This is a genomic window from Halopseudomonas bauzanensis, from assembly GCF_900114735.1.
GTDB lineage: Bacteria > Pseudomonadota > Gammaproteobacteria > Pseudomonadales > Pseudomonadaceae > Halopseudomonas > Halopseudomonas bauzanensis.
Genome location: NZ_FOUA01000004.1, coordinates 57,672 through 173,014 on the forward strand (window position 1 = coordinate 57,672; position 115,343 = coordinate 173,014).

Sequence of the window (115,343 nt, forward strand, 5' to 3'; positions counted from 1 at the left end):
TTCATCGGTATAAGGTCGACAGGCTACACTGTATACATTCTGGTACCACTGCGCGCGACGGTGAATAAACTTCAGCCTACGAAAATACAGGCCATAGCCTTTTACGAAGCAGGCAGCATCTTGCTGAGGAATGTTAGCAAAGACATTTTCTTCCGGATACACCAGGTACGGGAAGTACCAGCTTTCTGCGATTTGATAAAACTTACCATTGTTCAATACGGTACTGCAGGGTAGAGAGGTGCAACCAGTAAATTGGTATAGCTCGCCGGCTTCAATTTCTTGTTTGCCGGTTGTATAGACCAACTCTTCAAAATTGGTTGAGTAAAAATAAACCGCCGACAATGCAATATGCAGTAGCCAAGCCGACGTCCCCATACCCATAGAGCAAATGATAAATCGCTTGCCAGAAAAAATCGGCTTGCCGTTATCTTGTAATGTTACTTTTCCATCTTCGCGCTCATAGGCCGCCCAATGAAATGCTTTGGCGATAAGACTGAATAGCGTGCGGGCCAGCCCCCAGACCGCCAGCATCACGGCTGCCAGCTTGCCCAAGATAAAAACAGACATATCATAGATTTTGAGCAAGCCACCTTTAAGCTTGAGTGAGCGGTCCATCCCGCTCACCCATGCCGGCCGCGTATCTATCTCGCTTGCTCTTACACTGGTCGACGCTTCCAGTTTACGAGCTCGCTCCACCAACGGATCCCGTTCCGGCATAGTCACCCTCTGTTAGCCTGTTGCTTGTTCAACACCTTGACCATCGGGCAAACTCATGACCGGGCAGCGTTCGACCTCATCGTAACCGATGGTGATAATGCCGCTACTTTGGTCTGCAAATAGTACGGTATTGGCAATTTCAGGCTTAATAACGCCCTCAATATAACCGGTAATACCACGGGCACCGTTTACGGGCTTGTAATGATCGCGGCACATGGCAGACAGTGCCGTAGAGTCCATCGCAACGGTCAGGTTAGGCATGGTCGTTCGTACCATTTCATTGAGCTTGTTGATTTCACGAATAGCGATCATTTCAATAATCGACAGGCTCAACGTATTGAAGCAAACAATATTTTGTCGACCACTGAAGCGGTTCAGAAACTCGGGACGATATTCCTTTTCCAGGTCTTCCATCGCCAGTTCTTCAGCGATGGAAAAATTGCTTTGGCCCAGGAAGTGCCGGGTGCCAATGTTAGTGGTCATTAAAATGATGGAGTCTCTAAACGAGACCGTCAAACCTCGGTTGTCCGTCAGACGTGCATCATCGAGAATCTGTAAAAACACGTTGAAGATGTCAGGATGCGCTTTTTCGATTTCATCGAAAAGAATGATTCGGCGCGGATTCTTACGCATTTCATTGGTTAAAATACCGCCTGCTTCATAGCCTTCATAACCCGGAGGCGCTCCAATGAGCTTCGCAACGGCGTGCTTCTCCATATACTCCGACATATCGAAGCGCAACAGCGCGCTTTCGTCATCGAATAGCTCCGCCGTCAAGGCTTTCGCAATTTCGGTTTTACCGACACCAGACGGCCCTAAAAACAGGAACGACGCCTGAGGCTTATTGGGTGCCTGTAACCCAGCTTTGGCCACCCGCACCTGATTGGCGAGTTTTGTTATAGCGACATCTTGGCCATAAACACGCTTTGCTAATTGGGCATCCAGGTGCAGCAGCTTTTTACGCTCATCTTGAGTAAGCTTGGTCACAGGAATGCCAGAGATGGAACTGAACTCGATGAGTACCTGCTCTCGTTCCAGCTCCAACTGATCGTTGATTTCCTTGGTCTGCGCTTCAAAGTCGCTTTTCTTTTCTTTAACCAAGGCCTCGTATTGACTGATTTTTTGTTTAATATGGGTGACCACCTCGGAATCGAGGCTGACTGTGTCCAGCATGAAGCGATTTAACGCAGACGTGCTTCCTTTTATTCCCTCTTTATCGGCTGCGTTTTCCCGAGCTTCAGCTTCTTTTAAAAGCTGCGTTTCCAGCTCATCTTCTAAACGACGAATGCCCTCTTCGCCATTGCGTAATTCCTGGAACAGTTTTTTTATAGTCTGTTGCCGTGTTTGCCATTGTTGCGAGATGGTCTGGATATTCGCTTTCAGTTCGTTTATACGAGGGGAATTTGGTTCCTCTTGCGCCAGTGCTTCCAGCTCGGCTTCCCAAACCACTATTCTCGGGTCTTTAGAATGGGCTCGCAACCGATAACTGGTTAACGCGCGATCCAGCAACGTAAATGAGCGCTCCGGTTGCGCTCGGCTTAACCCCATATCCCGCACACGGTACTTTTCGGTTAACTCCACCGCGGCGGCTATCGCCGAATCGGCTATGCGAATTTTGTGAAACGGCTCCAGCCTGCGGCGTGCGGTCTGATCAACAATGTCGATTAGCTCATCCGCAGCCGGCTCACTCAAGTCCAGCACGGTATAGTATTCGCGCATGTCAGAGTGGGCGCTCAATACCACATTCAAATCTGCATCGCGGCTTTCCAAAATAACCTGAGTATCTTTTTTTCGCACGGCGCGCATTAGCGCGTTGATCAGGTGGGAAGCACCATTATTCCGTGATGCTTCGATAAAATCGCGCATGTCATCAATGATCAATACGCTGTCGGGTGTGCGGGCGAGTATTTTCAGAGCTTTCTGGAAGCTATCATTAATCGTGTTCGGGTTACCTGACGCAAACAGACCATCACTATCTAACCAGAAAAAACGCTTGCTGATCAGGTCGTAGGGAGCTCCGTCGTCTAATTTGCGCTCTTCCAAACCAAGGCACAACGCCGAGCAGCCTTCACCACCAGAGCCAACCAGCAGAATGTTATTTGCGTTCCGTCGCGTTAAAATAGCGGTCAGCTGCTGTACTGGCTCTGTGCGCCCAATTAACGAAAACTCAGGGCGTTGTGCGAGGTAATCATGACCACGTATTAGATGGTCGTGTATCGGGGTGTTTGCTTGTCCTGACATTGAATATCTCGTTTCCATTTGAGACTCGCTGGCGTATGAGCCAGCCCCTTTTTCTTCTAAAAAGCTCAATAACCTAGCGCGTTTATGCTGGTTAGGTTACTTACCCTTGGTTAGATGGAAATGGTTGAAGATGAACAAGACCTATAGTTTAAGGTCGGAAAAAGATATCTCAGCTTCTCGAACTGAGGTTTCAGCGTCTTGTTCAGGTATAGATGTGCCCGCCGCATTCATTACCTCAGCGGTAACACCTTTGGCCTTTTTAATAGAGCTGGCCAAGTCCGCAGCCGTTGACTCAATTTCACGCTGCAGGACCTTTTGCTCCTCCAAGGCTGAGCGTGTAATTTCGGTTGCCTTGTCGCTAATGTCTTTATAAGTTGCCAGCTGTTCAATTGCCTTTGATAACTCATCATTTTGCAAGTGCATATGCGTCGCATTTTTAATTGCTTCGTTCTGCGCGATATCATGAGTAATTGTATTCATTTTGTTCAGTGTGTTTTGCGTTGTTGTGCGCGCCTCATTCAAGGCGGCGGACGATACGGCAGTTAACACTGTACTTAAGCGGCTTGCGATACCCGCGGTGCCGCTGGTGTGCATTTTGCGAGTGTGACTTATTTGCTGATTATTGGTATCACGCATGGACTTGATGTTCATACTCTCTTCCTGCAGCTCTCCCAATGTGCTTAATGTATCCACTTTGGACGCCGTTAATGCTTCAATGTGCTCATTAACTGCTTCGAGCTTATCTTCACGCTCATATTGCGCTAACGTGGTTTCTTCCTCAGCGGTAATATTAAATCGATTAGACAAGTCGGCATTGCTGACTTCAGCATCTTTTATACCGTCACTGACGACAGCAAAAATGCGCTTCATATTGCCGTTTACGGTGTCGACATTTTTAATCTGCGATCTTATTTTGCCCATCCGGTCCAGAACAGAGCCGGTACGCTCATCCGTTGTGTTTACAAAATCCAACGCGGCTTTCACCAGGCTTTCTTGACGGTCTTTATGCTCCTCAGACGTGATGTCCAGCAATTCACGTAGCTGCTCTTTTTCCGCTGAAAACTCAGCAAACCTGGTCTCACGATTAAATGTGGTGCTTTCAATTTTTTCACGCAATGCTGCAGCAGTATTTTTGTGATTTTCAATGAGCACTTCGTTGCGAGCAATGTTTTGCAAAGCATCTTTCTTTACGCCGCCCATACCAAACCAAGAGCGATCTTCACGCAAAGCAGCGATATCTTGATTCAGTTTCAGAATGTTAGCCTCAAGCGTATTCAACTCAGCTTCTTGCTCGGCACGTAGCTGTTTAATGCGCTCTTCTTCTTCCTTATCCTCTTGGATTTCTTTGAATACATCGTACATGGCGCCATCGCTTGCCATATTGAGGCGATGTACGGCATCAATGATTTCAATAAGCGGTGTTATTTTCTGCTCGAAGCTAAGCAGGGAGGAATTCATGTCTTCAAAAACTGCCTGCAGCTCAGAGAAGGCTTCAGTATCAGCAAGCCGAATAATCTCTTTCGACATTTCCTTACGGTAGGCCATCAAGTATTCTTTGAACTGTTCAAAGGAGGCGAGTCTCGCTTCATTTTCTTCTTTTGACTCTGTCTCGTTATAGGCTAATGCTCTAGCGACAGCGTCTTTCTTTTCGGAGGGCGAGGCGTCTGACTGGACGACAATTTGATGGAATGGGTTGCTTTCGATTTGAGCAAACTGCTTGGAAATTGTGCTTTCTTCCGATTTTTCAGTAGTATCGACCGCCCGCTTCTTGGTATATTTTTCGACAGCTGCATCCGCGAGCGATTTCGAAATTTTGCCTTTGGCAGCACCTTTTGCCATTGTTCACTTCCTTGAATTATCAATTGCTTAATAAGAATAGCTCGTTAGAGCCTTAGCCCAATGCAGCGCATATTATAAAATAAATCTGGGTTTCAGTGACGCGAAAGTGTGACCCAATAGACATTTAGAGGAAATAAAGTTAGGCGCTTGTGTTAATGGCTGTCACGTCGCTACTTTAAGACAACACGCACCTCTTATTGCTTCCTGAGATGTGGCTCTAGGCAAGACGGCCAAAGGGGCAACCAGGCTGACACGAGGGAGCCCGTTGCTTAGCGCGGTATCGGCATTACCTGCGGCTCAAGACTCAACACCACCTGACCTTCATTCTCCTCGGCCCTCAGCGGCAAACTATAGTTTGGAAAATGTAAAGCAAATACCGCCCCATCCGCCAACAACGCCTGCGCCATCGGCGCAAGCGCCTCAGCGGAACTTGCACAGCCATCCTTACCCACCCGTCCTTCCAATAGCCGCTGCTCGGTGCCCGACATCTGGTGAGCCACAAGCCGCCATGAAGTGTTTATGCCGAGATTGAAGGTGTCGCCGTATACCTCCCCCCAGCCCAGCCCACAAGCTTGCAAGACCATTGGCAACCCCACCTGTGGTTTGGCTTTATTTTCCTTGGCATGAAGCTTGCGAACCCACTCCAACCGGGATATGGCATCCTTAAGGGCATATGTTGCAGGGAAGTCCGACACCTCATACAGCCGCTCCAACCGGCGCACACCGCTCTCAAGCGTCGCCAGATCGTTCTCGCGACGCAGTGAATGTCCCAGTCGATCGATAGCCAGCTGTGCAGCCTCCTTCAGTCCGAGTAACGCAGCCTGCTCATAATGGTAGATCTCTCGGCGGGCATGCTCGTCATGGCTTTCGTCCTCCGACGGCATGCGAGCGAGATAGTAATGCGCTACCGACTCATTATTCTCAGCCCCGACCAGCAAAGCGGCCCGTGCCTCCGCATAGTTCTCCTCCTCCATCAACAGCACACCGTAATTGGTCCATGCGGCATTGTCTCCGCGACTCATGCTCCGCTTCAGCCACTCAACGGCACGCGCGCTGAGTGCATCAGCATCAAAGTGACTGGAAGGATACTTCCGCGCCTCCACAGCAGCTCGCACGTACGCCTTCGCTGCGAATGCCAGTGTTTCGTCGTCATTATTTTCGGCATATGCTTGAGCATAGTAATCACCAGACCGCCCGACCTTCTCCACAAAATATGGAATAGAAGTGATCTTCCCACCCTCATCCGGGTAAGTCATATGGGCAAGATTGAGCAAAGTCGGCATCTTCAGCCCGCGCTCCAGCGCCTCCTCATACAACCTCTCGGCCTGGGGAATATCCCGCTGCGCCTCAGCAATAGTGGCGAGATTGTGGCTGGCCCTGGCAGAGCCAAGATCTCGTGCCCGCTGATAATATGCACTGGCCTTCCTTGCATCTTCGGGAACTCCTTTCCCAAGATGATAAGCCTTGCCCAGCAAGAACAGCCCGTCTATATCATCGGCCGCAGCCGCCACCTCCGCATTCGGCAGAAAAGCCTCGTAATCACCGCTCTCGAAAAGCAGCTCCAGCGTAGAGGCATAAGATGCCGCATGAACGCACATAGTCAGTAGCAGCACATAATTGAGAAATCTCATACATCGTCCTTGATGGTTCGGCAAACAGCTGAGGAAGTCTAGTCTTGCCAGACAACTCTACGCTGCATCAAGGAGTTGTTGAACCGCTCCGGTCGCATAAGCTCGACCGCTTCACGTTTGCACCCAAAGCCAGAGCGTGATCAGAAACAGGTCGATATGTATCTGGTACGTATCTGGTACATTTATTTCGTGCTGTACTGGCCAGCCTGAACGACTTCTCCGAGGTTTATCAGGCAGCTACTGACCAACCGCTGCCATTGTTTCGGCGACGTTGATCAGAAAAACCGGACGCATCAGCGTCCGGTTTTTGTTTGCCTGTGCGCTACAACTACCTCACACCCCGCCCAGAGCCATAAACGCTAGAAACGATACCAACCTGCTGACGATTACCATCAAAATGAGGTCTGGCCAGATATTGGCTCGGCTGAATTTCTTGAGCAGCACGAAAAGCACTACGATGGACAGCGCCCAGCCCACGGTTGGGACCAGCGCAACAATGGCAGCCCCACCCGCAGCAATCACCGCCTCCCTTAGAACCAGATCCACCGAGGTGATTTTTGCAGCAAGCCACAAAACCACACCGCCAATCAAAGCATCCAGAACGACCAAAACCAACTCATCCATTTAAAGTTATCCCTACTTTATTGTCAGGCGGCATTGCCCGGAGCACGCTTTGACAGCCACGCATGAATCAGTCCGGCCTGGAAAAACTGCACAGGAGGCTCAAAACCGCTTGCCTCAATAATTGACGCAACCCTACCGGGCGGAAGAACGCCAACGTCATTGGAATACGCCTTACGCATGCGATCTATCGCCTCTGGCGAAATATCTGACGCCGCCATCATATTTACCCAAGCGCGAAGCAACACTTCATATTCGGCTGACTCTACATCCGAAGCCAGATCAGAACTCGCAAGGATCCCTCCCGGCTTGAGCCTGCGTGATATTTCTCGGAAGAAATCCGACCGCCGTTGTTGATCGAGAATAAATTGCGATACCAAAAAACAAGTGGCGGCGTCGTGGGACCCGCTGGCTGAGAGTGAGTCGAGATAACCTTCATGAAAGTGGCAACGAGACGCAACCCCTTCCTTTTCAGCCCGCTGCCGACAAACATCAAGCATAGGGCCGGAAGGCTCCACCGCAGTAAATTCCCACGTCGGATTTTTAGCAAGGTAGGCTAGCTCCACTCCTGTGCCCACCCCAACACAGAGGATTCGTGCGTCAGCAGGCAGTTCTGCAAACAATGACCCCAAAAGGAAATACAAGCAGTCTTTGATCGGTGCCGTTTTAGCCCACTGCGCGTCGTAGCTGGCAGCCTGCTGATCGAATATCGCCTTAATTTCGTCTTGATGCATACAGTGCTCCAGGTTCTTGGAGGTCTAACGCAGAGCACAGCGGCGGTCCGAGGGAGGTCTCACGATGGTAGGCCGCTGGTGCGAATGATTAGTTGCCAATGGCCACCCCCGACTCCAGAACCCAACAACGGCCCGGCTTTGGAGAAGACAATAGCCGGTTGTTACGTTTTCAGCACCAGACCAGTCCTTTATAAGGTAACTTCTCCAATTCGGCCAACCGGGTTACCAACGTACCACAATGAAGCTCAAGGCGATGTCCGTTCGGATCAAGAAAGTATATGGAATCGCCCTCACTGCTATTCTGCTTCCACTCTGTGATTCCTGCATTTCGCAGCTTGGTGCGGAGTTCATAAAGCTCTTCTTCGCCGATACTGAAAGCAACATGCGAGTAGTCATTGGCAGGCTGGGGCACTCCAACGCTCAGGCATATCCAGGTTTCTCCTGCGGTGAGATAAGCACCGGTATCCCAGAAAACATGCAGCCTCATTCCGAGCAGATCACGGTAGAACGCAATTGATGCGCTCAGATCGGCGACCGAGAAGGTAATGTGATTGATGTCCATGATCGCGCTTTGCCCGAGTAAACGTAATGTTCAGGTTAAGGAGCGAGCGTCCCAGCGAGCGCCGGGGGTGGATCCTTCGCCTTCGCGAAGGATGACGAGGTGATGGGACGGATGACACGTGGGTGCTGATGTAATGTGAGCACCACGCTCATCCCGCCTTACGCAGCGTCAGATTAATCCGCTGACTCCCCAGCTGTGGATGGGGTATATCCCCCAGCGGCATCACCCCATGAAACCGCATTCTATCCACCCCACCCCATACGGCTACGTCACCATGATTCAAGATCGTCCTTGCAGGTCGATCCGAGCGTTTGAACCCGCCGAACAGGAAGGTGGCGGGCATGCCCAGGGAGATCGAGACGATGGGGGCGTTGAAGTCGCATTCGTCCTTGTCCTGGTGCAGGCCCATACGGGCGCCGGGGAGGTAGCGGTTGATCAGGCAGGTATCGGGATGGAAGTCGTTGAAGCCGGCTTCTCTGGCGGCGTGTTGGGCCAGTTCCAGCAGGCAGTCTGGCATGGTCGGCCAGGGTTGGCCGCTATCCGGGTCAATGGGGCTGTAGCGGTAGCCGTATTCGTTGGATACCCAGCCGAGCTTGCCGCAGGCGGTGGTTTGCACTGACATACGTCGCCCGCCTTTGGTCATCATCTGCCGGAAGGGAGCCTCGCGCTGGATAGCTTCCAGCGCGGGCAGCAACCGGTCGAGCCATGGCTCGGCAAAGCCGGGCAGGATAAAGGCTTGCGCGCCCATCGCTATGCGCTGCCCCGGCTGCGCCTGGTGAAACAGATCCAGCGTGCTCATTGATCCTCAGCCGAGATTGACCACGGCGCGGCCGACCATACCTCCGGCCAGGATGGTTTTGATGAATTCCGGTAGCTGATCCAGGGTGACTTCCTGTTCCAGTTGCGTGAGATCGGTCTTCCATTGCAGTGACAGGCGGTCCCACATGGAGGCCTTGACCACCAAGGGCTGCTCCACCGAGTCGACACCCAGCAGGTTGACGTTGCGCAGGATAAAGGGGAACACGCTGGCCTGGAACTGGCCGCCGGCGGTGAGACCGCAGCAGGCGACACTGGCGTCGTAGCGCAGCGATTTGACCACGTTGAACAGGATATCGCCGCCCACGGTATCTACCGCACCGGCCCATTGCTCGGGCAACATGACTTTGGCTGTGCCGACCTGCAGCTCGGCGCGATCAAGCACCCGAGCGGCGCCCAGACGCTGCAGGAATTCGGTCTGATCGGCCTTACCGGTGACTGCCACCACTTCATGCCCCAGTTGGGCCAGCATGGCGACGGCGATACTGCCGACGCCACCGGTCGCGCCGGTTACCAGTACCGGGCCGGAACCTGGCGTCAGACCGGCGCGTTCCAACTTGTCGATACAGAGCGCTGCGGTGAGGCCAGCAGTGCCCAGCACCATGCTGTCGCGCAAGGTCAGGCCCGCCGGGCGCTTCAGCACCCAGGCGGCTGGCACGCGAATATATTGGCCAAAGCCGCCCGGGGTGTTCATGCCCAAGTCGTAGCCGGTCACGATCACTTCGTCGCCGACAGCCAATTCCGCTACCGAGCTGGCTTCGACCACCCCCGCCGCGTCGATTCCCGGCGTATGGGGAAAGTTGCGGGTGATGCCCTTGTTACCGCTGGCGGACATGGCGTCCTTGTAATTGAGTGACGACCAGCGCACGCGGATCAACACCTCACCCGCCGGCAGCTCGTCCACCTGCCGTGTGACCACTCGGGGCACGAACTGCCCCTGCTCTTCACTTACCAGCAATGCCTTGAATTCGGACATGACGGACTCCTACCAGAAACGCTGATTGTGGAAACGTGAAACCCAGGTCAGCACCAGCCGATCCAGCGCAGCGGACATGCTGGAGCTGAGGCGGTCCTGCAGCCGCTTGGGCCGGGCAAAGTGCACCTCGAATACATCGGCCTGGCGGATGCGCCGATTGATGTAGTCATCGCTGGTGTTGACCTCGTCAGCCAGGCCGCGTTCCAACGCCTCGGTGCCGAACCAGACTTCGCCGGTGGCCACGGCATCGACATCCAGCACCGATCGATAACGGCTGACGAAGCGCTTGAACAGGTAGTGGATGTTTTCCAGATCTTCCTGAAATTTCTCCCGCCCCTTCTCGGTGTTTTCACCAAACACCGTCAGGGTGCGCTTGTATTCGCCTGCGGTGAGCATTTCATAATCCACGTCGTGCTTCTTCAACACCCGATGGAAGTTGGGCAATTGCGCAACCACGCCGATGGAACCGAGCATGGCGAAAGGCGCCACCAGAATGCGGTCGGCGATGCAGGCCATCATGTAGCCGCCGCTGGCGGCGACCTTGTCGACGCAGACGGTCAGCGGCACACCGGCTTCCCGCACTCGGGTCAATTGCGCCGCGGCCAGGCCGTAGGCGTGGACCATGCCGCCACCGCTTTCCAGCTTGACGACTACCTCGTCCTGGGGGGTGGCCAACTCCAATACCGCAGTCACCTCATGACGGAGGTTCTCCAGCGCGCTGGCCTTGATATCACCATGGAAGTTCAACACGAAGACCTTGTCGCGTTCGGCGCTGTGCTTGGCGCGCGCTTTCTGTTCCTGCTTGCGGGTTTTCTGCAGCGCTTTGAATGCCGGCTTGTCCAGTACGGCCTGGCCCAGTCGTTCAGTCATGCGGGCCAGTTGATCATTCAAGCGGGTGACGGTCAGGGCACCCTCGCCCTTACGCTGCCGCCCTTTTTGCGAGGCGATCAGCAACAGCACGAACACGACCGCCAGCAATACCGTCAGCGCCTTGGCGGCAAACATTCCAAACTCGGCAATCCACTCCACAGGTGTCTCCAGTCGATTCGGTTTCAGGACTACCTCAAGCATACAGGATCAGCCGATGCGGTAGACAGACCGTCCCCGGCAGGATTCAAACGATCGTATGATTCTTGTTGACAGCTTCCCTGAGCCACCCTACCCTCTGACGAGTTGCACAACCCTGCGTTGCAACGATTGCCGTTGCCCCTATGAAACATCCGATAAAGGAAGAATCCATGACTACCGTTGCTGACATCATCAATAACATGGAAGGCAAGTTCAATCCGGCTGCCGCTGCTGGCCTGGATCTCGTTTTCCAATTCAACATCGAGGATGATTCCAATTTCTACGCCGTGATCAAGGACGGCACCTGTGATGTCCAGCAGGGCGATGCGGAAGACCCGAACGTCACCCTGATCATGGACTCCGAAACGCTGAACGGCGTTATCACCGGCGAGACCGACGGCATGCAGGCCTTCATGGGCGGCAAGCTGCGCGCCGAAGGCGACATGATGCTGGCGCTGAAGCTGGGCGAGCTGTTCCCGGTCTGATCGAGCAGCAAGACAAAAAACCGGAGCCAGGCTCCGGTTTTTTATTGCCCGGCATCGCTGGTCGGGCGCTGCGCGTCAGTCGCCCGAAAGGGTCGTGCCAATCGCAATTTGCCGCCATAGACACAACCGATCCCCTGCCAACACGGTTTCTGATAAGTAACACTGCGTCTTGGCAGCCTCTTGCCCCTGCAGTAGATTGACCAACGATCATGCCTATCTCAACAAGGACAAGACAGATGCAGAAAACCCAACTGTTCGACCTGGACGGAAAAATTGCCCTGGTAACCGGCGCCAGCCGCGGCATCGGCGAAGCCATTGCCAAACTGCTGGCCCAGCAAGGTGCCCATGTCATCGTCTCCAGCCGCAAGATCGATGGCTGCCAGGAAGTGGCCGACGCCATCGTTGCCGCGGGTGGCAAAGCCACCGCCATGGCCTGTCATATCGGTGAGATGGAGCAGATCAAGGCGACCGTCGAGGCCATTCGCAGCCAGTTCGGCAAGCTGGATATCCTGGTCAACAATGCTGCCACCAACCCCTTCTTCGGCAATGTGCTGGATACCGATCTGGACGTCTTCCAGAAAACCGTGGACGTGAACATCCGCGGCTACTTCTTCATGTCGGTTGAAGCTGGCAAGCTGATGCGCGAAAACGGCGGCGGCGCCATTCTTAACGTCGCCTCGGTCAACGGCCTGGTACCGGGCATGATGCAGGGCATCTACTCGATCACCAAGGCGGCGGTCATCAACATGACCAAGGTGTTCGCCAAGGAATGTGCGCAGTTCGGCATCCGTTGCAACGCCCTGCTGCCGGGCCTGACCGATACCAAGTTCGCGTCGGCGCTGGTGAAGAATGACAGCATTTTGAAGCCCGCCCTGCAGCGCATTCCCCTGGCGCGCCCGGCGGACCCGAGCGAGATGGCCGGCACCGTGCTCTACCTGGTGAGCGATGCGTCCAGCTACACTACTGGCACGGCGATCAACGTCGACGGTGGCATGCTCTCCTGAAGCCTGGCCGGCCCTCGCGGGCCGGCTTCTTCAATCGAAGCCCTTCAGCGCCGTCAAGGCCTGAGGGTTCATCGCCACCGGCGACAGACCGGTGGTGCCGATTTCAATGGCATAACGAGCACCATCGGCCGCCGGCATGAAGCGAATGGCAAAGGCATCGGCATACAGCCAGCCCAGGTCGACGCCATCCAGCCAGGACCAGGCGTCGCGCCAGCGCGGCGTATCATGCAATGGCCGAGTCGGAGTGACTTCTGTTTGCTGCTCCAGCGCCAGATAGCGCCCGCTCAGGCGATCGAGGCGGTAGCCATCTTCCAGCCCCAGCGCGTGCAGCAGTCCCTGCCAGCGCAACACCTGAACCTCCAGCTCCCATAGGTCACCCTGCAATTGCAGTTGCTGAACGCCGTCTGCCGTTCGCAGGGTTGCATCAAACCGCTGGGGCGCACTTTCATTCAGCTCCAGTGTGGCAATCTGGGCACCGTCGGTAATCGGGCGAAACTGATACAGTTCCCAAGCGATAACCGCGACCGCCGCGCAGCAGCCCAGCAATGCCAACAGCAGCATGCCTTTGAGCCAGCCGAGCAGCCAATCCAGGCGCCAACCAAAACGTAGTATCAGCGATAACAGCAGCAGCGCGAGGCATCCCACCAGCACTGCCAGACCAGCGTATTGCATGCGAACTCCTTGTCACATTCAGGCCGGAACGGGGGGTTGTGGCTGGCCGGCCAGCCGTGCCAGATAACAATCGATCAACCAACGGGAAATGGTGCCCTGGGGCGGTATGGCGGGCAGTTGATGGATATTCCACCAATGGGCCTCTTCGATCTCGCCGGGCTGCGGAACGATCTCACCATCGACATAGGAAGCATGGAAACCCAACATCAGCGAGTTGGGAAAGGGCCAGTTCTGGCTGCCGAGATATTCGATATGATCGACGGTAACACCGACCTCCTCCATCACCTCGCGGCGCAGCGCTTCCTCCGCCGACTCGCCAGGCTCGATGAATCCGGCCAGGGTGCTGAAGAACCCGGCGCGGAAATTGGCCGAGCGCGCCAGCAGTACTTCCTCGCCGCGGGTGATCAGCACGATGATACAGGGCGCGAGCTTGGGGTACTGGCGATTGCCACAACCGCTGCATTCCATCGCCCGTTCGTCCGGGCGCACCTGGGTTGGCTGACCGCAGCGGCCACAAAAACGGTGGGTGTCGTGCCAGATATCCAATTGCTGAGCTACGCCGAGCAGGCGGAACGTCGAGTCATCGACTTGCCCCAGCAGACTGCGCAAACCGTGCCATGACAGCCCAGGCAGATCGATCTGCTCCTTGACGCGCACCAACTGGCATGGCCGGTCATCCACCAGCCCCAGGGTCATCTGGTATTCGGCATCGCCCAGGTAACGCGCCATATCCGGATCATGCAACAGGTTGCCCTGGTACATGGCAAAGGATTGTTCATGACGGATCAGCACCCAGCCGTCGGCATGCGTTTCAGTGGTCAGGGAGGCAGTAAACCGGGTGAATCTCTGCACGGGAATCAGGCTCCGACGCCGTAGCCGAGTTCGGCAAGGCTGTCTTCGGCGACGGCCAGGACATCGCCTGTACCGACCGATGAGCGCTCCGCCGACTCAAGATAGAATTCGATGCTGGTCAGGGCATCGGCCAGCACCTCCAACTGCTGCGGGTCCGGTGTAGCCTGCTGCTCCAGCATGGACTTGCGAATGAAGCGTGAGGCATTGCCAATGATATCCGACGCTCGGGTCATACCCAGGAAGATCAACCCGCCCCGCACGGTTTCCAGTGTCGCCGGTACGTTCAGCAAGTGCATGCGGTCGTTGCCCGACTCGATGTAGGCCGTGATGGCCCGTCTGGCCAGGGCCAGTCCCGCCTGGGATTCCTCAACTAGCACGATATGCGCTTCCTTGAGTTCGACCGGGCCGGGATTGCGGCTTTCGTCGAATCCGCCCAGAGCTTCTCCCTCGTTTTCCAGGCGGTTCACCGTCAACTCGGCATGTAGTACCGCGTCGGCAACCTGCTCCAGCACCCCGCTGTTGCCGGACTGCCAGCCGCTCAACTGCTGCGCCGCGTGCCGGATCTTGCCGGCAATCTCCGCCAGGTCCAGCATATCCAGCGTCTTCCACAACCGCTGCAGGGCAGTATCCAGGGTCTCGAGGGATTGCTCGGCATCGCCGGCGTTGCGTGCCAACAGGTCCAGTAGATCCTTGACCGCGGCAATTTCCTCATGCAACGCCTCGGCAACCGAGCGCATCACATCGGCACCAGGGCCCTGCAGACGATCGAAGGCACGCTGCAGAGCCGCTTCGCTGTAACCGGGGTCCGGCAGATTGACGGCGCGGCGGACTTCCTCGCACAACACGCAGCCGGCATCGCCCAGGGCGACCAGATACAGCATCGCCCTCAGCAGCGATGCACTGTCCGAAGCGGAATGACCAGAAGCCAGGCGTTTGAGTTCGCGATCCAGCCGCGAGTACAGACGTTTGCGCTCCGCGGTCATTTGCAGGGGCACGGCATCCATCGCCTCAAGCGAGGCGGATGCAACCCAGCACAGGGTCGCTGTACGATCATCCAGGCGGGTTTCCATACGTTGCAGGGCGCGCTGCATCAACGAGATGCCCGCCGCCGGCCGCTCATCCCGGAGCATACCCAGCAGCCCCAATTGGTACATCTGCCGCAACCGTGCAAAGGTGCGGGTATCCAGCGGCTCCTTCGATCCATCACGCAGGGCCACGGGCAACCGTTGTACATCCAAGGGATAGAAATGACTTTCCGCCAGGGGCGGCGCATCCGCCCGGTGGGCGCGCAGGTCGTTGATGGTCGGCAGCAGCAGTTCGGGCTGCTCGACACCCTGTTGGCGGCACAGATGCAAATAGCGCTGGAGCAGGAACAGGCCATTGCACAAGGCGGATAGCGGGGCGTTTCTGCCCTCGCCCTCATGCTCCGGAATATCCGTCGCCAGGGCGATCATTTCTTCCGCCAGCAATGCTGCGCCATCCAGCTCAATCAGGTTCAGCGTACCGCGCAGCTGCTGCAGCCCCTCAATGGCCTTTTGCAGCAGGCTGCCGTTTTGTCTTTCCTCAAGGAACTGCTGCAGCAGATCCTCGACGCCAGCCATGCTGGCGAACAGCTCATCCTTGACAAGATCGAGTGATGTGGCACCGGTTAACATCGCTTCAGTCTCCTTCGTCCCTGCAGTCAGACTGGCACGCTCAATCGGCGAACTCGGCTGGTTTTCTGCTCATATGTGCCGTCATGGCCAGCTTGAGATCTTCCGATTGCAGCATGGCCGCGTTCCAGGTGGCGATATAGTTCAACCCGTCTGCAACGCTGTGATCACGGCTGTAGCGAATCATTTCCTTGGTCCCGCGAATGGCCAGCGGAGACTTGGCGGCAATCTGGCCGGCAATACCCATCACGCCTTCGATCAGCGTGGCATGGTCAGCATAGACGCGGTTTACCAGCCCCATCTCCCGGGCCTCGTCTCCGAAGACCGCGCGACCGGTGTAGGCCAGTTCGCGCATCATGCCATCACCAATAATATGGGGCAATCGCTGCAACGTACCGACATCCGCCGCCATGCCCATGTCGATTTCCTTGATCGAGAAATGCGCGCTCGCAGTAGCATAACGCATGTCGCAGGCGCTGATCAGATCTATCGCACCACCGATACAATAGCCATGTACAGCGGCGATGACCGGCTTGCGGCATTCTTCAACGGCATTGAAAGCAGCTTGCAGGCGCAGCACATTGCGGCGGATACGCTCGGCGTTGCGGCCAATATCCTGGGTCATTTCGCCGGCCGCCTGGGCCAGCATGGCCAGATCGATTCCGGCGGAAAAATGGTCACCGGCGCCGGAGATAACCGCGACACGGACGCTGTCGGTGCGGTCGACCCAATCGAATATGTCGACCATCTCGGTCCAGAATGCTTCATCCATGGCATTGGCCTTGGCCGGACGGTTGATCAACACATGGGCGATGGCCCCGTGTTGCTCGACTTTCAGCGATTGGTATTCGTGCATCTCTACAGCTCCCTGATATTGTTCTGATAACCGGCAAACTATACCAAGCCCGCCCCCAGCGGTATAACCATTCCTGTTACTGATGCGTGGGCGGCGGCGCCGTCTATTCGGTGACCAGTTCGGCTGTTTGCGGCCAGGCGACAAAGCCGGCCGCCTTTTCAATGGCCGCCAGTCGTTCCTCATGGGCCACCAGTTCCGCCTCGCTGGCCCGGATGACCGGTAGCGCTGGACGCGCTGGGTCCAACCGGCGAATCGTACCGACCTCCCCGCCACCATTTTCCCCGGCGGCATGGCTGGCCAGCGACAAAGCCGTCTGGCCGCCGGTCATGATCAGGTAGACATCAGCCAGAATCTCGGCGTCCAGCAGCGCGCCGTGCAGGTCACGCTGAGAGTTGTCGACACCATAGCGCTTGCACAGGGCGTCCAGGCTATTACGCTGGCCTGGGTGCTTGTCCCGGGCAATACGCAGGGTATCAACCACTGAACAATGATCCGCTACCTGACCATGGCCCCCTCTAAGCAGCTGTAGCTCGGCATCGATGAAGCCGACGTCGAACGCCGCGTTGTGGATAACCAGACGTGCGCCCTTGATGAAGGCCATGAAGTCATCGACGACATCAGCGAACAGCGGCTTGTCTGCCAAAAACGCATCACTGATGCCGTGGACCGCGAACGCGCCCTCTTCCACTTCCCGCTGGGGGTTGATGTAGACGTGGAAGTGGCGGCCGGTCAGGCGGCGGTCGAGCAGCTCGACACAACCGATCTCGATGATCCGGTGCCCTTCACGGACTTCAATACCTGTGGTTTCGGTATCCAGAACGATTTCACGCATCCTGCACCGCCCCTCTGCCCAAGACCTGATCCACACCGCGATTGGCCAGTGCATCGGCCAGATCATTTTCCGGATGTCCGCTATGCCCCTTGACCCAGCGCCATTCAACCTGGTGCTGATTGACCAGTGCGTCCAGTTCCTGCCAGAGATCGGCGTTCTTTACCGGTTGGCGGCTGGCTGTCTTCCAGCCGCGCTTCTTCCAGTTGGGCATCCATTCGCGGATGCCTTTCATGACGTATTCCGAATCGGTGGTAAGCAACACGCTGGCTGGCTTCTTCAGCGCCTCCAGTCCACGAATGGCAGCAGTCAGCTCCATCCGATTGTTGGTGGTATTGAGTTCACCGCCGAACAGGGTTTTCTGGTGTTCGCCCAGACGCAGAAGTACGCCCCAGCCCCCCGGCCCCGGATTTCCCTTGCAGGCGCCGTCGGTAAAAATCTCGATTGTGTGGCTCATTACTCGTTCCGTTTATGTGTCCGCCGGTTGCCCGCAACCAGCGGCGGGAGATGCAGTGTGGGGAAGACAATTCCCCGTTGCCGGCGCGGCGTGAGGCCCAGCGCCTGGCGTCGTGCCAGCAGAAAGTAGAAGCCGCCGCCGGGTAACTGGTGCCGTTGGCCCAGGGCATCGATGCGCCGGAGCCGCTCCAGCCAGGCTTGCGATTTGAGGGGCGGAAGATAACACCCATCAACGCGTTTCTCCACTGCAAAACCCAGCAACTCCAGCCAGTCGGTCAGGCGCGCAGGACTGATGAATCCTGCTTCGCTGAACCAGTCGCGCCCGGCAAAATGATTGAAGCCCCAGCTGCTCCAGGGATTGAAGCCGAATACCAGCAGATGGCCGCCCGCCCTCACCGCCTGGCCGGCTTCGCGCAGCAAGCTGCGCGGTGACAGGCAGAAATCCAGCCCGTGATGCAGTACCACGGCGTCCAGCGAGTGCGGAGCAAAGGGCCACTGAGTCTCTTCCACCGGCAACGCCGACGGCCCGCCCAGCAGGTCCAGCTGCCAGTGATTGCGCAGCACAGTGCGCTCATCATCCAGCAGTTCGGCAGCCAGCCCGTACTGCACCAGATGATGACCGAAGCAGGCCGGCAACGCCTTGCGCATCACTGCCCGCTCGGATTCCAGCAACCAGCACCCGGGTGGGCTGTTCAGCCAATTCCGGGCCACGCCGAGCAGGCGGAGCAGGTCTTCCTGGCTGATGGAGCGTGACGACTCTGGTATCACCATGGGATCTCCGGGTTGGCCTGGGTCATATTACCTCCTATAAGATACAGATCACCATTCAAGGAAGGTACGAAGCCCATGCCACAGTTCATTGCCTTGCCAGCATTCCAGGACAACTACATCTGGTTGTTGCTGGACGAAACCACACTGCAGGTTGCGGCGGTCGATCCGGGCGACGCCCAGCCGGTCATCACCTGGCTGAGCCGCCATCCGGAATATCAGTTGTGCACCATACTGCTCACCCACCACCACCCTGACCATACCGGCGGGGTACTGACCCTCAAGGCCGCGACCGGCTGCAAGGTCTGGGGGCCGACCAACGACACCATCAAGGGTATCGACCGGCCGCTCGAAGATGGCTTCCAGATATGCCTGTTCGAACAGGAGATCCAGGTGCTGGCGGTGCCCGGCCATACCCTGGACCATATTGCCTACTTCTGCGATCACCCAAGTGACCCCTGGCTGCTCAGCGGCGACACCCTGTTCGCTGGCGGCTGCGGCAGACTGTTCGAGGGGTCTGCCGAGCAGATGTATGCCTCGCTGCAGAAGCTGGCCGCGCTGCCGGATAACACCACCATATATTGCACCCATGAATATACCCAGTCCAACCTGCAATTCGCCCGTGCGGTCGAGCCGGACAATCTGGATATAAAGGTGCGCCTCGAAGTGGTCGAGGACCTGCGCCGGGACGGTCGCATTACCCTGCCCACTACCCTGGCCCTGGAAAAGCGTACCAATCCCTTTCTGCGCTGCGAAGATTCCCATGTGCGCGGCGCAGCGGCCAGTCACAGCGGCAGCATGCCGGCCAGTGCAGTGCAAACCTTTGCTGCCATTCGCGCCTGGAAAGACACATTCTGAAACAGTATCATCCGGCGTAGCCGCACGTGGTGTCATGGGCATCCGTGCGGCAATTTTCGCCGGTGCGACATATGGTCCGGATCTGCTTCCTTGACCCCTCGGGGGTGGCTCCCTAGAATCGGGCAAATTTTAACGGACCAGCTCATGTTATTTTCGCCCAACGCTCTCAGAAATGGATTCCTGACGCTGTGGCTAGTCGTACTTGTCGGCTGTCAGACCACCACCGGCCCAACGGGCCAGTCCACCGCTATCAAAACCTTGCCCGCGCCCTCTGCGGCAGGCTCTGCAGACAGCGCCCAAACCACCAAGCCGCGCTGGCGGGTACCGCAACAGGTCGATGAACCACGCACCCTGTGGACACGCATCCGCGATGGCTTCCTGCTCGACCCCACGGTAGAGGACAATCCCCGCGTCGATCAGCAGCGTCTGTTTTTCGCCTCCCAGCCGCGCTATTTCGAAATCACTTCCAAGCGCGCCCAGCGTTACCTGCACTATGTAGTAGAAGAGCTGGACAAGCGCGACATGCCTCTGGAGCTGGCGCTGCTGCCCTTCGTGGAAAGCGGCTACAACCCCATGGCCTACTCCACGTCCCATGCCGCTGGCATCTGGCAGTTCATTCCATCCACCGGCCGGGTGTTCGCCCTGCGCCAAGATGACTGGTATGACGGTCGGCGTGACATCACCGCCTCCACCACCGCAGCACTGGACTACCTGAGCAAACTCAGTGATATGTTCGAAGGTGACTGGCTGCTCGCCGTGGCGGCCTACAACTGTGGTGAAGGCTGTGTCGGTCGTGCGGTCAAGCGCAACCAGGCGCTGGGACTGCCGGCGGACTACTGGAACCTGCAGCTGCCCCGCGAAACCATGAACTATGTACCCAAGCTGCTGGCTCTGGCGCAGATCATCAACAGCCCTGAAGAATACGGCACCGTCCTGCCCTCGCTGGATGACACGCCCTATTTTGCCCAGATCACCATCAAGCGGCCGTTGGATCTGGTCAAGGCCGCCGAGCTGGCGAGCATTTCCACCGACGAGATGAAGTATCTCAATCCAGCATTCAAACATCGGGTGGCAACGCCCAACGGCCCCTACCAATTGTTGATTCCGGTGAATCAGGCCGAACAGTTCAGCTCGGCGCTGGCCCAGTTGCCGGAGAGCGAACGGGTATCCTTCACCCGTTATACCGTACGCCGCGGCGATACCCTGTCGCAGATTGCCCGCCGGCACAACCTGAGCGTAGGCATGCTGCGCCAGGCCAATGAGATGCAGGGCAGCCTGATCAATATCGGTCAGACCCTGATCGTGCCTCACGGCCCGTCGACCCAGGTGGCCAGTGCTAATGTGCCGGAAAAACGTACCTATACCGTCAAGTCCGGCGATTCCCTGTACAGCATCGCCCGCCGCTTCAACGTGGAAATCAAGCAGTTGCGCGCCTGGAACGGTGTCGACACGCATCTGCGGCCGGGCCAGCAACTGACCCTGCGTATGCCCTAGGGCCAGCGCTTTCGCTTATAGCCGGGGGATGTTAGCTTTACAGCTTCCCCGGTTACGCGAATGCCATGATCTTGCCGCTGAAACTGCTTTATGCCCTGCTACTGATTATCCTGCTCTGCCCTGCGGCAAGCGCGGCCGTCTATAAACAGCATGGTTATGCAGTCTTCGGTCAGCCCAAGTACACCAAGGACTTCACCCACCTCGACTACGTCAACCCCGACGCGCCCAAGGGTGGCACGCTGCGGGTAATGGGCAGCGGCACTTTCGACACCCTCAACCCCTACACCCTCAAGGGCACCAGCCCGATCAGTACCGGCAATTTCTATCAATACGGCATCAGCGAGCTGAACGAGCCGCTGATGGTTGGCAATGGCATTTATGACCCGTCGGGCGACGAACCCTATTCCGCCTATGGCCTGATCGCTGAAACCCTGGAGTTCTCCGACGACCGCAGCTGGGTGGTATTCAATCTGCGGCCCCAGGCGCGCTTCCATGACGGCCGGCCGATCACCGCCCACGATGTCGCCTTCAGCTACCGGCTGCTGAGCGAACAGGGGCACCCCAACTATCGGGCCATGCTGCAGGAAATCGAGCGCATCGACCTGCTCGGCACCCACCGTATTCGCTTCATCTTCAAGAGCAGCAACAACCCACTGCTGATCCTGCGCCTGGGAGAGCTGCCGGTGCTACCCGAACACTATTGGCGTGACCGCGACTTTACCGCGACCACCTTCGAACCGGCGCTGAACAGCGGCCCCTACCGCATCACGCAGGTCATGCCAGGACGTCGAGTGGTATTCCAGCGGGTGAAGGATTATTGGGGCAAGGACCTTCCGATCAACCGCGGCAAGTACAATGTCGACCGCCTGGAAGTGGAGTTCTATCGCGACAACAACGTTGCCTTCGAAGCCTTCAAGGCCGGAGAGTTCGACATTTATCTTGATCACAAGGCCAGCAACTGGGCCAACGCCTACGACTTTCCAGCGGTGACCTCCGGTGCGGTAGTCAAGCGGGCCATCAAACATGAGATTCCGGCTTCGACCCAGGCGTTGTTCTTCAATACCCGGCGCAGCCCCTTCGACCAGCGCCTGGTGCGCCAGGCGCTCGGCATGCTGTTCGACTTCGAATGGTCCAACCGGGTGCTGTTCTACGATGCCTACCAGCGATCACTGAGCTACTACCCCAACAGCCCTTTCAGCGCCACTGATTTGCCGGCCGGCCAGGAATTTCTCTATCTGTCCGAATATCGTGACCAGCTACCCAGCGAGCTGTTTCTGCAGCCCTACAGCCTGCCAACCACCGATGGCCGGGGTATTCCGCGTGACACGCTGCGCCAGGCGGTGGAACTGTTCGCCGAAGCCGGTTGGACCCTGCGTAATGGACGACTGCAGAACGCCGCAGGCCGGCCACTGACCTTCGAGGTATTGCTGGTCAACCCGAGCCTGGAGCGCATCCTGCTACCTTGGAGCACCAACCTGGCCCGGCTAGGTATCGACTTGCGCATCCGCACGGTTGACCGAGCCCAGTACAAGGCCCGGCTGGATCAGTTCGACTTCGACATGATCCTCACCACGCTGCCGCAGACGCTGTCTCCAGGATATGAGCAGCATGTCTATTTCCACTCCTCCCAGCGCGACGTCAAGGGCAGCCGCAACTATGCCGGTATCGCCAACCCGATCATCGACGAGCTACTGGGCACACTTCTGGCCGCCAATACCCGCACCAAGCAGATCGCCGCCGCCAAGGCCATCGACCGGGTGTTGCTATGGGAGCACTATACAATTCCAAACTGGTATATAAACTACCACCGCATTGCCCATCGAAGTACGCTGCGGTCATTGACGACTCCACCCTATTCATTGTCCATCCGCAGTTGGTGGATAGATAACAAGACCGACTGAACAGGAAGGCCATCTCGATGTTCGACACCTTGAAGACCTGTCTGGGATGCCTGCTGCTGGCAGCATCGACCGTTGCCATCGCCGCGCCCGGCGGCCATGCATTGACCCTGTACGGCGAGCCGCCGAAGTACCCGGAAGACTTTTCCCACTTCGACTACGTCAATCCCCAGGCCCCCAAAGGCGGCACCTTGCGATTGTCCGGGTTCGGCAGTTTCGATTCCTTCAACGGTTTCATCAGCCGCGGCACGGCTGCCAGTGAACTCGGCCTGATCTATGACACCCTTATGGTACAGTCGCTGGACGAACCCTTCTCCGAATACGGCCTGCTGGCCGAGCGCATCGAGCGGCCAGCCGACAATACCTGGGTACGTTTCCACCTGCGCCCCGAAGCCCGCTTTCATGATGGCGAGCCGGTCACTGCGGCCGATGTGGTATTCACCTTCAACACCCTGATAGAACAGGGTGCACCCTTCTACCAGGCCTATTACGCCGACGTAAAGGAAGTGGTGGCCGACACCGAGCGCAGCGTGACCTTCCAGTTCCACCATGGTAATAACCGTGAGTTGCCGATGGTGCTGGGTCAATTGCCAGTGCTACCAGCACATTATTGGGCCGACCGGGACTTCACCCGTAACGGTCTGGAGCGGCCGCTGGGCAGCGGCCCCTACCGCATCGGGCAGGTACGTCCCGGCCGCTCGGTGACCTTCGAGCGGGTCGCCGATTATTGGGCGGCCGAGTTGCCGGTGCGCAAGGGCTTCTACAACTTCGATCGCGTGGTGGTGGACTACTATCGCGATACCGGCGTCGCCCTGGAGGCGTTCAAGGCTGGTCAACTGGATTTCAACCTGGAGTTCAGCGCCAAGAACTGGGCCACTGGCTACGACAGCCCGGCGCTGAGCCAAGGTCGCATCATCAAGGAAGAGATCGCCAACCAGAACACCCAAGGCATGCAGGGCTTCATCTTTAATCTGCGCAAGCCCTACTTCCAGGATGTCCGCGTACGCCAGGCAATCGCCCTGCTATTCGACTTCGAATGGGCCAATGAGCGCCTGTTCCATGGGGCCTACACGCGCAGTGCCAGCTACTTCGGCAACTCCGAACTGGCGGCCGATGGCTTGCCTGGAGAAGATGAACTGGCGCTGCTGGAACCATTGCGCGAACAGCTGTCCAAGACCGTGTTCGATAGCGCCTATCTACCTCCGCAGACCGATGGCAGCGGCAGTATCCGCGATCAGCGCCGCCAGGCCTACGACCTGCTGCAGGAGGCCGGCTGGCGAATCGAGAACGATCAGTTGATCAATGCCGATGGCGTCCCGCTGAGCTTCGAGTTCCTGCTGATCCAGGCCGATTTCGAGCGGGTGTTGCTGCCCTTCAAACGCAACCTGGCCTCCCTGGGGATCGATATGCAGCTGCGCCGCATCGATGTTTCGCAGTATGTAAATCGGCTGCGTTCAAGGGATTTCGACATGGTAGTCACCAGCTTTCCACAATCCAATTCACCGGGTAACGAGCAGCGTGAATACTGGCACTCCTCCAGCGCCGACAACCCCGGTAGCCGCAATCTCATCGGCCTGCGCGACCCGGCTATCGACCAGTTGGTGGATGGCTTGATCATCGCGGATTCGCGAGCCGAGCTGATCACCCACACCCGCGCCCTGGATCGGGTGCTGCGCGCCGGCCATTACCTGGTGCCCAATTACCACACGCCGGTCTACCGCGTGGCCTACTGGGACAAGTTCGCCCATCCCAGCCAGCCGCCCAAATACGATGTAGGCATGTACACCTGGTGGGTCAAGCCCGGCGCGCCGGACCCGGTATCGGTGCTGCCGACCGCAGAGCAGGAGCCCTGAGCATGCTCGCCTACATCATTCGGCGTCTGTTGCTGATCATCCCGACCCTGTTCGGCATTCTGCTGATCAACTTTCTCATCATCCAGGCCGCCCCCGGCGGCCCGGTGGAGCAGATGATCGCCAATCTGGAGGGCTTCGAAGGCGCTACCAGCCGGATTGGCGGCAGCGCCCAGGGTGAGGTGTCCAGCGGCGGCAATTATCGCGGCGCCCAAGGCCTGGACCCGGAGATCATCGCCGAGATCGAGCGCATGTACGGCTTCGACAAGCCGGCCCATGAACGCTTCTGGCTGATGATCAAGGGCTATCTGACCTTCGATTTCGGCGACAGCTTCTTTCGCGATGCCAGCGTCATCGACCTGATCATCGAGAAGATGCCGGTATCCATTTCCCTCGGGCTATGGACTACCCTGCTCACCTATCTGATATCCATCCCCCTGGGCATCCGCAAGGCCATCCGCCACGGCTCGGCCTTCGATGTCTGGACCAGCTCGCTGATCATCGTTGGCTACGCCATCCCCGGTTTCCTGCTGGCGATCCTGCTGATTGTGGTATTTGCCGGCGGCAGCTATTTCGACTGGTTTCCACTGCGCGGGCTGACCTCCAACAATTGGGAGGAGCTGGATACCTGGGGCAAGATCACCGACTACCTGTGGCACCTGGTTCTGCCGATCACCGCCATGGTCATCGGCAGCTTCGCCACCCTGACCATGCTGACCAAGAACTGCTTTCTGGATGAAATCGGCAAGCAGTACGTGACTACCGCCCGGGCCAAGGGGTTATCGGAAAATCGTGTGCTCTATGGCCATGTGTTTCGCAACGCCATGTTGCTGATCATCGCCGGCTTTCCCTCGGCATTGATCAGTGTGTTCTTCACCGGCGCCCTGCTGATCGAGGTGATCTTCTCCCTGGACGGCCTGGGACTGCTCGGCTTCGAGGCAGCAATCAACCGCGATTACCCCTTGATGTTCGGCACTCTGTACATCTTTACCCTGCTGGGGCTGGTGGTAAAGCTGATCGGCGACATCGCCTATACCCTGGTCGATCCGCGGATCGACTTCGAAAGCCGGGAGGGTTGAGTCGATGCCGCGTTTTCAGTTATCACCACTCAACCGTCGCCGCTTCGCCCGCTTCCGCGCCAACCGCCGGGGCTGGTGGTCATTGCATGTGTTCATGGTGCTGTTCGTACTCAGCCTGGGCGCCGAGTTCATCGCCAACGACAAACCGCTGCTGCTGAGCCATCAGGATGAACTCTACTTCCCGGTCTTCAAGCGCTACGCGGAAACCGAGTTCGGTGGCGAGTTTCCCATCGAGGCCGACTACCGCAGCCCCTATGTACGGGAACTGATCGAGGACGCCGGCGGCTGGATGCTATGGCCACCGATCCCCTATCACTACGACACCATCAACTATGACCTGCAGGTGCCCGCCCCCGCACCGCCCTCGGCGGACAACTGGCTGGGCACCGACGATCAGGCGCGGGATGTGATGTCGCGGGTCATCTACGGCTTTCGCATCTCGGTGCTGTTCGCCCTCACCCTGACCATTCTCAGCTCGATCATCGGCGTCATCGCCGGTGCGGTGCAGGGCTTCTACGGGGGGCGCATCGACCTGTTCGGCCAGCGCTTCATCGAAGTCTGGTCGGGTCTGCCGGTGCTCTATCTGCTGATCATCCTGGCCAGCTTCGTGCAGCCGAACTTCTGGTGGCTGCTGGGCATCATGCTGCTGTTCTCCTGGATGGCGCTGGTCGACGTGGTGCGCGCCGAGTTCCTGCGCGGGCGCAACCTGGAATACGTGCGCGCCGCCCGCGCCCTGGGCGCCGGTAACGGCACCATCATGTTCCGGCATATCCTGCCCAACGCCATGGTCGCCACCCTGACCTTCTTCCCGTTCATTCTTACCGGCGGGGTGATTACCCTGACGTCGCTGGACTTTCTCGGCTTCGGCCTGCCGCCCGGTTCGCCGTCGCTGGGCGAGCTGATTGCCCAGGGCAAGGCCAACCTGCAGGCGCCCTGGCTGGGCCTGACCGCCTTCGTGGTGTTGTCAGTGATGCTGTCGCTGCTGGTGTTCATCGGCGAAGCCCTGCGCGATGCCTTCGACCCGAGGAAATGACATGACCGAACAGCCATTGATACGGATCGACAATCTCAGCGTGGCCTTTGCCAGCGAGAAGCAGGAAATCCAGGCCGTGCGCGGCGTCAGTTTCGATATCCGCCCGGGTGAAACCCTGGCTCTGGTAGGCGAGAGTGGCTCGGGCAAGTCGGTGACTGCCCATTCCATCCTGCGCTTGCTGCCCTACCCCCAGGCACGGCATCCGAGCGGCCGCGTCCTGTACCAGGACGAAGACCTGCTCAGCGCGCCGGAAAAGCAACTGCGCAAGGTGCGCGGCAACCGCATCTCGATGATCTTCCAGGAGCCGATGAGCTCACTGAACCCGTTGCACACGGTGGAGCGGCAGATCAACGAGGTATTGTTCCTGCACAAGGGGCTGGACAAGCAGGCTGCCCGCGCGCGCACCCTCGAACTGCTTGACCTCGTGGGCATTCCCGATCCGGCCCAACGCCTGAAGAGTTATCCCCACGAGCTCTCCGGCGGCCAGCGCCAGCGGGTAATGATCGCCATGGCGCTGGCCAACGAGCCGGAACTGCTGATCGCCGACGAGCCGACCACCGCACTTGATGTCACGGTGCAGCTGAAGATTCTCGAGTTACTCCAGTCCCTGCAGCAGAAATTGGGCATGGCCCTGCTGCTGATCAGTCACGACCTGAACCTGGTGCGTAAAATAGCCCACCGGGTATGTGTCATGTATCAGGGTCAGGTCGTCGAAGAGAATGATTGTGCGGAACTCTTCACCCGGCCGCAGCATGAATATACCCGGCAGTTGCTGGCTGCAGACCCGTCGGGCGAGCCGGTACCGGCCGATCCGGCGGCGCCGTTGGTGATGCGGGCCGAGCAGCTGCGGGTGTGGTTTCCGATCCGCCAGGGCGTGTTCAAGCGCACCGTGGATCATGTGAAGGCAGTGACCGATGCCAGTTTCAGCCTGCAGCGCGGACAGACCCTGGGTATCGTCGGTGAAAGCGGCTCGGGCAAGACCACGCTGGGCATGGCATTGTTGCGGCTCACTGAAAGCCAAGGGCTGATAGAATGCAACGGCCAGCGGCTGGATGGGCTCGATCAGCGGGCAGTGCGACCGGTACGGCGGCAGTTCCAGGTGGTGTTTCAGGACCCCTTCGGCAGTCTGAGTCCGCGCATGTCGATCGCGCAGATCATCAGTGAGGGGTTGGAGATCCACCGTATCGGCACGCCGCAGGAGCGCGAGCAGATGGTGATCCAGGCCATGCAGGAAGTCGGTCTGGACCCGGACGCCCGGCACCGCTATCCCCATGAGTTCTCGGGGGGGCAGCGCCAGCGCATCGCCATCGCTAGGGCGCTGGTGTTGAAGCCGTCGCTGATATTGCTGGATGAACCGACCTCGGCACTGGACCGCACGGTGCAGAGCCAGGTGGTCGAGCTGCTGCGTGAACTGCAGCGCAAGCACAATCTGAGTTATCTGTTCATAAGCCACGACCTGGCGGTGGTCAGGGCCCTCAGTCATCAGCTGATGGTCATACGCCAGGGTGAGATCGTAGAACAGGGACCGGCCGAGCGAATCTTCGCCTCGCCGCAGCATGACTATACCCGTCAGCTGTTGGAGGCGGCCTTCGCCCACCCGGTATCCGATAAGTCGGCCTCGGTTTGAGGCCCTTTGCAAAACAGGAAAAGAACATGGGATTTCTAAGCGGAAAACGCGTACTCATCGTTGGTGTTGCCAGCAAACTGTCCATCGCGTCGGGTATTGCCGCGGCCATGCACCGCGAAGGTGCTGAGCTGGCCTTCACCTACCAGAACGACAAGCTCAAGGGCCGCGTCGAAGGTTTCGCCAGCGACTGGGGTTCCAGTGCGGACATGTGCTTCCCCTGTGACGTGGCCGATGATGCCCAGATCGAGCAGGTGTTCGCTGAGCTGAGCAAGAAATGGCCCGATGGTATCGACTGTATAGTGCACTCGGTGGGCTTTGCCCCTGGCGACCAGCTGGATGGCGACTTCACCGAAGCAACCACCCGCGATGGCTACAAGATTGCCCACGACATCAGCGCCTACAGCTTCATCGCGCTGGCCAAGGGCGGCCGTGAGCTGCTGAAAAAGCGCAACGGCAACCTGCTGACCCTGACCTACCTGGGCGCCGTACGCACCATGCCCAACTACAACGTCATGGGCATGGCCAAAGCCAGCCTGGAAGCCGGCGTGCGCTACCTGGCCAACAGCCTGGGCGAGGACGGCATCCGCGTCAACGCCATCTCCGCTGGCCCGATCCGTACCCTGGCTGCCTCGGGCATCAAGAGCTTCCGCAAGATGCTGGCGTACAACGAAGCCCGCACCCCGCTGCGTCGCAACGTGACCATCGAAGAAGTCGGCAATGCCGGTGCCTTCCTGTGCTCGGACCTGGCCTCCGGCATCTCTGGTGAGATCCTGTACGTGGACGGTGGTTTCAACATCACTGCCATGGGCAGCGTCGACCAGGAATAAGCGGTACTTGCAGCCGCCAGACGGCGGCTGCAAGCGTCTGTAGCGCTCACCCTAGCCCAGGGTGGCGTTATCCCTCACAAAGCGGTACTTCACATCCCCCCGGATCATGCGCTCGTAGGCTTCATTGACCCCATCGGCGCGTACCATCTCGATATCCGACACGATGCCGTACTTCGTCGTCTGAATGGCAGCCTTACAGAAACAAGCGGATTTGATTAGCCGGTGTGGTCTTCATGAATCCTTGAAGTTTTTCATCAATGATTCGGGCCGCTCACCGATTGGATCACCGGATCGTCCAGATCCCAGCCACCGCCGATGATTGCCGCCAGTTGCAGCGTAGCCGCCAATCTCTCCGCATGAATGTCCACCGCCACTCGACGGGTACTCAGGGTAATGTTCTGCGCCGTGGCCACTTCGAGGAAGGAGACCTGCCCCGCACGATAGCGGTTGGTGATCACCCGTTCGTTTTCCAGGGCCAGTTGCAGCAGTGCATCCTGCTGCTCGGTCTTCTCCGCAAGGATCTGCAGCGTGGCCAGCGCATCTTCCAGTTCCTGCAGACTGTCGAGAACGGTCTGACGGTAGAAAGCCGCCTGTTCATCATAGCGTGCGATAGCGATGTCCCGGGTTGCCGCACGCTGCCCACCATCGAACAGCGTCTGGGCCAGGCTCGGCCCCAATGACCAGACCCTGGCCGGAGCGTCGAACAATCCGCTGAAACTGCCACTCTGCACGCCGCCCCACACATCCAGGGTCAGGTCCGGCAGCCAGGCGGTCTGGGCTACGCCGATCTGCGCGTTGGCTGCGGTGACCAAGCGCTCGGCGGCGATCACATCCGGACGCCGGGCAATCAATACGGCAGGCAGGCTTTGCGGCAAGGCGGGGATGGCCGGCAGGCCTTCACCCTCCTCTTGCAGATCCAGCTCAGCCGGTGCGATGCCCAGCAGGGCGGCCAGGGCATTCTGTTCCCGGGCACGAGCGGCCTGCAGATCATACATCTCGGTACGCAGCGACTGGCGTTGGGTCTCGGCCTGGATCACATCGGCCCGGGAGACGATGCCGGCGTCATACTGGTTGCGCGTCAGGGTCGCGGAGCGGTCATAGGCCACCATGGTCTCGTTGAGAATACCCTGCTGACGATCCAGCGCACGCAAATTGACGTAAGCGCCGGCCGCGGCCATCTGGATGGCAAGCCGGGCCGCGGCCAGGTCGGCGGCGCTGGCCTGCAGGCTGGCCTGATCCGCCTCGATCCCCCGCCGCACCCGCCCCCAGAGGTCCGGGGCCCAGCCGATCTGCAGGCGGGCATCGTATTGCTCGGTAGCGGATCGCCCGGTGTCCCCACTACCGCCGCTACGGCTGCCGCCTACCGTGGCGCCTACCTCGGGGCTCAGACCGCCGCGGGCCAGCCGCCATTGGGCCTCGGCGGCGCGGAAGCGGGCCTCGGCCTGGGCCAGGGTCTGGTTCGCCTGGGTGCTGCGCTCAACCAGCGCCGTCAGGGTGTCATCCTCGAAAGCCAGCCACCAGTTGCCACTGGCCGCCCAGCTTTGCGCCGGCATCGGCTGCCAGCCCTCCTGGTGCCGAATGGTGGCGGTGTCCACGGTCTCGGGCTGAATGTAGTCCGGCCCCACAGTACAGGCAGACAACAGAACGGCAAGCAGGGTTATGGACAGCGGCAGTATTTTCATGGCGATGGATTCATTGAGTCGGCCGGTTGCTCCCGGTGCCGCAGCACGCGCTGGCGCAAGCGCTCCAGGTATAGATAGATGACGGGTGTGGTGTACAGGGTCAGCAATTGGCTGACCGCCAGACCGCCGATAATGGTGATGCCCAGCGGCCGACGCATCTCGGCCCCCTCGCCAAAGCCCAGCACCAGTGGCACAGCGCCGAGCAGGCCGGCGAGGTTGGTCATCAGGATCGGGCGCAGCCGCAGGACGGCAGCACGGCGGATCGCCGCCTGGGGTGGCAGACCGTCACGGCGCTGGGCGTCCAGGGCGAAGTCGATCATCATGATGGCATTCTTCATCACCACGCCGATGAGCAGGAACAGCCCCAGCAGCGCGATCAGGCTGAAATTCGTGCCGCTCAGATTCAGTGCCAGCAGCGCACCGACTCCGGCTGAGGGCAGGGTCGAGAGGATCGTCAGCGGATGCAGGGTGCTTTCGTACAACACCCCCAGCACCAGATAGACCGCCAGCACTACCCACAGCAACAGCCAGGGCTGGTTCAGATTGACGCTGAAATCCGGCCGCCCGGACGAGGCCGGCACCGTATGCACACTGGTCGGCAGCATGATCTCACCGAGCAATCGGTCAATGGCCTGCTCCGCCTCATAGGCCGTTACGCCCGGGGCCAAAGCATAACCGACACCCACCGAGGCAAACTGCCCATCATGCCGTACCCGGTCGCTGGCCATGCCGTAATCCCAGCTGGCGAAAGCGGACAGCGGAACTCGGGTGCCAGCATTGGTGATCACTTCGATCTGAGCCAATACCGCCGGGTCTTCGGTATAGCGCGGGTCGAGTTCCATCACCACCCGATACTGGTTCAGTTCATCGTACAGCGTCGCTACCTGGCGTTGGGAGAAGGAGTTATTGAGAACCGAGGCAATGGTCGCCATGTCAACGCCAAGGCGGCGAGCGGCCTCGCGATCAATATCGAGCATTACCTGGCGAGTCTCTTCACCGCCCGCGGCGTCAACATCCACCAGTTCAGGCAACTCCTGCATGCCTTCGGACACCCGTTGCGACCATATTTTCAGGTCCTCCAGGGAATCGGAGCGCAATACCACTTCGTGTTCGCTGCGGCGAAACGGTGAGCCGAGATAGATATCCTGGTCCACCATAAGGAACATAATGGCACCGGGAATCTGCGGCGGGTTCTGCCGCAGCCGCTCGATCACCTGTTGGGCAGACACGCCCCGCTCTTCCAGGGGTTTGAGATTGATCGACAGTTGGGCATTGGTGGTGCCACTGGCGCCGCCGCTGGTCCCAGTAAGATCCTGCACCGCCGGATCAGCCAAGATGAACTGCCGGTAGGCCTCGATCTTCGGCTGCATGACGCGGAACGAGAAACCGTCATCGCCCCGCACGAAGCCGCGGATCTGGCCGGTATCCTGCTGCGGCAGGGTTTCCTTGGTAATGTTCACATACAGCCAGGCATTGCTGGCGATCACCGCCGCCAGGGCCAACAGGATCAGTACGCCGTGGCGCAACGCCCAATCGAGGGTGTTCTGGTAACCCTCACGCAAATCGCTGAACAGGCTTTCGCTGTACCGCGCCACCACCCCGGGGGTCTGCTCGGCCCGGCTTTTCAACCACAGCGCGCACAGGCTCGGGGTCAGGGTCAGGGACACCAAGAGTGAAATGAGCATGGCCGCGGCCAGGGTAATGGAGAATTCGCGGAACAACCGCTCAACTATTCCACCCATGAACAGAATGGAGACGAATACCACCACCAGCGCCACGTTCATCGCCAACAGGGTAAAGCCCACTTCGCCGGTGCCCTTCAACGCGGCCTGGAACGGCGTCAGGCCATTCTCGATATGCCGCTCGACGTTCTCCAGCACCACGATGGCATCGTCCACCACCAATCCCGCAGCGACGATCAGCGCCATCAATGACAGGTTGTTGAGGGAAAAACCGTAGAAATACATCACCACGAAACTACCGACCAGCGATACCGGCAGCGCCACCGAGGGGATCAGCGCGGTGCGCGCGCTGCCGAGAAACAGCCAGACCACCAGCACCACCAGCAGCGAGGCCAGCACCAGGGTGAACTGGGCCTCGTTGAGCGTGGAGCGGATGACCGGTGAGCGGTCCATCACCACCGCCAATTCACTGTCGGTGGGCATCAGCGCCTGGAGTTGCGGCAATTGCTCATGGATGGCATCAATGGTGCGCACGATGTTGGCACCGCTCTGGCGGCTGACCATCAGGATCACCGCCGGCCGGTGATTGTGAAAACCGCTGGTGTAGCGGTTTTCCACCGAGTCGGTGACCGTGGCCAGATCGCCCAGCCGCACCACGGCACCGTCCTGATGGCGGATTACCAGCTCCCGATACTGCTCGGCGGTGCGCAGCGAATCGCTGATGCCCACCCGCCAGCGATGCACGTCATCCTCAACGAAACCCAGCGGATACAAGGCTGTGCTCTGGGTGATGGCGCTACGCACCTCGTCCAGGGCGATGCCGTTGTGCAGCAGGGCACCCGGGTCCAGCTGCACCCGCACCGCTGGCAGCGAGGCACCGGTAACATTCACCTCCCCCACCCCGCTGATCTGCGCCAACTTCTGCGCGAGGATGGTGGAGGCCGCATCATATAGATCGCTGGAGTCCAGATTGGCCGAACTGAGCGCCAACGCCATGATTGGCGCCTGGGATGGGTTGATCTTGCGGTACTCGGGGTTGCCAGGCATACCAGCGGGCAGCTCGCCGCGGACGGTGTTGATGGCGGCCTGCACCTCCCGCGCCGCCTCATCGATATTCCGGTCCAGCTCGAACTGCAACATGATCTGGGTGGAACCCTGGTTGCTGCTGGAGGTAATGGCAACCACTCCGGAAATACTGCCCAGCGCGCGTTCCAGCGGCGTAGCGACGGTGGTAGCCATGCTTTCCGGGCTGGCGCCCGGCAGACTGGCACTGACCGTGATCACCGGGAAGTCCACCTCCGGCAGCGGTGCCACCGGCAGCAATCGCCAGGTCAGCAGACCACAGGCCAGCAAGGCCAGAGCCAGCAGACAGCTGGCGATGGGGCGGCTAATGAACAGACGTGCGGGATTCATCAGCCCTGACTCGCCACGTCCGCACCCGCCGGTTTGCGGCGACGGCTCAGCCGGTCAAAGAACAGATAGACCACCGGCGTGGTGAACAGGGTCAGCACCTGGCTGACCAGCAAACCTCCGACCATTACCAGCCCCAGCGGCTGGCGCAGCTCGGCACCCGAGCCGCTGGCCAACATCAATGGCACCGCACCGAACAGCGCCGCCAGGGTAGTCATCAGAATCGGCCGGAAACGCAGCATCGCTGCACGGTGAATCGCCTGCCGTGGCGTCATGCCCTGGTTGCGCTGGGCCTCGAGAGCGAAGTCCACCATCATGATGCCGTTCTTCTTCACCAGGCCGATCAACAACACCACCCCGACTACCGCGATCATATCCAGCGCCCGGCCACTGACCAGCAGCGCCAACAACGCACCGACGGTTGCCGATGGCAGCGTGGACAGAATGGTGATCGGGTGGATGGTGCTCTCATAGAGCACGCCCAGCACGATGTACATGGTCAGCACCGCCGCCAGGATCAACCACAGGGTGTTGGCCAGCGAGGCCTGGAACGCTTCGGCGGCACCCTGGAAGCGGGTTTCGATCTCCGCCGGCAGGCCCAGTTCCTGCTCCACCTGCTGGATCGCCGCTACCGCCTGGCCAAGCGATGAACCCGCGCCCAGATTGAACGACACCGTAGCCACCGGGAACTGTCCCTGATGGTTGACCATCAGCGGCGTGGCCCGCTGGTGCAGCCGCGCCACTGTAGCCAGGGGAGCCTGACCGCCCGAGGCGGTAGGCACGTAGATGCTGCGCAGCGCCTCCGGCCCCTGAGCTAGCGCCGGGTCCATCTCCAGCACCACCCGATACTGGTTGGCCTGGGTGAACAGCGTGGAGATCTGCCGCTGGCCGAAGGCGTTCTGCAGTACCTCGGCGATAGTCGATACACTCACGCCGAGGCGTGCCGCCGCGTCGCGGTCAATTTCCAGGTAGAGTTCCTGGCCGCGCTGCTGCAGGTCGGACGCCACGTCGGCCAGTTCCGGCCGCTGCCCCAAGGCATCCACCATGCGTGGCACCCATTCACCGAGCGTCTCGCTGTCGAGGCTGGTGAGGGTGAACTGGTACTGGGTGCGGGCCACCCGGTCCTCAATGCTCAGTTCCTGCACCGGCTGGAACCACGCCTGGATACCTTCCACCTCAGCCGCCCGCTGGCGCAGCCGCTCGATGACGGTAAACACCGTTTCGCTGCGTTCACTGTGCGGCGGCAGATTGATGAACATGCGCCCGCTGTTGAGGCTGGTGTTGGTACCATCCACGCCGATGAAGGATGACAGGCTGACCACGCCGGTGCCGTCCAGCAGGGCTGCGGCCAGGGCCTGCTGCCGCTCGCCCATGGCGCCGAAGGAGATATCCTGTGGCGCTTCGGTCACCACCTGGATCACGCCGCTGTCCTGCACCGGAAAGAAATCCTTGGGCACCGCAAGATACAGCAGCGCCGTCAGCGCGACCGTCGCCACCATCACCAACAGCATCAGCGGCTGACGGTTCAGTGCCCAGTCCAGCCACTCGCCATAGCGGCGGATAGTCCGGCTCATCAGCCCCGCCCCCTCAGCTGGCTCATCATGGGTCAGCGGCTCGCGCAGCATGCGCGCACACATCATCGGCGTCAGAGTCAGGGATACCACCAGCGAGATGGCAATGGCCACCGCCAGGGTCACCGCAAACTCATGGAACAACCGGCCCACCAGATCGCCCATGAACAACAACGGAATCAAGACCGCGATCAGCGACAGGGTCAACGAGACCAGGGTGAAGCCAATCTCCGCTGCCCCCTTGAGCGCCGCCTCCATTGGCGAAGCGCCCTTCTCCCGGTGCCGCGCAACGTTCTCCAGCATGACGATGGCATCGTCCACCACGAAGCCGGTGGCGATGGTCAGCGCCATCAGCGTCAGGTTGTTGATGGAAAAGTCCATCAGGTACATGAAACCGAAGGTGCCGATCAGGGACAACGGCACGGCAATGCTGGGAATGATGGTGGCGGGGATACTGCGCAAGAAGGCGAAGGTCACCAGCACCACCAGGAATATCGCGAACAGCAATTCATGCTGCACATCGCGTATCGACGCGCGGATGCTCTGAGTGCGGTCGGTGAGCATGGTCACATCCACCGCTGCGGGCAGGGTTGCCGTCAACTGCGGCAATAGCGCCTGCACCCGATCCGCTACCTCGATGACGTTGGCGCCGGGCTGGCGCTGCACGTTGAGCAGCACCGCCGGCTGGGTATCGGCCCAGGCCGCAAGAAAGCGATCCTCGGCTCCATCGATGATCGTGGCCACGTCACCCAGGCGCAGCGCGGCGCCATCCTGCCAGGCCAGAATCAGCTCGCGGTAGTCCTCAACCGAACGGATCTGGTCGTTGGCATCCAGCATTGTGGTGCGGTGGGGGCCGTCAAAGCTGCCCTTGGGCTGGTTGACGTTGGTGGCGTCGATAGCGACGCGCACATCGTCCAGACTGAGACCGCGGGCGGCCAGCGCCCCGGGATTGGCTTGCACCCGCAGAGCCGGTCGCTGGCCGCCAGCCAGGCTGACCATACCTACCCCTGATAGCTGGGCGAGTTTCTGGGCCATGCGGGTATCGACCAGATCATGAATCTGCGGCAACGGCATCGCATCGGAAGTGATGGCCAGGGTAAGAATGGGCGCGTCGGCCGGGTTGACCTTGCGGTAGATCGGCGGCGCCGGCAGATCATTGGGCAGCAGGCTGTCAGCGGTATTGATCGCCGCCTGCACCTCCTGCTCCGCCACTCCGAGATCCACTGCCAGACCGAACTGCAGAGTAATCACCGAGGCACCAGCGGAACTGGTAGAAGACATCTGCTCGAGCCCGGGGATCTGTCCCAGATGCCGCTCCAGCGGCGCGGTAATGGTCCGTGCGGTAACCTTGGGCCCCGCACCGGGCTGGAAGGTGAATACCTGAATGATCGGGTAGTCCACCTGGGGCAGCGCCGCGACCGGCAACATCCGCCAGGCGATGATGCCGCTAATCAGAAAGGCCAGCATCAGTAATGAAGTGGCAACCGGGCGCAGGATGAAGGGGCGCGACAGGTTGTTCATCTATCGCTGCCCCCGACCTGTGGCAGAGGCTTCAGGGCGATCAGACACCTCATCAGCCAGCGGCCCCGTCGGTAATCACCACTTCGCGGCCATCGCGCAGCCGGTCGAGCCCTTCCAGCACCACCAACTCCTGTTCCTCCAGCCCCTCGGTTACCGCCACCCGACCGTCAGCAGTGGCGCCCAGCTTGACCAGCCGGGTATAGGCCTTGCTTTCTTCTGCATTGATCACGTAGACATAGGTTCCTCTGGAACCGAACTGCACGGCATCCGAGGGGATGGTGATTACCGAAGGCAATGTCTGCAACCGCAGGCGGACATTGACGAACTGGTTGGGGAACAGCTCGTCATCGCCATTCTCGAACAGTGCCTTGACCCGCAACGTGCCGGTGGCGATATCGATCTGGTTATCCATGGTATGCAGTTGGCCACGGGCCAGCACCTGCTGTTCATTGCGGTCCAGCGCCTGCACGGCCAGCGCTTCGCCGCTGCTGACGGCCCGACGCAGCGCCGGCACATCCGGTTCCGGCACGGTGAACTCCACAGCTATCGGGCGCATCTGGGTGATACTGACCAGCCCCTCGGTGTCGCTGCTGCTCACCAGGTTGCCAGCATCTACGCGGCGCAGGCCCAGCTTGCCGGCGATGGGTGCCTCGATCCGGGTCCAGGACAACTGCAGCCGGGCATCCTCGACCTGAGCCGCATTGGCCTTGAGCGTGCCACGAAGCTCCTCTACCAATGCCCGCTGGCTGGTCAGTTGCTGGCGAGCAATGGAATCCTGTTCGTACAGCCCTTCATACAACTCCAGATCCGCCTGGGCGTTGGCCAGTTGCGCCTGATTCTGCTGAGCCAGACCTTCGGCCTGGGCCAACTGGGCCCGATAAGGCGCCGGATCGATCTCGGCCAGCAAGGTGCCCTGCTCCACCTCGGCACCTTCAGTAAACAGCACCCGGGTAAGCTCCCCGTCAACCCGACTGCGCACCGTGACCGCATTGAGCGGGGTAACGGTGCCGATAGATCTGATCTGCACATCGAGGCTGCCGCGCTGCACAGGGACAACCCGCACCGGGGTCGGCTGGCTCCACGCGCTGCGCTGGGGTAAGGGTGCCGAGGGTGGATTCCTGGCCAGCAGGTAGCCAATTCCGATCAGTATCAACAGCAATATCAGGATGCCGATCAGGCGCTTGTGACGAACGGACAATGACGGAGAATCGGTCATGGAAAAGCACAAACCCAGGATGAGAGGAAACGGAGGCCCAGCGCCGCAATAGCGACAAGCCAATAATGGCGGGCAAGCGGAGCAGCGGCAACAGTAAATGATCGATATGCCACCTGCAAACGATTCTATTTATCAAAATAAGACCAACAATCATGCCCACGGCCATAAAAAAACCGCATGCCCAGGGACATGCGGTTTCTTATCGAGCAGCATCACTGTGGATCAGAAACGCTCGATATCAGCCTGTTCCTGCAGCTGTTGCTGGACGCCAGCGAAGTCCTGCTCACCGGTCTGGCCAGCGATGTAGTCGCCATACATGGGCGAATCGGCTTCAGCCAGCGCTTCCTCGGGGATCGAGACACCACGCAGTTCGACGATCCACTGGCTGCCGTCAGGCTGACGGAAGTGCGCATACTCCGGTGTAGAGCCGGGTTTCGACATAGTGAAGACGTTACGCAGCAGCGCCTGAGTAACATCCCGATCGGAACGGCTTATGGCTTCATGCACCTGCCACTCATTACCCAGCTCAGCGGCCAGTGCCTGGGTGTCCAGCTCGCCCTGCTCCAGTTGCGTCACCCATTGCTCTGCTCGTTCAGCCGCCAGCTCGCTGGCTTTGCGGAACTGCAGCAGGTCAGCGATCTCGGCACGCACCTCGTCCAGCGGCCGCTGCTCCGGCTTCAGGTGTTCCTTGACCCGTACTACCGCCACAGTATCAGCATCCAGCTCGATCAATTGGCTATTACGCCGATCAACCAGCACGTCTTCGGCAAAGGCCGCAGCCATGATCCTGGGATTAGCGGTCAGGCCTTCCCCACCGGAGCGCTCCAGCGGGCCGTGGGTTTCGACTTCCACGTTCAGTATCCGCGCCGGCTCGGCCAGGTCTTCGGATTCATAGGCCAGATTCGCCAGCTCCCGCGAAGCCTCGACAAAGCGCCGCTCTACCTGCTCGGCCTTGAGCTCCTGCTCCAGCGTCGGACGCATGGACTCCAGCGAAGGTACTTCCGGCGATTGCAGGTCGGTCAGCTTGACCAGATGCACACCGAAACGGCTGCGCACCGGCTCGGATACCTGGTTTTCCTCCAGGGCGAACAGCGCATCGTCGAAGGCTGGATCGAAACTGCCATGTTCGACATAGCCCATATCGCCGCCATTGTTCGACGTACCGGGATCGTCCGATACTTCCTTGGCCAGCGCCGCAAAGTCTTCACCCGCATCGAGCCGCGCCTTGACCGCCGCAGCCTCTTCCAGAACAGCCGCCTCATCGTCGCTTACTTCGAAGAGGATATGCGAAGCGCGACGCTGCTCGGTCAGGTTGCCAACCTCGCGCTGGTACAGGGATTCCAGGGCAGCTTCATCCACCTCGGCGCCCTCGAAGAAGTCGCTGCGCGAGAGTGTCAGGGTTTCCAACACCACTTGTTCCTCAGTGAGGAAATCAGCCTGATTGTCGTTGTAGTACTGCTCCACCTCCGCATCGCTCACCTCGACGCTGGCAGCGTCGGTGTCCAGTTCGATCACCGCAAAGTCACGGCTCTGGTTTTCCAGCCGGGCAAGCATCTGCCGCTCAGCTGGTGTGGCGAAGGATGTGGCCTGATAGGCATTACGCAGCTGCGCGAGCATCAGCTCCTGGCGTACCAGATCGCGGAACGCCATGCGCGAGCTCATACCCATGTTGCGGATCACCACATCGAACCGGTTGGCATCGAATTGGCCATTGGTTTGAAAATCCGGCGTGTTCAACAACATGTGGTCAACCATCTGCTCGGAGATGCGCAGATTCGCATCCTGGGCGCCCTCCAGCAGAACGGCACGCTGGATCAGCCCTTCCAGCACCGATTCACGCAACAGGCGCTCGTCAATCATGTCCGGATCGAACTGTTCGCCCAGTTGCTGCAATTGCTGGGTCAGTTGGCGACGCTGCAGAGAAACAGCCTGTTCGAACTCTGCCGTGCTGATGACGGTGCCGTTGACCTCGGCTGCCTTCTGGTCGTTGCTGGTGAAACGGCTGATGGATTCCCAGCCGGTCATCGCGAAAACCAAAACAATGACGCCTACGATCACTTTCGCGACCCAGCTCTGCGCCTTGTCCCTCATGTTTTGCAGCATCATGCCCCCAAATCTGCTTGTCGGTCGTCTGTGGTATCAGACGACAGAACTGGCGGCCCCACGGAGCTGCCAGCTCGTCCATATTCTGTACAACAAAAAAAGGCGCACCGGATTGATGCGCCTTTTCGGGAACTGACTGAACCTCTTTGTCTTTCCTGCTGACCAGGAGTCCAAAGCATGCCGCAACAGGTGTTATGGCGGCATGTCCTGTCAGTTGCGGGACGCTATCAGTTGACGGCGTCCTTGAGTGCTTTACCAGCCTTGAAGCCGGGAATCTTGGCAGCGCTGATTTCAATCGGCTCGCCAGTTTGCGGGTTGCGACCAGTACGGGCAGCGCGCTCTTTGACGGCAAAGGTACCAAAGCCTACCAGAACAACCGAATCACCTTCCTTCAGAGCACCAGTAACGGACTCGATGACGGCGTCCAGAGCACGACCGGCGGCAGCTTTCGGAATATCGGCAGATGCAGCAATGGCATCGATCAATTCAGACTTGTTCACTCTAAGTCCCCTTATACATTTCAGTGAGTTGTTTAGTCGTTATGTAAGCTTGTGGTTCTAGCAACGCTGTAGCCAGTCAGCATACCTGCTTGGGTCGAAGCACGCTTTATATCAAGCGCTCAAAAACCGTGTCAAGGAATGCTTGCCGTTTCGCCAGCATGGCTGATGGGCCAAGCTTCATCGCCTGGACCCAATGCCGGCTAGCTTAACATCAATGAGTGCTGATGCGCCCTTTCGCGTCAGCATTATGAGGCTCTTCCTTGGCGACGATTCCATCCCCTTCTTCCTTCAAGGGCTCCGGCATGTATTGCAGCGCAATCTGCAGCACCTCGTCAATCCATTTTACCGGGATAACCTCAATATCCTCCTTGATATTGTCGGGAATCTCCCTCAGGTCCTTGATATTGTCATGGGGAATCACCACCGTACGAATGCCGCCACGGTGCGCCGCCAGTAATTTTTCCTTCAGGCCACCGATCGGCAGAACCTGCCCGCGCAGGGTAATCTCACCGGTCATGGCGACATCGGCACGCACCGGAATTCTGCTCAGCGCTGAAACCAGTGCGGTACACATACCGATACCGGCACTGGGGCCATCCTTTGGTGTAGCACCCTCGGGAACGTGGATATGCACGTCGTGCTTCTCGTGGAAGTCCGCACCGATGCCCAGGCTCGCGGCACGGCTGCGTACGACCGTCATCGCCGCGCTGATGGACTCCTGCATCACATCACCCAGCGAACCGGTCTTGATCTGGCGCCCCTTGCCCGGCATGACCGCCGCTTCGATGCTCAGCAGCTCGCCGCCGACCTGGGTCCAGGCCAGCCCGGTCACCTGGCCGATCTGATCCGCCTCCTCGGCCAGGCCGTACTTGAACTTGTGCACGCCCAGGTGCTGCTCCAGCAGCGCGCCATCGACAGTGACGGCCGCCTGGGTGCCCTTCTCCGTCTGCTCACGCACCACCTTGCGGCAGACTTTGGCAATCTGGCGCTCCAGGCCACGCACACCGGCTTCGCGAGTGTAATAGCGGATCAGATCCCGTAGCGATTCGGTGGTGAAGGTCAGTTCGTCTTTCTTCAGACCATTGTTCTTGATCTGCTTGGACACCAGATAGCGCTGGGCGATATTGATCTTCTCGTCCTCGGTATAACCCGGGATGCGGATCACTTCCATGCGGTCGAGCAGCGGCGCCGGGATATTCATCGAGTTGGAGGTACAGATGAACATGACGTCGGACAGGTCGTAGTCCACTTCCAGATAGTGATCACTGAAGGCGTGATTCTGTTCCGGGTCCAGCACTTCAAGCAGCGCCGACGAAGGATCGCCGCGCATGTCCTGCCCCATCTTGTCGATTTCATCGAGCAGGAACAGCGGGTTCTTCACTCCCGCCTTGCTCATCTTCTGGATCAGCTTGCCCGGCATCGAGCCAATGTAGGTGCGGCGATGGCCACGGATCTCCGCCTCATCACGCACGCCGCCCAGGGCCATACGTACGAACTTGCGGTTGGTCGCCCGCGCCAGTGATTCACCCAGGGAGGTCTTGCCCACGCCGGGCGGCCCTACCAGGCAGAGCACCGGCCCTTTAAGCTTGCGCACGCGCTTCTGCACGGCCAGATACTCAAGAATCCGTTCCTTGACCTCTTCCAGGCCGTAATGATCGCTTTCCAGGACCTTCTCAGCGTGCTGGAGATCGTGGCGCACGCGGCTGGACTTGGTCCACGGCACGTTACTCAGCCATTCGATATAGGAGCGCACCACAGTGGCCTCGGCGGACATTGGCGACATCATCTTCAGCTTGCCCAGCTCGGCGTTGGCCTTGTCCAGCGCTTCCTTGCTCATGCCTGAGGCGTCGATCTTGCGCTGCAACTCATCCAGCTCGCTGCTGCCCTCGTCGAGACCGCCCATTTCCTTCTGGATGGCCTTCATCTGCTCGTTCAGGTAGTACTCGCGCTGGCTGCGCTCCATCTGCTTCTTGACCCGCCCACGGATACGCTTCTCGACCTGTAGCAGATCGATCTCGGTATCCAGTACGCCCAGCACGTGCTCCACGCGCTGGCGCACCGCGAGAATTTCCAGAATCGCCTGCTTCTGCTCGACCTTGAGGTTGAGCTGCGCTGCCATGGTGTCGACCAGCCGCCGCGGGTCGTCAATGCCGGCCAGCGAGCTGACCGCTTCGGCGGGAATCTTCTTGCCGAGATTGACGAACTGCTCGAACTGGCTCATCAGACTGCGGACCAGTACCTGCGCCTCACGCTCGTCGAGCACATCCTCTTCGAGCAGCGTCACACTGGCCAGTTGGTAGCCTTCCAGGTCCTCGACATGCTCAACCCGGGCGCGCTGTTCACCTTCCACCAGCACCTTGACGGTGCCGTCGGGCAGTTTCAGCAGCTGCAGTATGGTGGCGACAGTGCCGAGCTCATACAGAGCGTCGCGGGTCGGATCGTCATCGGCCGGGTTGCGCTGAGCCAACAGCAGAACCTGCTTGTCGGCGACCATGGCCGCTTCCAGGGCCTCGATGGATTTATCGCGGCCCACGAACAGCGGAATGACCATGTTGGGGTACACCACCACGTCACGCAGTGGCAATAACGGAAAATCGCTGAGAGTCGTCATGACTTAGGCTCGCTCGCAGTGGGGTGAAGCCACAGGCCTGCACCCGGATTTGAAAATGTCCATGGGTTCAAGATGAGGGCGCATGGAGCAGATTACAAGATGCAATCACGCCCAAAATCGGGTGGATGCGTATCAATGGACTACGGAAGGGAGCCGCGCCGCCAGAACGGCGGCGCGGGAATCACTCAGTCTTCGGGCATGGCCTTGGGCGGCTGCTCAGCAGACTCGTACATCAACAGCGGTTTGGCATTGCCGTTGATGACATTTTCGTCGATGACCACCTTGCTCACGTGCTCGGCCGACGGGATCTCGTACATGGTATCCAGCAGCACGCTTTCCAGGATCGAGCGCAGGCCACGGGCGCCGGTCTTGCGCGTCAAGGCCCGTTGCGCGATCGCCTTGAGCGCGTCGGTACGGAACTCGAGCTCCACGTCTTCCATTTCGAACAGCCGACCGTACTGCTTGGTCAGCGAGTTCTTCGGTTCCGTGAGAATCTGGATCAGCGCGTCTTCGTCCAGCTCAGTCAGGGTTGCGATCACCGGCAGACGGCCGACAAACTCGGGAATCAGGCCGAAACGCACCAGATCCTCCGGCTCGACTTCCAAGAGGGTGTCACCCACCTTCTTGCCGCCATCCTTGCTGCGCACGCTGGCATTGAAGCCGATGCCGCTCTTCTCCGAGCGGTCCCGGATAACCTTCTCCAGACCGGCAAAGGCACCGCCGCAGATGAACAGGATATTGCGCGTATCCACCTGCAGGAATTCCTGCTGCGGATGCTTGCGGCCACCCTGCGGCGGCACCGACGCGACGGTGCCCTCGATCAGCTTGAGCAATGCCTGCTGCACACCCTCACCCGATACATCCCGAGTGATCGACGGGTTGTCCGATTTGCGGGAGATCTTGTCGATCTCGTCGATGTAGACGATACCCATCTGGGCTTTTTCCACATCGTAATCGCACTTCTGCAACAGCTTCTGAATGATGTTCTCGACATCCTCACCAACATAACCGGCTTCGGTCAGCGTCGTTGCGTCGGCAATGGTGAAGGGCACATTCAGCAGGCGCGCCAGGGTTTCAGCCAGCAGGGTCTTGCCGGAACCGGTGGGGCCGATGACCAGGATGTTGCTCTTGCCCAGTTCGACTTCATCCTTGCCGTCACGCTGATGCAGTCGCTTGTAATGGTTGTATACCGCAACCGACAGTACTTTCTTGGCCTGTTGCTGGCCGATCACGTACTGATCGAGGATGCCGCAGATTTCCATGGGCGATGGCAGCTTCTGTTCGCCGCTGTCGCTCTGGCTTTCCTGCACTTCTTCCCGAATGATGTCGTTACACAGATCGACACACTCGTCACAAATAAATACGGAGGGGCCGGCAATCAGCTTGCGCACTTCATGCTGGCTTTTGCCACAGAAGGAGCAATACAGCAGCTTGCCGTTGTCATCACCCTTCCCAGTCATATCTGTCATCTAAAACCCCTGCTTGCAGATCACTCTTGTAACAAAGATGGGGGCTGCCACGCCTCTTTGCAAGTGCAATCCGATCACCCGCACCGGCACGCCGGTCAGGCAGGCTGAACATGGAAAGGCCCGGACGTACTGCCCGGGCCGTTAAACGGTGCGTCAGCCGTTACTCGGCAACGGGACGGCTTTCCAGCATCTGGTCGATCAGACCATATTCCACCGCCTCGGCGGCGCTCATGAAGCGGTCACGATCGGTGTCGCGGGCAATCACATCCAGCGGCTGGCCGGTATGATGGGCCAGCACCTTGTTCAGGCGTTCGCGGATATAGAGGATCTCACGGGCATGGATTTCGATATCCGATGCCTGCCCCTGGAAGCCACCGAGCGGCTGGTGGATCATTACCCGCGAATGGGGCAGCGCAAACCGCTTGCCTTCGGCACCGCCGGCCAGCAGGAAGGCACCCATGCTGCAGGCCTGACCGATGCACAGCGTGCTGACGTTCGGCTTGATGAACTGCATGGTGTCATAGATCGCCATGCCCGCCGTCACCGATCCGCCCGGCGAGTTGATGTACAGGTGAATGTCCTTGTCGGGGTTTTCCGACTCGAGAAACAGCAGCTGAGCCACCACCAGGTTGGCCATGTAGTCTTCGACCTGACCGACCAGGAAGATCACCCGCTCCTTGAGCAGACGCGAATAGATGTCGTAGGAACGTTCACCCCGTGCCGACTGCTCGACAACCATGGGCACCAGACCGCCAGCGGCCTGAATTTCCGGCGGTAAACCGGTATAGCTGTTATGAATCATGCTCTGGTGTCACTCCGATTTAGCCTGTCGCGTAAAACCCCGAGCCCATGCCGCAGCCGTTTTCGGGGTTTCCATAAGCATTGAGCCAGCCCGAAGGCTGGCTCAGTGTGCTGCGCAAGATCAATGACGAAAATTATTCGTCAGAGCTGCTTTCCGCTTCGTCGTCTTCAACCTGATCAGGCTGAGCCGGCTTGACGGCATCTTCGTAGGCAACCTGCTTGTCGGTCACCTTGGCCTTCTGCAACACAGTATCCACGACTTGCTCTTCCAGCACAACAGACTGGATTTCGGCAAGCTGCTGCTCGTTCTGCATGTACCAGTTCACCACCTGCTCCGGCTCCTGATAGGCGGAGGCCAGGTCTTCAACCATGGCACGCACGCGATCGCTGTCCGGCTTGATGTCGTTCTGCTTGACGATTTCAGCAACGATCAGACCGAGGGATACACGGCGCTTGGCCTGTTCTTCGAACAGTTCTGCCGGCAGCTGGCTCGGGTCGATATTGGCACCACCGAACTGCTGAACAGCCTGCTCGCGCAGACGATCGATCTCGCTGCTGATCAGCGCCTTGGGCACGTCGATTTCGTTGGTCTTCAGCAGACCGTCCATGACCTGATTCTTGGTCTTGGTCTTGATCGCCTGGCGCAGCTCGCGCTCCATGTTCTTGCGCACTTCGGTGCGGAAGCCTTCGATACCGCCTTCTTCAACGCCGAAACGGGCGAAGAACTCGTCATTCAGCTCGGGCAGCTCGGCAGCAGCCACTTCGTGGACGACGATTTCGAACTCGGCAGCCTTGTTGGCCAGATCCAGGTTCTGGTAGTCCTCAGGGAAGGTGACGCTGATAGTGCGAGTCTCGCCAGCCTTGGCGCCGACTAGGCCGTCTTCGAAGCCCGGGATCATGCGGCCGGAGCCCAGTACCAGCTTGGTGTTGCTGGCGGTACCGCCCTGGAAGGCTTCGCCATCGATGCGACCAGTGAAATCGATGGTCAGTTGGTCGCCGTCTTCGGCAGCGCGTTCCACAGCGGCGTAGCCGGTGTGCTGCTTGCGCAGGATTTCCAGCATGTTTTCCAGATCGGCGTCGGTCACTTCGGAATCGATGCGCTCGACTTCGATGTCGGCGAAATCGCCCAGAGTCACTTCGGGGTATACCTCGAAGGTGGCGATGTATTCGAAGTCCTTGCCTTCGTCCAGCGACTTGGGCTCAACGCTCGGCGCGCCGGCGGGGTTCAGTTTTTCCTGAACGATGGCTTCATAAAAGGAAGACTGAATCACTTCACCGATGACTTCCTGACGTGCAGATGCACCAAAGCGCTTGCGAATCACGCTCATCGGCACCTTGCCCGGACGGAAACCATCAACACGTGCACGGCCAGCGGTCTGCTGCAGGCGCTTGTTGACTTCGTTTTCGATGCGCTCGGCAGGGATGCCAACAGTCATGCGGCGCTCAAGGCCGGAGATGGTTTCAACCGAAACTTGCATGTAGAGTCCTCGTTGAACAGACAATGATGAATGAATAAAAGGCGGACATTCTAGTCGCTTGTGCAACAGAAGTCATCCTTGCCGGCGCGCTCTTCTTTCCCTTCCTCCGCAAACGGCTGGGTGGCGCGCGGCCTGACCGGGCAGCATACGCCGCCACCGGGCAATCGACCACCTGTCGGGTCACAAAATTATCATCTGGTTCCCGGTTTCGTTACCACTCACCCGAAACCTCAGCCTTTCATTGAATTTTTTCAGCCGCAACCGCTCGATATCTATAACTATTCGACGCAGCCGCAGGCGGAGATATATGCCGGCTCGATTCACGGCATGTCATCTCGCCCGTCTGGCCCTGAACAGGATAAAGGCATGCCAACGTTGAGCTCCCCCACCCCATCACAAGCAGTCGCAACGCATTTATCCCTATCGAGCCCCATCGAACTCTATCGGGGACTGCAGCAGACCCCGGAGCAGTATCTGGCTGTCGCACGCAACTTTCTGCAGGAACAATTGAAAAAGGCAGCGAAACTGAAATGCGACCTGCCCGATTCGCCCGAGGATCTCCATCAATGGGTCATTGATGGCAATGCCCGGACCACCCAGGCCTACAAGCAGTATCTGGACACCCGTAAACAGGGCCAACCCCGGCGCTATTTTGCCAACCGCTCCCAGGCACTGTTCTTCCTTCGTGGGGTCGCACCAACCAAACTGGTGGACGGTTCCTGGCTGTACGGTGTTCTGCCCCAATGGCAGGACCTGCGCCTGCACACCCTGGTACGCACTTACCTGGAGGAACTCGGCGAAGGCGAGCCCGAACAGAACCATGTTGTGCTGTACAAGCAACTGCTGGCACAGCATGAGCTGGAAGATATTGAATCGCTGCCAGCCAGCCATTTCGTCCAGGGCGCCCAACAACTCGCATTGGGTCATCTGGCGCAGGACTTCTTGCCGGAACTGATTGGCTATAACCTGGGATACGAGCAACTGCCGCTGCACCTGCTGATTACCACCTATGAGCTCAACGAGCTGGGAATCGACCCCTATTACTTCCAGCTGCACGTCACCATCGACAACGCCGACACCGGCCATGCACACAAGGCGGCGAGCGCCGTTTTGGACAACCTGCCGGTAACTGGCAATGCGCAGATGTTTTACCGACGGGTTCGGCTCGGCTACCTGTTGAATGATCTGGCCCTGTCGTCGACCGACGTCATCAACAGCTTCTGCCTGGAACAGGAGCTATACCGAGTGCTTGAACAGAAGGCCCTGGTCGCGCGCAACATGCACTCGGACTTCTGTCGAATAGAGGGGCGCACCATCAATGAATGGCTGAGTCAGCAAGGACAGATCGGAGATTTCCTCGCGGCCCTGGAAAAGCGGGGCTGGATTCACCGTGACGAAGACCCGGCGCAGAGCCGTTTCTGGCAACTGGTGCAAGGCAATCGCGCACCCATGTTCGGCGTATTCAGCCACTACGAACTGCAGCTGCTGCATGATTGGATTGCTGGGGAATGGCTGATCAATGATCAGCCCAATCGGCCGAAAAAGTTTGTCCAGCCCGGCCGCAATCAGAGCCAGGACAACAGCGCGAGGGCCGGCGATTTCAGTGCCGAGCAACAAATACTGGAAAAGGAATTGCGCACACTGGATGGTGCGTCGAGAACCCGTCGCCTGATTCAGTTGATGTCGCCGGCCCATCACTACAAGCCAGCCGGATTGCTCGCAACCCGGCTATTTAACCAACTTCAGGCCTAACTCCATTGCTCGCTGGCCGAGTGGTCAGCGAGCATCAGGATCAGTCAGCCCCCTGCCCCAGCACCACGCCGTTGACCTCGACGCCATAGAGGTTGACGCCGTCATTTGCGTGGTATTTCTTGCGGGTTTCCTCAACCGAACCATCAATCAAGCGCGGATCTTGCGGCCGCTCATGGCTGTTCATGAACGCGGCGACATTCCATGCCTGTTCGTCGGTGAGCGATCCACCCTTGCCCAGCGGCATGCTTTCCTTGATGAAGTCAGCTGCGGTATTGATTCGATGCATGCCGGCGCCCCAGTTGAAGGACTCCTTCCCCCACAGGGGCGGTAAGACAAAATCCTCTCCCGACTTCTGCCCCTGGCCTTGATCACCGTGACAGATGGCACACTGCTCCTCATATACCTGCCGCCCCTGCGCGAGATCGTACCCACCCTCAGGCTCCTGCACCTTGGGGTAAGCACGCCCCGGTTGCACTTCACCGGTAGGCGCACCGGTAGACAGCCAGTAGGAATAGGCTGACAGGGCATTCATGATATGACTGTCAGCGGCCGGAGCCGTACCGTCCATGCTGAACTGGAAGCAACCCTGCATGCGCTCCACATAGGTATTGACCTTGTCGTTCTTCGAACGGTAGGCCGGGTACATGGGATAAGCGCCCCACAACGGAGCTGAATTGGCCTTGCGCCCCTGGTCGAGATGGCAGTTGGTGCAGTTCATACCGTTGCCAACATGCTCCGGTGCGCGATTGCGGGTGTCCACAAAGATCGCCCGCCCTTCGCGCACCAGCGCCCCAAACGCATTATCCGGCAGCTCGCTTTCGAGCGGCGGCTGAAAATAATCCGCGCCGGCGGGCGGCTGGACTGATGGCGCCAGTTGCGACTGATCATCCATGGCAACGGGAGCTTGAGCGGCAACAGGCAGTGCAATCAGGGTCGCGGCAATGGCCAGATAGATTTTCATATTCGCTTCCTCACTGACCCAGGCCGGAAAAATAATCGGATACCGCCTTGACCTCATCATCGGTCAGGCTTTTGGCTATATGGCCCATCAGGTCATTGGGATCATTCGTCCGGGTGCCCCTTTTCCAGGCTATCAGTTGGGAGCTTAAATAGGCCGAAGACTGTCCAGCCAAGGGCGGGAATGCCGCACCTACACCCACCCCGCCCGGACCATGACAGGCCACACATTCCGGAATGTTGCGCTCCCAGGCCCCTCGCAGCGCCAACCGCTCGCCCACCGAAGTGGCCTCCGCACTGCGATTGATCCGCGGGTAGACGGGGGTCGTCATCTGTTCTATATAGAGGGAAACGCTCTGCATTTCTCCCTCCGTCAGTGCACTGGCTATTGGCAACATGACCGGGTGGGCCCGCGAGCCAGACTGAAAGTCCAGCAACTGCTTCTTCATGTACTCGGCCGACAGGCCCGCCAGCCGCGGAAAACCCGCCGCCGCCATTCCCATCCCATCAGCCCCATGACAAGTGAGACAGGCAAGCGCAGCCGGATTCGCGCCGCCCTTGGTGTATACATCCGCACCGGGGTCCGCCTGCACTGATGCCACCCATATACAAGCCAACAGGCCGGCCGCGAGATTACGCTTTTTCATGCTCCCTACTCCCAAGAAAACCAAACGGTACCGCACCCATCAGGTTCGAACCGTTAATAACATTAGGAAAGACAAGGATATTACGCCGGCCGCGGCAGATTGTCACGGAAAGGAATATGCTTATTCCGGCAAGGAATAAGGCTTATCCGAACCAGGCAGTACCTGCGACCAGTATAAGATAACGCCCGCCCTTGGCCAGGGTGACCAACAGCAGGAAACGCCAGAACGGCTCACGCATGACACCGGCAGCCAACGTAAGAGGGTCGCCGATCAATGGCGCCCAACTGAGAAGCAGCGACCAGTATCCGTAGCGCTGATAGGCGGATTGCGCCTTGTGCAGCTTGTCGGCCGACACCGGAAACCAGCGCCTGTCTTGCCAGCGCTCGATATAGCGCCCAAGCAGCCAATTCACCACCGAACCCAATACATTGCCAACGGTGGCGACCAGCAATAGCAATCCCAGCGAATGATTACCCGCCAACTGCAATGCAACGAGCACCACTTCCGACTGCATCGGTAAAAAGGTCGCCGCGACGAAGGCAGCAAAGAATAGGCCCAGATAGCCCGACATCTCCCACATATCACTCTCTTCACAGGGCATAGCTGGCGCAGCTTCGCAACGCTACCGGCAACGCATGATTATTTGGTTACGCCGACAGTATAGGTGCAACCACTACTCAGCCGCGCGCCATACTTGCCCGATCGGCTGCTGGCGGAAGCGAGCAAGATACCCGGATAAATATGACGGAGCAGTGGTCAATAAATTATCGTCATAACACTCATGGTGCACAGATGACCAAGAAAGGAATATTTGAATGCGCATCCCAATGGCTTGCCGACAAAGCCGGCAGCGCCCCGGCCTTTACGCTCGCCATTGCCGGCATAGCCGTATGGGCGGCCAGCGGTCCCCTGTGGGGCTTTAACGACACCTGGCAACTGATCATCAATACCAGCACGACAATTGTTACCTTCCTGATGGTCTTTCTGATCCAGAACACTCAGAACCGAGACACGGACGAGATCCATATCAAGCTGGATGAATTGCTGCATGCCACCCGCGGCGCGCACGATCATTTGTTGTCGCTGGAAGATCGAAACGCAAAGGAGCTTAAAGCACTACGCGAGGAATACGTCGAGCTGGGCCGCAAGAATGGCGACCAGCAATGAGGAAAAACTGAAATGGTGCGGATGGGGAGACTCGAACTCCCACACCTTGCGGCGCCAGAACCTAAATCTGGTGTGTCTACCAATTCCACCACATCCGCAAAACAGGCTACAGATACAAAAACGCCAGGCTGATTGCCTGGCGTTTTTGCTGAAATGGGGTGGACGATGGGGATCGAACCCACGACACCAGGAGCCACAATCCTGTGCTCTACCGACTGAGCTACGCCCACCATTACAGCAGCAACACTAACACGACTTCGCAGAACCATACCATATGCGCTTGGCGCGCCCGGCAGGATTCGAACCTGCGACCACCCGCTTAGAAGGCGGGTGCTCTATCCAACTGAGCTACGGGCGCCGTATACACATTGTCAATCCCGAAGGCTTGAAATGCTGGAGCCTGAATCGCCTTCCAAACCGACTTCGTTGTGTTTGTGAAGCGGGGCGAATAATACTCAGCCCCTATCTCCCCGTCAACGATGAATTCACATTTTTTTCAAATATTTGAGTAAGTTAAGAATCCACACCCTACCGCTCTTTTGCCAACGCCCCGCCGCATGCGACAATTGCCGCATTCTATGCACTTCCCAGGAACATCATGAAAGCCCAACTGATCGATGGCAAACAGATTGCCGCCAATCTCCGGCGCGAAATCGCCGATAAGGTCAACCAGCGCCGCGAACAAGGTCTGCGTATCCCCGGCCTCGCGGTCATTCTGGTCGGCAGCGATCCCGCCTCCCAGGTTTATGTGGCACACAAGCGCAAAGACTGCGAAGAAGTCGGCTTTATCTCCCAATCCCATGATCTGCCGGCCGATACTGCTCAGGAAGACCTGTTGCAGTTGATCGATACCCTTAATGAGGATTCGGACATCGACGGCATTCTGGTTCAGCTGCCGTTGCCGGCGCACCTCGACTCATCACTGCTGCTCGAACGTATTCGCCCGGACAAGGACGTGGACGGTTTCCACCCCTACAACATCGGCCGCCTGGCCCAGCGCATGCCGCTGCTGCGTCCCTGCACCCCGCTCGGCATTATCCGTCTGCTGAAAAGCACCGGTGTCAGCCCCTACGGTCTGAACGCCACCGTGGTGGGTGCTTCCAATATCGTTGGTCGCCCGATGGCTCTGGAGCTGCTGCTGGCTGGTTGCACCACCACGGTGGCCCACCGCTTCACCAGCGATCTGGAGGAGCATGTACGCCGCTCCGATCTGGTGGTCGTGGCGGTCGGCAAGCCCGGCCTGGTCAAGGGCGAATGGATCAAGCCCGGCGCAATCGTCATCGACGTGGGTATCAACCGCATGGAAGATGGCCGGCTACGCGGCGATGTGGACTTCGAAGCGGCTGCCGAACGCGCCGCCTGGATCACTCCCGTACCCGGCGGCGTTGGCCCCATGACCCGCGCCTGCCTGCTGGAAAACACCCTCATCGCCTGCGAGAAGCTGCACAGCTGAGCAGGGCCTTGCCCTGCTTGCCTTGCTACAGGCTGGCGGTCGCGCCACCGTCTACCGGCAGGTTGATGCCGTTGATGAAGGCCGCCGCCGGTGATGCGAGAAAACCCACCGCATTGGCGAACTCCTCCGGCTCGGCAAAACGCCGGGCCGGAATGGTCTGCAGCAACGCCTGCTCCACTTCCTGCTCGGTTTTGCCGGCCGCTTCAGCGCGAAAGGTCAGCAAGCCCTCAAGACGCGCGGTACGCGTCAGCCCCGGCAATACGTTGTTGACTGTCACTCCCTCCCCCGCCAGCTCCGTAGCAAGGGTCTTCGCCCAGTTGGCCATGGCCGCGCGTATGCTGTTGGATACTCCCAGATTAGGGAGCGGGGTCTTTACTGAGGTCGAAAGCACATTGATGATGCGGCCGTAATTAAGCTCGCGCATGCCTGGCAACAGCAAATGCAGTAAGGTCTGGCTGCTCAGCAGGTGTTGATTGAATGCCGCTGCGTAGCTTTCTGTTGCCGCCAGATGCGCCGGCCCCGGCGCCGGACCACCGGTGTTATTGACCCAGATACAGATAGGCCCACCCCGGTCGACCTCCGCTTGCACCGCTACCGCCAGCGCTGGCAAATCACCCGAGTCAACACAGATGTAGCCATGCTTTTGTCCTTCGGCGGTCGGCAGTTGCTCGATCACCTCGGACAGTTTTTCTTCACTGCGGGCCAGAACGATAACCTCCGCTCCCTGCAACGCCAGTTGTCGCGCGCAAGCGGCGCCCAATCCCTGGCTGGCCCCGCCGACCAGGGCTCGTTTTCCAGCTAAATTCAGATCCATCGTTGACTCCCATGATAGTGACACCCGGTTCAAGGGTTCGATGCATCTCAGCTTAACGTATCCGGCCCGCCTTGCACGGCTTTCAACAGGTGCCGTCGGGCACCCGCACCCAACCTTCCATGAGAATCCGTGCACTGCGGCTCATGATGGCCTTGTTCACCGTCCAACTGCCATTCACCTGACTGGCCTGCGCGCCCACCCGCAGCGTGCCTGACGGATGCCCGAAGCGTACCGATTCACGCTCGCCACCGCCGGCCGCCAGATTGACCAGCGTGCCCGGAATAGCCGCAGCGGTACCGATCGCCACCGCGCAGGTGCCCATCATGGCGTGGTGCAGCTTACCCATGGACAACGCCCGCACCAGCAGATCGATTTCACTGGCCTGGATCTGCTTGCCACTGGAGGCCGGATAGTCCTTCGGTTTGGAGACGAAGGCGATCTTTGGCGTATGTTGACGCTTGGCCGCTTCCTCTGGATTGTTGATCAGCCCCATGCGCAGAGCGCCGGCCACCCGAATCGCCTCGAAACGCGCCAGCGCCTCGGGATTGCCATTGATATCTTCGCGCAGCTCAGTGCCCTGATAGCCAATATCCTCGGCGTTGACGAATACCGTTGGAATGCCCGCAGTGATCATGGTCGCCTGCAGCGTGCCGATACCCGGCACCTCAAGCTCGTCCACAAGATTACCGGTGGGGAACATGGAGCCGCCCTCGCCGTCATCTTCCGACGGGTCGATGAATTCCAGCACGATTTCCGCTGCGGGAAAGGTCACTCCATCCAACTCGAAATCACCCAACTCCTGGACCTGGCCATTGGTGACCGGCACGTGGGCGATGATGGTCTTGCCAATGTTGGCTTGCCAGACCCGTACCGTGCAGGTGCCGTTATCCGGAATACGCACCGGATCGACCAGCCCGGCATGGATGGCAAAGGCACCCGCCGCCGTAGACAGATTGCCACAGTTACCGCTCCAGTCGACGAAGGGGCTGTCGATGGAGACCTGGCCGTAGAGGTAGTCGACATCGTGATCCGGCTGGCTGCTTTTTGACAGGATCACGCATTTGCTGGTGCTGGATGTCGCACCGCCCATGCCATCAATGTGGGCAGCATAGGGATCAGGGCTGCCGATCACCCGCATGAACAACTGATTACGCGCTTCGCCGGGCACCTGACAGGAGGCCGGCAAGTCTTGCAGGCGGAAAAACACGCCCTTGCTGGTACCGCCACGCATATAGGTGGCGGGGATCTTGATCTGTGTTGCCTGGGTCATTGCTTGCTCCTGTTGGAATCCCCCTCTCCCGGAAGAGAGAGAGACTCTCCTGGCCGTTACACCTTTCCTTCCAGAAAGTCCTGAGCAAACCGCTGCAGTACCCCACCCGCTTCGTACACAGTGACTTCCTCATCGCTGTCCAGTCGGCACGTCATGGGTACTTCAACCCGCTCGCCGTTCTGGCGGTTGATCACCAGCGTCAGCTCGGCACGCGGCGCCGGCGTGCCCACCACGTCGTAGGTCTCGGTGCCGTCCAGCTCCAGCGTTTTGCGCGTGGTGCCCGGTTTGAACTCCAGCGGCAGTACGCCCATGCCGATCAGGTTAGTACGGTGAATGCGCTCGAAGCCTTCAGCGGCAATCGCCTCAACGCCCGCCAGACGCACACCCTTGGCTGCCCAGTCGCGACTGGAGCCCTGGCCGTAGTCGGCGCCGGCGATGATGATCAGCGGCTGCTTGCGGTTCATGTAGGTTTCGATGGCTTCCCACATGCGCATCACCTGACCTTCCGGCTCGACCCGTGCCAACGAGCCCTGCTTCACGCTGCCGTCGTCGTTCAACACCATCTCATTGAACAGCTTCGGGTTGGCAAAGGTCGCGCGCTGGGCAGTCAGGTGGTCACCGCGGTGGGTAGCGTAGGAGTTGAAGTCTTCCTCCGGCAGGCCCATCTTGTGCAGGTACTCACCCGCGGCGCTGTCCATCATGATGGCGTTGGACGGCGACAGGTGATCGGTAGTGATGTTGTCCGGCAGGATCGCCAGCGGGCGCATACCGGTCATTGTCCGCTCACCGGCCAGCGCGCCTTCCCAGTATGGCGGACGGCGGATGTAGGTGGACATCGACCGCCAGTCATACAGCGGGCTTTCCGCTTCCTCGATAGCGCCCAGATCGAACATCGGGATGTAGACTTGCTTGAACTGTTCGGGCTTGACGCTGGAGGCGACGATGGCGTCGATTTCCTCATCGCTCGGCCACAGATCCTTCAAGGTAACCGGCTGGCCATTCTGGTCGCGGCCAAGCACATCCTGCTCGATATCGAAGCGCACGGTACCGGCAATGGCATAGGCCACCACCAGCGGCGGCGAGGCCAGGAAGGCCTGCTTGGCGTAGGGGTGAATACGCCCATCGAAGTTGCGGTTACCCGACAGTACTGCCGTGGCGTACAGGTCGCGGTCGATGATTTCCTGCTGGATTTTCGGGTCCAGCGCGCCGGACATGCCGTTACAGGTGGTGCAGGCATAACCGACGATACCGAAGCCGAGCTTTTCCAGCTCCGGCAGCAGCCCGGATTCCTCCAGGTACAGCCTGGCGACTTTGGAGCCTGGAGCAAAGGAAGTCTTGACCCAGGGCTTGCGCACCAGACCCAGCTCGTTGGCCTTCTTCGCGACCAACCCGGCGGCAACCACGTTGCGCGGATTGGAGGTGTTGGTGCAGCTGGTGATGGCGGCAATGATTACCGCACCGTCGGGCATCAGCCCCTGTGCTTCTTCTGTCTTGCCAGATTCCCACTTCGCTTCGTCAGCAATACCCCGTTCGGCCAATGCCGACGTGGGCAGACGGCGGTGCGGGTTGGACGGGCCAGCCAGGTTGCGCTCCACAGTGGACAGGTCGAATTCCAGTACCCGCTCGTATTCAGCAGTGGTCAGCGCATCGCTCCACAGCCCCAGGGTCTTGGCGTACTGCTCGACCAGCGCGACCTGCTCCGGCTCGCGGCCGGTCAGTTTCAGGTAGTCGGTGGTCTGCTGGTCGATATAGAACATCGATGCAGTGGCACCGTATTCCGGGCACATATTGGAGATGGTTGCGCGGTCACCGATGGTCAGGCTGTCGGCACCTTCACCGAAGAACTCGACATAGGCGCCCACTACCCGCTCCTGACGCAGGAACTCGGTCAGCGCCAGTACGATATCCGTAGCGGTGATACCCGGCTGACGCTTGCCGGTGAGCCTGACGCCGACGATGTCGGGCAGGCGCATCATCGACGGCCGACCGAGCATCACGGTTTCCGCTTCCAGGCCACCCACCCCAATGGCGATCACGCCCAGCGCATCAACGTGCGGCGTATGGGAGTCGGTGCCCACGCAGGTATCCGGGAAAGCGACGCCATCACGGGCCTGGATCACCGGGCTCATCTTCTCGAGGTTGATCTGGTGCATGATGCCGTTACCGGCGGGGATCACGTCGACGTTCTTGAACGCGGTCTTGGTCCACTCGATAAAGTGGAAGCGATCCTCGTTGCGGCGATCCTCGATGGCGCGGTTCTTGTCGAAGGCTTCCGGGTCAAAGCCCGCATGCTCGACGGCCAGCGAATGGTCGACAATCAACTGCGTAGGTACCACCGGGTTGACCTTGGCCGGGTCACCACCGGCCTCGGCGATGGCATCACGCAGGCCGGCCAGGTCCACCAACGCGGTCTGACCGAGGATGTCATGGCAGACCACCCGCGCCGGGTACCAGGGAAAGTCCAGGTCGCGCTTGCGATAAATCAGCTGCTCCAGCGCCGCGGTGAGCTTGTCCGGCTCGCAGCGACGTACCAGTTGCTCGGCCAACACCCGCGAGGTGTAGGGCAGCTTGGCCCATGCTCCGGCCTGGATAGCGTCCACGGCCGCTGGGGCGTTGTAATAGTCCAGGTCGCTTCCTGGCAGGTTTTCACGATATTGGGTGTTCATTACTTACGATCCTTCAACGCCACAAACTGCAGATCTTCCGGGCCAACATAGTTGGCGCTCGGGCGGATGATCTTGCCGTCGATGCGCTGCTCGATCACATGCGCTGACCAGCCGGCAGTACGAGCGATCACGAACAACGGAGTGAACATCGCGGTAGGCACGCCCATCATGTGGTAGCTCACGGCGCTGAACCAGTCGAGGTTGGGGAACATCTTCTTGGCTTCCCACATGACGCTTTCCAGACGCTCGGCAATGTCGTACATCTTCTTGTTGCCCTGCTCCTGGGACAGCTCCTCGGCAACTTTCTTGATCACTTCGTTGCGTGGATCGGAAACGGTGTAGACCGGGTGACCGAAGCCGATGACCACTTCCTTGCGCCCTACCCGCTCCCGGATATCGGCTTCTGCCTCGTCCGGATTGTCGTAGCGCTTCTGGATCTCGAAGGCGACTTCGTTGGCACCGCCGTGTTTCGGGCCACGCAGCGCGCCGATGGCGCCAGCGATGGCCGAGAACATGTCCGAACCGGTACCGGCGATGACGCGGCTGGTAAAGGTCGAGGCGTTGAATTCGTGCTCGGCATACAGGTTCAGCGAGGTGTGCATGGCGCGTACCCAGGAATCGCGGGGCTTCTCGCCGTGCAGCAGGTGCAGGAAGTGACCGCCGATGGAGTCATCATCGGTTTCCACATCGATGCATTTGCCGTTATGGCTGTAGTGATACCAGTACAGCAGCATGGAACCCAACGACGCCATCAGCTTGTCGGCGATATCCCGGGCGCCCGGATGGTTGTGGTCATCCTTTTCCGGGGTCAGGCAGCCGAGCACCGACACACCGGTACGCATTACGTCCATCGGGTGCGCCGACGGCGGCAGTTGCTCCAGGGCGGTCATCACCGCAGCAGGCAGGCCGCGCAACGCTTTCAGCTTGGTCTTGTACGCAGCCAGCTCAGCCACCGTGGGCAGCTTGCCGTGCACCAGCAGATGGGCGATTTCCTCGAATTCACAGGTAGTGGCGATATCGAGAATGTCATAGCCACGGTAATGCAGATCGTTACCGCTGCGGCCGACAGTGCACAGCGCGGTATTGCCGGCGGCGGTACCGCTCAGGGCGACGGACTTCTTCGGCTTGAAGGTCGGGGTGGTCGATTCGTTGGCGCTCATGGCGTTCTCCTCACTTGGACCCGGTCGGGGCTGTTATTGTCTTTAGCGGTTTTACTTCTTGCCGGCGGCAAACAGTGCGTCGAGCTTATCTTCAAAGGCATGGTAGCCGATGCGGTCATACAGCTCGTTACGAGTCTGCATGCTGTCGATTACATTCTGCTGGTGGCCTTCAGTGCGAATGGCGTTGTAGACATTTTCCGCCGCCTTGTTCGCTGCGCGGAACGCCGAGAGCGGATACAGCTGGATGGCCACGCCAACCGAAGCCAGTTCCTCGCGGGTGAACAACGGCGTAGCGCCAAACTCGGTAATGTTGGCCAGCACGGGCACGTTCAGCTCCTTGACGAAACGCTCGTAGGTCGGCAGGTCGTAGGCAGCCTCGGCGAAAATTCCGTCGGCACCGGCCTCAACGTAGCGCTTGCAGCGCTCCAGAGCGGCTTCCACACCTTCAGCCTGGATGGCGTCGGTACGGGCGATCAGGAAGAAATTCGGATCGGTCTTGGCATCAGCAGCGGCCTTGACCCGATCAACCATTTCGCCGGTGGAAACAATTTCCTTACCCGGGCGGTGGCCACAACGCTTGGCACCAACCTGATCCTCGATGTGCGCAGCAGCGGCGCCGGCCTTGATCAGACTCTTGACCGTACGCTCGATATTGAAGGCGCTGGGGCCAAAGCCGGTGTCGATGTCCACCAGCAGCGGGAGATCACAGACATCGGTAATGCGGCGCACATCGATCAGCACGTCTTCCAGGGTATTGATGCCCAGATCAGGCAGGCCCAGCGAGCCTGCCGCCACGCCGCCACCGGACAGGTAGATGGCCTTGAAGCCGGCGCGCTTGGCCAGCAGCGCATGGTTGGCATTGATCGCACCAATAACCTGGAGCGGATGTTCTTCGGCAATTGCATCACGGAAACGCTGGCCTGGGGTCTTGTTCATTGGGTACTCCCTCCTGAGGATGTGGTGAGGTCACGCTGTTCCAGCATGCGACGCTCGATGTTGCGGCGGGATGCGCTGATATGACGGCGCATCAGCATTTCCGCGAGTTCACCATCGCGATCGGCGATGGCTTCGATAATTCGGTGATGTTCGGCGAATGCCTGCTGCGGGCGCTTGGGCGTGGACGAGAATTTATAGCGGTACATGCGCACCAGGTGATACAGGTCGCCACAGAGCATGTCGCTGAGCGTGCGGTTCTTGCTGCCCTGGATGATCACGAAGTGGATATCCAGGTCGCCTTCCTGCTGGTAATAGGATTCGTTGGCCTTGAGGCCTGAGTGCCGCTCGTGGGTGGCCAGCACATCGCGCAGGTTGGCAATCTCTTCGGCGGTCATGTTCTGTGCCGCCAGTCGACAGGCCATGCCTTCCAACGCCTCGCGCACGTGGTACAGCTCGATCAATTCTTCGTAGCTCAGCGACACCACGCGCACCCCCGCATGGGGAACGCGTACTACCAGGCGGCGCCCTTCAAGGCGGCGGATGGCTTCGCGCAATGGACCGCGGCTGATACCGAAGGTCGTGGACAGAAATTGTTCACTAATGCGCGTACCCGGCGGGATCTCGCCTTTGACAATAGCCGTCTGCAGACGCTGGAAGGCGCCGTCGGACAAAGTTGCGGCTGGTAATGCGTGATCAGTCTCGGCCAATTGTTGACAACCTTATTGTGTTTTGTAAGTCTCACTGCAATTTATGGGCAGATCATGCCTTCCCAAGACAAGGATTGTCAACAATCCATTAAATGGCTGAATTTTTTGAAAAACAATCGAGGGGAACTTATCGCTCTGGGTGCCGGTCTGCTTGGCATGCTACTATTCCGCCTGCCTAACGCTGCCTTTTCCACCACATCCAGGGAATGGAGCAGCTGTCCGAAACTGCTGCTGAGAACACTATGCAATCGATCAATACGCATCTGAAAATCCTGATTGCCCTGATGGTCAGTCTGGGTCTGTTGATTACTGGCTACCAGATATATGTACTCGATATCCCCGTCAGGGAGGATGAAACGGATGATATCTGGAGCTTGGATGCGAAGGTCGAGTTCCGCGCCAGCACCGGCGTTCCGGTCAAGGCGCAGCTGTTCATTCCGCCATTGAACCAGGAGTTCATCGGTCTTAATGAAAGCTTCATCTCCAACAACTATGGCGTCAGCGTAAATCAGTTGAACGGCAACCGCCGGGTCACCTGGTCAGCCCGCCGCGCCAGCGGCTCGCAAACGCTGTATTACCGCCTGGTCCTGACCAAGCGCTACGGCGTCGAACCCACCGAAGCCCCACCACCGGCCCCGCGCCAGCCGATTCCGCTGGACGGCCCCGAACAGATCGCCGCCGATGCGCTGATCAACCCGATTCGCCAGCATTCCGCGGATATCGAGACCTTCATCAGCGAGGCCATTCGCCGGGTCAACGACATCACCGATGACAATGTCCGGCTGCTGCTGGGTGGCCAGACCAGCGCGCTGGACAAGGCCCGGGTGATTGACGTGCTGCTGTCCAACGCTCGCATCCCGCTGGAGCTGGTGCACACCATCCGTCTGGAAGCCACCCCCAACCAGGAGCCGGAGCTCTGGTTGCGCAGCCACAACGGCGAGCGCTGGCTGTACTTCCACCCGGAAACCGGCCAACAGGGCATTCCGGAAAACCGCCTGGTCTGGTGGACCGGCGCCACGCCGCTGCTCGCCCTGGAAGGTGCCCGCAACGGCAACGTCAGCTTCACCATCAACAACAGCGAGATGAACGCCCTGCGGCTGGCCAAGATGACCACCGAGAACAGCCCCTCGGCACTGCTGGAATATTCCCTGTATGGCCTGCCCCTGCAGGCGCAGCAGGTCTATCAGGTAATGATCATGATCCCGATCGGGGTCCTGGTGATCCTGGTATTGCGTAACCTGATCGGCATTCAGACCCTGGGTACCTTCACCCCGGTACTGATCGCCCTCGCCTTCCGCGAGACCCAGGTTGGCTGGGGTATTGTGTTGTTCACCCTGATCACCGCCCTCGGTCTGTCGCTACGCTCCTATCTGGAACATCTGAAGCTGCAGATGCTGCCGCGCTTGTCCATCGTACTGACCTTCGTGGTGATCATCATTGCGGTCATCAGTCTGTTCAGTCACAAGCTCGGCATCGAACGCGCCCTCTCCGTGTCCCTGTTCCCCATGGTGATCCTGACCATGACCATCGAGCGTCTGTCGATCAACTGGGAAGAGCGTGGCGGTGGCCACTCCTTCAAGGTGGCGCTGGGCACCCTGGTCGCGGCCACGCTGTCGCATATGCTGATGACCATTCCGGAGCTGACCTACTTCGTATTCACCTTCCCGGCCATTCTGCTGGTACTGGTGGGCTTCATGCTGGCCATGGGTCGCTACCGCGGCTACCGTCTCACCGAACTGATGCGCTTCAAGGCGCTGACCAAGCAAGGTTGAGGAGACGCCATGTTCTGGAAGACCTGGAAAGCGCTTAGTGACTTTGGAGTCATGGGCATCAATCGGCGTAACGCCGACTACGTGCTCAAGTACAACAAACGGCATCTGTACCCCGTGGTAGATGACAAGATCCTGACCAAGGAGCGCGCCATCGCCGCCAAGATCAACGTGCCCGAGATGTACGGCGTCATTGATACCGAGAAGGACATCGGCAAGTTCAGCAAGCTGGTCGAGAACCACAAGGACTTCGTCATCAAGCCGGCTCAGGGTGCCGGCGGTGACGGCATCATGGTGATCGGCGACCGTTACGAAGGTCGTTACCGGACTGTATCCGGCAAGATCGTCAGCCACGATGAGATCGAACACCACCTTTCCAATATCATCTCCGGGTTGTATTCGCTGGGTGGCCACCGCGACCGGGCACTGATCGAATACCGGGTCAAGCCCGACCCGATCTTCAAAAGCATCAGTTACGAAGGCGTACCGGACATCCGCATCATCGTGCTGATGGGCTACCCGGTCATGGGCATGCTGCGCCTGCCTACCCGCCAGTCCGGCGGCAAGGCCAACCTGCACCAGGGCGCCATCGGCGTCGGTGTCGATCTCACCACCGGCATCACGCTCAAGGGCACCTGGCTGAACAACAAGATCAGCAAGCACCCGGATACCGCCAACCCGGTGGATGGCGTGCAACTGCCCGACTGGGATGGTTTCATGCGCCTGGCCACGTCCTGTTACGAGCTGTCCGGGCTGGGTTATATCGGCGTGGACCTGGTGCTGGACGAGAAGCAGGGCCCGCTGATTCTCGAGCTCAACGCCCGGCCCGGCCTGAATATCCAGATCGCCAACGATGCCGGCCTGACCCATCGCTGCCACAAGGTGGAAAGACACATCGCCGAACTGGCCAAGGACGGCATCATCGAGACCCCGGAAGAGCGCATGGCGTTCTCCCAGAAGCATTTCGGCAAACCAGTCTTTCTCAGCGCAGACGAGGCGCCGGTCGAGCCCGAACTCAACGCATGACCCCCTACCACATCACCGAATTGCCCTGGCACGCCGATCCGCTGCCGGGGCTGCTTGCCATCCGCGGCATGGGCCAGCCCGTACTGCTGGATTCGGCGGCCAGCGGTGACCCATTGGGCCGCTATAGCATCCTCGCCGCAGACCCGCTGACGACGATCACCCCGCACGCCAATGAACCAGGCGAACACACCATCGCCCGTCTGCGCCAGGCACTGCAAGAGCTGGGGCCAGCCCGCTGGCCAGAGTCGCTGCAACTGCCCTTTGGCGCCGGTGCGTTGGGTTATGTCAGTTATGACTTTGGCCGCGCATTGGAACAGCTGCCGGTGCAGGCCCGGGCCGATATCAAACTGCCCGACCTGCAACTGGGCCTCTATCGCTGGAGCCTGATCAGCGACAACCAACTGCGCCAGCGCTGGCTGGTATGTCACCCCTCGGTCGCAGCAGACTACCGAAACGCCCTGCTTGAGCGACTGGCAGGCCCGATCAGCGAACCCGGCGCCTTTGCCTTGCAACACAGCTTCGCCGCCGAACAGTCAGCGCCGCAATACCAGCAGGCCTTCGAGCGCATCCAGCGTTACATACACGCCGGCGACTGCTACCAGGTCAATCTGGCCCAGCGTTTTTCCGCGCCCTGCCACGGTGATCCGCTGAGCGGCTACCGGCAACTGCGCCAGGCCTGCCCTACTCCCTTTGCCGCTTACCTGGAGTCACCTGACCACAGCCTGTTGTGCCTGTCGCCGGAGCGCTTTCTCAAGGTCGAAAACGGACAAGTGGAAACCCGCCCGATCAAGGGCACGCGGCCGCGCGGCAATACGCCTACAGAGGATCAGGCGCTGGCCGATGAGCTGCGCAGCAGCCCCAAGGATCGGGCCGAGAACCTGATGATCGTCGATCTGCTGCGCAACGATCTGGGCCGCGTCTGCGCCTATGGCAGCGTCCGGGTGCCAGAACTATTCAGCATCGAAAGCTACCCCAACGTCCACCACCTGGTCAGCAGCATCACCGGCCAGCTTGCGCCAGGCCACGACGCCCTGAGCCTGTTGACCAATGCATTTCCCGGCGGCTCGATCACCGGCGCACCGAAAATCCGCGCCATGCAGATCATCGAGGAGTTGGAGCCAGTCCGCCGCAGCCTGTATTGCGGCAGCATCGGCTATATCGGCTGCGAGGGGCAAATGGACCTGAATATCGCCATCCGCAGCCTGGTGCACCAGGATGATCATCTTTACTGCTGGGGCGGCGGCGGCATAGTCGCCGACTCGGACGGCGAAGCCGAATACCAGGAAAGCCTGACCAAGGTGCGGGTTCTGCTCGAGACTTTGACCACCGGGGTGTAGCGCACCCGCACTGCACCTATGGCCTTTCAGCCATCCTTGCGCCGAGCCCGATCATAGCCGAAACGCTCGATACACCCAGGGCTACATCGAGTTGATCCGCCTCCGGCAATCTGACTTCTGGAACCAACCTGACTTCTGGAACGCCGCAGGCCGGGACTGAACCCGGCCTGTCGGGAAGACGCTGTTACAAACTCAGCGGACGGTTCGAAGCCTTGAGGAACTCCTGTTTCAGGTCCTCGAAAGTCTGCACCGCCGGGAACTGCGAGAATTCGGCGATGACGTTGTCCGGTGCATGGAACAGGATGCCGGCATGGGCTTCGGCCAGCATGGTGGTGTCGTTGTAGGAGTCGCCAGCGGCGATCACGCGATAGTACAGGCTCTTCAACGCGATGACCGACTGACGCTTCGGGTCCCTTTGGCGCAATTGATAGTCCACTACCCGGCCGCTGTCATCGGTTACCAGCTTGTGGCACAGCAACGTCGGGAAGCCCAGTTGGCGCATCAGTGGCTGGGAGAACTCATAGAAGGTATCGGACAGGATGACTACCTGGAAACGCTCGCGCAGCCAGTTGACAAACTCCACTGCGCCTTCCAGCGGCGCCAATGTGCCGATCACTTCCTGAATGTCCGACAGCTTCAGACCATGCTCATCGAGAATGCGCAGGCGCTGCTTCATCAACACGTCATAGTCCGGGATATCCCTGGTGGTCGCGCGCAGTTCGGCGATACCGGTTTTCTCGGCAAAGGCAATCCAGATTTCGGGGACCAGAACACCTTCGAGGTCAAGGCAGGCGATTTCCACAGAGTACTCCTGAAGCAGTGATTGAACTGGCGCAACAATCTACCGGCTCCGCTTGCGGGGCGCAACGGCGAGCCGACCGAACACCGGAGATTGATAGCCAAAGGGCATAAAACTATAACTAAATAAAAGCAGAAGTGCTAAGCAGTGCTTGTTAAAATGCCGCGATTAAAGATGGCCCGCATGCAGGGCCGCATCGCGGGAGAGCCTGATGTCCACCAATCTGTTCGATGTTGAAACCCTGGCTGCGGAATATGCGAGCAAGTCGCCGCAGGATATTCTGAAACTGGCCTTTGAGCATTTCGATGATCTCTGGCTGTCCTTCAGCGGCGCGGATGATATCGTCGTGCTGGATATGGCCTGGAAGATCAACCCGAACCTCAAGGTCTTTACCCTGGACACCGGCCGCCTGCATCCGGAAACCTATCGTTTTCTGGAAGAGGTGCGCAAACACTACGGCATCCAACTGGAAGTGCTGTCCCCGGACCAGCAGGCGCTGGAAGCCTATGTAAAGGAAAAGGGCCTGTTCGATTTCTACGAAAGCGGCCATGGCGAGTGCTGCGGCATCCGCAAGATTGCCCCGCTACGCCGCAAGCTGGCGACGGTGGACGCCTGGATTACCGGCCAGCGCCGTGACCAGAGCCCTGGCACCCGCAGCAATGTGCCCGTGGTGGAAATCGACGGCGCCTTCTCCAGCGTCGACAAACAGCTGATCAAGTTCAACCCGCTGGCCAACTACAGCAGCGAGGATGTATGGAACTACATCCGCATGCTGGAAATCCCCTATAACAGCCTGCACGAGCGCGGCTTCGTCAGTATCGGCTGCGAACCCTGTACCCGTCCGGTGCTGCCGAACCAGCATGAGCGTGAGGGCCGCTGGTGGTGGGAAGAAGCAACGCAGAAGGAGTGCGGGCTGCATGCGGGCAATCTGATCGTCAAGAGCTGATGAGCGGTAGCTAACGGCCGATGGCGTGCAGCGCACGCCTCGGCTCCTGATTTAACTCAATAAACCGGCAATTCCACCGCCGCAAACAAAGCTTCGATTTCCTGCCTGCTCTGGCACTGCAGCACCTCTTCTATCCGTTCCCGGGTCAGATGCGGAGCAAACTCTTCGATGAAGTCATACATGAACCCGCGCAGAAAGGTGCCGCGGCGAAAGCCCAGGTGAGTCACGCTGGACTCGAACAGGTGGCTTGCATCCAGTACCACCAGGTCATCATCGATCTTCGGGTCAACTGCCATCTTCGCCACGATCCCTACGCCCAACCCCAACCGCACATAGGTCTTGATCACGTCGGCGTCGGCGGCGGTGAAAACCACCTTGGGCGCCAGCCCCTGATGGTTGAAGGCATCATCCAGCTTGGAGCGGCCGGTGAAACCGAACACATAGGTCACCAGCGGCTGCTCGCTGAGGACTTCCAGGGTCAGTTTGCCGACCTCGGTCAGCGGGTGGCCCTTGGGTACGATCACGCAGCGGTTCCAGCGGTAACACGGCATCATCACCAGCTCGTTGAACAGCTCCATGCCCTCGGTGGCGATGGCGAAGTCAGCAGTGCCATTGACCGCCATTTCGCTGATCTGGGTGGGCGTGCCCTGATGCATGTTCAGCGCCACATCGGGATAACGTTGCATGAAACGACTGATCACTGGTGGCAGGGCATAACGCGCCTGGGTATGGGTGGTGGAGAGCGTCAGCACGCCCTTGCGCTCATGACTGAATTCCTGGGCGATCTGCTTGATGCTTTCGCACTTGCGCAGAATTTCCCCCGCTGTCTCGATGATCTTCTCACCAGCCGGGGTGACCCGTGTCAGATGTTTTCCGCTGCGGGAAAACACTTCTACGCCCAGCTCATCTTCGAGCAGACGGATCTGTTTGCTGATCCCAGGTTGAGAGGTATACAGGCTCTGCGCCGTCGCGGACACGTTGAGGTCGTGGTGCGCCACTTCCCAGATGTAGCGAAGCTGCTGCAATTTCATCGAGATACCCCTCCTGTTGGATCAAGCTGAATATCATGAACCGTTTATAACCAGATTCATAGATACACGCCTGATGTTAGACCAAAAAGCCCAACAAGAAAGGTCATGCACGAGATTGACGTTACCGCCGGTCCAGCGGGTTCGCCCCAGAGCCGAGGCGAACCCGTCAGGTGGCTCGGTTACTCAGCCAGATAGCCCGCCTCGACAAACCGCAGCATCTGCAACAGCGCCTCGGTCCGCGGCATGCTGCAACCGGCTTCGGCGCCCAGCTTCAATGCCTCGCCATAGAGCGCATCCAGTTCCATGGGCCGTTTGTGCAGCCAGTCGTGATACATGCTGGGCAGATAGTCGGGAATGCGCTGCGTGCCGATCAGCAGCTTGTCCGCCAGCGCTTCAGGCATGCTGTGGCCACAGGCTTCAGCTGCATTAACCACTTCCTGCATCAGCTCCCTGATCAACTGGCGGCTGGATTCGTTGGCCAGCAACGCCTGCGTCCCCGCATTGAGAATGACCGACACACCGTTGAAGGGTGCGTTCCAGATCAGTTTCTGCCAGCGGGCGCTGTCCAGACCACCCATTTCCCGCGCCTTGAGCCCCGTCTCACGGAACATGGCCGCGCCGGCGCTGATGATTTCCTGGCGCTCCGCTTCGGCGGCTGGCCCTGAATGGTAGGCCAGATCGATCATGCCGTTGTCCTGATGCACCACCACGCCCGGAGCCTTGCGGTACAGACACACATAGCACAGCCCACCGATCAGATGCAGATCAGCCGGCAGCAGCTCACGCAGTTGCTGCTCATTGTTCAAACCATTCTGCAATAGCACCACCCGCGCACCCGGTGCCGCGGCGCGGGCGATGAGCGGAGCCAGGGATTCATTGGATGTGGACTTGGCGCCGACCAACAGCCAATCACAGGGCGGCATCTCGGCCACATCGGCGTATGCCTGGACCGGATGCAGATTCAGTTCACCATGGACACGGCTTTCCACGGTAATGCCGTGCTCCCGGACCGCCGGATATTCACTGCGCAGCAAAAAATGCACGTCATGGCCCGCCCGGGCTAGCATCAAGCCATAGAAGCCACCGATGGCGCCGGTGCCAATGATGCCGATACGCGGTTTTACCTGTTGCATGCTTACCTCTTGTTTTAACGATGCGCGAAATAGTCAGATATGCTGGCCATGGTAAACGCTGGGTGCAACCGACAACAGTCGGCAAGGCGACAAAGCTAGCCGTCACCCTGTCCAGAGCACCTGGTTTGCGTTCAATCGCACCAATCGCCTGCCGACAGGGTAGCCGCAGCCGCCATCCATGCTTTAAGCTGTCGGCCACTATTAAGAAGGCCGACCGGTTGGTGGCCGAAAGACACGCTGGGAAGAAAGATGGCCGATTTACCTATTAATGATCTGAACGTTGCTTCCAACGAAGTGATGATTACCCCTGCCCAACTCAAGGCCAGGATCCCCATGAGTGATGCCGCACAAGCCACCATCGTGGAAAGCCGGCAGGTCATTCGTGACATTCTGGATGGCAAGGATCACCGCATCTTCATCGTCATCGGGCCCTGCTCCATCCACGACGTGGAAGCCGCCAAGGATTATGCCCGGCGCCTGAAGGCCCTTGCTGAAGAAGTCAGCGACAGCCTGTATCTGGTCATGCGGGTGTACTTCGAGAAGCCGCGCACCACCGTCGGCTGGAAGGGTTTGATCAACGATCCCTACCTGGATGACTCGTTCAAGATTGAGGATGGCCTGCATATCGGCCGTCGGCTGCTGTGCGATCTGACCGACATGGGCCTGCCCACCGCCACCGAGGCGCTGGACCCGATCTCCCCGCAGTATCTGCAGGACCTGATCTCCTGGTCGGCCATCGGCGCGCGCACCACCGAATCCCAAACCCATCGCGAACTGGCCTCCGGCCTGTCCTCGGCGGTCGGTTTCAAGAACGGTACAGATGGCAATCTGGGCGTGGCGATCAACGCTCTGCAGTCCACCGCCAGCCCGCACCGCTTCATGGGCATCAACCATGAAGGCCAGGTGTCCATCGTTACCACTCGCGGCAACCGCTACGGCCACGTGGTATTGCGCGGCGGCAACGGCAAGCCCAATTACGACTCGGTCAGCGTCGCGCTCTGCGAGAAGGAACTGGAAAAGGCCGGCATCCAGCCAAACATCATGATCGACTGCAGCCATGCCAACTCCAACAAGGATCCGGCCCTGCAGCCGCTGGTCATGGATAACGTCGCCAACCAGATCGTCGAGGGCAACCAGTCAATCGTCGGCCTGATGGTCGAAAGCCACATCGGCTGGGGCAGTCAGTCGATCAACAAGGATCTGTCGCAACTGGAATATGGTGTTTCCATCACCGACGCCTGCATCGACTGGGATACCACGGTCCAGGCGGTGCGCAGCATGCACACGAAGATTGGCGATGCCCTGCGGACCCGCAAGCGCGGCCACTGATACTGCAGACATGCATGAAAAACCCCGCCGCGGCGGGGTTTTTCATGTCAGCTGGGATGTTCTTGCATGTAGCGCTCGACATAGGAACAGGACGGGATCACCGTGTAGCCCTGCTCTCCGGCATACTTCAGCGCCTCGGCAGCGAGCCTGGCGGCCAGCCCCTGACCGCGCAGCGCATCTGGCACAAAGGTTCGATAGATATCCATGGTCTGCTTGCCCAGGTCCATATAGGCAAGATAGGCTCGTCCACCCTCGGCGTCGATATAGAACTGCTTGCCTTCGGCGTCATGCTGGACCGGAGCAGCGGAGGTCATGGCAGTCTCCCTGATAATGCAACGTGAATGCTGAACACAGTTGACCTGCGGCAGCAGCAAAAGATTCCGCCGCTGCCGCACGCCTCAGGCTGGCGGCGTAACGCCAACCCCCAAGGCCATCAACAGTGCAATGGACAGCAGACAGGCTATCACCGGCACCGCCACGGTAACAACGAACATGTCCTTGTAGGCTTCCCGGTGCGACAACCCCATGATCATGAAGGTGGCAATGACCGCACCACAATGGGGGAGCGAATCCAGACCGCCTGCGGCAATCGCCGCGATACGATGAAGAATCTCCGGCTGGATACCCATTTCCAGATAGCTAGGCGCCAGTGTCTGCATGAAGATCTGCAGGCCGCCGGAAGAGGAGCCGACAATCGCCGACAACGTACTGACCGAGGTGAATACCGATAACAGCGGCGGCATGTCGACACCCAGAATCCACTGGGCGAACTCACCAAAGCCGGCCGTCTGGGTCACTACGCCACCGAAGCCGATCACTGCGGCGGTGTTGAGCAGCGGCATGATCGAGTCTTCCGCACCCTGGCCGAATACCTGACCAAGCTTGCGCCGGGCACTGACAAACAGGACCCCGCAGGACAGCGCGCCGATCACCAGTGCAATACTCGGCCAGATGATCGGCTGCGCCGCGCTGAAGCGCAGAATGCTCGCGAACATGCCTTCGGTCTGCGACCAGTCCGCCATGCCCAGGATCAGTCGCGGCAGCATGATCACACCCAGCACCAGTACCAGCGGAACCAGTGCCAGCCCCCATGGCGGCGCATCATTCGGATCACCGATCAGCTGCTCCATCCGTACATCCTGGGCGTTCTCGACGAAGCCTTCACCCTTGGCACGAGCCAGACGCCATTCCCGCTCGACATACCACATACCCAGACCGCCCATCACCACTGCAGCGAATATACCGATCCAGCCACCGGCGAACAGATCCGTACCCAGCGCGCTGGCGGATATCACGTTGTGAATCGAGGGCGTACCGGGCAGCGCGGTCATGGTGAAGGTGCCAGCACCGACGGAGGTGGCCGCACACCAGATCCGCTTCGGCAGGTTGGCCTCGCGCATCAGGGTAATACCCAGCGGGTACATGGTGAACACCACCACGAAGACCACCACCCCGCCATAGGTCAGCAAAGCGCAGACGACCATCCCCACCAGCAACGTGTGCTTGACGCCCAAGCCGCGGGTAATGGCAACGGCGATACTCTTGGCCGCCTGGCTGGTGGCCATGGCCTTGCCGAAAATTGCACCACAGAGAAACAGCAGAAAGAACTTGCCGGCGAAAGTAAAAGCGCCCAGTGCACCGAAGGGATAGTGCTCCAGCAGCGCCGCGGGCACCAGGATGCCATTGGGGATGGCCACCACCAGGGCGCAGATCACCGACGCCAGAAAAATATTCACACCCCTGAGCGCGAACCCGATAAGCAGTGCGAGCCCGGCAAACAACCCCAGATAACCCAGCATGAAGCGCATCCTTGTTTGTATTTTTTTTGCGTGGAATCACCTTAACCCAGACGGCCTTGGGAACAAACTGCGCGGCCACTCAGTCAATGAGCTGAATATCATCAAACCGCCACCGTTTATGACGCTCGTCAATCTCCACTCGTCGGGATAACTGCTAATATGAATCGGTCGGCAAAACGACACTATTGTCAACCAAAGGGGTATTACGATGAACATCGCATTGAAACTTTCGGCTTTGTCGCTGGCTGGCCTGCTTGCTGTCGGTTGCAGCAGTAACCAATATCAGGAAGAGACCGGCACTCGCCTGTCCGCCAATGAAAATGCCGCCGCCCGTGCACAATCCACCGCAGATGAAGCCAACCGCAAGGCGGATGAGGCGCTGGCTGCGGCCCAACGCGCCCAGCAAACCGCTGATGAAGCCAACGAGCGCGCCCTGCGCATGCTCGAGCGAGCGAGCCGCAAGTAAGCTTGTCAGGCGTCCAGCGCAAGCTGGGCGCCTTTGCTGCCCCGCCCCGCCTCAGATCGACCGGTAGGGTTCGCCGATCACCGCCGGCACTCCCTCTTCGGCAAAGACCATATCGCGGATCTTCTGCCAATCCAGCCGGTAGCCGCTGATCAGTTCACCCTGTGCCTGCAACAGCTCCTGGATCGCCGCCTGCTTGTCCAGCGCTGACGGAAGGCCTTGTTCATCCAGCGGCGTATGCACCTCCAGATACAACCTGCCATCCTGCACTCCCAGCTTGTATGGCTGGTTGACGATGGTCACCTCGGTACCGATGGGCACTTGCGGAAACAGCTCCGTCACATCCGCATTGTTCATCCGAAAGCAGCCATGGCTGACGCGCATACCGATGCCGAACGACTTGTTGGTGCCATGAATGACGTAGCCGCTCATGGCCAGGTTCATCTTGAACGGTCCCATGGGATTGTCCGGTCCCGGCGGCACCACTGCGGGCAGCGGGTCGCCAGCGGCGGCATGTTCCGCGCGGATTGATTGCGGCGGGTACCAGGATGGATTGGCCTCCTTGCGCGCAACACGCGTCTGCCCTATGGGCGAGGACCAGCCTTCCCGGCCGATACCTACCGGCCAAGTACTGACCCTGCCGCCATCAGCCGGGTAATGGTAGAGACGGTATTCCGGCAGATTGATTACGATGCCGCTGCGCGGTGCATCCGGCAGGATGAACTGGCCAGGTAGCCGTATCGTCGTACCTTCGCCCGGCAACCAGGCATCGACACCCGGGTTGGCTGCCTGCATTTCGAGAAAGCCGAAGCCGTAGGTCTCGCCCAGATCAGCGAAGGTGTCCTCGTACACCGCCTCCACTGTCTGAACCGAGCCCACCAACTGCTGCCCAGGCGCCAGAGGGAAGTCGGCGGCATACGCGGCGCAGCCCAGACAGGCTGAGAGCAAACCGACACCAAACCATCTCTTGCCAGGCAGGTATTTCATTCGTTCAACTCCCCACGGGTGCATACAGATCAAATTGCTGACCAATGGACGGCAACCCCGAGGCCCGGCGGGCCGCTGCCGGCCGTCGCCCGGTATCCCGCAGGGTCTGCGCTGTATCTCGACAATGCGGGCACAGATTCTTCACCAACTGGCGGGTCAACTCCCGATAGACCGGCCGGGAAGGCAGCAGATCACCGCACAGCGATCGCTCCAGCGGCGCGTCCAGCCGCAGATTGATATCGACCAGATGGAAATGCCAGGGATCTCCCACGAACAGGTCCTGTTGCTCATCCTGCTCCACCACACACCACCGTCTGGAAATCCAGGACATCGTCACGCAACCTGCTCCTCATACCGATTAATTGCCATCAAGCCACTGCTTGATGGCCGGCCAGGCATTATCCAGCAAAATCGGCTGGGCTGCAGCGGTTGGATGCACGCCGTCGCTCTGCATCATGCCTTCCACACCGCCCGCGCCTTCCAGTAGAAAGGGCACCAGAGGCACGTCATGTTCATCTGCCACCTCGACAAAAGCGTTTTCGAAGGCCTCGGAGTAACGGGGACCGTAGTTTGGCGGGATGCGCATACCCAGCAGAATGACATCCGCACCGGCTTCCCGGGCCAGGGAAACCATGGCCGAAAGATTCTGTTGCATATTGGCCACCGGCAGCGCCCGCAGCCCATCATTGCCGCCCAGCTCAATCACCACCAGTTCCGGTGAAGCCTGCTCCAACAGCGCCGGGAGCCGGGCCAGACCGCCTGCAGTGGTGTCGCCGCTGACCGAGGCATTAACCACCTCATAAGGTTCATTCTGCTCTGCCAGACGCTGTTCCAGCAGCCGGACCCAGCCCTGCTCGATTTCCAGACCGAAAGCGGCACTGATACTATCGCCGACCAGCAGAACGTTCTGCGCCGACACGGGCATCGCCAGCAGGCAGAACAGGACCGCAGCAGCGCATTTCTTCCAGACATTCATCAAGGCCGATCCCCATGTCAGACAGCGTCATCATTGCCCGCCACCTTAGCAAAGTCGTCGATGCCCCGGAAGCGAAGCTGACCATCCTCGACAACGTCAGCCTGGAGATCCAGCGCGGCGCCAGTGTGGCCATCGTTGGCGCTTCCGGCTCGGGCAAGTCCACCCTGCTGAGCCTGCTGGCCGGACTGGACCTGCCCAGTCACGGTGAGGTGATACTGGCCGGCGAATCCCTCGGCATGCTGGATGAGGACCAACGCGCCGCCCTGCGCGCCGAGCAGGTGGGCTTCGTATTCCAGTCCTTTCAATTGCTCGACAGTCTCAATGCCCTGGAAAACGTCATGCTGCCGCTGGAGCTGGAAGGCCGGCGGGACGCCGCTGCCCGCGCCCGGCAGCTGCTGGAGCGGGTGGGCCTGGAGCATCGCACCAGCCACTATCCCCGCCAGCTGTCCGGCGGCGAGCAACAGCGCGTCGCCATTGCCCGCGCCTTCGCCTGCGAACCCGCCATCCTGTTTGCCGATGAGCCCACCGGCAACCTGGATGCTGTCACCGGCGCCCATATCACCGACCTGCTGTTCGAGCTCAACCGCGAACAGGGCACCACTCTGGTGATGGTTACCCACGATGAGCGCCTGGCCCAGCGCTGTGAACATGCGTTGCACCTGGAAGCCGGGCGCCTCAAGGAAGAGCAGGTATGATGAATCGCGACCTGCCACTGGCCTCGCGCCTGCTGCTGCGCGAATGGCGCGCCGGAGAATTGCGCATCATGCTGCTGGCATTGGTGATCGCCGTGCTCGTCAGCACCGCCATCAGTTTCTTTACCGATCGCCTGCAACGCGGCATGGCGACGCGTGCCGCGGAGTTTCTGGGCGCGGACATGCGCATCTCATCACGCGAGCCGCTGCCCGAGGAATATCTTCAGGAAGCGATTAACAATAATCTGCAACATACTGATATTGTTGATTTTTCAAGCGTAACTTCAAGTGCTTCCGAGATGCAGCTCAGCAGCATCAAGGCCGTCGGCCCCGGCTATCCGTTGCGCGGCGAGGTGCGTACCAGCCAACAGCAGTTCGGCGGCGAACAGGTCGCTGCCGGCATCCCCGAGGGCGGCACCTTGTGGATTGAACCGCGCCTGCTGAATGTGCTCGGACTGGCGATCGGCGACCAATTGGAGATCGGCTATGCCCAATTGCGGATCGCCGCCCTGCTGACTCATGAGCCGGATCGTGCCGGTGACTTCTACAGCCTCACGCCACGGGTGCTGATGAACCTCGACGACCTGCAAGCAACCCGGGTCGTACAGCCCGGCAGCCGGGTGCGCTATCGCCTGCTGCTCAGCGGTAACGAAGCCGACCTGCAAGCCTATCGCCAATGGCTGGAACCGCGTCTGGAAGACCATCAGCGGCTGACCTCGGTCGCCGACGACAATCGTCAGATTGGCAGCGCACTGGAGCGTTCCAACCAGTTTCTCGGGCTGGCCAGCATCGCGGCAGTGGTGCTGGCGGGAGTCGCCGTCGCACTGTCCGCCAGCCGCTTTGCCAGCCGACATTACGACACCAGCGCGCTGCTGCGTTGCCTGGGTGCCAGCCGCCGCCGGGCGCTGAGGCTGTTCCTGATCCAGCTGCTCGGACTGGGTATCGTCGCCACGCTGATCGGGCTGCTGCTGGGCTGGCTCATGCAGTGGGGGCTGGTGCATCTGCTCCGTGAGCTGCTTCCGCCGGACCTGCCCCAGGCCGGGATCAAGCCGCTGCTGGTCGGCACCGCCACCGGCCTGGTCGGCCTGCTCGGCTTTGCCCTGCCGCCGCTGTTGCGGTTGGGCCGGGTATCCCCGCTGCGGGTATTGCGCCGCGAGCTGACACCGTTGCCCGGCAGTGCCTGGCTGATCTACGGACTGGCATTGGGCGGGCTCAGCCTGCTGATGTGGCAGTTCACCGGCAACCTGCCGATGACGCTGGCCGTGATCTTCGGCGGTGCGCTGGCCGCCCTGCTGCTTGGCAGCCTCGCCTGGGCGCTGTTACAGGCCAGCGGCAAGCGCCTGCGCAACGCCAGTCTGGCCTGGCGCCTGGGCAGCGGACAACTGCTGAAACAACCGAGCGCCGCCGCGGGCCAGATTCTTGCCTTCGGCCTGATCCTGATGTCCATGGTGGTGATCTTCATCCTGCGCACCGAGTTGCTGGACAGCTGGCAAGCCCAGCTGCCGGAGGACGCACCCAATCATTTCGCGCTGAATATCCTGCCCGCCGAAGAACCGGCATTCCGTCAGACGCTGGCCGATATCGGGGCGCGCAGCGCGCCGCTGTATCCGGTTGCGCCAGGGCGGTTGACCGCCATCAATGGCGAAGCTGTACGCGAGCATGTCACCAAGGACAGCCCCGGTGAACGCGCCATCAACCGCGACCTGAGCCTGACCTGGGCCGCCGATCTGGCGCCGGACAATGTGTTGCGTGACGGCCAGTGGTGGGATCAGTTGCCAGCCAGCGATGGCCATCGCGTTTCCATCGAAGCGGAACTGGCGGACAGTCTTGGTGTGAGCCTGGGGGATCAACTGAGCTTCCTCATCAGCGGGGCCACAGTGGAAGCCGAGGTCAGCAGTGTGCGCGAGGTCAATTGGGACAACTTCACTCCCAACTTCTACATGGTGTTCTCACCCGGTGCGCTGGACGGCCTGCCCAGCACCCTGCTGACCAGCTTCCACCTGCCACCGGAGCAGCGCGAGGGATTGCGCGAACTGACCCGCACCTTCCCGGCGATGACGCTGCTGGAAGTCGAAGCCATCCTGCAGCAACTGCGCGAAATTCTCGATCAGGTCACCCTGGCGGTGGAATATGTGCTGGTGTTCGTACTGCTGGCCGGCTTCACCGTACTGTTTGCTTCGCTGCAATCGACGCTGGATACCCGGCTATATGAAGGCGCCCTGCTGCGTACCCTGGGCGCCCGCCGGCAACTGCTGCGCCAGGCCAACCGGCTTGAATTTGCCCTGCTCGGTGCCCTTGCCGGCCTGCTGGCCATTGTCGCCGCCGAGCTCATCACCTGGCTGCTGTACCGCTACGCCCTGGATCTGCAATGGCAGCCGCATTACCTGCTCTGGCTACTGGTCCCCCTCGGTGGCGCCTTGCTGATCGGCCTCGCTGGCGCCCTCGGCACTCGCGCCGTGGTCAACCAGAGCCCAATGAAACTGATCAACCGGGGAGCCTGAACATGAGCCGCTATCGCCCGCCGCGCTCTGCTGGCACGCCATTGATCACCGCCGACGGCGCACAATGCCTGCGCGCTGAGCTGCACCAGCTGTGGAATGTGCAACGCCCGGAAGTCACCCGCGCGGTCAGCGAAGCTGCCGCCCAGGGCGACCGCTCGGAGAACGCCGAGTACACCTATGGCAAGAAGATGCTGCGCCAGATCGACAGTCGCGTGCGCTTTCTGCGCAAGCGGCTGGAAAACCTGAAAATCATCGACCAGCCGCCCAGCGACCCCGACAAGATCTTCTTCAGCGCCCGGGTCGAACTGGAGGACGAGGATGGCCAGCCACTGACAGTCCGCATCGTCGGCCCCGACGAGATCGATCCCAAGCAGCAGCACATCAGCATCGACAGCCCTCTGGCCCGCGCACTGCTGGGCAAGCGGGTGGATGACGAGGTGGTGGTACAGGCGCCGGCGGGTGAGCGGCTGTATTGGGTGATAGCTATCCAGTACTGAGCCAGCCTCCTCGCTTACAGCCCGAGCCACTCCGCCGGCCGCACCCCGCGCCCGTGGGGCAACGTCAGATCCTGCCCCTCGCCCAGCGGCACGATACGTGTCGGGTTGATGGTGGCATGGCTGTAGTAGTAATGCTGCTTGATATGCTCGAAGCTGACCGTCTCGGCAACGCCCGGCCATTGATAGAGTTCGCGCAGATAACCGGGGAGGTGGGAATAATCCTCGATACGCCGGATATTGCACTTGAAGTGACCGTGGTAGACCGGATCAAACCGCACCAGCGTGGTGAACAATCGCCAATCCGCCTCGGTAATGCGCTCCCCAGTCAGGTAGCGCCGCTCCGCGAGCAGGCCGTCGAGCCAGTCCAGGGCGGCGAACAACGTCCGGCACTCCTTCTCGTAGACGTCCTGAGCAGTGGCAAACCCGGTTTTGTAGACGCCATTGTTCACTTCGTTGTAGATACGCTCGTTCAACCGGTCGATTTCTTCGCGCAACGACTCGGGATAGTAATCCTCGGTGTTGCCGGTCAGGGTATCGAAGGCGCTGCTGAAGATGCGCACGATCTCCGCCGACTCGTTATTGACGATGGTCTGTTCCTGCTTGTCCCACAATACCGGCACCGTCACCCGTCCGCTGTAGTCCGGCTTGGCCAGGGTGTATAGCTGATGATGGCAGGCGAAACCGTAGAGCGGCTCGACCGGATCATAGACCCAGCCCTGATCGAGCATGTGCGGATGCACCACGGTCACATCGATGTGCGGCTCCAGCCCCTTGAGCCTGCGCAATATCAGGGTGCGGTGTGCCCAGGGGCAGGCCAGAGAGACATACAGGTGATACCGCCCGCTCTGCGGAGCGAAGCGACCGCCCTCCTCGATCCGGTGACGATACCCAGCGTCTTCACGCACGAAAGCGCCCCCGGTGGCGCTGGTGTCATACCATTGTTCATGCCATACACCCTTGATCAGGCGTCCCATTCTGCACCTCCGGCTTGTCTGTTCGACGTGTGACACTGCGCACTGCGAAATGTCTGCAGCAATTTATATTGGATAAGCGTATACTACGCGATCTTCAATCCCCCAAGGTTTACTTCCCGTATGTCCGATACCGCTCCGGCGGCACCGCAGTTTGCCGATCTCGGCTTGCCTGCACCGCTTCTTGAGGCTCTGAACAGCCTCGGCTATGAAACACCCTCTCCTATCCAGGCCGAGGCTATCCCGACTCTGTTGGCCGGCGAAGACCTGCTGGGCCTGGCACAGACCGGCACCGGCAAGACCGCGGCCTTTTCCCTGCCGGTACTGGCAGGTATCGACGTCAGCATCCGCGCCACCCAGGCGCTGGTTCTCACTCCGACCCGCGAACTGGCTCTGCAGGTCGCTGAAGCGCTGCAGCGCTACGCGCAGAACATGCGTGGCTTTTCCGTGCTGGCCCTCTACGGCGGCTCCCCCTTCGCTCCGCAGTTCAAGGCTCTGGAGCGAGGCGCCCATGTCGTCGTGGCCACCCCGGGTCGCCTTACCGACCACATGCGTCGCGGCAGCATCAAGTTCGACAACATGCGCTTCCTGGTGCTGGACGAAGCCGACGAGATGCTCAAGATGGGCTTCGCCGACGACCTCGAAGCCGTATTCGAGAAAGTGCCGGAGCAGACCCAGAAGGCGCTGTTCTCCGCCACCATGCCTGCCGGCGTGCGCACCGTGGCTCGCAAGCACATGCGCGAGCCGAAGGAAATCCGCCTGCACAGCGGCAAGAGCAGCAGCCTGGACACCATTACCCAGAAGGTCTGGGAAGTGGCCAACCACCACAAGCTGGACGCCATGACCCGCCTGCTCGAAGTCGAGCCGGTCGAAGCCATGATTGTCTTCGTGCGTACCAAGACTGCCAGCCTGGAACTGTCCGAGCGCCTGGAAGCCCGTGGCTTTGCCGCTGCGGCGCTGAACGGCGACCTGAGCCAGCAACTGCGTGAGCAGGTGGTTGACCGCCTCAAGCGCGGCCTGCTGGATATCGTGGTCGCTACCGACGTGGCTGCCCGTGGTCTGGACGTGGAGCGCATTTCCCACGTACTCAACTACGATCTGCCCCACGACAGCGAATCCTATGTGCACCGGATTGGCCGTACCGGCCGCGCCGGTCGCTCCGGCACCGCCATCCTGTTCGCCACCCCGCGTGAGCGTCGCCTGCTGCATGTACTGGAGAAGGCCACCGGACAGAAGATCGAGCCCCAGGCACTGCCGAGCGCCGATGCGGTGCGCAGCGGTCGCCTGACCAAGCTCGCCACTCGCCTGCAGAACGCTGCGGAAAATACCGGTGCGCTGCATCAGCAACTGGTGGAAGAGTTGCTGCAGCTGACCAATATGGAGCCGCTGGAACTGGCCGCCAGTCTGCTGGCAACCCTGCCCAGCGCCAAGACGCTGGTCGAGCCGGTAGCCGATCTGCCAGCCGCGCCGCCGCGTCGGGAAATGTCCGATGACCGCGACAGTGGTCTGGTGCGTTATAAAGTCCAGGGTGGTCGCTCCAACGGCCTGATGCCCAAGCCGTTGGTCGACGCACTGGTCAAACATGGCGGCCTGCGCCGTCAGCAGATCGGTCACATCAAGATGTTCACCGAGCACACTGGCGTTTTCCTGCCACAGCTGGATCAGTCCGTACTGGGCAAGCTGGCCGGCGTCGAAGTCAATGGTGTGGCTCTGCAGATCCGCGAATGGCCGCTGCCGCCGGGTGAAACCGAGCGTCCACGCAGCCCGCGTCCGCCGCGCAAGGACTTTGCCAGCAAACCCCGCGCAGCCAAGCCGCCTCGGCGCAGCTGAGCGGGTCCGCTTTCATGGAATGGGTCGATATCGGCGTCAACCTGCTTGACGCCGCCTTTGACAAGGACCGTGAAGCGGTACTCGAACGGGCCTGGGCGGCCGGTATCAGCCAGATGATACTGACCGCCACCTCGGTAGCAGATTGCGCTGCAATACAGGCGCAATGCGCCGAGGACCCGCTCCGGCTGTTCTGCACTGCCGGCGTTCATCCCCACGAAGCCCGTCACTGGAATACCACCCAGGCAGCTGACCTGCGTCTGCTGGCTGCGGCCGACTGCGTTCGCGCCATCGGTGAATGCGGATTGGACTTCAACCGCGATTTCTCGCCCCGCCCGCAACAGATCAAGGCTCTCGAAGAGCAGCTTGAGCTGGCCGTGGAGTTGGGTTATCCCGTCTTCCTGCATGAGCGCGACGCCAGCGACACGCTGGTGAGCATCCTGCGCGACTTCCGTGATCGACTGCCGGCGGCGGTGGTACATTGCTTTACCGCCGACAAGGCAGCGCTGTACGGCTATCTCGACCTGGACCTGCATATCGGTATTACCGGCTGGATCTGCGACGAACGGCGCGGCACCCATTTGCAGCCGCTGGTCAGCGAGATACCCACCGGCCGGCTAATGCTGGAAACCGATGCTCCCTGGCTGTTGCCAAGAACGCTTTCACCCAAACCGAAGAACCGGCGCAACGAGCCGGCATGGCTGCCCGAGGTAGCGACAATGGTGGCGCAGTGTCGTGAAGAAAGCCTGGAACAGCTGGCGGAACATACCACGGCGACGGCCCGGGCTTTTTTCCGGTTACCGTAATCCACGCGCCCTCAAAAAACACCCCAGCCGCTCACCCCACCGGTAGTTTTCCGACTCGCTCATACGCTATCCTGTCTGACAACCGGCTGTACTCCGGGAAAGGACACTCCGCACAGCCTCACCACCCGTTTTCCCTGGGAGTCGCGCTCAATGCTGCGCCTGAAAAAACTGTCCCTGTGCTGCCTCCTGCCCCTCGCCGGCCTACTCGTCAGCGGCGTCACTGTCGCTCAAAGTGATCGCGGCATCCTGCCCGCCAAGGTCAGCTCAGCCCTGGCTGCTGCCAAGATCCCAGGCGATGCCATGGCGCTGGCGGTCATTCCACTGGAAGGCCAGGGCTTGGCGCAATATGTGAATGCCGATCAGCCGGTCAACCCGGCCTCAACCATGAAATTGGTAACCACCTATGCGGCGCTGGAACTGCTCGGCCCGAATTACCAATGGCAGACCGATCTCTACGGCACGGGCGCAATCAGCGGCGGCGAGTTGCAGGGCGATCTGATATTTCGCAGCAGCGGCGATCCCAAGCTGACCATGGAGCGTCTGTGGTTGATGTTGCGGGATTTGCGCGCCGCAGGAGTGCGCGAGGTGCGCGGCGACCTGGTGCTGCAACCGGCAGACATTCGCCTGCCGCTGGATGCCGGCCAGTTCCGTGATGACGGCAATGATCCGAGCAGACCCTTTCTGGTCGAACCCGATCCGCTGCTGACCAATCTCAAGCTGCTGTCACTGAAGAGCTTTGCCAGTGCTGACGGTGTTCGCACCCATCTGGAACCGGCCCTGCCGGAAGTCACCATCGATAATCAACTGACCACCCTGCCGGCAGTCAAGAGCTGCCCGTGGCCGAACGTGGCGTACGCCATCCGCGATGACGGCAAGCGCGCCACCGTTACCCTGACCGGCTCCCTGCATGAGGGTTGTGACGCCGAGCGCTATCTGTCGGTGCTGGACGCCCCCGTCTATACCGCCAGCCTGATCCGCATCCTGTGGCACGAGATGGGCGGACGCATCCATGGCGGCAACCGCATCGGGCCCTCGCCCGCCGATGCACGCCTGCTGGCCCGCAGCACCTCGCCGGACCTGGTCAGTGTGGTGCGTGACATCAACAAGTACAGCAACAACACCATGGCGCGGCAGCTGTTCCTGACCATTGGCCGTGAACAGCGCAGCGCGGCGGATACGGATGATCATAAAGCGGCCAACCGCATTATCAACCAATGGCTGGCGGACAAGGATATCCAGCCCTACGGGTTGGTATTGGAAAATGGCTCGGGATTGTCACGCCTGGAGCGCATGACCGCGCGGGACATGGCGCAGTTGCTGGCGCAGGCCTGGGAGAGCCCCTACGCGGCGGAGTTCGTCGCGTCCCTGCCACTGGCAGCTATGGATGGCACCATGCGCCGCCGCATGCGCAACACGCCGGTAGCCGGCCAGGCTCATATCAAGACCGGCTCACTGCGTAACGTGCGGGCCATCGCCGGTATTACCCGGGATAACAACGGCCAGAGCTGGGCTGTCGCCGCCATCGTCAATCACCCCGCCGCCGGGGCCAGTCGGCAGGCGCTGGATAACCTGTTGAGTGATGTCCATCGCCGCGGGCCGACGGATGTGGCGGATAGCCGGTAAGAATCCCGGCTCTGCAGCCAACGCCCGCTTTTCAGGGCCTGGCGCATCACAGGCTTACTGTTGACTTAGCGACTCAACCGCCACGTCCGATGAATCCGCGTATTACGCTGGAAGTCCTTGTCCAGGGTCTGCGCGGAAATATCCTGCACCTGGTACTTTTCTTCCAGCACCGGATCCAGACGGAAGCGGCGGAAGTTGTTGGAGAAATACACCACCCCACCCGGCGCCAGCCGCGCCATGGCCATGTCCAGCAGTTGCACATGGTCGCGCTGCACATCGAAGACGTCGTCCAGGCGCTTGGAGTTGGAAAAGGTCGGCGGGTCGATGAAGATCAGCTCGTATTCGCCGCGGTCCTGCTCCAGCCATTTCATGACATCGTCCTGCACCAGTTGATGCAGATCGGACAAGCCGTTCAACGACAGATTACGCCGCGCCCAGTCCAGGTAGGTCTTTGACAGGTCCACGCTGGTGGTTTTGCGCGCGCCGCCCACCGCCGCATGCACCGAGGCGCTGGCGGTATAGCAGAACAGGTTGAGAAACCGCTTGCCCCGCGCCTCGTCGGCGATGCGCAGGCGGATCGGCCGGTGATCGAGGAACAGGCCGGTATCCAGGTAATCGGTCAGATTGACCAGCAGCTTCACCTGCCCTTCGGTGACCGTCATGAATTCGCCCCGGCGATCCATGCGCTGGTATTGTTGCTTGCCGGTCTGCCGCTGGCGCTGCTTGAGCACCACCTGGCTGGCCGGAATGCCCAGCACCTGGGGCAATGCCACCAACACATCCTGTAGACGGGCCTGGGCCTTGTCTTCACTGATGCTCGCCGGGGCGGCATATTCCTGCACATGGGCCCAGTCGCCGTAGAGGTCGATTGCCACGGCGAATTCGGGCATATCCGCGTCATATAGCCGGTAGCAACTGATGTTCTGCTGCCGCGCCCACTTACCCAGCGTTTTCAGGTTCTTCTTCAGCCGGTTGGCAAACATCTGCGCCGATTCGCTGAGCCGCGCACCGGTCTCGGCCGGTGCGGCGATGTCACGCCCTTCTTCCCGCTCCGCCTGATGCGGCGCGGTCCCGGTGATATAGCGTTCGGGCTGCAGGTCCATCATCAATAATTTGCAGGGCAAGGCGCCATTGAACAGCGAATACTGCTTGTGACTGCGGATACCCATGCGCCGGCCCAGTTCGGGGTTTCCGGTGAAGATCGCCGCCTGCCAACCGGTACACTGTGTACGCAGCACATCGCCCAGTTTCTGATACAGATAGACCAGACTGGCGGTGTCGCCCAGGCGTTCGCCATAGGGCGGGTTGCAGACGATCAGGCCAGCCTGGCCACGGTCAGGGTTGGGCGCAAAGGTCGCCAGCTCACCCTGATAGACCTTGATCCACTCCGCCAGGCCGGCCCGCTGAATGTTGTTGCGCAGCGGCTGCAGCAGCCGTGGATCGGCTTCATAGCCGCGAATCCAAAGTGGCGGACGAGCCAGGCCAACCTCAGCGCGCTGTTGCGCCTCCGCATGCAGCCGCTGCCACAAAGCCGGCACATGTTGCAGCCAGTGGCTGAAACCCCAGTGCTGGCGGTGCAGGTTGGGGGCGATATCCGCCGCCATCAGGCCTGCTTCCACCAGGAACGTACCGGAGCCGCACATGGGATCGGCCAATGCCGCGCCCTGAGCAGCCAACGCCGGCCAGTTGGCGCGAATCAATACGGCGGCGGCGAGGTTTTCCTTGAGCGGCGCGGCGCCTTGCTGGAGGCGATAGCCGCGCTGGTGCAGGCTGTTGCCGGACAGGTCCAGCGCCAACTGCACTTCGCCATTGCGACAATGCACATTCACCCGCAGATGCGGGCTTACCTTGTCCACCGAAGGGCGAATACCTTCCGGGGTCCGCAGACGATCGACAATCGCATCCTTGACCCGCAGCGCACCGAAGTGGGTATTGTCCACGCCAGCCAGCTGTCCGGTGAAGTCCACGGCCAGGCTGCCGTCGGGTTCAAGATGGTCGGCCCATTGCACCCGCGCCACGCCTTCATACAGGCCCTGGGCATCACTGGCCGGAAAGCGCTCCAGGATCAGCAGTACCCGGTTGGCCAGGCGTGACCACAAACATATCCGATAACCCAGCTCCAGATCACCCTCGGCATATACCCCAGCGACAGTTTCCCGGGCGGAGCCTGCCCCAAGAGCGCGCAGCTCGTCGAGCAGCAGGCCCTCGATACCTTTCGGGCAGGTTATAAAAAATTCAAGGGTGTCGCGCATCTCATTGATTTCCAGAGCAGTGTTACGTTTATGTTGCATGGAGACTTCTAAACAATGATACCAGTATGCCAATTCGATCTTTCCAATACCGTTCCAAAGCCCGCTCCGATAGGGTACAACGGACCTCAAGACTTTGCGTTGGTAAACCGAATAAGGAATCCGCAACTATTGCGGACTCCGGTGCAGAGGGCCCTTCTTCTGCGCCATATCCCGACCCCGAACAACGGTCGGGCTGTCATACCACTCGAGGGCTGTACTTTATGAGAAGACTAAAGCGTGATCCGATGGAACGAGCATTTTTGCGCGGATATCAGAACGGCGTTCAAGGCAAGTCTCAAGACTCCTGTCCCTTCAACAGTACCACCGCCAGGCAAAACTGGATCAATGGCTGGCGTGAAGGCAGAGCCGATCACTGGGCAGGATTCACCGGTATTTCAGGCGTACATCGACTCAACGAGATGCGCGCGGTAGGGTAATCCCCTCCTCACCCCTTTTCTCCCAAGGCGCTTACTCCAAGCGTCGGGCCTGCGAGGCCCAAGGCCCCCGTTTACGGGGGCCATTTCATTCAGTTTCTGGCCGTTTCCGCCGCACCGCTCTGCAGGGCTGCGATGGCATCCACACATTCGCGAATCAGCTCCGGCCCGCGATAGATGAAACCGCTGTAGAGCTGCACCAGGCTGGCACCCGCGTTGATCTTGGCCGCCGCATCAGCGCCGCTCAAGATACCGCCAACCCCGATGATCGGCATTTGCCCCTTGAGCTCCCCGGCCAGCACTCGGATCACCTCGGTCGATACCTCGGTCAGGGGACCACCCGACAAGCCACCCGCCTCATCGGCATGCGTCAGTCCTGCCACCCGCGTGCGATCCAGTGTGGTGTTGGTGGCGATAACCGCGTCCATACCCTGCGCCAGCAAGGTGCGCGCTACCAGACTCACCTCCTCGGGCGTCATGTCTGGAGCGATCTTGATGGCGATCGGCACGTAACGATCATACAGACTGGCCAACTCCTGCTGGCAGGCCTTGATCTGGCCCAGCAGCACCTTCAGCGTATCGCCATACTGCAGCGTGCGTAGCCCGGGCGTATTCGGCGAGGACAAATTCACCGTCACGTAGCCGGCGTGACTGTAGACCTTACGCAGGCAATACAGGTAATCATCTACCGCGCGCTCGACCGGTGTGCTGGCATTCTTGCCGATATTGATCCCCAACGCCCCGCGATAACGGACCTTGGCAACGCGCTCCATCAGGGCATCCACACCCAGGTTATTGAAACCCATGCGATTGATGATGGCGTTGGCCTGCGGCAGACGGAACAGGCGCGGCTTGGGATTACCAGGTTGCGGCCGAGGCGTCACCGTGCCCACCTCGACAAAGCCGAACCCCAGACCCGCCAGGCCATCTACCGCGACTGCGTTCTTGTCCAGCCCGGCGGCAAGCCCAACCGGATTATCGAAGGTCATGCCCAGCAGCTTCACTGGATGAGGCTGAACTGGCCGTGCCAAGCGGGACGCCAGGCGCAGGCGGCCGGCTGCGCCGAGCATGTCCAATGCCAGATCGTGGGAGGTTTCGGCAGGCAGGCGAAACATCAGGGAACGCAGGTTGGAATACATGGGGAGGCCCTGGTAATGAATGGCTGCGCGGAGTATACCGTTTTGCGCGAGCTTTTTAACGTGCAAATCAGCTGCAAAGCCAATCTAGCCAAGGCGCTCCAGAGAAACCAACTTGCCCTCGTCCGTAAACCGCATGACAAAGCTGCCATAGATACCTTCGTGGCGCAGAAAGGGCCGCAGGTGATGGGCTGGCAGGCTGACGCTGCGGCCATCGCGGCTGCGCATCACCACCCTGCCGGCCTGGCCACGATACCAGGCCAGGTAACGCTCGGCGGGTAACGCCAGATCAATGATCAGTTCCTGCATGCTGCTCCATGGATGTTACCTGTCGGGTCTTGACGGCGAGGTCCGCCAGCTCGCGCATGGCAACGGCGATCATCGGGTAATCGTTCTGGCCGGCGCTTCTGAACTCGAGCAGTAATGATTGCCACCGCTGCACCCGCAGTTGATTGTGGTTCAGCCAGTCGCTCAGCAACTGTTCAACCGGCGTGTCCTTGTTGCCCGCCTGCAGTACCGACACCGTCATCGCGCCTAGCTGACTTTCCAGCTCGTCGCGGTAGGATTCCCTTGCCAGTGCCTGCCAATGGGAGTCGACCGGCAATGCGTTGATCTGGTTGACGAACCAGGTGGTCTGCAACTCGCTGCCCAGCGCAAAGAAGACCTGGGCCACCCGCTGCGCGGGCTGGCCGGTGGCGTCCGCCGCGTCGATCACCCCGAGCATGGTGTAGAAGTGCCCCGCGCCAGCGACCAGGCGAGCGATGGCGGGCGGCACACCGGCGGCAGTATAGTACTCGAAGCGCGATTCCCAAAGCTGGCGTACCGACCCCTCCAGCATGTCATCGAAGTGTTCATCCAGCTCCTGGATCTGCGGGGCGAAATGGGCCACCAGGTCAGCGGTATCGGGTTGCTGCTCCGCAGCGGTTGGCTGCCCGCCAGGGGAGATCGAACCGGCCGCCTGCCCCCCGCGGCGGATAAACCAGCGGGTAGCCCTTCGCGCCAGTCGCATCAGCTCATCCATCAGCTCCAGCTGGATAGTCGCCGGCAGTTGATAATCCAGATGAGCAATGTTGTCGAATTGCTCCATCAAGCGGAACACATCCCGCGCCACTATATAGGCCGCCATGATCTGCCCGGCGCTGGCACTGGTGGACTGTTCCAGGCGCCGCAGAAAGGTGACGCCCATGTGGTTCACCAGGTTATTGGCCAACTGGGTAGCAATGATCTCCCGACGCAGCCGATGTCCGGCGAGCGCAGCGGTATGCTCGCGCACCAGTCGCGGTGGGAAGGCGGTTGCCATTTCTCGGGCCAGCCAGGGGTCTTCCGGCGCTTCGGAGGCGATCAGTTTCTCCTTCAGATCCGTCTTGGCATAGGAAATCAGCACCGACAGTTCCGGTCGGGTGAGCACCATGCCGTTGGCCGCACGATCCGCCAACTGGTCATCCTCGGGCAGGAACTCCAGCGCGCGACTGAGCTTGCCGCTGGCTTCCATGGCGGTGATGAAGCGTCGATATTCCGTCATGGCACGGTGCGCCTGCCGCTCTACCAGGCTGATAGCCTGGGTCTGCTGGTAGTTGTTCAGCAACACCAGCCCGGCCACCGCTTCGGTCATGTCCGCCAGCAACTGGTTGCGCTGCTTGACAGTCATGTCACCGGCGGCGACCACCTCATTGAGCAGGATCTTGATATTGACCTCATGGTCAGAACAGTCGACCCCGCCAGCGTTATCGATGAAGTCGGTATTGGCCGCACCACCGTTAAGGCAGTATTCGATTCGGCCCAACTGGGTCATGCCCAGGTTGCCGCCCTCGCCTACCACTTTGCAGCGCAGGTCGCGCCCGTCCACCCGCACCGCATCATTGGCCTTGTCACCCACCTCGGCGTGGCTTTCGGTCGAGGCTTTCACATAGGTGCCGATGCCGCCATTCCACAGCAGGTCAATCGGCGCCTTGAGCAGCCGGTGGATCAGCTCGGCCGGCGTCAGCTGGTCTTCCGCGATATCGAACACATCCTTCATCTGCGGCGTCAGCGTGATCTGCTTGAGACTGCGGGAGAAGACTCCGCCCCCCTCGGAAATCAGTTGCGGATCGTAATCCTTCCAGCTCGAACGCGGCAGATCGAACAGCCGCTGGCGCTCAGCGAAACTGCGCTCAGGGTCCGGATCAGGATCAATGAAGATATTCAGATGGTTGAAGGCCACCAGCAATTTCACCGAGCGCGAAAGCAGCAGGCCGTTACCGAACACGTCGCCACTCATGTCGCCGATACCGATCACCGTGACCGGATCTTCCTGAACATTCACGCCCAGCTCTCGGAAATGCCGCTGCACCGAGATCCAGGCACCCCGTGCGGTGATGCCCATGGCCTTGTGGTCATAGCCGGCGGAGCCGCCCGAGGCGAAGGCATCACCCAGCCAGAAGCCGTAATCCGCGGCGATACCATTGGCGATATCGGAGAAACTGGCGGTGCCCTTGTCCGCCGCCACCACCAGATAATAGTCGTCGTCATCATGGCGGATCACCTGGGGCGGCGGCACTACCTGGCCATCCACCAGATTATCGGTCACATCCAGCAACCCCTGAATGAAGATACGGTAGCAGGCGATGGCTTCCTGTTGTATCTCGTCACGCTCAGCGCCAACCGGGAGCCGCCGCGGTACAAATCCACCCTTGGCGCCGACCGGTACAATCACGGCGTTCTTGACCTGCTGCGCCTTGACCAGACCGAGCACCTCGGTGCGGTAGTCTTCCTCGCGATCGGACCAGCGCAGCCCACCCCGGGCCACCTTTCCGCCACGCAGATGCACCCCTTCGACCCGCGGCGAATATACGAAAATCTCGTACATCGGCCGGGGTAACGGCAACTCGGGAATGGAGGCCGGGTCCAATTTCAGGCTGATGTATTGCTTCGGCTGACCCTGCGCGTCCGGTTGGTAGAAGTTGGTACGCACGGTGGCTTTGATCAACGCCAGGAAACGGCGCAGGATGCGATCCTCATTGAGCACCGCGACCTCTTCCAGGCCGACGATAATGGCCTGCTCCAGCTTGTCTTCCAGCTCGCCGGCCGAGGTTTTGCGGGCCAGGAAGAAGCGGGTCTTGAACAGGCGTGCCAGTTCCCGGGCAATCGAGGCATGGCTGATCAGCGTCGCGGCGATGTAGGGCAACTCGAAGCCCATGCGGATCTGCTTGATGTAACGCCCATAGGCACGCAGCACAGCGACCTCGCGCCAGTGGATACCCGCGAGCAGAATCAGCCGGTTGAAGCTGTCGTTCTCCGCCTGGCCACTCCAGATCGCGGCAAATGCCTGGCCGAACAGCTGGTTGACATCCTCCATGTCCATTTCCGGGTCCAGCGTCGAGCTGAATACGAAGTCGTGTATCCAGTAGCTTTGCCCGTCCCGTCGCTGCAGGTGGAAGGGAAACTCGCCGAGCACGCGCAGTCCGAGGTTCTCCAGCACCGGCATGACATCCGATAACGGCAGCGACCCGCCCCGGTGGTACAGCTTGCAGTGCAACTCGCCGGTCCTGCTCTGCAGCGGCTGGTAGAAGCTCAGGGCCAGAGGGTTGTCGTTATCGAGCGCGAGCAACTGCTGGACATCTGCGACCGCCGTCGCCGGGTTGAAGCGCTCGCTATAGCCCGGCGGAAAAGCGTCGCCAAAATGGGCCAGGGCCTCGGCGGCAGCGGCCTCACCCAGGCCGCCACGCAGACGCTCGTTGAAATCATCAGCCCAACTGCGGCAGGCCTGTATTACATCCCGTTCAATTTTCACGTGGTCGATTTCCAGGTTGCACCGCGGGTCAACGCTCAGAATGAACTGAACACGGACCAGCTGTGATTCGGAGAAAAACGTCCAGAATTCACTGTCGGACGCTTCAAGACGTGCCATCAATACCTGTTGTATCTGCTGGCGAACGGCGGTGGAGTAGATGTCACGGGGGATGTAGGCGAGGCAATAATAAAACTGGGCATAGTTGCCCCGGCGCAGGAATAACCGGACCTGGTTACGCTCCTGAATCTGTACTATCCCCAGCGCCGTCTCGTTGAGCAGTTGGGAGGACACCTGGAACAGGTCATCCCGAGGTAGCTCTTGCAGCACCTGATCCAGTTCCTTGCCCAGATGACTGTGCGTCTCGAAGCCGGAATCACGGCGCACCATTTCGACCTTGCGTCGCAGCCAGGGAATGCTGTGCACATCCGCGCTATGAACCCGTGAGGTATAGAGCCCGGCGAAGCGATGCTCCAGCGTCACCTCCCCGGCATCGTTCACCTCGCGGATAGAGATGTAATCCGGATAGGCCGACCGGTGGACCCGGCTGTTCTGCGCTCCTTTGGCGAAGGATAGCAGCATGGGCGACTGCAGATAGTCCAGCACTGCCTCCGGCAGGCCCTGGATACCCTCATCCGGCGGGTCCAGCGCGGCAATGCCGAGGCTGTGCTCGGGTTGCAAACCCAGCCGCCCCTCGCCGAGCCCTTCACGAATGGCAAAGCGGGTGTAGCCCAGGAAGATGAAATGCTCCAGCAACCAATCGAGGAAGGCCGCCGCCTCCAGCCGGGTGTCAGTGTCGAACCAGCCGGCATCTTCGCCCCGCAACTGCACGCTCAACTCCTGAACCTGCCGTTGCATGGGAACATAGCCGGCAACCGCCGTCTCCACATACTGCAGCGCCTCATGTAGCCCAGCCTGCAGCGCCTTGAGTTCCGCTGGCGTGGCGCAGCGATCAACCTCTATATGCATCACCGACTCGCCGCGCAACTCCTCGTCCCGGGCCGCCGCCGGATGCAGCTCCAGCAGCCGGCCAGCAGCATCCCGCTTCACCATGAAGGTGCTGTTCTGCAGGACATGGATAGCGTAGCCCTGGCGATTGAGTTCGATACGTACCGAATCCACCAAAAAGGGTGAGTCCAGATGCAACAACTGGATTACCGTATGGGGCGAATGCCAGCCGTGATTTTGCACCTGCGGATTGAATACCCGGATGCTGCCCTTGCTGTCATCGAACTGCTGCAGCATCCGCCAGCCGGATAGCACCGCCCCCAGCAAATCGGTGTCCTGGCGAGCGAGCAATTCCTCCAGGGTCGCGATACCGAAGAAATGCCGCGCGAATAGAGTCACCGCCTCTTGCTCATCCGGTTCGACCAACGCCTGCAGACGCTGCTGGACGATCTGCAGAAACTCTTTTCTGTCGCTGGCAACTATGAAAGCCATGATACCTCCGGTCAGGCCATACCGAGACTTCATCATGCCTCGCCGATGCGGTGGCAAATGAAGCGGGAACAGACCCTAGTCTAGACCATGGGCTTTTCGGTAAAGTGACACCCATTGCAGGAAGACCGACCAGCCAAGGAATCTGCTTCATGTCCCATCGCGAGTCATTGCTCCAGTTGAAAACCTTCATGGCCCAGCAGATTTTCGGCCAGGAGCAGCTGATCGACCGCATGCTGATCTGCCTGCTCGCCGGTGGTCATGTGCTGGTGGAGGGGGCACCGGGGCTGGCCAAGACCAAGGCGATCAAGGTGTTGTCCGAAGGTATCGAGGCGGATTTTCACCGCATCCAGTTCACCCCCGACCTGCTGCCGGCGGACATTACCGGCACCGAGGTCTACCGCCCGGAAACCGCCAGCTTCAGCTTTCAACAGGGGCCGATCTTCCACCATCTGGTATTGGCCGATGAGATCAACCGGGCCCCGGCCAAGGTACAGTCGGCTCTGCTCGAAGCCATGGCCGAGCGGCAGGTAAGCATCGGCCGCGAGACCTGGCCGCTACCTGAGCTGTTCATGGTGATGGCCACCCAGAACCCGATCGAGCAGGAAGGCACCTACCCCCTGCCCGAGGCCCAGTTGGACCGCTTCCTGATGCATGTACGCATCGGTTTTCCCGATGCCGCGCTGGAGCGCCAGATCCTGCATCTGGCCCGGGGCGAAGCCAAGGGCTTCGAGCCGCGTATTGCCGAGCAGGTCAGCCAGGCCGCCATTCTTGCTGCTCGTCAGGAAGTGCTCGGCCTGTTCATGGCCGAGGCCGTGGAGGAATATCTGATCCAGCTGATCATGGCCACCCGCCGTCCAGAGCTGTACAACCCGCAGCTGGCGGAATGGATCCAGATGGGCGCCAGCCCGCGCGGCACCATCGCTCTGGACCGCTGCGCCCGCGCCCACGCCTGGCTGGCCGGGCGGGATTTCGTCAGCCCAGAGGATGTGCAGGCCATCGTCCATGATGTGCTGCGCCATCGCTTGATGCTCAGTTTCGAGGCCGAAGCGGCCGGCATCGACGCCGACCGGGCCATCACCCTGCTGGTCGAATCCGTTGCCGTGGTCTAGACAGACATGAGTGACGCCGCGGTCTACGTCACCCTCGACTCGTTGCTGGAGGAGCGCCGGCATTGCCGCGAACTACCACTGTCCGGGCGCCCGCTGCATTCCGGGCGTCAGGCCGGCCAGCAATTGTCGCGGTTGCGTGGCCGGGGCATCGATTTTGATCAGGTGCGCCTTTACCAGCCGGGCGATGACATTCGCAATATCGACTGGCGCGTGACCGCACGCACCCGCAAAGCCCATACCAAGGTTTTCAATGAAGAGCGCGAACGGCCGGTATTCATCATCTGCGAACAAAGCAGCCGGCTGTTCTTCGGCTCTCAGCTGTGTTTCAAATCGGTGCTGGCTGCAGAGGCCTGCGCCCTGATCGCCTGGATGGCGCTGGCACACAACGACCGCATCGGCGGTATGGTATTCGATGCCGAGCAGTGCCATGAGGTGCGCCCGCGTCGCAGTCGACGGGCGATCCTGCAGCTGTTCAGCCAACTGCTCAAAGCGAATCAGGCGCTGCAACCGAGCATCGCCCCGCCTGGCAGCGAACCGCTGAATCTTGCGCTACGCCACAGCCGCGAGGTGATTCGCCCCGGCAGTATCCTCTATCTGCTCTGCGATCACGCTGCCATCGATGGCTTGAGCCAGCCGCTGCTCAATGCCTTGAGCGCGCACAGTGATCTGGTGCTGTTGCCGATATTTGATCCACTGGAGGCCAGCCTGCCCAGCAGTCCAGGGTTGGAGTTCGTGCAGGGTCAGCAGCGGCTTACACTCAACACCACCAATGCGTCGCTGCGTGAGGCCTGGGCCGCCCAATTCCTGACCCGCCAGCAAGGCTGGCAGCGGCTCGCGAGCCGGTTGCGCTGCGGCTTGCAGCCGCTGGAGACCAGTCGCACGCCGATCGACCAGCTCCAGTTGATGTTGAGCATGTACGCGCGGAGGCGGCATTGATGGAACAGGCGCTTCAGGCACAACTTACCCACCCGGCGCTGCCGCCGCCTATCCCCTGGTGGCCCCCGGCCCCCGGCTGGTGGCTGCTGGTGATCGGTGTTCTGTTGATCGCCCTCCTGCTGCCCTGGTTGCTGCGCCATGCCCGGCGGCGGCAACGGCGGCAGCAGCGCCAGAGTTGGCGAGTAGTCGCGGATGTGCCGGCCAGCCTGCCGGATGCCCAGTGGTTGGCCGCGATCAACACCCGGATCAAGCAGTTGTTGAAGCTACGGGGCGATGTCGCGGCGACCCGGTTGTTTGGCGAGGCCTGGCTCGATTATCTCTGCAGCCGCTATCCGGGGGCCCAGCGCCAGGCGCTGCAACCGCTGGCGGCGGATCTCTACCGACCGCAGGTCGATCTGAGCCCGGCACAGCGCCAGGCCCTGCTCGCAGAGTTGCGCCGCTGGGTGCGCCATCATGATGTTTGAATTCCATTGGCCGCTGTGCTTCCTGTTGCTGCCGCTGCCCTGGCTGTATCGGCGCTGGCTGCCTCCGGCCGAAACCCGCTCTGCCGCATTGCAGGTCGGTTTCATGGAACGGCTGCAAGCGTTGCAACCGCTGGCAGCCCAGCCGGGCAGTCCCGGCCGCAAGTGGCCATATCTGGTGGTCTGGGCGCTGCTGGTCGTGGCCGCCGCCCGCCCCCAGCTACTGGGCGACAGCTTGCCCACGGCGGTCACCGGCCGCGACATGATGCTGGCCCTGGACCTGTCCGGCAGCATGGAGTTTCGCGATATGCAGCTGGACAATAAACCCGTTGATCGACTTACGCTGGTCAAACACCTGCTCGGTGAGTTTGTCGAACGCCGCCGGGGGGACCGCCTGGGGCTCATCCTGTTCGGCTCGCAGGCCTATGTCCAGGCGCCCCTTACCCATGACCGCCAGGCCATCGGCGAATGGCTCGACGAAAGTTTTATCGGCCTGGCCGGCCGTGAAACCGCGATCGGCGATGCCATTGGCCTGGCTATCAAACGGCTGCTGGACGAACCCGCCGCCAGCCGGGTGCTGATTCTGATCACCGATGGCGCCAATACCGCCGGCAGCGTCAGCCCGCTGCGCGCTGCCCGGCTGGCCGCGGAGCACGGCATCCGCATCTTCAGTATCGGCGTGGGTGCCGACACCCTGGCCCCGGATGGCGTCACGTCCAGTCTCTGGGGGTTGCAGTTCGATCCGTCCATCGAACTGGATGAGGTGAGCCTCCGAGAGATTGCCCACCTCACCGGTGGGGCCTATTTCCGCGCCCGCAACGAAGCCGATCTGCAGGCCATTTATCAACAGCTCGACACTCTGGAGCCAGCACTGCGCGAAGGCCTGCCCGATCGCCAGGCCACCCCACTGTATCCCTGGCCTCTGGCGCTGGCGCTACTGCTGAGCCTGACGTTATCCAGCAACATGGTACGCCGGAGTCATCAGCATGACTGAATTGCTCGGCCTGTCCTTCGCCCGCCCGCTGTGGCTGCTGGTCTTGCCACCGGCGGTCATTCTGCTGGTGCTGTTATATCAGCGCGGCTGGCGTCAATCGGGCTGGGAACAGTTGCTGCCCGCCTCGCTGCGGCCCTGGTTGCTGCAACAACATCCCGGCGGCAGTCACGCGCTGCGCTTTGTCCTTCTCGGGCTGACCTGGACCCTGGCAATCCTGGCGTTGGCCGGTCCGGTGATGGACAGCACCAACCAACCCCGGCGGTTACCGGACAGTGCGGTGGTCATGGTGCTCGATGTATCGCGCAACATGCTGTCCGACGATCTTGCACCTGATCGCCTGCAGCGGGCCAAGCACAAGATCCGTACCTTGATGCAGGACTATCCTGACAGTCAGCTGGGGCTGGTCGCGTTCGCCGGCAGCGCCCACCGGGTGAGCCCGCTGAGCCGGGATCGTAATACGCTGCGCAGCCTGCTGACGGCCTTGGACCCGGAAATTATGCCGATCGACGGCCAGAACCTGGACCAGGCGATGGTATTGGCCCGGCAAATGCTTTCCGGCCACCCACAGAGCACCTCGCAGATACTGCTGTTGACCAGCGGTCTGGATAGCCCGGAGCGTGAAGTATTGGCCAGCCATGCCCGGGAACTCGGCGCGCAACTGGCCATTCTGGGCATTGGCACCGCCTCCGGTGCGCCGGTCCCTCTGCCAGAGGGCGGTTTCATGCGCGACAGCGAGGGGCGTATCCTGTTGCCCCGGCTCAATGGTCAACAGCTGGCAGCGGTGGCCCGCCAGCATGGTAGTCGTTACCATGGCATCACCGTCGGCAATCGGGACCTGGATTACTTGCTGCAGCCCTTGCGCACCACCACCGACGCCGAGGTGAGCGACCGTCACCTGCCACTGGATCAAGGCCACTGGCTGGTGCTACTGCTGTTGCCATTAGCCGCGCTAGGGGCACGGCGCGGCTGGTTAGGGGTGCTTCTGATTGCGGCGCTGCTGCCACCACCAGCGCAAGCCCTGAGCTGGGCGGATCTCTGGCAACGCCCCGACCAGCAGGCAATGCAGCTACTCGAGCAACAGCAGCCCGCCGCGGCTGCCGAGCGTTTTAGCGATCCAGCCTGGCACGCCTGGGCGTTATATCAGGCCGGAGACTACGAGCAAGCCGCCACGGCCTGGGCAGCACTGGCCGCCACCGAGCCCGACAATGCTGAGCATCATTTCAACCGCGGTACCGCTCAGGCCATGGCCGGCGACTATCAACCGGCGCTGGAGTCCTACGAGCAGGCCCTGACCCGGGACCCGAGACATACCGCCGCGCGGCACAACCGCGGTATCATCGAGGCGCTGCTGGAGCAGTTGCGACAGCAGCAACAGGAAGACGCCAGTACTGAGGGAGACGCGGCCTCATCAGGGGAACAGCCTCGCACAACCGGCAGTCAGACGGCTGGGAACGGCAACGGCAACGGCAACGGCAAAGAGCCCACCCCCGCCGCGTCAACATCCGCCCAGGGCAGCAAGGCTGACGCGACGCCGGGCAGCACAACGCCGGCGACCGGAGGCGCGGCATCTGGCGATCTGAACAACGGCCAGGCTAGCCCCTCAATGGGCAGCGGTCCGCAGCGGGAAGAAGGCGGCTCAACCAGCCCGCGCGGCCCACAGCAGCAAAACAACAACGCAGCATTGGAACAGCGACAGGCACTGCAACAATGGCTCAGGGAGATTCCGGATGATCCGGCGGAGTTGTTGCGGCGCAAATTTCTCTATCAACATCTGCAGCAACAGGAACCGCCGCGATGATTAGATTGATAACACTGTGGCTGTTGGTGGTGCTCAGCCCGCTGGCCCACGCTGCTCTGGATGCCAGCGTCGACCGCACCCGGTTGGTGGAAGGTGAAGCCCTGGAGCTGACCCTGGAAACCCCTTCGGCCAGCCGCCTGAGCGAGCTGGACCTGACCCCGCTGGAAGAAAACTTCGAGGTACAGCGCACCCGGCAATTGAGCCTGGTCAGCCAGGCCGACGGCAAAACCACTCCCGTCACCCGCTGGGTAGTCACACTGCTCCCCTTGCGCACCGGCTTTGTGGTCATCCCGCCGCTGCAGCTGGGCGCAGTGACGAGCCAGCCGGTCTCCCTGCAGGTACTGTCGGCAGCGCAAGCCGCCAGCGACAGCAGCGCGCAACTGGCGCCGGTGTTCATCGACAGCGAAGTGGATATCGAAACGCCCTATGTGCAGGCCCAGGTATTGTTGACCCTGCGCATCTACCACTCGGTATCGCTGTTCGACGATTCCACCCTGAGCGGCCTGGACATACCCAATGCCCGCGTCGAGAGCCTGGGGCCGCCCCGGCATTTCGAGCGGACCATGAACGGGGTACGCCACGGCGTGATCGAGATGCGCTACGCCCTCTTCGCCCAACAGAGCGGCGAGCTGGATATCCCCTCGCAACTGTTCAGCGCCACGGTATTGCAACCCACCAGCAATGAGCGATTCTCGGCGCGCACCGGCAAGCTGGTCCAGGTGCGCTCGCCGAGCATTCGCCTGCAGGTAAGACCTGTCCCTGACAGCTACCCTGCCGGTGCCCCCTGGTTGCCGGCGGCGGCGCTGAGTCTGAGCCAGACCTGGCAACCGGACCCCGGCATTGATCTGCTCAGTGGCGAGCCCCTGACACGAACATTGATCCTGGAAGCCCGCGGTCTGAATGCCAGCCAATTGCCGGCGCTGCAGAGCCTGACCACGGGCGCGGTCGATGAGTTGCGTCAGTATGCCGATCAACCACGATTGGAAAGCCGCAACAGTGATGAAGGCATCAGCAGCGCACGGCATGACAGCGCCGCGCTGGTCGCCCTGCAGGAAGGCTCCTATACCCTGCCGCCAGTCGTGGTCAACTGGTGGAATACCGAGCAGGACCGACTGGAGACTGCCACACTGGATGCGGTCACCCTGAACGTCAGTCGTAGTGGCGACTTTTCATCCACTGCCGGTCCGGTCAACTTTCCCATGGCCGAGCCCGCCCTGCTCTGGCCCTGGCAGCTGGCAACTGCATTGCTGATACTGGCATTGGCAGCCAGCCTGTATTTTCTGCGTCAGGCCCGCCGGGCGCTGGCCGACTTCAGCCTACCGGAAGCCGAAGAAGATCTGGGTGACCAGGATCAGGGCAACCCCTTGGCGGACCTGCAGGCGGCCTGTCGGACCAACCAGCCAGCGGATGCCCGCAAGGCGCTGGAAGCCTGGGCGCGCCAGCAGCATGGCGAGGGGCTGATTGGCCTGGCACATAATTACCTGGAGTTGGAAGAGGCTCTCGACGAACTCAATGCCTGCCTGTTCGGCCGTGCTCACCATCCCTGGCGCGGCAAGCCGCTGTGGCGTGCCGTGCGTATGGTCATCCAGAGCCGCCGCCGGGAAGCGGAGGAAGAACAGGCCGCCAAACCCGAAGGGCTGTACCCCGAAGTCTGAACCCCCATCGCAAGTGCAGGTGCTGCCGGGACTCCCGCCCCCAGCAAATGCTACCTCATGATCATTGCCAGCCTGCGCCTGCCCCTTGTGTCGAGCTCGAACCCGCCACTCCATAGGCGGTGACTTTCCGGGAGACCCACCCACCGAACAAACAAAAAGGCCGCACGGTTACCCGGGCGGCCTTTCGTCCTGCTTGCACAGATCAGTTGCGCATCTTGTCCGGACGGAGCAGGAAGCGCGCCAGGGCCGGCAACAGCCACAGGGCACCGAACATATTCCACAGGAACATGAAGGTCAGCAGAATGCCCATGTCAGCCTGGAACTTGATCGCGGAGAAGATCCAGGTCGCCACACCGATGGCCAGGGTGAAACCGGTGAAGGTCACCGCCTTGCCCGTGGTTTTCAGGGTTTCGTAATAGGCTTCCTGCAGCGGCATCCCCTGACGCAGATAGGTCTCCAGGCGGCTGTAGATATAGATGCCGTAGTCGACACCGATCCCCACCCCCAGCGCGATCACCGGCAGGGTCGCCACCTTCACTCCAATGCCGAGGAACGCCATCAGCGCGTTGGCAAGGACCGAGGTCAGCGCCAGCGGAATGATGATGCAGAGCACCGCACGGATCGAGCGGAACGTCACCAGACACATCAGGATGACCACCGCATAAACGGTAAGCAGCATTTTCAGCTGGGACTTCTCGATCACGACGTTCGTCGCCGCTTCGATACCCGCATTACCGGCAGCCAGCTTGAAGGTGATGTTCTCGGTGTTGTATTCCTCGGCGAATTCCTCGACCGCAGCGGTAGCCCGGGTGAGCGTGTCAGCCTTGTGGTCGTTGAGGAAGATCATCACCGGTGCCAGTGAGCAGCTGGCATTGAACATGCCTTCAGGGGCGCGGCTGATCGCGGTGTTCAGGTTGTCCTGGTTACGCGACAGCGCCTGCCACTTCAGGCTGCCCTCGTTGTTACCCATGATCACCTGCTTGGCCACGGTCACCAACGATACCGCCGATTGTACACCGGCCAGGTTGCTCATGCGCCATTCCAGCTGGTCGATGGCTTCCATGGTTTCATAGGCCGAACACATCTCCGGCGGCGTACTGACCATGACCACCAGAACGTCGGAACTGGTCGAGTAGTTACGGATGATAAAATCGTTATCCAGGTTGTAGCGCGAATCGGCGCGCAGCTCCGGTGCACCCGGATCAAGATCGCCGATCTCGACGTTTTTACCGTAATAGATGCCGAAGGCAAAGCCGAGAATGGCCAGCACCACGGAAATCGGTGCCACCGCTGGATGGGCGAAGCCGGAAATGGACTGCCACAGCTTCTGCGGACGAGAAACCATATCCCGGTTGCGCTGCACCGCACCCTTGCCGATACCGATATAGGACATCAGGATTGGCAGCAGCATCAGGTTGGTCAGGATGATCACACCCACCCCAACGGAAGCGGCAATACCCAGCTCGCGGATTACTTCAATCTCGATCAGCAGCAGGGTCACGAAACCCACACCGTCCGATACCAGCGCCACGATGCCCGGAATGTACAGCGAGCGAAAGGCGCGCCGGGCTGCGGTATAGGCATCATCCGCCCCGGCATATTCGATCGCCATGGCATTGATGATCTGCACGCCGTGGGAGATACCGATGGCGAATACGAGGAACGGTACCAGAATCGAATAAGGGTCCAGACCGAAGCCCATGGTACGCAACAGGCCGAGCTGCCAGATTACCGCGATAACCGAGCAGACCAGCGTGGTGAGCGAGCTTTTCAGGCAGCGAGTAAAGATCAGCAGCAGCACGAAGGTAATCAGCAGCGCCGCGCCGAAGAACATCACCACCTTGATGATACCGTCGATCAGGTCGCCGACCTTCTTGGCAAAGCCGATGATGTGGATGCTGATATTCGGGTTCTCGTTCTGGAACTCGCTGCGGATCTTCTCTTCCAGCAGGCGGGAGAACTCACCGTAATCCAGGCGGATCTGCTCCGACTGGTTTTCCGGGTTGGGATAGGATTCCTGCAGCGGCACATCGATGATGGTGGACTTGAAGTTATTCGCCACCAACCGACCGATTTCACCCGACTTGAGAATATTGACACGCAGCTCTTCCAGATCTTCTGCTGTCAGGTAAGCGGGCTTGCTGGCAACCGGACCACCGTCGAAACCGTATTCGGTCACTTCGGTCCAGCGCACGTTCGGTGTCCATAGCGACCGCAGATTGGCACGGTCCACGCCAGGCAGGAAGAACACCTCATCGTTGATGCGCTTGAGGGTCTCCATGTATTCGGTAGAGAAGATGTCGCCATCTTCAATGGCAACCGCAATCCGGATGGAGTTGCCGAGATTGCCCATATCGTCCTGATGCTCGATCATGTTGACGATATAGGGGTGTTCGAGGGGGATCATCTTCTCGAAGCTGGTGACCGGGCGGACCTGGGTCGCCTGAAAACCGAAAAAGATGGTCAGTGCCGCAAAGATCAGCAGCATGATCAGTCGGTTATTGAAGATGACACGCTCCACAAGTGGAGCGGTCTCCTGATGGTGTTTCGACATCCAGATTCTCCTGGCTTTAATTCTTCTTTGCACGAACGTCATCGTTCGCGGCGGTTTATTCTTCTTCTGCCGTCGGTACGGGCAGGGTCAGTGCAGTACCGCCAGCCGCCGACATGCCTTTCCCATCCGCCTTCACAGCGCCTCGCTGCCCTACCAGCACGATACTGCCGTCCTGCAGGCCAAACGCATTCGCCAGCGCCACCCGATCCGGGCGCACAGTCACCTGGAAACTGCGTCCATGATCATCGCTGACAACAACCACGCCACCAGTACCGACCACGATCAAACGACCATCAGCCGCAAGCTGCCCTCCCGACAGGGTCGCCTCCAACTCGCCGTTATTGGGCGTCAGCAGCTCGACCTGCTCCCAGCTTTCACCGAAATCAGTGGAACGGAACATGTTGCCGCGCAAACCCCACGCCAGCACCACACCGGGTTCGCCAGTACCGGCAACGCCAAACCAGGAACCGTCATAGGGCATGTCCGTCAGGGTTTCCCAGGTATCGCCGAAGTCGGCCGAACGGTACATCGTGCCCATTTCGCCGACCAGGAACAGTCCGGTGTCCTTGACGACCGTCAGGGCGTTGTAATGGAAACCATCTGGGTTATCGATATCGAAGGACACATCTTCCCAGGTCTGACCGCCATCCTCGGTACGCAGGAAAAGGCCATAGGCGCCCACGGCGAAGCCGGTCCGGGTATCACGGAACCAGACGTCCATCAGTGGTTTTTCCAGGAAGCCGAAACCTTCATCGTCCGGCGCATCGATTTCCGGATCACGGTATTGCACCGCCCAGCTTTCACCACCGTCAGAGGAATGCAGAATCAGCGAGTCGTGGCCCACCGCCCAGCCGTTGCGCTCATCGACGAAATCCACGGCAGTAAGCAGTTGGCGCGTCGGAGCCGGCGCCTGTAACCAGTTGCCACCCTGATCATCGGAATAGACTATATGGCCGCGTGAACCGACCGCCACCAGACGCTGGCCGGCCTGCTCGATGTCAAGCAGCAGAGATTTGCTCGCTTTCAGCGAAATAATTGCTGGTTTGAGATCGTCGCTGGCAACATCCTGTGCCATGGCCAGCGAGGCGGGCCCCATTAGTGCACCGGACAACCCCAGCGTCATGATGATTCTGCGAGATGAAACGCGCCAGGAATTTGGCTCGTGCATAGTCCTTCCCCTTTGTTCTTATAGACTCTCTGCCGATTGGCATGTCTGCCGAATACTATCGAGCTTTGACAAGGTCCGCCAACCGGGCTTGGTTATCTTTTGTTAATCATGTCGATGATAATGACTCGGCGCCGATCCCTTCCGATCGTCGCCAAAGTCGCCATATTCACTGCAAACTCATTCAATGTTGCAGAAAGGATTCCTTCTTGTTGCGGATTTTCTCGGGATTGATAAGGAAGCGGGCCAGCGCTGGCAACAGCAGCATCGCGCCGAACATGTTGACGATGAACATGAAGGTCAGCATCAGTCCCATATCAGCCTGGAACTTGATCGCGGAGAAGATCCAGGTCGCCACGCCGATGGCCAGACACAGGCCGGTGAACAATACCGCTTTCCCGGTGGAGCGCAGGGTCTGGTAATAGGCTTCCTGCAACGGCATGCCAGCGCGCAGGAAACTTTCCAGACGACTGTATATATAGATACCGTAGTCCACCCCGATACCCACCCCCAGCGCGATCACCGGTAAGGTCGCGACCTTCATGCCGATTCCCAGGAAGGCCATCAGCGCGTTACCCAGTACGGATGTCAGGATCAGTGGCAGAACAATACAGATGGTCGCCGGGAACGAGCGGAAGGTGAACAGGCACATGGCCCCAACCCAGATGTATACCAATACCAGGATGGTCAGTTCGGACGTCGCGATGATTTCGTTGGTTGCCGCTTCGATACCCGCATTGCCTGCCGCCAGCTTGAATTTCAGCGTATCGGTATCGTATTCCTCGGCGAAGGCCTTGACCTCGTCGGCCGCCCGCTCAAGGGTCTCGGCCTTGTGATCGTTGAGATAGATCAGCACCGGCGCCAGCGAGCAGGCACTGTTGAACATGCCCTCAGGGGCCCGGCTTATCGCGGTATTGAGGTTATCCTGGTTGCGTGACAGCCCCTGCCACTTCAGATTGCCCTCGTTGTTGCCCATGATCACCTGCTTGGCCACCGTCACCAGCGATACCGTCGACTGCACGCCAGGCACATTGTTCATGCGCCATTCCAGCTGATCGATTGCCTCCATGGTCTTGTAGGCCGAGCACATCTCCAATGGGGTTTCCACCATCACCACCAGGATGTCGGAACTGGTGGAGTAGTTGCTGATGATGAAGTCGTTATCGAGGTTGTAGCGCGAATCGGCATGCAATTCCGGCGCCCCTGGATCCAGATCGCCAATCTGCAGATTAGCCTTCTGATAGAGGAAGCTGCCGACCCCGGCGACCAGACCCAGAATCACGATCACCGGCGCCAGACGCGGATGCGCGACATTGGACAGAGCACGCCAGAACGGATGCTCGCGCACGGCATCACGCTTGCTGCGCTCGATTGCCCGCTTGCTGATACCCATATAGGAAATCGCCACCGGCAGCATGATCAGGTTGGTGAACACGATCACCGCCACACCCAGCGATGCGCCGATGGCCAACTCATGAATCACGCCGATGTCCAGGATAAGCAGCGCGATGAACCCCACGGCGTCGGCCAGGATGGCGATCATGCCAGGCAGGAACAGTTGGCGGAAGGTGCGCCGGGCAGCCATCAGAGCGCTGTCAGCGCCACCGGATTGCAAGGCGATACCGTTGATCTTCTGGACGCCATGGGAGATACCGATGGCAAAGATCAGAAACGGCACCAGCATCGAATAGGGGTCCAGTCCGAAACCGACCAGGTGGATCAGGCCGAGCTGCCAGACCACCGCTATCAGCGTCGTGACCAATACCGAGATGGTGCTGCGGATACACCAGGTGAACCAGTACAGCAGGCAGAAGGTAATGCCGACCGCGACGGCAAAGAACAACATCACCGCCGTCAGGCCCTCAATCAGATCACCGACCTTCTTGGCGAAGCCGACGATATGGATCTGGATGTTCGGGTTCTCATCCTGGAACTCATTACGGATCTTCTGCTCCAGCATGTCGGAGAACTGACCGTAATCCAGACGCATGAGCTCGGACTGATTTTCCGGGTTGGGATAGTATTCCTGCAGCGGCACTTCGATGATGCTGGATTTGAAGTTATTCGCCACCAGACGACCGATTTCCCCGGACTTGAGCACATTGATGCGCAGCTCGTCGAGGTCGTCCTCGGTTTCATAAGAAGGTCGGCTGGCCACCGGGCCGCCATCAAAGCCGTATTCGGTCACCTCGGTCCAGCGTACGTTCGGCGTCCACAAGGAGCGCAGCCCCGCCCGGTTCACACCCGGCAGAAAGAACACCTCGTCATTGATGCGCTTGAGCGTTTCCATGTATTCGCTGGAGAAGATATCCCCTTCCTTGATGGATACCGCGATACGGATGGAATTGCCCAGGCTCGCCAGGTCGTCCTGATGCTCGAGCATATTGACGATGTAGGGGTGTTCGAGCGGAATCATCTTCTCGAAGCTGGTATCGGGCCTGACCTTGGTGGCCTGATAGCCGAGAAACAGGGTCACCAGCGCAAACAGCACCACAACCGTCAACCGGTGATTGAAAACCAGACGCTCCATGAAGGTAGCTTCTTCCTGATCATTCTGGGACATCCAGACTCTCCTGGCTGTAATTATTATTGTCAGACTGCGGATAAGAGCACTGAAAAGCCTGCCTGGTGATCACGACTCGGGAGGAGGACGTGCTGGCAGGACCATGCGCGGTGCGCATGCAACCCAAGGATGCAGAATGAACAAGCACAAGAAAGGAGAGCGGCTCCATTGGAGCGATACGGATCACTGTCATGGGACAGCGCGGCGCAAACCTGTTCCTTCAGGAAATTACGCATGGAGACCCCTTGTTGTTATTGGTCACCCTGAGTGATCGGGTGACTTATCTTAGAGCGAATCGGGTAGCCCACCAATGCCTCATCGGTAATCTTTTGTAATCCATTTACCGACCAGAACAAAACCGCATTCTGTATCAATGAAAGCGTCGATGCAAGAACGCGTCGGACAGCCTGATCGGCTCTCCGACGCATCATCCACGTCAGGCCAGGGACTTGCTGACCACCTCGTAGACATCCGGCGACAGGTCATCGCTCGCCAGGATGCGTGCCAGCTCAGCTTTCATCAGCAGCTGGCGGGGCTCATCGAATTTTCGCCAACGGGTCAGCGGCGTCAGCATCCGCGAGGCGATCTGCGGGTTGAGCCGGTTCAGCTCGATGATCTGGTCCGCAACGAAACGGTAACCAGCGCCATCGGCACGGTGGAAGTTGGCCAGGTTCTGATTGGCAAAGGCACCGATCAATGCCCGTACCTTGTTCGGGTTACGCAAGGTGAAGGCTGGGTGCTTCATCAACCCCTGCACCCGCTCCAGGCCACCGGGCAGCGGGCTGGCGGCCTGGATGCTGAACCACTGGTCCATGACCAGCGGATAGGCATTCCAGCGCTGGGCGAACTCTTCCAGGGCGGCGTGCTTCTGTTGCTCGTGGGGCGAATTGACCAAGGCCACCAATGCCGCCTGACGGTCGGTCATGTTGCCGGCCTCGACAAATTGCTGCACGCATACCGACAACGCTTCGGAAGACTCGGTCAGCATCAGATAGCCAAGCAGCGTATTGCGCAGACTGCGGCGCGCCATGGATTCGGCATCGGCGCGGTAAGCGCCGGCGCCATCGCCCAGCTGCCGGAATCGCGACCACATGGTCTCGGCCAAGGCGGTTGCCAGCTCCCGGCGCACCCAGTCACGGACATGGTGGATGGCCTCGACATCAGCCTCCTCGGCCAGCTCCACCAGGTAGGCTTCAGACGGCAGGCGCAGGATTTCGGCCACCATCGCCGGGTCGAGACTGTCATCCTTCAGTACCGCGCGATGCACTTCGAGCAACCGCTGGTCCAGTAACAAGGGCCGTCCGGCCTGGTGAATCCCGATCAGCCCCTGCAGCACATCCACTGCCAGCGACTGCGCCGCCTCCCAGCGATTGAAGCCATCCGGGTCATGCATCGCAAGAAACACCCGATCATCCCGGGAATAGGGATAAACCAGCTTGACTGGCGCCGAGAAGCCGCGCAACAGCGACGGCAGCGGCTCTTCGCGGACGTTCTCGAAGACGAACAGCTGCTCGGCCTCGGTCACGGCCAACACGGTTTCCGTACCACGAGCCTGCGTTTCACCGGCCAGCTGCAGAGGCATTTCGCGCCCCTCGCCGTCCAGCAATGCCAGGCGCAGCGGAATCACGAAGGGTAGTTTCTCGGTCTGACCCGGGGTTGCCGGGCAGCTCTGCCGGCACAGCAACTGGAAGGTCGAGCTCGCCGCATCATAGCGACCGTCGACCTGGAGTACCGGGGTACCCGCCTGACTGTACCAGCGCTTGAATTGAGTGAAATCCGCCTCGTTGGCATCTTCCAGGGCAGCAATGAAATCGTCACAGGTCACTGCCTGGCCATCATGGCGCTCGAAGTACAGATCAGTACCTTTGCGGAAACCCTCGGCACCCAGCAGCGTGTGCAGCATGCGCACCACTTCCGCGCCCTTCTCATAGATCGTCAGGGTATAGAAGTTGGATATTTCCATATAAGAGTCGGGGCGCACCGGATGCGCCATGGGCCCGGCGTCCTCGGCGAACTGGTTGGCCCGCAGGAAGGTGACATCCTCGATGCGCTTGACCGTGCGCGAGTTCATGTCAGCGCTGAATTCGGCATCACGAAAAACCGTGAAACCCTCCTTCAGCGACAGCTGGAACCAGTCGCGACAGGTAACCCGGTTGCCGGACCAGTTGTGGAAATATTCATGGGCAACCACCGCCTCGACCCGCTGGAACGCCATATCGGTGGCGGTATCGGGGTGGGCCAGCACGCAACTGGAGTTGAAGATGTTCAACCCCTTGTTTTCCATCGCGCCCATATTGAAGTCGTTGACCGCAACGATCATGAAGATATCCAGATCATACTCGCGCCCATAGACTTCTTCGTCCCAGCGCATGGAGCGCTTGAGGCTATCCATGGCGTGGCCGCACTGCTCGCGGTTCTCCGGTTCAACATAGATACGCAGCTCGACTTCCCGGCCGCTCATCGTAGTGAAGCTGTCATCGATACGGTACAGATCGCCGGCGACCAGGGCGAACAGATAGGCTGGCTTGGGGAACGGATCTTCCCATGTCGCCCAGTGCCGACCACCTTCGTGCTCACCACTGGCGATCAGGTTGCCGTTGGACAGCAGCACCGGATAGCTCCCACGCTCAGCCATCACCGTGGTAGTGAACCGGCTCATCACATCCGGGCGGTCCAGGTAATAGGTGATCTTGCGAAACCCCTCGGCTTCACACTGGGTACAGAACATGCCCCCGGACTTGTACAGACCTTCCAGCGCGGTATTGTTCTGCGGCTCAATACGGGTAGTGATCGCCAGCTCGAACTCGCGCGCCTGCGGCTGCAGCGTCAGACTGGAATCGTCCACCTGCCAGGCATCGGCCGTCAGCGCCTGTTCGTCCAGCGCCACGCTCTGCAACACCAGGTCCTGGCCGTGCAGCACCAATGGCGGCAGCGCTCCACCCTCCCCCGCGGCATTGGCACGCATGGCCAGGCGGCTGTGCACCAGGGCATGGTCCTCGAACAGTTCGAAGGTCAGGTGGGTTTCATCGATCAGATAATCGGGCTGTCTGTAGTCCGTGAGGTGAATGGTCGTGGGTTGTTCGGTACGCATGGAAGACTCCTCAGGACACACTGAAAGCCATAGAGTAGGCAGTGTATTTGCGAATATTGATGACCGCGGTATCCAGCAACAGATATTGACCCTTGATGCCAAGCAAGGTGCCTTCCAATACCGGCTCCTTGTCCAGGTTGGCCGATTGCGGCTTGGCACTGTACTCCAGCACCGGATAGCGGATGTCCTGCACCTGGGCATCAGGCAACGGCTGGATGGCCTGCAGACCGAAGCGGGCCTGCAACGCCTCAACCCCCTCACGGGCGCCCGCCAGCAAGCGATCACGTTCGGCGATCAGATCAAGCGGTTCCGGCTCGCCGCGCAGCAGCGCCCGCCAGTTGGTCTTGTCGGCCACCTGCTCGCGCAACAGGTCTTCCACCAGCCCGGATTGCTGCCGGGTCGCCACTCGCAGGATCGGCAATGCCTGGCTGGCGCCCTGATCAATCCAGCGGGTCGGGATCTGGGTGGCGCGGGTAATGCCGACCTTCAACCCCGAGGAGTTGGCCAGATAGACGATATGATCGGTCATGCAGAACTGCTCACCCCAGGCCGGCTCGCGGCAGGTGTTCAACTCGTAGTGGCAGCGTTCCGGGCTCATGATGCAGACGTCACAGCGTGCCAGCTTGGTCATGCAGGGGTAACAGTAGCCCTGGCTGTAGCTTTTCTTGGTTCGCCGGCCGCAGTGCATGCAATGGATTTCACCCAGTGCCTGCAACCGTATCGTGCGGCCGAGCAGCTGATTCAATGGTACCTGTTGCTCGCCCAGGGGCAGGCTGTAATCGACGGGTTCACCCAGAGCCCCAAGCAGCTTGCGGATGCTGCCCTCACCACTGACGAACGACATCAGTGCAGGGTGCCCTTGGCGGGGGTAAACAGGGATTCGTCAAGATTGGACGGCGCCTTCGCCTGGTTCTTGCAGGTCTGGCCGATATAACCGGTGCGCTCTTCTTCCGGCAGATTGTCCATTTCCCAGGCAATGATCGCCTGCAGGCACAATTCCTTCTGCTCCTGGGTCAGCTTGCGGCCGTCGGACCACTTGCCCAATTCGATGGCCTGCTTGAGGCTCTCGTACACCTCGGGAGAGATATTGCGCAACATGTCGATAAAGGTATTCATGGGTTCTCCGGAGCATGGTTCATTAGCCGGGCATTGTACCTTGTCAGCGCATGCGCTGCAGGCCGCCGGCGATCGCGCCGCACAGGGAGCCGATGACCAGCCCGCCGACATGGGCCGCATTGGCAATGGCGCCGAAACCGAGCATCGTCACCACACCGGACAGGCACAGCACCAGCCAGCCGAGCATCATCACCACCACGCCCCGGGGCAAATCGAAATGCACGTTTGGCGCCAGCGTCTGATACAGCCAGCAATAGCCCAGCAGGCCGTAGAGTACCCCCGACAAGCCGCCAAAGAGCGCCGGCCCGCCGAACAACCATTGCGCGGTATTGGAGATCACTGCGAATAACAGCGTCAGGCCGAGCAGCCACCAGCCGCCGGAGCGCAATTCGATACGCCGGCCCAGCTCCCAGTACCAAAGGGCATTGAACGCCAGGTGCAGCCAGCCAAAATGCAGGAACATCGGTGCCACCAGCCGCCACCATTGATCCATATCCGGTGCCGCAGCGATGTAGCCGGCAGGCGTAACCGGCGTAAAGGTGAACAGGACAACGGTCTGGATGTTACTCCCCAGCCCGGTGATCAGCGCCACCACCGCAGTGACCAGAAGCACCAGCAGAGTGACCGGGATCAGCCGCGCCATCCGCTGCCAGGCCAGCCGCGGCGGTCGGCGTGGCGCGGCGGGTGTCGAATCGGCGACCGGCTCCGGCACGCCCTGGGTATACAGCCCGCGAACAATGGCCGCATCCGCCTCGTTGCGGGTCCAGATCACCTGCTGGCCCCGCTCTTCAGTGATCCGGTGCGCCACCCCCCGCGCCCGGAGAAAATGGGTCAGGCTGCTCAGGTCCTCATCCAGCCGGCACTGCAAGGCACGATACATGCTCATCTCACATCCACCCAGACGAAATGGTCACGCAGCAGCTCCGTCTCGCCGCTCCAACGGTAAGCGGCCAGCTTGCCGAACTTGACCGCGCTGTAGTCCAGGCACGCCAGGTTCGCCCGGATGGCACGCGGTTCGCCCTCCTGCCAGTAGTGGCCGACGAACAGCGGCGGTTCATCAGCACCGTAGATCAGCAGCTCCGCCTTCTGCCGGTCGGTCAGCGGGCGGATGGCGATATGCTCGGGCAGGCCGTCGGGCTGGAACACGATATCACCGTAGGTCTGCGGCGCTTCTTCCCAGAACTTGGTGCGGAACATGGCCCGGGTGACGCCGTCGCGTCCGGTCATGGTCAGGCCATGGGGCAGCGGCATGCCGGTACCGCGCAGCAGGCGATCGAATACCTGATCGGCAAAGCCATCGCGTTCAACCGATGCCTGCACAAACTCGATATCCGGACAGGCGTCGGGGTATTGCGCAGTGAATGACCTGATCAGTTCGTCATCCCAACAGGCATGCACCAGGCGGAACTGGCCCATATCCAGGTACAGCGGCAGGGTCCAGAACCAGTCGATGAAGTCGTCCCATTCAGCCTGCCGGTTGGCAAACTGGTCCAGCGTGGCCTGGATCTGGCGGCGGTTGCGGTCGGTATGCTCGCGCACATATCGCCGACCGCTACCGGCTGATGCCGGCGTCACCCAACCCAGGGCATTGAATTCGTGGTTACCCATGATGCAACGGGCCGCGCCCGCTTCCACCATGTCGCGCACCAGATGCAGCGCTTCGCGGATACGCGGCCCGCGGTCGATGATGTCACCGAGAAACAGTGCCTGGCGCTGCGGGTGTCGCCAGATACCACTGACTCGCGCATAGCCCATCTGTTCCAGCAGCGCTTCCAATGTGTGCGCGCAACCATGCACATCGCCAATGATGTCGTAGCCCTGCCTATGCTCTACCGCCATGCTCATCGCTCCGTCAGGCGGCTGCTCCAGCCCAATTTGCTGCGACAGATGGAATAGAAGTTGTGATCCAGTGGGTGAATCAATCGCAGCTTCTGCGGCTTCTTGCGGATAATCAGGGTGTCACCGGGCGCGCAGGCAATATGCACCTGCCCGTCGCAACTGACCTGGGGATAGATGCCATTCTGCTTGGAAATCCGCACCCGCAGTTCGCTGTTGCCGTCAACGACGATCGGGCGGCTGGACAGGGTATGCGGAAACATCGGTACCAACACCACGGCATCCAGCTTGGGATGCATGATCGGCCCGCCGGCGGAGAGTGAATAGGCGGTGGAGCCCGTGGGCGTGGCCACGATCAGTCCGTCGGACTTCTGGCTGTAGACGAACTGGCCATCCACATGCAGCTCGAACTCAATCATCCGCGCCGACTTGCCCGGGTGCAGCACCACGTCATTGAGCGCTTCGCTGCTGCCCAGGTGTTCGTCATCCCGGCAGACGAAAGCATCAAGCAGAAATCGTGATTCGACCAGATACTTGCCCGTCAGCACATCACCGACCCGCTCCTCCAGTTCGTCTGGAGAGATATCGGTAAGAAAGCCCAGCCCACCACGGTTGACGCCCAACACCGGCACATCAAAGCGGCACAGTGCCCGCGCCGCACCCAGCAGGCTGCCATCACCGCCGACGACGATTACCAGGTCACAGATCTCGCCCATCATCATCCGGGTGCAGACCTGCAACTGATGCCCCGGCAGCAGATCCGCCACGGCATCTTCGAGAATCACGGTATGTCCTTTATCCAGCAGGAAACGCTTGAGGCGTCGCACGGTATCCACGACCTGACCGCTGCCCAGACGTCCGATCAATCCGATATTGCGGAAATGCTCCATACACCACTCGCTATGTTTGGCTGAGAAATTCCGCACCAGGGTTTCAAGAAGCTCTGAATGCTTCTGTGCCGGCTTCTTGAAGCACGGAGAATGGCTCAATTATCCGCAGCCAGCAGGATTCTGGCAAATACAGAGCCTTTGAATAACGTAGCGAGCAAGGTCAGGCCGAGCGCAGTAGCTGGCGCTTCCTCGGTTTACTGAGTATCGGCCGCTGTCCGATTCTGCAATCGGCTCACTTCACGACGCAACGCGGCATTGGCCTTCTGTTGTTCAGCCAGCTCGTGTTTGATGTCCAGCAGCTCGCCCTGGGCGACCGCCAATTGTTCGGCATGCTGAATACGCTGGTTTTCCAACTGCTGACGATGAACCTGTTCCTGCACGCTGAGACGACTGCTCAGCTCGGTAATCTGGCGCAGGTACTCAGCCGCCTCGCCTGCGTGGGCCTGTTTAAGCGCTGCCAGCTCAGCAGCCAGGTCCCCGTCGGGTGCAGTAGCGTGATCCGCGACCGGCACCGGAGTGCCGCCGTACCAGGTATCCTCGGCGGCGACCTGCAGATTATCCGTGGCCAGCACCGCCCGAGCCTCTTCGTCCTCGCCGAGGATGCCCAGGGCATTACGGGTTACCGCCTGCTTGATCAGGCTGAGATCGGCCTTGCCGCTGCGTTGACGCGGCTTCCACATGCCGGCACGGTATGCGTTGGTGCTGCAGAAGCCGAGACAAGCCAGCCGAATGGGGCCACCGCCCATATCCGGCCCTCGCCCAGCCTTCTCCGCCAGGTGCCGCAGCGGCATGTTCCAAAGCCGGTTGACCTGGCCATCCAGGTCGAAGTCAAGGGTAAAAAACACGGCTGCGCGGACATGCAAGCGATGGTTGATCTGCAAAAACACCGCCTCGACGGTCTCATCGGCACACTCAGGTGCAGCGACCAGCCCATCGAGCAGTGCTTCAAACTCAGGAAACAGCATTTCCCGCGAGATGCCATGTTCAGAAAAAAACATTACCGCTTCAGTCAGCAACGGCTTCTGTATTCTGCCCACATCACTTGCGTTCATCGGTCTGTCCCTTTGGGGTTATTTTCAACTCCCAACTTTGCCTTTTTTTCGGGACGATTGCATCCGTCCCGAACCACTCGGGGAAACGTTGATTTCCGGCTTGTGACGAACTTGGCAGTTACAGCTCCGCCGCCAGACGCGATCCCTGGTCGATGGCGCGCTTGGCATCCAGTTCACTGGCCACGTCCGCCCCGCCGATCAGGTGTACCGACTTGCCGCTGGCCTCCAGCCCGGCCTGCAATTCACGCAGCGGCTCCTGGCCGGCGCAGAGAATGATGGTATCGACTGGCAGCACGCTGGTTTCATCACCCCGGCGGATATGCAGGCCCTGATCATCAATCTGCAGATATTCAACGCCATTGAGCATGGTCACCTGCTTGCTGGCCAACCCGGCACGGTGGATCCAGCCGGTGGTCTTACCCAGCCCGGCGCCGACCTTGCTGGCCTTGCGCTGCAGCAAGTACACCTCACGGGCCGGCGGATGCGGCTGCGGCTGGACGCCGGCGATACCGCCGCGAGCCTGAAGTTCGGGATCGATGCCCCATTCCTTCCAGAACAGCCCGGTATTGGTACTGACGCTCTCGCCAGCGTGGCAGATGAATTCGGATACGTCGAAACCGATACCTCCAGCACCGATCACCGCTACCTTCTGCCCCACCGGTTCTCGTTGCAGGATGGCGTCCAGATAACTGATGACCTTGGGATGGTCGACACCGGGGATAGCCGGAGTGCGCGGCACGATACCGGTAGCCAGGATCACCTCGTCGAAATCCGCCAGATCAGCTGCCTCAACCCGGGTATTGAGCTTCAGCTGCACGCCGGTGATCTCGATACGCTTGGCAAAATAGCGCAGGGTTTCGTAGAACTCTTCCTTGCCCGGGATCAGCTTGGCGACGTTGAACTGCCCGCCGATTTCCGCCGCTGCGTCGAACAGCGTCACCGCGTGACCACGCTCAGCCGCCACGGTGGCCGCAGCCAGACCTGCCGGGCCGGCACCGACCACAGCAATCCGCTTGCCGGTGTGCACCGGGATGTAATTGAGCTCGGTCTCGTAGCAGGCGCGCGGATTGACCAGACAGCTGGTCAAGCGACCGCTGAAGGTGTGATCCAGGCAAGCCTGATTGCAGCCGATGCAGGTATTGATTTCGTCAGCGCGGCCAGCCGCCGCCTTGCTGATGAACTCCGGATCAGCCAGGAACGGCCGGGCCATGGACACCATATCGGCATCACCCTCAGCCAGCACCTGCTCGGCTACTTCCGGCGTGTTGATGCGGTTGGTGGTGATCAGCGGAATGGACACCTCACCCTTGAGCCGTGCGGTGACCTTGGTGAAGGCCGCGCGCGGCACCTTGGTGGCAATGGTTGGGATACGCGCCTCGTGCCAGCCGATACCGGTATTGATGATGGTCGCACCGGCCTTCTCGATTTCCTTCGCCAGCAACACCACCTCATCCCAGCTGCTGCCGTCCTCGACCAGATCCAGCATCGACAGCCGATAGATGATGATGAATTCGGGACCAACCGCT

The 115,343-nt window shown here is 60.1% G+C and carries 92 protein-coding genes, 3 tRNA genes and 2 pseudogenes (2 of these 97 cut by a window edge); 33 read left to right on the forward strand and 64 right to left on the reverse strand.

What is annotated here, in order from left to right; all coding sequences use genetic code 11:
• The 4 genes from BM267_RS10280 to BM267_RS10295 form a co-directional block, all read right to left on the reverse strand.
• Nucleotides 1-717, reverse strand: the 5' portion of a protein-coding gene (locus BM267_RS10280) for a hypothetical protein (RefSeq protein WP_074779829.1). The gene continues 78 nt to the left of window position 1, outside the view; the window shows 717 of its 795 coding nt (coding positions 1-717); the start codon lies at nucleotides 715-717; its stop codon lies beyond the left edge, outside the window.
• A 12-nt stretch (nucleotides 718-729) separates the two neighbouring features.
• Nucleotides 730-2,958 (reverse strand): AAA family ATPase, encoded by a 2,229-nt coding sequence (locus tag BM267_RS10285; protein ID WP_074779831.1) that lies wholly within the window; start codon nucleotides 2,956-2,958, stop codon nucleotides 730-732.
• Between the two features lie 141 nt (nucleotides 2,959-3,099).
• A complete protein-coding gene (locus BM267_RS10290) occupies nucleotides 3,100-4,797 on the reverse strand; it encodes a hypothetical protein (protein WP_074779833.1) in 1,698 nt (565 codons plus the stop codon).
• Nucleotides 4,798-5,066: 269 nt separating this feature from the next.
• Complete coding sequence (locus BM267_RS10295; protein ID WP_074779835.1) at nucleotides 5,067-6,428, reverse strand: tetratricopeptide repeat protein; 1,362 nt, start codon at nucleotides 6,426-6,428, stop codon at nucleotides 5,067-5,069.
• Nucleotides 6,429-6,625: 197 nt separating this feature from the next.
• Here BM267_RS10295 and BM267_RS16730 point away from each other — a divergent pair.
• Nucleotides 6,626-6,703 (forward strand): annotated as a pseudogene (locus BM267_RS16730) (DUF934 domain-containing protein); the annotation flags it as partial.
• 58 nt (nucleotides 6,704-6,761) lie between these two features.
• Here the strand turns inward: BM267_RS16730 and BM267_RS10300 are convergent.
• The 6 genes from BM267_RS10300 to sohB all read right to left on the reverse strand — a co-directional run bounded on the left by BM267_RS10300 (nucleotide 6,762) and on the right by sohB (nucleotide 11,166).
• A complete protein-coding gene (locus tag BM267_RS10300) occupies nucleotides 6,762-7,052 on the reverse strand; it encodes a hypothetical protein (RefSeq protein ID WP_074779837.1) in 291 nt (96 codons plus the stop codon).
• Between the two features lie 23 nt (nucleotides 7,053-7,075).
• Nucleotides 7,076-7,783, reverse strand: a complete 708-nt coding sequence (locus BM267_RS10305; RefSeq protein WP_074779839.1) for a class I SAM-dependent methyltransferase — start codon at nucleotides 7,781-7,783, stop codon at nucleotides 7,076-7,078.
• 169 nt (nucleotides 7,784-7,952) lie between these two features.
• On the reverse strand, nucleotides 7,953-8,345 hold the full coding sequence (gene fos, locus BM267_RS10310) for a fosfomycin resistance glutathione transferase (protein WP_074779841.1): 393 nt from the start codon (nucleotides 8,343-8,345) through the stop codon (nucleotides 7,953-7,955).
• A gap of 148 nt (nucleotides 8,346-8,493) precedes the next feature.
• Nucleotides 8,494-9,144 carry a DNA oxidative demethylase AlkB gene (alkB, locus tag BM267_RS10315; RefSeq protein ID WP_074779843.1) on the reverse strand — a complete coding sequence of 217 codons (651 nt, stop codon included), beginning with the start codon at nucleotides 9,142-9,144 and terminating at the stop codon, nucleotides 8,494-8,496.
• A 6-nt stretch (nucleotides 9,145-9,150) separates the two neighbouring features.
• Nucleotides 9,151-10,137 carry a YhdH/YhfP family quinone oxidoreductase gene (locus BM267_RS10320; RefSeq protein ID WP_074779845.1) on the reverse strand — a complete coding sequence of 329 codons (987 nt, stop codon included), beginning with the start codon at nucleotides 10,135-10,137 and terminating at the stop codon, nucleotides 9,151-9,153.
• A gap of 9 nt (nucleotides 10,138-10,146) precedes the next feature.
• Nucleotides 10,147-11,166 carry a protease SohB gene (gene sohB / locus BM267_RS10325; protein ID WP_074779847.1) on the reverse strand — a complete coding sequence of 340 codons (1,020 nt, stop codon included), beginning with the start codon at nucleotides 11,164-11,166 and terminating at the stop codon, nucleotides 10,147-10,149.
• Between the two features lie 209 nt (nucleotides 11,167-11,375).
• On the opposite strand from sohB, the gene BM267_RS10330 reads away from it, so the two are divergent.
• Both BM267_RS10330 and BM267_RS10335 read left to right on the forward strand, forming a co-directional pair.
• Complete coding sequence (locus tag BM267_RS10330) at nucleotides 11,376-11,690, forward strand: SCP2 sterol-binding domain-containing protein (protein ID WP_074779849.1); 315 nt, start codon at nucleotides 11,376-11,378, stop codon at nucleotides 11,688-11,690.
• Nucleotides 11,691-11,926: 236 nt separating this feature from the next.
• Entirely contained in the window at nucleotides 11,927-12,694 is a 768-nt protein-coding gene (locus tag BM267_RS10335) for an SDR family oxidoreductase (RefSeq protein WP_074779851.1), read from the forward strand.
• Between the two features lie 30 nt (nucleotides 12,695-12,724).
• Here the strand turns inward: BM267_RS10335 and BM267_RS10340 are convergent, their stop codons facing one another.
• From BM267_RS10340 to BM267_RS10370, 7 genes are all read right to left on the reverse strand, one after another.
• A complete protein-coding gene (locus tag BM267_RS10340) occupies nucleotides 12,725-13,366 on the reverse strand; it encodes a hypothetical protein (protein WP_036992308.1) in 642 nt (213 codons plus the stop codon).
• Nucleotides 13,367-13,384: 18 nt separating this feature from the next.
• Complete coding sequence (nudC, locus tag BM267_RS10345) at nucleotides 13,385-14,218, reverse strand: NAD(+) diphosphatase (RefSeq protein ID WP_074779853.1); 834 nt, start codon at nucleotides 14,216-14,218, stop codon at nucleotides 13,385-13,387.
• A gap of 5 nt (nucleotides 14,219-14,223) precedes the next feature.
• The gene (locus BM267_RS10350) at nucleotides 14,224-15,873 is read right to left on the reverse strand and encodes a hypothetical protein (protein ID WP_074779855.1); all 1,650 of its coding nucleotides are present in this window, start codon (nucleotides 15,871-15,873) and stop codon (nucleotides 14,224-14,226) included.
• A 40-nt stretch (nucleotides 15,874-15,913) separates the two neighbouring features.
• Nucleotides 15,914-16,726, reverse strand: a complete 813-nt coding sequence (locus tag BM267_RS10355) for a crotonase/enoyl-CoA hydratase family protein (protein WP_074779857.1) — start codon at nucleotides 16,724-16,726, stop codon at nucleotides 15,914-15,916.
• 103 nt (nucleotides 16,727-16,829) lie between these two features.
• Nucleotides 16,830-17,558 (reverse strand): DNA polymerase III subunit epsilon, encoded by a 729-nt coding sequence (dnaQ, locus tag BM267_RS10360; protein WP_074779859.1) that lies wholly within the window; start codon nucleotides 17,556-17,558, stop codon nucleotides 16,830-16,832.
• Nucleotides 17,551-18,012 (reverse strand): ribonuclease HI, encoded by a 462-nt coding sequence (rnhA, locus tag BM267_RS10365; protein ID WP_036992316.1) that lies wholly within the window; start codon nucleotides 18,010-18,012, stop codon nucleotides 17,551-17,553. Before rnhA ends, dnaQ begins: the two co-directional genes overlap by 8 nt.
• Nucleotides 18,012-18,782, reverse strand: coding sequence for a class I SAM-dependent methyltransferase (locus BM267_RS10370; RefSeq protein ID WP_051611285.1), 771 nt, complete (start codon nucleotides 18,780-18,782; stop codon nucleotides 18,012-18,014). The genes rnhA and BM267_RS10370 overlap by 1 nt, the downstream gene beginning before the upstream one ends.
• A gap of 75 nt (nucleotides 18,783-18,857) precedes the next feature.
• Between BM267_RS10370 and gloB the strand changes: the two genes are divergently transcribed.
• The 8 genes from gloB to fabI all read left to right on the forward strand — a co-directional run bounded on the left by gloB (nucleotide 18,858) and on the right by fabI (nucleotide 29,445).
• On the forward strand, nucleotides 18,858-19,637 hold the full coding sequence (gene gloB / locus BM267_RS10375; protein WP_074779862.1) for a hydroxyacylglutathione hydrolase: 780 nt from the start codon (nucleotides 18,858-18,860) through the stop codon (nucleotides 19,635-19,637).
• Between the two features lie 144 nt (nucleotides 19,638-19,781).
• Nucleotides 19,782-21,131, forward strand: a complete 1,350-nt coding sequence (locus tag BM267_RS10380) for a LysM peptidoglycan-binding domain-containing protein (protein ID WP_083392491.1) — start codon at nucleotides 19,782-19,784, stop codon at nucleotides 21,129-21,131.
• Nucleotides 21,132-21,196: 65 nt separating this feature from the next.
• Nucleotides 21,197-23,032 (forward strand): extracellular solute-binding protein, encoded by a 1,836-nt coding sequence (locus BM267_RS10385; protein WP_074779864.1) that lies wholly within the window; start codon nucleotides 21,197-21,199, stop codon nucleotides 23,030-23,032.
• Nucleotides 23,033-23,049: 17 nt separating this feature from the next.
• On the forward strand, nucleotides 23,050-24,882 hold the full coding sequence (locus BM267_RS10390; RefSeq protein WP_074779866.1) for an extracellular solute-binding protein: 1,833 nt from the start codon (nucleotides 23,050-23,052) through the stop codon (nucleotides 24,880-24,882).
• 2 nt (nucleotides 24,883-24,884) lie between these two features.
• Nucleotides 24,885-25,958, forward strand: a complete 1,074-nt coding sequence (locus BM267_RS10395) for a microcin C ABC transporter permease YejB (protein WP_036992322.1) — start codon at nucleotides 24,885-24,887, stop codon at nucleotides 25,956-25,958.
• A 4-nt stretch (nucleotides 25,959-25,962) separates the two neighbouring features.
• Nucleotides 25,963-26,991, forward strand: coding sequence for an ABC transporter permease (locus BM267_RS10400; protein ID WP_036992324.1), 1,029 nt, complete (start codon nucleotides 25,963-25,965; stop codon nucleotides 26,989-26,991).
• Between the two features lies 1 nt (nucleotide 26,992).
• Nucleotides 26,993-28,618, forward strand: a complete 1,626-nt coding sequence (locus tag BM267_RS10405; RefSeq protein WP_036992325.1) for an ABC transporter ATP-binding protein — start codon at nucleotides 26,993-26,995, stop codon at nucleotides 28,616-28,618.
• A 26-nt stretch (nucleotides 28,619-28,644) separates the two neighbouring features.
• Entirely contained in the window at nucleotides 28,645-29,445 is an 801-nt protein-coding gene (gene fabI / locus BM267_RS10410; RefSeq protein ID WP_036992326.1) for an enoyl-ACP reductase FabI, read from the forward strand.
• A gap of 51 nt (nucleotides 29,446-29,496) precedes the next feature.
• Here the strand turns inward: fabI and BM267_RS16735 are convergent.
• The 11 genes and pseudogenes from BM267_RS16735 to tig all read right to left on the reverse strand — a co-directional run.
• Nucleotides 29,497-29,619, reverse strand: a pseudogene (locus BM267_RS16735) (NAD(P)-dependent alcohol dehydrogenase); the annotation flags it as partial.
• A gap of 80 nt (nucleotides 29,620-29,699) precedes the next feature.
• Nucleotides 29,700-31,127 (reverse strand): efflux transporter outer membrane subunit, encoded by a 1,428-nt coding sequence (locus BM267_RS10415; RefSeq protein WP_074779868.1) that lies wholly within the window; start codon nucleotides 31,125-31,127, stop codon nucleotides 29,700-29,702.
• Nucleotides 31,124-34,222, reverse strand: coding sequence for an efflux RND transporter permease subunit (locus BM267_RS10420; RefSeq protein ID WP_074779870.1), 3,099 nt, complete (start codon nucleotides 34,220-34,222; stop codon nucleotides 31,124-31,126). The genes BM267_RS10415 and BM267_RS10420 overlap by 4 nt, the downstream gene beginning before the upstream one ends.
• The gene (locus BM267_RS10425; protein WP_074779872.1) at nucleotides 34,222-37,311 is read right to left on the reverse strand and encodes a multidrug efflux RND transporter permease subunit; all 3,090 of its coding nucleotides are present in this window, start codon (nucleotides 37,309-37,311) and stop codon (nucleotides 34,222-34,224) included. Before BM267_RS10425 ends, BM267_RS10420 begins: the two co-directional genes overlap by 1 nt.
• Nucleotides 37,312-37,363: 52 nt before the next feature.
• Entirely contained in the window at nucleotides 37,364-38,527 is a 1,164-nt protein-coding gene (locus BM267_RS10430) for an efflux RND transporter periplasmic adaptor subunit (protein WP_074779874.1), read from the reverse strand.
• A gap of 222 nt (nucleotides 38,528-38,749) precedes the next feature.
• A complete protein-coding gene (locus tag BM267_RS10435; protein WP_083392492.1) occupies nucleotides 38,750-40,633 on the reverse strand; it encodes a SurA N-terminal domain-containing protein in 1,884 nt (627 codons plus the stop codon).
• Nucleotides 40,634-40,857: 224 nt separating this feature from the next.
• Nucleotides 40,858-41,130, reverse strand: a complete 273-nt coding sequence (gene hupB, locus BM267_RS10440; protein ID WP_036992334.1) for a nucleoid-associated protein HU-beta — start codon at nucleotides 41,128-41,130, stop codon at nucleotides 40,858-40,860.
• A gap of 211 nt (nucleotides 41,131-41,341) precedes the next feature.
• On the reverse strand, nucleotides 41,342-43,741 hold the full coding sequence (gene lon, locus BM267_RS10445; protein ID WP_036992335.1) for an endopeptidase La: 2,400 nt from the start codon (nucleotides 43,739-43,741) through the stop codon (nucleotides 41,342-41,344).
• 185 nt (nucleotides 43,742-43,926) lie between these two features.
• Nucleotides 43,927-45,210 carry an ATP-dependent Clp protease ATP-binding subunit ClpX gene (gene clpX / locus BM267_RS10450; RefSeq protein ID WP_036992337.1) on the reverse strand — a complete coding sequence of 428 codons (1,284 nt, stop codon included), beginning with the start codon at nucleotides 45,208-45,210 and terminating at the stop codon, nucleotides 43,927-43,929.
• A 160-nt stretch (nucleotides 45,211-45,370) separates the two neighbouring features.
• On the reverse strand, nucleotides 45,371-46,012 hold the full coding sequence (gene clpP / locus BM267_RS10455) for an ATP-dependent Clp endopeptidase proteolytic subunit ClpP (protein ID WP_036992338.1): 642 nt from the start codon (nucleotides 46,010-46,012) through the stop codon (nucleotides 45,371-45,373).
• Nucleotides 46,013-46,145: 133 nt separating this feature from the next.
• A complete protein-coding gene (tig, locus tag BM267_RS10460; protein ID WP_036992339.1) occupies nucleotides 46,146-47,489 on the reverse strand; it encodes a trigger factor in 1,344 nt (447 codons plus the stop codon).
• Nucleotides 47,490-47,855: 366 nt separating this feature from the next.
• Here tig and BM267_RS10465 point away from each other — a divergent pair, with 366 nt between their 5' ends.
• Nucleotides 47,856-49,241, forward strand: coding sequence for an iron-containing redox enzyme family protein (locus BM267_RS10465; RefSeq protein WP_036992340.1), 1,386 nt, complete (start codon nucleotides 47,856-47,858; stop codon nucleotides 49,239-49,241).
• Between the two features lie 40 nt (nucleotides 49,242-49,281).
• On the opposite strand, the gene BM267_RS10470 is transcribed toward BM267_RS10465, so the two are convergent.
• From BM267_RS10470 to BM267_RS10480, 3 genes are all read right to left on the reverse strand, one after another.
• Nucleotides 49,282-50,202, reverse strand: a complete 921-nt coding sequence (locus tag BM267_RS10470; protein WP_074779876.1) for a c-type cytochrome — start codon at nucleotides 50,200-50,202, stop codon at nucleotides 49,282-49,284.
• 10 nt (nucleotides 50,203-50,212) lie between these two features.
• A complete protein-coding gene (locus tag BM267_RS10475) occupies nucleotides 50,213-50,845 on the reverse strand; it encodes a c-type cytochrome (RefSeq protein WP_074779878.1) in 633 nt (210 codons plus the stop codon).
• 142 nt (nucleotides 50,846-50,987) lie between these two features.
• Nucleotides 50,988-51,425, reverse strand: a complete 438-nt coding sequence (locus BM267_RS10480) for a YqaA family protein (protein ID WP_036992343.1) — start codon at nucleotides 51,423-51,425, stop codon at nucleotides 50,988-50,990.
• Between the two features lie 212 nt (nucleotides 51,426-51,637).
• Between BM267_RS10480 and BM267_RS10485 the strand changes: the two genes are divergently transcribed.
• Nucleotides 51,638-52,012, forward strand: coding sequence for a low affinity iron permease family protein (locus BM267_RS10485; protein ID WP_036992344.1), 375 nt, complete (start codon nucleotides 51,638-51,640; stop codon nucleotides 52,010-52,012).
• 13 nt (nucleotides 52,013-52,025) lie between these two features.
• Here BM267_RS10485 and BM267_RS10490 read toward each other — a convergent pair.
• From BM267_RS10490 to BM267_RS10500, 3 genes are all read right to left on the reverse strand, one after another.
• A tRNA-Leu gene (locus BM267_RS10490) sits at nucleotides 52,026-52,110 on the reverse strand.
• A 56-nt stretch (nucleotides 52,111-52,166) separates the two neighbouring features.
• Nucleotides 52,167-52,242, reverse strand: a tRNA-His gene (locus BM267_RS10495).
• Nucleotides 52,243-52,293: 51 nt separating this feature from the next.
• Nucleotides 52,294-52,370 (reverse strand) — tRNA-Arg (locus BM267_RS10500).
• 240 nt (nucleotides 52,371-52,610) lie between these two features.
• On the opposite strand from BM267_RS10500, the gene folD reads away from it, so the two are divergent.
• On the forward strand, nucleotides 52,611-53,465 hold the full coding sequence (folD, locus tag BM267_RS10505) for a bifunctional methylenetetrahydrofolate dehydrogenase/methenyltetrahydrofolate cyclohydrolase FolD (RefSeq protein WP_036992345.1): 855 nt from the start codon (nucleotides 52,611-52,613) through the stop codon (nucleotides 53,463-53,465).
• Between the two features lie 25 nt (nucleotides 53,466-53,490).
• On the opposite strand, the gene BM267_RS10510 is transcribed toward folD, so the two are convergent.
• The 6 genes from BM267_RS10510 to BM267_RS10535 all read right to left on the reverse strand — a co-directional run bounded on the left by BM267_RS10510 (nucleotide 53,491) and on the right by BM267_RS10535 (nucleotide 61,018).
• Complete coding sequence (locus BM267_RS10510; RefSeq protein ID WP_074779880.1) at nucleotides 53,491-54,279, reverse strand: SDR family oxidoreductase; 789 nt, start codon at nucleotides 54,277-54,279, stop codon at nucleotides 53,491-53,493.
• 82 nt (nucleotides 54,280-54,361) lie between these two features.
• On the reverse strand, nucleotides 54,362-55,549 hold the full coding sequence (gene prpF / locus BM267_RS10515; protein ID WP_074779882.1) for a 2-methylaconitate cis-trans isomerase PrpF: 1,188 nt from the start codon (nucleotides 55,547-55,549) through the stop codon (nucleotides 54,362-54,364).
• A 56-nt stretch (nucleotides 55,550-55,605) separates the two neighbouring features.
• Nucleotides 55,606-58,215 carry a Fe/S-dependent 2-methylisocitrate dehydratase AcnD gene (gene acnD / locus BM267_RS10520; protein WP_074779884.1) on the reverse strand — a complete coding sequence of 870 codons (2,610 nt, stop codon included), beginning with the start codon at nucleotides 58,213-58,215 and terminating at the stop codon, nucleotides 55,606-55,608.
• A complete protein-coding gene (gene prpC, locus BM267_RS10525; protein ID WP_074779886.1) occupies nucleotides 58,215-59,375 on the reverse strand; it encodes a bifunctional 2-methylcitrate synthase/citrate synthase in 1,161 nt (386 codons plus the stop codon). Before prpC ends, acnD begins: the two co-directional genes overlap by 1 nt.
• Before the next feature lie 51 nt (nucleotides 59,376-59,426).
• A complete protein-coding gene (prpB, locus tag BM267_RS10530; RefSeq protein WP_036992353.1) occupies nucleotides 59,427-60,311 on the reverse strand; it encodes a methylisocitrate lyase in 885 nt (294 codons plus the stop codon).
• Entirely contained in the window at nucleotides 60,308-61,018 is a 711-nt protein-coding gene (locus BM267_RS10535) for a GntR family transcriptional regulator (protein WP_036992358.1), read from the reverse strand. The genes prpB and BM267_RS10535 overlap by 4 nt, the downstream gene beginning before the upstream one ends.
• 242 nt (nucleotides 61,019-61,260) lie before the next feature.
• Here BM267_RS10535 and rloB point away from each other — a divergent pair, with 242 nt between their 5' ends.
• From rloB to pabB, 3 genes are read left to right on the forward strand one after another with little or no spacing between them, the layout of a single operon-like run.
• A complete protein-coding gene (gene rloB, locus BM267_RS10540; RefSeq protein ID WP_036992360.1) occupies nucleotides 61,261-62,790 on the forward strand; it encodes an osmotic stress tolerance membrane protein RloB in 1,530 nt (509 codons plus the stop codon).
• A 9-nt stretch (nucleotides 62,791-62,799) separates the two neighbouring features.
• The gene (locus BM267_RS10545) at nucleotides 62,800-63,813 is read left to right on the forward strand and encodes an alpha-L-glutamate ligase-like protein (RefSeq protein ID WP_051611293.1); all 1,014 of its coding nucleotides are present in this window, start codon (nucleotides 62,800-62,802) and stop codon (nucleotides 63,811-63,813) included.
• Nucleotides 63,810-65,150 (forward strand): aminodeoxychorismate synthase component I, encoded by a 1,341-nt coding sequence (gene pabB / locus BM267_RS10550; protein WP_074779888.1) that lies wholly within the window; start codon nucleotides 63,810-63,812, stop codon nucleotides 65,148-65,150. Before BM267_RS10545 ends, pabB begins: the two co-directional genes overlap by 4 nt.
• 184 nt (nucleotides 65,151-65,334) lie before the next feature.
• On the opposite strand, the gene thrH is transcribed toward pabB, so the two are convergent.
• Nucleotides 65,335-65,952 carry a bifunctional phosphoserine phosphatase/homoserine phosphotransferase ThrH gene (thrH, locus tag BM267_RS10555; RefSeq protein ID WP_074779891.1) on the reverse strand — a complete coding sequence of 206 codons (618 nt, stop codon included), beginning with the start codon at nucleotides 65,950-65,952 and terminating at the stop codon, nucleotides 65,335-65,337.
• Between the two features lie 208 nt (nucleotides 65,953-66,160).
• Here thrH and BM267_RS10560 point away from each other — a divergent pair, with 208 nt between their 5' ends.
• Nucleotides 66,161-66,895: a phosphoadenylyl-sulfate reductase gene (locus BM267_RS10560; protein WP_074779893.1), complete on the forward strand. Its 735-nt coding sequence runs from the start codon at nucleotides 66,161-66,163 to the stop codon at nucleotides 66,893-66,895.
• A 56-nt stretch (nucleotides 66,896-66,951) separates the two neighbouring features.
• Here BM267_RS10560 and cysB read toward each other — a convergent pair whose 3' ends face one another.
• Entirely contained in the window at nucleotides 66,952-67,926 is a 975-nt protein-coding gene (cysB, locus tag BM267_RS10565; protein ID WP_036992366.1) for an HTH-type transcriptional regulator CysB, read from the reverse strand.
• 179 nt (nucleotides 67,927-68,105) lie between these two features.
• A complete protein-coding gene (locus BM267_RS10570; protein WP_074779895.1) occupies nucleotides 68,106-69,059 on the reverse strand; it encodes a putative 2-dehydropantoate 2-reductase in 954 nt (317 codons plus the stop codon).
• A gap of 249 nt (nucleotides 69,060-69,308) precedes the next feature.
• On the opposite strand from BM267_RS10570, the gene BM267_RS10575 reads away from it, so the two are divergent.
• A complete protein-coding gene (locus BM267_RS10575) occupies nucleotides 69,309-70,388 on the forward strand; it encodes a 3-deoxy-7-phosphoheptulonate synthase (protein WP_074779897.1) in 1,080 nt (359 codons plus the stop codon).
• Between the two features lie 47 nt (nucleotides 70,389-70,435).
• Here BM267_RS10575 and BM267_RS10580 read toward each other — a convergent pair whose 3' ends face one another.
• On the reverse strand, nucleotides 70,436-70,702 hold the full coding sequence (locus BM267_RS10580) for a GNAT family N-acetyltransferase (protein WP_036992372.1): 267 nt from the start codon (nucleotides 70,700-70,702) through the stop codon (nucleotides 70,436-70,438).
• A gap of 84 nt (nucleotides 70,703-70,786) precedes the next feature.
• Nucleotides 70,787-72,187 carry a GntP family permease gene (locus BM267_RS10585; protein WP_074779899.1) on the reverse strand — a complete coding sequence of 467 codons (1,401 nt, stop codon included), beginning with the start codon at nucleotides 72,185-72,187 and terminating at the stop codon, nucleotides 70,787-70,789.
• Between the two features lie 208 nt (nucleotides 72,188-72,395).
• On the opposite strand from BM267_RS10585, the gene BM267_RS10590 reads away from it, so the two are divergent.
• On the forward strand, nucleotides 72,396-72,653 hold the full coding sequence (locus BM267_RS10590) for an Lpp/OprI family alanine-zipper lipoprotein (RefSeq protein WP_036992373.1): 258 nt from the start codon (nucleotides 72,396-72,398) through the stop codon (nucleotides 72,651-72,653).
• Nucleotides 72,654-72,704: 51 nt separating this feature from the next.
• On the opposite strand, the gene BM267_RS10595 is transcribed toward BM267_RS10590, so the two are convergent.
• From BM267_RS10595 to BM267_RS10605, 3 genes are read right to left on the reverse strand one after another with little or no spacing between them, the layout of a single operon-like run.
• Nucleotides 72,705-73,637, reverse strand: coding sequence for a L,D-transpeptidase family protein (locus tag BM267_RS10595; RefSeq protein WP_074779901.1), 933 nt, complete (start codon nucleotides 73,635-73,637; stop codon nucleotides 72,705-72,707).
• A gap of 4 nt (nucleotides 73,638-73,641) precedes the next feature.
• Nucleotides 73,642-73,974 carry a hypothetical protein gene (locus BM267_RS10600; RefSeq protein WP_136869855.1) on the reverse strand — a complete coding sequence of 111 codons (333 nt, stop codon included), beginning with the start codon at nucleotides 73,972-73,974 and terminating at the stop codon, nucleotides 73,642-73,644.
• 21 nt (nucleotides 73,975-73,995) lie between these two features.
• Entirely contained in the window at nucleotides 73,996-74,613 is a 618-nt protein-coding gene (locus BM267_RS10605) for an arylesterase (RefSeq protein ID WP_036992376.1), read from the reverse strand.
• Between the two features lie 14 nt (nucleotides 74,614-74,627).
• Here BM267_RS10605 and BM267_RS10610 point away from each other — a divergent pair, with 14 nt between their 5' ends.
• From BM267_RS10610 to greB, 3 genes are read left to right on the forward strand one after another with little or no spacing between them, the layout of a single operon-like run.
• Nucleotides 74,628-75,308: an ABC transporter ATP-binding protein gene (locus BM267_RS10610; protein ID WP_074779906.1), complete on the forward strand. Its 681-nt coding sequence runs from the start codon at nucleotides 74,628-74,630 to the stop codon at nucleotides 75,306-75,308.
• Nucleotides 75,305-77,806, forward strand: coding sequence for an ABC transporter permease (locus BM267_RS10615; RefSeq protein ID WP_074779909.1), 2,502 nt, complete (start codon nucleotides 75,305-75,307; stop codon nucleotides 77,804-77,806). The genes BM267_RS10610 and BM267_RS10615 overlap by 4 nt, the downstream gene beginning before the upstream one ends.
• A 2-nt stretch (nucleotides 77,807-77,808) precedes the next feature.
• Nucleotides 77,809-78,303 (forward strand): transcription elongation factor GreB, encoded by a 495-nt coding sequence (gene greB / locus BM267_RS10620; protein ID WP_074779912.1) that lies wholly within the window; start codon nucleotides 77,809-77,811, stop codon nucleotides 78,301-78,303.
• A 14-nt stretch (nucleotides 78,304-78,317) separates the two neighbouring features.
• On the opposite strand, the gene BM267_RS10625 is transcribed toward greB, so the two are convergent.
• A complete protein-coding gene (locus BM267_RS10625) occupies nucleotides 78,318-79,277 on the reverse strand; it encodes a glutathione S-transferase family protein (protein ID WP_074779914.1) in 960 nt (319 codons plus the stop codon).
• A gap of 120 nt (nucleotides 79,278-79,397) precedes the next feature.
• On the opposite strand from BM267_RS10625, the gene BM267_RS10630 reads away from it, so the two are divergent.
• From BM267_RS10630 to dacB, 3 genes are all read left to right on the forward strand, one after another.
• On the forward strand, nucleotides 79,398-81,104 hold the full coding sequence (locus BM267_RS10630; protein ID WP_074779917.1) for a DEAD/DEAH box helicase: 1,707 nt from the start codon (nucleotides 79,398-79,400) through the stop codon (nucleotides 81,102-81,104).
• A gap of 14 nt (nucleotides 81,105-81,118) precedes the next feature.
• Nucleotides 81,119-81,907 carry a TatD family hydrolase gene (locus BM267_RS10635; protein WP_074779919.1) on the forward strand — a complete coding sequence of 263 codons (789 nt, stop codon included), beginning with the start codon at nucleotides 81,119-81,121 and terminating at the stop codon, nucleotides 81,905-81,907.
• A 150-nt stretch (nucleotides 81,908-82,057) separates the two neighbouring features.
• A complete protein-coding gene (dacB, locus tag BM267_RS10640) occupies nucleotides 82,058-83,530 on the forward strand; it encodes a D-alanyl-D-alanine carboxypeptidase/D-alanyl-D-alanine endopeptidase (RefSeq protein ID WP_074779921.1) in 1,473 nt (490 codons plus the stop codon).
• 65 nt (nucleotides 83,531-83,595) lie between these two features.
• Here the strand turns inward: dacB and rlmKL are convergent, their stop codons facing one another.
• Nucleotides 83,596-85,782: a bifunctional 23S rRNA (guanine(2069)-N(7))-methyltransferase RlmK/23S rRNA (guanine(2445)-N(2))-methyltransferase RlmL gene (rlmKL, locus tag BM267_RS10645; RefSeq protein WP_074779923.1), complete on the reverse strand. Its 2,187-nt coding sequence runs from the start codon at nucleotides 85,780-85,782 to the stop codon at nucleotides 83,596-83,598.
• A 260-nt stretch (nucleotides 85,783-86,042) separates the two neighbouring features.
• Here rlmKL and rmf point away from each other — a divergent pair, with 260 nt between their 5' ends.
• Complete coding sequence (gene rmf / locus BM267_RS10650) at nucleotides 86,043-86,258, forward strand: ribosome modulation factor (protein WP_074779925.1); 216 nt, start codon at nucleotides 86,043-86,045, stop codon at nucleotides 86,256-86,258.
• 89 nt (nucleotides 86,259-86,347) lie between these two features.
• On the opposite strand, the gene BM267_RS10655 is transcribed toward rmf, so the two are convergent.
• From BM267_RS10655 to BM267_RS10665, 3 genes are all read right to left on the reverse strand, one after another.
• A complete protein-coding gene (locus BM267_RS10655; RefSeq protein ID WP_074779927.1) occupies nucleotides 86,348-87,394 on the reverse strand; it encodes a quinone-dependent dihydroorotate dehydrogenase in 1,047 nt (348 codons plus the stop codon).
• A gap of 84 nt (nucleotides 87,395-87,478) precedes the next feature.
• Entirely contained in the window at nucleotides 87,479-87,700 is a 222-nt protein-coding gene (locus BM267_RS10660; RefSeq protein ID WP_036992390.1) for a DUF2835 domain-containing protein, read from the reverse strand.
• Nucleotides 87,681-92,597 (reverse strand): NAD-glutamate dehydrogenase, encoded by a 4,917-nt coding sequence (locus BM267_RS10665; protein ID WP_074779929.1) that lies wholly within the window; start codon nucleotides 92,595-92,597, stop codon nucleotides 87,681-87,683. Before BM267_RS10665 ends, BM267_RS10660 begins: the two co-directional genes overlap by 20 nt.
• Before the next feature lie 149 nt (nucleotides 92,598-92,746).
• Between BM267_RS10665 and BM267_RS10670 the strand changes: the two genes are divergently transcribed.
• From BM267_RS10670 to BM267_RS10695, 6 genes are read left to right on the forward strand one after another with little or no spacing between them, the layout of a single operon-like run.
• A complete protein-coding gene (locus BM267_RS10670; RefSeq protein ID WP_036992391.1) occupies nucleotides 92,747-93,706 on the forward strand; it encodes an AAA family ATPase in 960 nt (319 codons plus the stop codon).
• Nucleotides 93,707-93,712: 6 nt separating this feature from the next.
• Nucleotides 93,713-94,642 (forward strand): DUF58 domain-containing protein, encoded by a 930-nt coding sequence (locus BM267_RS10675; RefSeq protein WP_074779931.1) that lies wholly within the window; start codon nucleotides 93,713-93,715, stop codon nucleotides 94,640-94,642.
• Nucleotides 94,642-95,106 carry a DUF4381 family protein gene (locus BM267_RS10680; RefSeq protein ID WP_074779933.1) on the forward strand — a complete coding sequence of 155 codons (465 nt, stop codon included), beginning with the start codon at nucleotides 94,642-94,644 and terminating at the stop codon, nucleotides 95,104-95,106. Before BM267_RS10675 ends, BM267_RS10680 begins: the two co-directional genes overlap by 1 nt.
• Nucleotides 95,096-96,097, forward strand: coding sequence for a vWA domain-containing protein (locus BM267_RS10685; protein WP_235818270.1), 1,002 nt, complete (start codon nucleotides 95,096-95,098; stop codon nucleotides 96,095-96,097). The genes BM267_RS10680 and BM267_RS10685 overlap by 11 nt, the downstream gene beginning before the upstream one ends.
• Nucleotides 96,090-97,895 (forward strand): VWA domain-containing protein, encoded by a 1,806-nt coding sequence (locus BM267_RS10690; protein ID WP_074779935.1) that lies wholly within the window; start codon nucleotides 96,090-96,092, stop codon nucleotides 97,893-97,895. Before BM267_RS10685 ends, BM267_RS10690 begins: the two co-directional genes overlap by 8 nt.
• Nucleotides 97,892-99,550, forward strand: coding sequence for a BatD family protein (locus BM267_RS10695; RefSeq protein WP_074779937.1), 1,659 nt, complete (start codon nucleotides 97,892-97,894; stop codon nucleotides 99,548-99,550). Before BM267_RS10690 ends, BM267_RS10695 begins: the two co-directional genes overlap by 4 nt.
• A gap of 202 nt (nucleotides 99,551-99,752) precedes the next feature.
• Here the strand turns inward: BM267_RS10695 and BM267_RS10700 are convergent, their stop codons facing one another.
• The 11 genes from BM267_RS10700 to BM267_RS10750 all read right to left on the reverse strand — a co-directional run.
• Complete coding sequence (locus BM267_RS10700) at nucleotides 99,753-102,104, reverse strand: efflux RND transporter permease subunit (protein WP_036992397.1); 2,352 nt, start codon at nucleotides 102,102-102,104, stop codon at nucleotides 99,753-99,755.
• A 55-nt stretch (nucleotides 102,105-102,159) separates the two neighbouring features.
• Entirely contained in the window at nucleotides 102,160-103,272 is a 1,113-nt protein-coding gene (locus tag BM267_RS10705) for a WD40/YVTN/BNR-like repeat-containing protein (protein WP_083392493.1), read from the reverse strand.
• Between the two features lie 181 nt (nucleotides 103,273-103,453).
• The gene (locus BM267_RS10710) at nucleotides 103,454-105,832 is read right to left on the reverse strand and encodes an efflux RND transporter permease subunit (protein ID WP_074779939.1); all 2,379 of its coding nucleotides are present in this window, start codon (nucleotides 105,830-105,832) and stop codon (nucleotides 103,454-103,456) included.
• 436 nt (nucleotides 105,833-106,268) lie between these two features.
• A complete protein-coding gene (gene pepN / locus BM267_RS10715; protein ID WP_074779941.1) occupies nucleotides 106,269-108,923 on the reverse strand; it encodes an aminopeptidase N in 2,655 nt (884 codons plus the stop codon).
• Between the two features lie 10 nt (nucleotides 108,924-108,933).
• On the reverse strand, nucleotides 108,934-109,767 hold the full coding sequence (locus tag BM267_RS10720; RefSeq protein WP_074779943.1) for a DUF2797 domain-containing protein: 834 nt from the start codon (nucleotides 109,765-109,767) through the stop codon (nucleotides 108,934-108,936).
• The gene (locus BM267_RS10725; RefSeq protein ID WP_036992404.1) at nucleotides 109,767-110,039 is read right to left on the reverse strand and encodes a YeaC family protein; all 273 of its coding nucleotides are present in this window, start codon (nucleotides 110,037-110,039) and stop codon (nucleotides 109,767-109,769) included. Before BM267_RS10725 ends, BM267_RS10720 begins: the two co-directional genes overlap by 1 nt.
• A 43-nt stretch (nucleotides 110,040-110,082) precedes the next feature.
• Nucleotides 110,083-110,925 carry a rhomboid family intramembrane serine protease gene (locus BM267_RS10730; RefSeq protein WP_074779945.1) on the reverse strand — a complete coding sequence of 281 codons (843 nt, stop codon included), beginning with the start codon at nucleotides 110,923-110,925 and terminating at the stop codon, nucleotides 110,083-110,085.
• On the reverse strand, nucleotides 110,922-111,878 hold the full coding sequence (locus BM267_RS10735) for a metallophosphoesterase (protein WP_074779947.1): 957 nt from the start codon (nucleotides 111,876-111,878) through the stop codon (nucleotides 110,922-110,924). Before BM267_RS10735 ends, BM267_RS10730 begins: the two co-directional genes overlap by 4 nt.
• A 2-nt stretch (nucleotides 111,879-111,880) precedes the next feature.
• Nucleotides 111,881-112,765, reverse strand: coding sequence for an NAD(+) kinase (locus BM267_RS10740; RefSeq protein WP_036992406.1), 885 nt, complete (start codon nucleotides 112,763-112,765; stop codon nucleotides 111,881-111,883).
• 194 nt (nucleotides 112,766-112,959) lie between these two features.
• A complete protein-coding gene (locus BM267_RS10745; protein WP_143063064.1) occupies nucleotides 112,960-113,763 on the reverse strand; it encodes a hypothetical protein in 804 nt (267 codons plus the stop codon).
• Between the two features lie 172 nt (nucleotides 113,764-113,935).
• A protein-coding gene (locus tag BM267_RS10750; protein ID WP_074779951.1) for an NADPH-dependent 2,4-dienoyl-CoA reductase crosses the window boundary here: on the reverse strand, nucleotides 113,936-115,343 show its 3' portion. It continues 623 nt past the right edge of the window; the window shows 1,408 of its 2,031 coding nt (coding positions 624-2,031); the start codon falls outside the window, past its right edge; the stop codon is at nucleotides 113,936-113,938.

Coding starts and splice junctions, on each gene's coding strand:
- BM267_RS10285 (WP_074779831.1), bottom strand. CDS start 2,958: ATGTCAGGACAAGCAAACACCCCGATACACGACCATCTAATACGTGGT.
- BM267_RS10290 (WP_074779833.1), bottom strand. CDS start 4,797: ATGGCAAAAGGTGCTGCCAAAGGCAAAATTTCGAAATCGCTCGCGGAT.
- BM267_RS10295 (WP_074779835.1), bottom strand. CDS start 6,428: ATGAGATTTCTCAATTATGTGCTGCTACTGACTATGTGCGTTCATGCG.
- BM267_RS10300 (WP_074779837.1), bottom strand. CDS start 7,052: ATGGATGAGTTGGTTTTGGTCGTTCTGGATGCTTTGATTGGCGGTGTG.
- BM267_RS10305 (WP_074779839.1), bottom strand. CDS start 7,783: ATGCATCAAGACGAAATTAAGGCGATATTCGATCAGCAGGCTGCCAGC.
- fos (WP_074779841.1), bottom strand. CDS start 8,345: ATGGACATCAATCACATTACCTTCTCGGTCGCCGATCTGAGCGCATCA.
- alkB (WP_074779843.1), bottom strand. CDS start 9,144: ATGAGCACGCTGGATCTGTTTCACCAGGCGCAGCCGGGGCAGCGCATA.
- BM267_RS10320 (WP_074779845.1), bottom strand. CDS start 10,137: ATGTCCGAATTCAAGGCATTGCTGGTAAGTGAAGAGCAGGGGCAGTTC.
- BM267_RS10330 (WP_074779849.1), top strand. CDS start 11,376: ATGACTACCGTTGCTGACATCATCAATAACATGGAAGGCAAGTTCAAT.
- BM267_RS10335 (WP_074779851.1), top strand. CDS start 11,927: ATGCAGAAAACCCAACTGTTCGACCTGGACGGAAAAATTGCCCTGGTA.
- BM267_RS10340 (WP_036992308.1), bottom strand. CDS start 13,366: ATGCAATACGCTGGTCTGGCAGTGCTGGTGGGATGCCTCGCGCTGCTG.
- BM267_RS10350 (WP_074779855.1), bottom strand. CDS start 15,873: ATGTTAACCGGTGCCACATCACTCGATCTTGTCAAGGATGAGCTGTTC.
- BM267_RS10355 (WP_074779857.1), bottom strand. CDS start 16,726: ATGCACGAATACCAATCGCTGAAAGTCGAGCAACACGGGGCCATCGCC.
- dnaQ (WP_074779859.1), bottom strand. CDS start 17,558: ATGCGTGAAATCGTTCTGGATACCGAAACCACAGGTATTGAAGTCCGT.
- rnhA (WP_036992316.1), bottom strand. CDS start 18,012: ATGAGCCACACAATCGAGATTTTTACCGACGGCGCCTGCAAGGGAAAT.
- BM267_RS10370 (WP_051611285.1), bottom strand. CDS start 18,782: ATGGTGATACCAGAGTCGTCACGCTCCATCAGCCAGGAAGACCTGCTC.
- gloB (WP_074779862.1), top strand. CDS start 18,858: ATGCCACAGTTCATTGCCTTGCCAGCATTCCAGGACAACTACATCTGG.
- BM267_RS10380 (WP_083392491.1), top strand. CDS start 19,782: ATGTTATTTTCGCCCAACGCTCTCAGAAATGGATTCCTGACGCTGTGG.
- BM267_RS10385 (WP_074779864.1), top strand. CDS start 21,197: ATGATCTTGCCGCTGAAACTGCTTTATGCCCTGCTACTGATTATCCTG.
- BM267_RS10390 (WP_074779866.1), top strand. CDS start 23,050: ATGTTCGACACCTTGAAGACCTGTCTGGGATGCCTGCTGCTGGCAGCA.
- BM267_RS10395 (WP_036992322.1), top strand. CDS start 24,885: ATGCTCGCCTACATCATTCGGCGTCTGTTGCTGATCATCCCGACCCTG.
- BM267_RS10400 (WP_036992324.1), top strand. CDS start 25,963: ATGCCGCGTTTTCAGTTATCACCACTCAACCGTCGCCGCTTCGCCCGC.
- BM267_RS10405 (WP_036992325.1), top strand. CDS start 26,993: ATGACCGAACAGCCATTGATACGGATCGACAATCTCAGCGTGGCCTTT.
- fabI (WP_036992326.1), top strand. CDS start 28,645: ATGGGATTTCTAAGCGGAAAACGCGTACTCATCGTTGGTGTTGCCAGC.
- BM267_RS10415 (WP_074779868.1), bottom strand. CDS start 31,127: ATGAAAATACTGCCGCTGTCCATAACCCTGCTTGCCGTTCTGTTGTCT.
- BM267_RS10420 (WP_074779870.1), bottom strand. CDS start 34,222: ATGAATCCCGCACGTCTGTTCATTAGCCGCCCCATCGCCAGCTGTCTG.
- BM267_RS10425 (WP_074779872.1), bottom strand. CDS start 37,311: ATGAACAACCTGTCGCGCCCCTTCATCCTGCGCCCGGTTGCCACTTCA.
- BM267_RS10430 (WP_074779874.1), bottom strand. CDS start 38,527: ATGACCGATTCTCCGTCATTGTCCGTTCGTCACAAGCGCCTGATCGGC.
- BM267_RS10435 (WP_083392492.1), bottom strand. CDS start 40,633: ATGATGCTGCAAAACATGAGGGACAAGGCGCAGAGCTGGGTCGCGAAA.
- lon (WP_036992335.1), bottom strand. CDS start 43,741: ATGACGACTCTCAGCGATTTTCCGTTATTGCCACTGCGTGACGTGGTG.
- clpX (WP_036992337.1), bottom strand. CDS start 45,210: ATGACAGATATGACTGGGAAGGGTGATGACAACGGCAAGCTGCTGTAT.
- clpP (WP_036992338.1), bottom strand. CDS start 46,012: ATGATTCATAACAGCTATACCGGTTTACCGCCGGAAATTCAGGCCGCT.
- tig (WP_036992339.1), bottom strand. CDS start 47,489: ATGCAAGTTTCGGTTGAAACCATCTCCGGCCTTGAGCGCCGCATGACT.
- BM267_RS10465 (WP_036992340.1), top strand. CDS start 47,856: ATGCCAACGTTGAGCTCCCCCACCCCATCACAAGCAGTCGCAACGCAT.
- BM267_RS10470 (WP_074779876.1), bottom strand. CDS start 50,202: ATGAAAATCTATCTGGCCATTGCCGCGACCCTGATTGCACTGCCTGTT.
- BM267_RS10475 (WP_074779878.1), bottom strand. CDS start 50,845: ATGAAAAAGCGTAATCTCGCGGCCGGCCTGTTGGCTTGTATATGGGTG.
- BM267_RS10480 (WP_036992343.1), bottom strand. CDS start 51,425: ATGTGGGAGATGTCGGGCTATCTGGGCCTATTCTTTGCTGCCTTCGTC.
- BM267_RS10485 (WP_036992344.1), top strand. CDS start 51,638: ATGACCAAGAAAGGAATATTTGAATGCGCATCCCAATGGCTTGCCGAC.
- folD (WP_036992345.1), top strand. CDS start 52,611: ATGAAAGCCCAACTGATCGATGGCAAACAGATTGCCGCCAATCTCCGG.
- BM267_RS10510 (WP_074779880.1), bottom strand. CDS start 54,279: ATGGATCTGAATTTAGCTGGAAAACGAGCCCTGGTCGGCGGGGCCAGC.
- prpF (WP_074779882.1), bottom strand. CDS start 55,549: ATGACCCAGGCAACACAGATCAAGATCCCCGCCACCTATATGCGTGGC.
- acnD (WP_074779884.1), bottom strand. CDS start 58,215: ATGAACACCCAATATCGTGAAAACCTGCCAGGAAGCGACCTGGACTAT.
- prpC (WP_074779886.1), bottom strand. CDS start 59,375: ATGAGCGCCAACGAATCGACCACCCCGACCTTCAAGCCGAAGAAGTCC.
- prpB (WP_036992353.1), bottom strand. CDS start 60,311: ATGAACAAGACCCCAGGCCAGCGTTTCCGTGATGCAATTGCCGAAGAA.
- rloB (WP_036992360.1), top strand. CDS start 61,261: ATGCAATCGATCAATACGCATCTGAAAATCCTGATTGCCCTGATGGTC.
- BM267_RS10545 (WP_051611293.1), top strand. CDS start 62,800: ATGTTCTGGAAGACCTGGAAAGCGCTTAGTGACTTTGGAGTCATGGGC.
- pabB (WP_074779888.1), top strand. CDS start 63,810: ATGACCCCCTACCACATCACCGAATTGCCCTGGCACGCCGATCCGCTG.
- BM267_RS10560 (WP_074779893.1), top strand. CDS start 66,161: ATGTCCACCAATCTGTTCGATGTTGAAACCCTGGCTGCGGAATATGCG.
- cysB (WP_036992366.1), bottom strand. CDS start 67,926: ATGAAATTGCAGCAGCTTCGCTACATCTGGGAAGTGGCGCACCACGAC.
- BM267_RS10570 (WP_074779895.1), bottom strand. CDS start 69,059: ATGCAACAGGTAAAACCGCGTATCGGCATCATTGGCACCGGCGCCATC.
- BM267_RS10575 (WP_074779897.1), top strand. CDS start 69,309: ATGGCCGATTTACCTATTAATGATCTGAACGTTGCTTCCAACGAAGTG.
- BM267_RS10580 (WP_036992372.1), bottom strand. CDS start 70,702: ATGACCTCCGCTGCTCCGGTCCAGCATGACGCCGAAGGCAAGCAGTTC.
- BM267_RS10585 (WP_074779899.1), bottom strand. CDS start 72,187: ATGCTGGGTTATCTGGGGTTGTTTGCCGGGCTCGCACTGCTTATCGGG.
- BM267_RS10590 (WP_036992373.1), top strand. CDS start 72,396: ATGAACATCGCATTGAAACTTTCGGCTTTGTCGCTGGCTGGCCTGCTT.
- BM267_RS10595 (WP_074779901.1), bottom strand. CDS start 73,637: ATGAAATACCTGCCTGGCAAGAGATGGTTTGGTGTCGGTTTGCTCTCA.
- BM267_RS10605 (WP_036992376.1), bottom strand. CDS start 74,613: ATGAATGTCTGGAAGAAATGCGCTGCTGCGGTCCTGTTCTGCCTGCTG.
- BM267_RS10610 (WP_074779906.1), top strand. CDS start 74,628: ATGTCAGACAGCGTCATCATTGCCCGCCACCTTAGCAAAGTCGTCGAT.
- BM267_RS10615 (WP_074779909.1), top strand. CDS start 75,305: ATGATGAATCGCGACCTGCCACTGGCCTCGCGCCTGCTGCTGCGCGAA.
- greB (WP_074779912.1), top strand. CDS start 77,809: ATGAGCCGCTATCGCCCGCCGCGCTCTGCTGGCACGCCATTGATCACC.
- BM267_RS10625 (WP_074779914.1), bottom strand. CDS start 79,277: ATGGGACGCCTGATCAAGGGTGTATGGCATGAACAATGGTATGACACC.
- BM267_RS10630 (WP_074779917.1), top strand. CDS start 79,398: ATGTCCGATACCGCTCCGGCGGCACCGCAGTTTGCCGATCTCGGCTTG.
- BM267_RS10635 (WP_074779919.1), top strand. CDS start 81,119: ATGGAATGGGTCGATATCGGCGTCAACCTGCTTGACGCCGCCTTTGAC.
- dacB (WP_074779921.1), top strand. CDS start 82,058: ATGCTGCGCCTGAAAAAACTGTCCCTGTGCTGCCTCCTGCCCCTCGCC.
- rlmKL (WP_074779923.1), bottom strand. CDS start 85,782: ATGCGCGACACCCTTGAATTTTTTATAACCTGCCCGAAAGGTATCGAG.
- rmf (WP_074779925.1), top strand. CDS start 86,043: ATGAGAAGACTAAAGCGTGATCCGATGGAACGAGCATTTTTGCGCGGA.
- BM267_RS10655 (WP_074779927.1), bottom strand. CDS start 87,394: ATGTATTCCAACCTGCGTTCCCTGATGTTTCGCCTGCCTGCCGAAACC.
- BM267_RS10660 (WP_036992390.1), bottom strand. CDS start 87,700: ATGCAGGAACTGATCATTGATCTGGCGTTACCCGCCGAGCGTTACCTG.
- BM267_RS10665 (WP_074779929.1), bottom strand. CDS start 92,597: ATGGCTTTCATAGTTGCCAGCGACAGAAAAGAGTTTCTGCAGATCGTC.
- BM267_RS10670 (WP_036992391.1), top strand. CDS start 92,747: ATGTCCCATCGCGAGTCATTGCTCCAGTTGAAAACCTTCATGGCCCAG.
- BM267_RS10675 (WP_074779931.1), top strand. CDS start 93,713: ATGAGTGACGCCGCGGTCTACGTCACCCTCGACTCGTTGCTGGAGGAG.
- BM267_RS10680 (WP_074779933.1), top strand. CDS start 94,642: ATGGAACAGGCGCTTCAGGCACAACTTACCCACCCGGCGCTGCCGCCG.
- BM267_RS10685 (WP_235818270.1), top strand. CDS start 95,096: ATGATGTTTGAATTCCATTGGCCGCTGTGCTTCCTGTTGCTGCCGCTG.
- BM267_RS10690 (WP_074779935.1), top strand. CDS start 96,090: ATGACTGAATTGCTCGGCCTGTCCTTCGCCCGCCCGCTGTGGCTGCTG.
- BM267_RS10695 (WP_074779937.1), top strand. CDS start 97,892: ATGATTAGATTGATAACACTGTGGCTGTTGGTGGTGCTCAGCCCGCTG.
- BM267_RS10700 (WP_036992397.1), bottom strand. CDS start 102,104: ATGTCGAAACACCATCAGGAGACCGCTCCACTTGTGGAGCGTGTCATC.
- BM267_RS10705 (WP_083392493.1), bottom strand. CDS start 103,272: ATGCACGAGCCAAATTCCTGGCGCGTTTCATCTCGCAGAATCATCATG.
- BM267_RS10710 (WP_074779939.1), bottom strand. CDS start 105,832: ATGTCCCAGAATGATCAGGAAGAAGCTACCTTCATGGAGCGTCTGGTT.
- pepN (WP_074779941.1), bottom strand. CDS start 108,923: ATGCGTACCGAACAACCCACGACCATTCACCTCACGGACTACAGACAG.
- BM267_RS10720 (WP_074779943.1), bottom strand. CDS start 109,767: ATGTCGTTCGTCAGTGGTGAGGGCAGCATCCGCAAGCTGCTTGGGGCT.
- BM267_RS10725 (WP_036992404.1), bottom strand. CDS start 110,039: ATGAATACCTTTATCGACATGTTGCGCAATATCTCTCCCGAGGTGTAC.
- BM267_RS10730 (WP_074779945.1), bottom strand. CDS start 110,925: ATGAGCATGTATCGTGCCTTGCAGTGCCGGCTGGATGAGGACCTGAGC.
- BM267_RS10735 (WP_074779947.1), bottom strand. CDS start 111,878: ATGGCGGTAGAGCATAGGCAGGGCTACGACATCATTGGCGATGTGCAT.
- BM267_RS10740 (WP_036992406.1), bottom strand. CDS start 112,765: ATGGAGCATTTCCGCAATATCGGATTGATCGGACGTCTGGGCAGCGGT.
- BM267_RS10745 (WP_143063064.1), bottom strand. CDS start 113,763: ATGTTTTTTTCTGAACATGGCATCTCGCGGGAAATGCTGTTTCCTGAG.